We start from the raw sequence: 108,514 nt of genomic DNA on the forward strand, positions 1-108,514 counted from the left end.
TGGGCGGCGGCCCGGTCCCCCGCCACCGTCATTGGCAGGGGACCGGGGTTCATTAGGCGTACGTCAGCACTTCGACGAGGCCCTCCGCGTCGATCCGCCACTCTTCAACGTCGACGAAGTCCCCGACGCTGATCACGTGATCGCAGTGCTCGTTCGCGCAGTGCAGGAGCGTCGTCGGACGGAGTTGGGCGTAGTTCCCTTCCCCACAGGTCCCACATACCGGCTTGATCCAGTGGTACTCAATGCTGTCCATTTCCAGGCTCCTCAACTCCGTGTGTCCCTTACGGAAGACAGCATGACACAGTTGTGGATGCATCCACAACCCCTACCGCTCCCCCGCAAGGAACGCGGCCATCGCGACCACGTCCGCGCCCGTGTGGGCGGTGCCGGCGAGGAGTTCCTTCGCGCGGGTGACGAGGGACTCGCGGTCGGCGGTCGAGGGCGCCGGCACGGCTTCGATGTCCTCCGCGTAGACCCAAACGCCGTACTCGTCGTCATCCCACTTGACGTGGTAGGGCATCACCGGATCCCCACTGTCGACGTCGTCCACGGTGCCCATCCGACTGTGGTCGGCCACCCGTCGCACTCGGGCGCCCTCAGCGAGCAGTACCGGGGAAGTCTCAGGCATGTTCTCTCCTCTGCGTTGTGGTCGGGATTCTGCGGAGCTCCGTGTATACGTACACGGAGCTCTCAGAGCTCGTCGGTGCTGACGCTCGATTCGTGCAGCTCGTCGACGAGGAGTCGCACATCCTCGCCCCACAGGGCCGCCTCGTCGGGGCGCACGCCCTGGACGTCGTAGGCGTCGAGGGAAGGGAGTCGGGACATCATCGGGTCCTTTCGTGTTGTTCTTACGCAACGAGAGCGTCGACAGCGGCCTCACGGCGCGCGATGCGGAGTTCGTAATCGGCCGCGACCCTGCGGCACCCTTCGAAGCCGTTCGAGCGAAGTTTGCGCACTGCAGCGGGGGTGATGCCGCCGATGGTGTCGCCGATCTCTGCGTCCTCCATGGCGGTCATGCCGATCCCGAACGTCGCGCGGAGAACGAATGCCTGACGGGGAGCAATCTTGGTGAGCAGCCACCGGACGGTGTTCCGTCGGTCGGCCTCGCCTTCGACGTCGACAGGGTCCGGGATGACGTCACCAAGCGTGACATCCCCGTCGGATCCAGGCACGGCGGATTCGAGGGACTCGACGTTCTGAAGCGCGGCTATCGCCGACATGAACCGCTCGCGCGACATCTGCCGTCGGCCCTGGCGAGGGGCGGAGATCGAAAGCCACGCAAGCTCGACATTCCCCTTCGCGTCGTAGAGCGCCCTGCGCACGACGTACACGGTGCTCGCGTCGACGCTGTGCTTCGTCGTCATGCTGAGCCACGTCTCCCACACGCCGCGCCGGACGGCCGCAAAGGCGAACGTCCCCAGGGTGGCGCTCGCGTCCACGTCGTAGTTGTGGACGTGCCCGATCAGGACGGCGCGCGCCTCCTGGAGCAGATCCTCCGACTCGTCCGCATTGGCTTCCGGTGCAACCGACTTGACGATGCCACGGAGAACCTGCTCGCAGGCACTGATCACGTCCCACATGGCTGCCGAGTCGCCGGCCTGAGCGCGCCGGATCATCTCTCCCGTAACCGCGGGCGTTGTCATGGCGTTACCTCCGTGTGTTGTTGGTGTACCTGGGTTATGGGTGGGTGATCTTGAGTTGTGACGGTCAAGTTTTATGGCGTGCGTCACAGCGAGATGGGTGTGAAGCGGGACAAAAATGCCCCCGCACGGGTCGTACGGGGGCGGCTGATGGCGGGGAGGGGCGTCAGGGGACGACGTCCCGGCGGGGTATGACGAGGGATTCGGCAATCGCCACATCCGCGATTGCCAGCGGGCAGAATTCCCAGCCGGGAAGACAGAGCATCAGCTCTGCTTCGGCCCACTGAACCGTGTCGTCGCAGACGAGGCGGGCGCCGTAGAGGCCGGCGCTCTCCGCCAGATCCCCCCGTTCGTCTGGCGTCTGCTGTGGCCCGGTGATCAAGATCATTCGACCCCCCATGGGACGGGTGCGGATGCGGATTCGGCATCCTCCCCTTCCCACCGGGAGAGTGCGCGGTCCATCGATGCAGTGACGCCGCGCACGTATGCGATTGCGTTCGGGAGGTACGCGGCGCCGATCTTGAGTTCTGTCAGAAGCGCTAGACGGGCGTCGTCAAGCGCCAGATCTTCAGTTGGCCGGGGCAGTCCGCCCGTTGCGCGGCGTCCGGTCCCGTCGTCCCCCGCCCCCGGGTGCCGTCCACGAGCGGTAATAGCGTCGTCGTACACCGCGCACATCTGCCGCAACTCGTCGACCGCTTGTGAGAGCTGATCGACCAATTGGGACAGGCGTTGTCCGGTGTTGTGGTCGAGACCGTACGTGACGCTGCGCGGTTGGGCAATTGCCGTGCGGCCGGATTCCGTCGCTACGTCTGCGCGCATTTGTACCCTTTCATCCTGCGGTCAAGAGCGAAACGCCCGCGTTCAGTTGTGGATTGCTCCCCATCCGACCTGCGGAAATGACGGCCCAACATGGGCCAAGGTTCAACCGTTTCCGTTATCAAACTGTGACTTTATGAAGGCTGTGTGAACGGGGCGGAAGTCGGCTTCCGATTGCGCTACGCGTCCGGAGCCGCACCGTCCGCACACACCATGCCTGCTAGGACGGTGGACCACTCCTCTGGCGAGGCGTCAGCCTTGGCCCGGTTGCACTCCCGACAGGCCGGTGCGAGGTTGGACCATTCGTGAACACCGCCCTTTGCAAGCGGATGAATGTGATCCACCTCCAGTACAACCATTGGGCCGGCTGAGGCGTCGCAGTATGCGCAGGACCACAAGTCGAGCTCTTCCCAGAGGGTCAGAACCTCTCTCCGGGTCGGGCCAAATGCCTGGTCAGCGGGCCGAAGCGGGGGCGTCGTGCGGATAGGTCGGTACACCGAACGGGTCGTCAAGGGACGCCTTTCGGTCAGACGTGTCGGCCTGACGGTCACTCTGCGTGCTGCCCCCGTAGGGTCTTGACGTGTCATTTCCGAGCCATTTCCGCAGCCTCTGCCGCCGGCCGGTGGGCTGCGTACCACGCGTCATGTTCGATCATCGTCTCGGCTTTCTTCATGTAGAGGCTCCCCCAGCTGTAGCCCCCGACCTCCGGGTCGGTGTCGAGCGGGACGCCGAAGAAATCCATCCGCATGGCGGCGCCTACTTCCCGCGCCACGTCCTCCGCGGTGTCCTCCGGCGCAGACCCAAGGCACTCGTCATGGATCGGAAGGAGCAGGTACTCCGTCAGCCCACGCGCGTCCATGTCGAGCAGGGCCTGACACAACACGTCGCGCGCGGTCGACTGCACCATGTAGTTCGTCGCGGCGTACACCCGGTCGCGGTCGAGCGGGAGGCGCCGACCGACGGGCGTGCGGACGACGTAGCCGTCCCGGCGGGCCATCGACTGGAGCCGCGAAGAGAACCGCTTGATCCCGCGGTATGTCCGGTCGTACGCCGCAATGGCCTTTTGCACATCCGGGAGCGGCGCGCCGGTCTGCCGGCTGAGCGTCGTTGCCCCGCCGCCGTACACCTTGCCGAACCCGACGCCCTTGCAGAGCTTGCGGTGAAAGCTCGTGTAGTCCGGCCCGTAGATCAGTTCCGCTGTGAAGCCGTGGAGGTCTCTTCCTTCTGCGATGGCCCGCTTCATCACGCCCTCGTCCGCCAGGGCGGCCAGGACCCGCATTTCCACCGCCGAGTAGTCGACGGAGAAGATCCGGTGTCCCGGGTCCGGGAGCAGCGCACGCCGGATCGTCCAGTCGCCGGACGGGAGCTGTTGAAGGGGCGGCCCGCTGATGGACATGCGCGCCGTTCGAGCCTGAATGGAATTGATCTTCGGGTGGATCCGCCCCGCCTCGTCGACGCCGTCCCGCATGGCGACGCCGTAGGACGTCATCCACTTACCGGCGCGCTTCGATCGGAGCACCGCGTCAGCAAGCGGGTTCGGCGTCCGGGTCCCGCGCGGCTGCCAGTTCTGGTCAAGATCGGCCAAGTCGAGCAATATCGACTTGTCCACCTTCAGCGCCCCGCTGTCAGTGGTCTCCGTTAGCGTCTCACCCATGCCGACGAGAGCCGCGGACACCTGTTTCGGAGCGTTCACCGACTTCACGCCATACTTCCGCGCAAGTGCCGCGTGATGGGCTGCCTCCGCCTCCAGGCGGCCGACGAGGCTCCGCACGTACTTGCGGTCGACGAGCATCCCGCGACGCTCCATGCGGGCGCACACGAGCATCACGCGGTGCTCGAAGTCGACGAGGCGGTATGGAATTCCAGCCGACTTCAAGCGGGCTTCGAGCACGGGTCGAAGGCGAGAGACGAGGATGGCATCAAGGCCGGCGTACTGGAGGTAGGTCGGGTGGTTGATGTCGATCTTCCGCCACCCCGTCGCCTTCGTTTCTCCGATGGAGCGGAAGACGGCGGTCAGATCCTCTTGAGTGTCGGGCGCGGCAGGGTCCACGTCCTTTGCGCAGAGCTCTTTCAAGCGCAGCCCGTATCCGCCCTCGTGTCGGGGTCGCGGATCGAACAGGTGAGCGAGTATCTTCGTATCCATGACCTTGGGGCCCGCTGTTGCGAGCGGGACATCAAGGTGCTTGTCCACTACGAGCAGATCGAAAGTGGCGTTATGGGCGGTAAGGCGAGGAAGCGTCAACAGCGCTTCGCGGGCTGCGGCCCACAGCTCCGGACGCCCCTCCACCTGAAGTACCCATGCGTCCCGCGCGTCGCCGAACTGGACCGTGCGGAGGCCATAGGTCGGGCTGTAGACGTCGAGGCCAGTCGTCTCCGTGTCGAAGCCCACGACGTCGCCCGTGGACGTCTTACGGGACACCCACGCTCTGAACTCGTCGAGGTCCGCAGTCGTCTCCGGAACGCGGGTCATGGTCTCGTCGCTGGCTATGCGGTACGGGAAGTACTTCACGCCGCCCCCTCTCGTGGCTGTCCGAAGATGTCGTGCGGTGCGTCGGCGGGCTCGTCCGGCACTGCCTCCGCGGCACGCCGTGCGGCCTCCATCTCGGCGTCCGTCGCGAGGCGGATTCCGTCGAATCCCCACCGGCCGGCGCTCTTGCGCTTCGTGTACGAGCGGCTTTCCAACTCCACGCCGAGTGCCCAGCCGCTGAGTACCTCTTTACGGCTGAGTCCGGCATCCTCCGCCCACTCCGCGTAGGCCCGGCGGACTGCCATCGGGGCAACGCGGGCGCCGTCCTCGTGGACGAGGCGAGCCGCGATGAACTCCGCGAGCCTGTCCTCGCTCTCGCGGTAGTCCTGCGTCGCGCCGGCCACGGAAGCGGGTTCCTGGAGCCCGTGCTCGTACCACTCCTGAGCGCCGCGGACGGCCCACGCGAGGATGCCCTCTGCCTCCGCGCGGAGCTTCGCCGGAAGCGTCTTGTCCGCCTTGGCGCCGCGGAACGTCGCCTCGAACGGGATCAACTTCACCCGGCGCCAGACGCCGAGATCCTGCGAGAGGATCGCCGGCTTGTAGTTGCCAGCGACCATGAGAAGGAAGCTGGGGATGTAGGTGAACGGGTTCCCGTACAGCTCCCGGGCCGTCACCGGATCACCGCCCGTCAGCTGCTTGACGAGGGCCTCCGCGAGACGGCTGTACTTCTCCGTCTCGCTTGCCGTCACCAGCCGCGCCCCGCGCAGGGACGCCAGTTCCGGCGACGCCTGCCCAACGGCCGTGCGCTGCTCAAAGGTCGAAAACTCCGTGCTCCTCGTGATCCCGGCAAACACGTACAGGATCGCGTCGAGCAGGACGGACTTTCCGTTCGAGCCCTGCCCGTGCATGAAGACGAAACACTGTTCCGACACGGACCCGCTGATCCCGTACCCGACGAGCCGCCGCATGAACGCCGGCATCTCCGGGTGGTTCGGGAACACCTCGGAGAGGAACTGCTCCCATCGTGGCGCCTCCGCCTCCGGTCGATACGCCACATCGAGGCGCCGCGTGATCATGTCCTCCGGCCTGTGCGGATGCAGCTCCCCCGTCCGGAGGTTCACAGTCCCGTTGGCGACAGAGAGCAGTTCCTCCCGCGCGTCGAAGTCGGCGGCGCGGGTGGGCACTCCGGGCACGGACGGCAGTTCCTTGATCACTGCATCGATGCTGCGGTTCGTCAGCGCCTTCAGCGCCAGGCGCCGAGAGGCGTCGTCGCCGGAGGCAATCAGCTCAGCGCCCATCAGGTGCAGCGCCCGACGAACCTCCGCGTCGCCCGGTGCCCACACCGTCCCGTCCCAGACCAGATAACCGAGCCCGGAGGCGTACCTCACTCCCCCGCCGTTCCGCGCCATGAAGTCACGGAGGCGGACGGCAACTCCGACATCCGTCGCATCGAAGAGCTCGCGTGCGGACGCGGGCATCGTGGCGAGCGCGTCCTCCGTGGCCGGTACGTCCGGGCTCGTCGACGGGGACGGGGCCGGAGTCAGGTCGACGACAGGCGCCGCGCGCACGGCGGCGTGAAGCTCTGCGGGGAAGGTCTCCGGCGCCCGCTCCCGCCAGTCGGTCAGGTCTTCCTCCGGCACGGGGAAGGGAAGTCGGCGAACCGTCTGTCCGTCAGCCGTCAGCGCCGTCACGAGAGCCCGCGTCCCACGCTCGCCGGCGTTGTCCGGGTCGAAGGCAATGACGATGTCACGGCCGCGGAGCCCTTCGACGAGCTCGGCGAGCAACTGGGCGTTGTTCGCCATGGCGGCGCCGCGGATGATGAGCGCGTCGTAGCCGACACCGACCGACGTCAGACCGTCGCCGGGGCCCTCGGTAATCAGGATGGTGTCGTACCCGGTGCCGGCCGACAGGACGCCGTACTTCGCCCACACTTTGCCCGGGACGTTGGTCAGGCTCATCCACCGTGCCGGGCACTGGCCCGCCAGGTCCCGCCCTTGGAGCCCGCGGATGATGCCGTCGAAGCCGACGAGCGGGACCGTCAGCCGGGGAAATCGGGTGAACCCGCGGGAGAGCCACGGCCGATCCCCCATTCCCGGTGCCGAGTACCCGAGAAGCAGTTCCTCACACTGTTCTTCGGACAACCCAAACCGTCGGGCTACGTACTCCTTCGGGCTGTACGGGTTGCGATCGTCTGCCGCCATGAGCTCGAACGCCGTCTCGTCGACGAACACGCGCAGCCCGGCAATCTCCGCCACGCCCACAGCCTCCGGCACCTTCGTGCTGACCGTCCGGGCGCCGGCCGTGTCGACGTCGAAGAGCGCAGACATGGGCAGGCGGAGGGCACTCAGGATGTCGGGCTTCGCGCAACCCGCCCGGCAGACGACGAGTAGCTGACCGTCGTCCTTCAGCGTCAGTTTGAGCGACGGGGTCCGCCGGTCCCGGTGGGCGGGGCAGAACGCCAGGTGCCCGTCATGGTCCTCCGTCACGCCGTCGAGCCGAGACAGGATGTCGGTCAGTCGCAAGGTCTCTCCCCTCTTGAGTTGGCAAGCCGAAGGGGCGCCCCGGAGGACGCCCCTTGCAGCGGTGTTCGGTTGTGGTGCTAGTCGTCCTCGTCGCACTCGCCGTACGTCACCGACGTGACGGACGCGCTGTATCCGGTGAAGTTCCACGAGTGCTTGTCGCCGCGCAGCATGAGGTGGGACACCCAACCGCGGGCGTCTTCAGGCGTCATGTCATCGCCCTCCCACATGTCACCGTCTTCCTTGACTTCGAGGGTGGCGGAGAACTCGATGACGGCCTTCCTCACGCTGCCACCTCCCGGTGCCCCTCGTCGATGTCGAACCATCGGTCGAAGGACGCGTCCTTCAACGCAGCTTCCATGTCCCGGAGCCGGTTCATCAGCCGCACATCCGTCGCCAGATCCCGCACGACGTACGCGTCCGCGGCACCCTTCATCCGCCGCTTGACGACCGCGCAGCCGAAGGGTTCGCCGGCGTGGACCGCCTCGCGGTTCGCCTGCACGATGTAGTCGGCGAGGGTGATCGTCTTCTCGGCCTTGGCCTCCACGGCGTGGAGGTAGTAGCCGGCGATATCGCCGATGTCCTTCGCGCCCATCTGCACGTTGCGACGGGCCTCCGGGTTGTGGTGCTCGCGGAAGTAGGAAACGAGTGCCGACTCCCACGCGGTCCCCTTGGCCTTCGAGGCGTTACCCACGGGCGTCCTCCGGCCGTCGGACCCACACCCTGTAGGTCCAGTACTCGTCACCGGGGTCCACGAGTTCCGCCTCTTCGACTTCCCGGGTCTCACCGAGGTACCGCAGGATGTCCCCCGACGGAAGAGTCTCACTGATGTGCGCCGGCACCGTGCCGTCTGCCTTCCGCAGCACGACGACGTTGTACCCAAGCTGCCCGCTCCGCGGGTGCTCCGCTTCCTGCTGGCCGTGCTGCGCCGACAGGTCAACCCGCATCGACAGGTTGCCGGTGCGTCCGCGGAATGCGGTGCCGACCTTGACTCGGCCGTGCGTGGTCGAGGCAGAGAGGATGTAGTCACCGTCTTCGATCTCAATGCCGAATGAGTCCCTCACGCCACGTCCTCCCACGTTGTCGTTGCCTTCTGCACTCGCCCGCTCACCACGTGGTCGTACAGCCGCCCCTCGTAGCTGTCCCAGGTCTCGCGCGTGAGCTGCCCGCGGGCGGCGCCGATGGTGTTGTACGGACCGTAGGAGGCTTGGTAGGTCTCTTCCGTGAGGACGTACATCTTTGTCCCCGTGCCCGGAGTCCAGTCGGGATTCCGGACTCGCTTGCGCTCGACGACCACCACACGGAACACATCCTGGTCGTCGCCGACCATGCGTCGGGACATCAGACGGCCTCCCACTTCCCTGCGTCGCTCCGGCGGCTGGACGTTTCCCAAGCGAGCGACGAGCGCTCTACGTCGACGGACACAACCTTTGCTCCCTCAGACCCCCATCGGGGACGGGCCCGCTCTGACGCGTCCCGACTCGCCTGCTGTCGGGCAGCCCCCTCGTTCGTGTACGGCCCGCGAACGTCGTACTGGACTTCGTCCCACTCGTCGAGGTCGTGCGGCACGTCCGGGTTGTCGCGCCAGTGATACGCGGGGTTGGGCTTGCGGTTCCGGTACCCGACAACGGAGCGCCATACCTCCGCGTCGTTCAGTCTCACGTCGACAGCCATCAGAGCAACGTCTCCCCTCGGTTCATCACGTGCACGAAAGCCCCGCGCTTCAGCGCCACGCCGGCCGCTTCCCAGTAGCGGGGCCAGTCCCGGCGCGACGTCGCAGCCGCGCGGATGTAGATGCAGTCCGCCGGGCCCGCGTCCCGGATGTCGCCGAGCGCGGGAGCGTCGGCGTCGTCGATGACGAACATGGCGCCGCTCACTGGCTCTCGTCCCAGTAGGCGGCCAGCAGCATCGTCGACTTCGCGACGTCCATCCGGGTGGCAACAACGTTCGTCGCTGTCACGCCCTCCAGATGCGCGACCGCCTGACGTGCCTGCGCCGTACCTCCGGCCAGCACGTACCCGCTGACGAACTCTCCCGGACCGGGGCTGTCAATCCGGCTCACCTCGTAGAGCGCCATCTCTCCTCCTTCGTTCGGTGCCTTCAACGCCTCAGCCCCCGGGCCACGTGGGCGCCGGGGGCGAGGGTGGTGCGGCTATGTCTTGTGGAGGGGGCCGTACACGCTCACGGCGTACGACAGGGAGTCGCTGTACGGGGTAATCGCGCCTGACCCGTGCGCGCCCAAGACGCTGCCGTCGGGCTGCCGCTCAAACCGCCAGACGTCGCCGTCCCGGTCCCGGTACCGAGCCGTCAGGTCGTAGGTCACGCCTTCGTGCTCGCACATGGCCCCACGGGAGACGAGAGTCAGGATCGGCGACGTACCCGCGGACGGGAACACCTTGTCGTCCCTGTCTCGGAGTGCGTACCACGGTCCGTGGTGTCCGGCGTACGGACCCGCTTCGACGATGAACGCATCTCCGTCCCGCCCGACCCGCACACGGTCGCCCTTGGCGAAGACGACAGAGGCCGGCTCCAGCTCCGACACCTTGACGGCAAGTGCCCGTCCCTCGTCGGGGCCGCCCGTCATCAGGACCACGCACACCGTCCCACGGAGTCCCGCCGATTCGTACGGGCCCTGATCTACCGTTCCCGGAGCGTCTCGGAACCGCACCTCGTCGCCGACCTTGTACATCACTTCCCCGCCTCCGTCTCCCCAATGACGACTACGTGCTCAGCGCTGACGTGCTGCGGCGTCAGCGTCTTGCGTGCGATGAACCCGCTCTCGCGGCCGGTCGGGTCCACCAGGAGCACCGGGAGGATCCGGCCCGTCGACCGGTCGCTCTTGGTCTCCCGTACGATGGCCTCCGTCATCCGCACCCGGTTCCCCTGGCGGGTCGGGTACGCGATCAGGACGCCGGGGCGGATCTCCGCGCCAGTGAAGTCGGTCAGTCGGGCCTTACCCATTGCTCTCCTCCGTGTGCGTTTCCTGTTCCATGAGCCAGCGGAAGGCGTGAAGCGCCTGATGCGGCACCACTCCGTTGCCGATACGGCCAAGCTGCTCCTTGTGCGTGAGCCCCGGGACGTCGGTGACCCATCCGGGCTCCAGGCCCATCAGCCATTCAGCGAACCGCGGGGCCAACTTCAGCCCGCCGCGCGGGCCGCGGACGATGGGGACCGGGGCGGCCGTCCCGCGAATGCACTCCCACCGGTAGACCGCTCGGGCAAACTCGCCCCACCACTCGGCCGGCGAGTGCGGGCCGTCGTCGGGAAGATCGTCATCCGGGTCGACGTTCAGGAGGAAACAGACCTCGTCTTCCAGTGTCGGCCCGTGTCCGCCTGCCTTCCGCTTGTCCGGGTGCTGTGCCGAGCCGTTGTTCGCCAGGTTCGCCGTCGGCGTCTTGAACAGCTTCTCGGCTTTGTCCCTGGGGAACAGGCGGCAGACGGCCGTTACGAGGTCGTCCCCGCCGCTCCCCTCGCGGTCCCGCTTGGCGTAGTCCGGCCCACGGTAGGCGTCAGAGACCGTTGGCGTCGGCAGGTGAGGCAACGCAGAACCAGCGGTCCCGATGATGCGGAGCCCCGATGTCGGAAGCTCGAAGAGTCGTCCACCGCGCGTCATACCCGATGTCGTGAAGCGATGTGAGCACTGCTGCTTGTCCCCGATTTCGGAGTGCTCCCACGTTCTCCAGGAAGACGTATCCCGGTCGAAGTACCCGTATGGCTTCAGCGATGTCGAACCAGATTCCGGAGCGCTCACCCTTGATCCCCTCCCGCTTCCCGGCGTTGCTGATGTCCTGGCACGGGAACCCGGCCGTGATGATGTCGATCCCCTCGTTCAGCAACCCGCCCCACGACTGGTATCGGACGTCACCGATGTTCGGGGCGTCGGGGAAGCGGTGCGCCATGACGCGGCACGCTGCCCCGTGGACTTCGGCGACGACGGTGACTTTGTCGCCGGTCAGTGCTTCCACCGCGATTCCCAGTCCGCCGTATCCGGCGCAGAGTTCGAGGATGGGCATCAGCCGTCACCTCGGTCACAGCATCGACCGACCGTCATCCCGAGCCGGGTGTAGTAGGCAATGGGCCCTTCCGCGCGGCAGAAGACGCAGCACCCGTTGACGTCCTCCGTCAGCCGCGTCCGCGTCCAGCCGGGGATCGGACCCACGACCAGCGTTGAGCAGGGTGCGCACTGGCAGTCAGCCTCACACTCCATGCCGTCTCTCCTCTGTGTGCGTAGAATCGTGGATACACCCGCCCCTCCCGACCGTCATTCGGGAGAGGCGGGCGCAGTTCGTGTGCCGTCAGGCGGCGTCGGCGAGCGGGGCCGGAGCCGCCGCCACAGCGCCGAGAACCTTGATGACCGGCTTGTTGTACGAGATCAGCTGACCGGCCCGCGGACCCTTCTGCGGCGTGTAGCTGACGTTCTCGATGGTCAGCGTTGCGCGCACGGCGCGGCCCGGCTCGTCGCCATCGGTGCTGTTGCCGTAGTCGTCCAGCGCCTTGAAGAGCGGCGCCAGAGCCTCCACGAGCTTCCACGAGCCGCTGTTGAAGCGGAAGATGCCGAGGTCGGGCTCCGCCTCCAGGCGGAACGTCACGTCGACGCTCGGCTTCGGCCCGCGCTGCTTCTGCGCGTGAAGCTTACGCTCGGCAATCAGAGTCGGGCAGCCGCACGGCCGGCCCTTGTCCTCGTCCGGTGACAGGTAGTTGAAACCGTCGCAGTGGTGCGTGAGTCCGACGCCCTGAACGAACATTTTGAACGAGGCGTCAACGCCGTCCGGCTCGATGACGATCGGAACGGACGGGGCGTTTGTGAGGACTTCGAGGTTGTCTTCCTTGTCCGTCTCCCACTCCTCCGGCTCACCGCCGAGCATGGCCGCGACGCGCTCGGCGACCGTGGGGTCTCCGGTCGTCACGCGCCACTCGTTCAGCGCCTCCGGCATCTTGTTGACGAGGCGGCCGGAACGGAATCGGCCGACGATGTCATCCGCGTACGCCTGACGTTCCTTCGGAGCGGCGTCGGGGTCGGCGTCCCAGATCCGGGCGAGGTTGTTCGTACCCAAGTCGTGTACCTCCGTGTGAAGTTTGCGTATCGGCGAGCGGTTCGTGTCTCGCTCACACCCTTGTTATGGGTGGGTGATCTTGGTTTGTGACGAACGACTTTCGAGATCTTTTAGCCAGCGTCGAGGACCCACACGGACGAGCCGTCCTCGTCCTCGCCGGCACAGCGGAGCCGGGATCCGTGTATACGTACACGGAGCTCCGCAGGGCCCCCGCCCCGGTCACGCTGGATCCGCGGGACGAACGGCCGACGCTCCCGCTGCGCAGCTTCTAGCTCATGAAGCGAGGCGTAGATGGGGCGGAGGTGAGATTCCAGCAGATCCCGCGGCGTCTCCGCGCACATGGTCTTGCCACGTACCGCCCGCACTTCGTCGGCGAATGCCTGAAGCCGGCGCAGTTCCGCGGACAGGGTGGCGATCTCGTTCGCGCGCATGTCCCACGCCTCCGCGCCGTAGGTGTAGGCGTCTGCCGCGCGTCCGCGGGCGGAGAGCCAGGCGAGGCGGAAGCGATCACGGCTCGCAATCATTGCGTTCAGCCGATGGCCGTTGAAGTGCGCCCACTCCTTGTAATACTCCGTGTCGAGACGCTGCTCCTTCAGCTCCGCCTTCAGGCGCGCTACCTCATCCCCCGCGTTGCGGATGCGTTCAGACATGCTTCTCCACCCCAAGAACGATCCTCATGGGCACCGCCGCCCCCATCTGTCGAGCCACGGCCCGCGACAGGGCGTCGTAGTACGGGACGAGTGCCGCCTCCAGGGCATCGGCCGACGAGGGGGCCGACGCGATCAACGCTCGTAGCTGAAGCGCCCGAATGTACCGGGACTTGGCGCGCAGCTTCTCCCGCGCCTGCTCCAGATCCCATGCCTGGCGGGCCACCTGTCGGTTCGCCCACGCCTCGCCGGACGACCAACTCTCGCAGCGCTCGCACCGCGCTGCGCGGCCGTGCCACGGCGTCTTGCGGAACTCGTCCCGCGGGCGGTGGCGGTGGCAGCCGGCGCAGAAAAGCGCCGTCCGGTCGGCAGGGTTGTAGTGGAGGCCCGTCACTTGATCAGCCTCCAGAGGTCCCCCGGCGTCACGTCCCCCGGGATCCGGTCGTCGTCGAACAAGTCGACTCGGGCCCGCCGGTACACCTCGTCGACGAGCTGTGAGCAGATCATGTGTCCTGTCGACGCCACGTAGTCCCGGAGCCAGCGGGGGCGGAGGCCAAGGTGGGCCAGGCCGATGGAGGCGTAGTCCAGGAAGCTGTACGGAGTTCCAACAAGGTTCGTCGCTTCCTCCGCCACCGTCACTCGCTGCGCAGCCGTCAGGGGTATCCGCCCTGTCGACCACGCCACGACGGGAGAGGCGTCCTCCATCGGGATCATCTCGGCGCCGCCGGGCATGGCTTGCACGACGTAACCGCCTCCGATGTAGACGAGCGCGTGATGTACGGGGGCACCGTCGCCTATGAACCACTGGCCGGCACCGACGAAGGCACCGGCCAGGCCACGGATGCGGGTGAGGGCGAAATCGCCCGGGAGTGGGGCGGTCACTGGCAACCCCCGAACACGAGCCGCAAGGTCGCGGACAGCCACTGTGCCGTCAGATGCTCCGCCACAGACGGGGACCACCCTCGTCGCTCCAGATCCGCGCGCATCCCGTCGGCCGCGTCAAACACGGGCTGAAGGCCGTTCACGGACGCCATGATGGCAAGGGCAACGGTGTGCCCGACGTCGTTCTCTTCGGTGTGCATGGGGCTACCTCCGGGGGTCGTGGTCACCGATGTACGCGCGGGCTGCCAGTTCGCTGGCCCGGTCCGCCAAGCGCGTGGTGAAGCCTTCGGCCGCAGCACGGCAGCACTTCACCACCGCCTCCGTCCCGCTCTCGTAGTTGCCAGGGAAGGTGATCGAGTAGGCCATCAGCTCCGAGCCGACGATCCGGCGTCGGCGCCGAACCTCCACCGTGATGCCCGACCGCGTGAACGGACGGACTCGATAGAAATGCCCCTCTGGCAGCTCCGGGGCGCCGGCGGCTACGAGGTCGGACATGCTCACGGCCGCTCCCCCAGATCCGCCCAGAGGTCGAGTGCAGGCTCCCAATCGTCCGGCTCACCGAAGTTCTTGACGAGCTGAAGCGCCCGCCGGACGAGCTCAAGTTCCGCGAGGGAGAGCTCGATGCCGACGTTGCCGGTGCTGACTACCTTGGCCATCAGTCCCCCACCTCCGGGTCAATCAGATCCGCCACAACGTCCCCGCCCTTGATCGCCCACCAGATGCTCCCGTACCGCTCGCGGTGAGCGGCACGGCGAATGTGCTCGCGCTGCCGCTCCGCCAGTTCGTGTGCGTGCTCGTCGAGCAGCCGGCGCAGGTCCCCCATGCGGAGCCCCGTCCACGGCGCTTCGGGGTAGATCCCGGTCGTCGCCGTGATGACAACCCGCTCGTCCGGGGAGTCGTCGTAGATCGCGAGGACGTGCGCCAGGGACTCCAGGGCGGACGTCGGCGGGTTGGGATGTGCTGCGAGGGTCCCGCGCTGCATAGGGTTCACTGGTTTTCCTCCATCAGCCGGTTCACTACGCCCATTCCGTCGACGCATCCGGCATCCCGCAGGGCACGCCAAACGTCGGAAAGGACATGTGCACGCAGGCGCTGCACGTCCCCCACAACCACGGCCACCCGGTCCCGTGTCACTGCCTTGACGATGCGTTCGTGTCGCTCGTCGCAGTACGCGCACTCTCCCGGCGACTGGTGAGCGACCGTGAGGGCTCGTGCGTCGTTCACCACGAGATCAGCCCCTCCGCCTCGTCGAGCAGCGCGCGGTAGTCGTCGGCCGACATGACGACCGTCGCCACGGTTCGGCCGGCCGCGTCGCGGACGTGAAGGTCGTACTCGATCCCGCGCGGGGTGATAGTGACGGTGGACCCGTCGGCGGTGTGGATGGTGCTCGACTTGAACATCTCTCCTCCTAGCTGTGGCTGCACGCACTCAGCCCCCGGTGCCGAAGCAGCCGGGGGCGAGGTGGTGCATGTGTGGTTTGCGCTATCGGCGGGCAGGCGCCTCAGGGACGTCGATCCGAAATCCAGTGCGTTGGCTTCCGCGTCCAGTCGTTCAGGTCGAGCGCGGGCGTCGATGCGTCGGTGTCGTCGAGGAAGAACCCGTCACTCGCGGCAGCCTGGATAGCCGCTTCGATCGCGAGGGCATGCTCTTCGAGGGTCATGCCTCGTCCTCCTTCAGGCGGTTCAGGAACGCCGCCGCCAGGTCAGCGGTCTCCGACGTCGTGTAACGGGCCACGCCCCACGCCTGCCCGGCACCGTTCCGGCGAAGGATGTGGAACGCGCCATGCTCCTCCCGCACGATGTATCGCGCTCGGTCGCAGCGCGCGACCCGCTCAGCCTCCAGGGCGGCGGTGTACTCCTCGTCGGTCATCGGCTCTCCTATCAGTGCGGAGTCGGGCACTCCCAACGCATGCATCCGTGCGTCCAGCAGTAGTCAGGACTGCGTTCGTTGGCCAGCGGACGCCAGGTCCAGCGGATGAGGTGGACAGTCACGCTGGCGACTCCTCGTCGGTCAGCTCGTGCGGAATCAGGAAGGCGTCGGCGCCGCCTCCGGGGCGGAACATGGCGCCGAGGTTGAAACGAGCGATCGTCGCGTAGATCCGCCGAGACGTGTCGTCTCTCCGGTCCCGCGCAAACGTCATGAGGACCCGCGTCAGCGCCTCGTAGGCGTAGACACGCTCCCGCTCTTCCGCCAGGCGCTTGGCGTTCCGGTCGCGGGCGGAAGCGGCGGTCACTGCCTCGTCGACGGCTTCGCGGCCAATCGCGGCATACAGCCGCTCGGCGTAGCCGTCGACCCTGTCAGCGGTGACGCCGGACCTCTCGACCCAGCACTTCAGCTCTACCAAGCCCTTCGGGTCCTTCACGCTGCCTCCCACTTGCCGGCGTCGTTGTGGTCGAGGGTGACCTTGAAGACGCTCCGGGTCTGCGTGTGGTAGATGCACACGCCCTCCGGGTCCATGAAGCCGGAAGCTGCGAACGAGCCGCCCCGCTTCAGCTCCGCCAGGACGTCAATGACGCGCGCATCGCTGAACGTCCCCGCGTCAAGCACCGGAACTACGGTGACCACGTCGCAAAGGTCCGACTGTTCCGCGCGGGAGTACATCGACGTACCCGACTCGCTGACCTCGTTCCACCGGGCCGTGTTGAACAGGCTGAACCGCCGCCCGTCGATCCCGTACCCGCGCTGAATCCCCTTCCCCCACCACTCGCCGAAGTGCGTACCGGGGCCAAGGATGTGCTCCAGGTCGGCCGTGTTGTCGTGGACCCACCGGGCAAAGCCGAAGTTGTCGTCATCCGGCGTGATGAGCCGGCGGCGGGACTGGGCAGCGACGCGGCCGTCTTCGGCGACGTGGATCGCGGAGTTCGTGCCGTCGATCTTCTCCGTGATCACAACGTCGCGGAAGAGCCTCGCCGTCTTCGGCCAGGGCGCGAACTCGAAGCCGTCGAGGAGCGCCGCGCGGGCGCGCTGCTCTGCTTTCTCCTGCAAGCTCATGGTCTCTCCTCCATGCAAGCGTGCGAGAGGGGCGCCCGGATGGACGCCCCTCATTACGTGTGCGGTGTGCGCTACTCGGGCCGGCGGAACTTCTCGGCGACGTGCACCGTGAAGAGCACACTCAGCATCAGGACGAGTGCCGCGCCGTAGCCGATGGCCGGTACGACGGGGAACGTCGCATGCAGCGCGCCCATGAGGAGCATCAGGATCCACGCGTCGGCAGGCAGGAACACCATGTTCGCCCCGAGCGCCGCGAGGGACGCCGCCGCGCGGCGCTTCTGTGCTTCCTCCGCGGTTTCGACGATCATTCGCCCTCCCCCATCAGGAATCGTGCGAACCGGTCGACGGCCGCGACCTTGTCCGACAGCGTGACTCCGTCCTGGTATCCGCGCGCGTTGGTGCTCATGGCTTCGACGTGATCCCGGGCCGCCTTCAGGGCGTCGGCACGGGACATCAGGGCAACATCCACGGGCCGCACTGCCATCAGTTCACGGAGGTTCTGGAGTCCCTCCTTCGCGGCCTCCACATCGCCGACGAGCAACCGCAGCACGTCGAACACGTCGTTCGGGATCTCTCCGTCGCCCTCGTACACCACGTACCGCTGCGCGTTGTGGAGGGCATCCGTCAGGTTCGTCACGCCGCCCTCCGCTGCGTCCCCGTGATCAGCTCCCCGCCGGAGAGAACCGGACGCTTGCCAATCACCCGCTTCTTTACCTCCCGCTCCCACTCGAAGGTGTGCCGCAGCGACTTGAAGTGGTTGAAGACTTCCGCGCCGCACTCGACCTTCACGAGCTGCCACCCCTCCGCGCGAACGTGGAGGACGGCGCCGCCGGACCACTCCGGCATGGGCACCGACTCGCCCGTCTCGGCGAGGATGATGCGGTCGGCGTAGCGGTAGGCGGAGAGCTGAAGGGCAACGCTCTCGTACACCGACTTGGACGTCTTCCAGTCGAGCCCGACGACCTCGCCGTCAATCTCCGCCACGGCGTCGAACGAGCCGGCGTAGCCGTGGGTGTCGGACCACACCGTCTCTTCGAGGTAGAGGAACCGTGGCTGTGCCTGCTCCAGAAACTCCCGGAACCACCGTACGTAGGGGCGCAGATCTACGTGGACGTGACGGTCGTTGACCGTCTCACCCCGTGCGAGGCGCTCGAAGATGTCGTGCGCAGCCGAGCCAAGATCCGCCGCCGCCGTGGACTTTCGTCGGTGCGCATTCTTCAGGTAGTCGATCGCGCCCTGAGGGTCGCGCTTGATCAGTTCGCTGACGATGTCCCAGTTCTCGACGGCTGCCTTCGCCGACTCCAGGGCCGCCCAGAACGTGAGGAAGTCCTTCGGCAGCTGCCCCACGACGCTCGTCACGCCGGGGACCTTGATCCGTCCGTCGTCCGGGTCCACGTAGAAGCGGGACCCCCCGCGCTGGATTGTGCTTACGCCTGCCATCCACCCTCCCTGTTTGGTCTCACACCAGGGTTATGGGTGGGTGATCTTGGTTTGTGACGGTCGACTTTCAAGATCTTTTGACGGGCCTCGTCGACCGCCCCCGGGAACGGCGCCGGGTCAAACCGCGGGCCAAAGTGACGAACTAACCCCCTGTTTCACCTTTCCTCTAACGCGTGTAGAGAGAAATGGAAACAGGGGGTTAGTTTGCTACTTTGGCCCCTGGTTTGACCCGGGGGCGTCGAGGACGCGGCCGACGAGGAGCAGCGTCAGCCGGCGGAGGCGCGGCGGATCTTGCGACGGAGCGCCGAGATTGCCGTCTGCATCTCGGCAAGCTGCTCGTCCATCCGGGCGCGCTGCCCGTCGGTCATGGAGCTGATGACGTCGGCGCTGATCTGGCTGATGACGCCGTGGGCACCCTGAGTCAGACGGAGCGTGGTAGCCACCGCGCGGCCGGACGTGTCAGGCTGCTGATCGGGGGCTCCGTCGGCCTCGTCCTGCGCCGTGACAGTCTTCTTTGACGCCTTCGCGGCGGGCTGCGCCGACGTGGCTACGGACGGCACCGTCGTAGCGGCTGCCAGTGCCAACGCGCGCTGCGCTCGGCTTGCCTTCGCGTTGGCCTCCGCCGGGCTGTCAGGGCGGAGCTCGTACGCTGCCAACTCCGCCGGCGTCAGCACGTCCCGGAGAATGTTCCCCACGTGGTAGCGCACGTTCGATTGCATATACGACAGGCTGTCCGGCGGCACATTGGCCTGTGCGTACACGTCCTTCGCCAAGGCCCGATACTCGTGCGACTGCCCGCGCCAGTCGACGCGGCCCTGAGTGTCGGTGCACTGTGCGCGGATTGCGATCAGAACGACGGCGATGTTCCGAAGCATCGTCGTTTCGCGGTTCTTGATGTCCAGATAGCCACGCGCGTACGCGGCTCCGCGTGCAACGAGCTCGTCGACGCCCTCGTTCTCCACGTCCTCCAGCGCCAGGACGGGTGCGGGCATCGGCGCCGGGGCAACCTTCCTCCGGCGGGCGGGGACTGACGAGGCAGGCATGCGTCTACTCCTAATGGACGGGTGGCACCACTGTAGCGCCGGGTAAGGGTGACCTGTCTAGGGCGCCCGGGGTTACGTGAACGATCCTTTACACACTCCGCAAACGATGGGCCCGAGGTTAAGGGTCGACTCGGCGATAGAGAAGGTGCGCGGAGGCTCACATTTACACTGCGCGCTCGTCCTCCCCTGGTTCTTGCGCTTCGGCCCCGTGCGGGTGGGCGGAAGCGAAGAGAGTGCAGCGGGGATGATCTCGTCGAGCAGGGTCACCGACGCTGCGTGTCGCTCTCGGGCCTCGTCGCTGAGGATCTGCCCAACGAATCCACGGTTGGCGTCGCGTGGCGTGCCTTCAGGCCGGGTGAGCCCAACCGTCTCCGCTGCCTTCTCAAAGACGCCGTTGTGGTAGGCCCCGCGACGTGCAGTGTCCTGCTCCCCGCGGATCCAATTCAGCACGTGAGCGGCTTCGTGGAGGAGTGTGGTCAGCACTTCCTCCGGCCCGCCGGCGACAGTCTCGGAGCTGATCGTCAGGTTCTGAAGCCGGTCGTCGATCAGGCTCCAGCGTTCCGGTCCGTGGTCAGCGGGCGGAGGAGTGGGCACTACGGAGATTTGCGCGTCCGGGAGCTCCGGTAGATCAGACCGCAGTGTGGTCCAGATCGACCGGATCGCCCCGGTTAGCGCGGTTGGCGAGGTCGGCATGATCACGAGGGTACGCGTCCCGTCTGTGCGCCCGGCATCCTCCGTGTATACGTACACGGAGCCGGGAGGGACAGGGGACACCGTTCACCCATGTGGCGGACATCTTATCGCGGAGAGTGTGCCGTAAATCACAGATCGTCGATCTTGGGTTGCCACGTCCAAAAGCCCTCCACGCACCTGCCCCGGAAACGCAAAAAAGCCCCCGCTCTCCCTGGGGAAAGCGGGGGCTCGTATTCCTAATTGAAAGGCTCAGTGTCGGCGAGGAGCACCGTCAGGGCGTCGACGCCGCGAGCCTCCAGGGACTCCCGGAGGAACTGCCACGGGTCGCGGTTGGACTTCGACAGGTTGCACGTCTCGCAGGCGGGGACGAGGTTCCAGACCGCGTGAGGGCCCGGGGTGCCGTCCTCGTCGGCCGGCGAGAGCGGGTAGAAGTGATCGACATGGAGCGGGGCAGCGGGGCCGTGGCAAAAGAAGCAGTCGTAGAGGTCGAGGTCTTCCCAGTCGGCGCGGAGGTCGGCCGGGGTGAAGGGTTCGACGGTGGCGGAAGCTTTGCGGGCACGACGTCGACGTGCCCGTTCTGCTGCGCCCCCGGGATTGGTGGCGTGCCATTGCCGGTTATGTTCTGCGGCACGACTGCGGTTGGCGGCATGCCAGCGGCGAGAGTATGCGTTCTCCATGTCCCGGTTCGCCTCATGGTGGCGACGTCGGTCTTCGAGCTTTCGCTCTCGGTTTGCGGTGTACCACTCCCTTTGGCACCGCTTGCACTGAGACTGCTTCCCGTCGCGCTGGTTTCGGCGGTCGGTGCTGAACATCCCCAGCGGCCTTGATTCTTTGCACTTCGTACACGTCTTCTCTGCGATCTCATCCACGGCGCATCTCCTCCTACGCCGAAAGCCCCCTGGCTCCGGAGAACCAGGGGGCTCGGTACTACTCGGCCGGTGTCACTCGGCTCCGCGTTGACTCGCCGACGACGACCGGCAGCACGACGGCGCCTATCGTCGCGGCCGTCTCCGCCCATCCGCTGACGTCCGTCCCCAGATAGAGGCCGGCGGCGAGGATGGCGGAGAGGAGCGCCGCTCGGAGACGGACCGGTTCCTGTCCGGCGTAGATCTGAAGCCAGACGTACGCGCGAAGGGTGGCGTCATTGACGGCCGTCGTAAGGCACGTCCAGTGCTTACGCATTCAGTTCCTCTCAGAAGCTCATGGAACGGTTCTCCTGGCGCCGCGACTCGGCGCGGAGAATCCTGTCTGCGACGAGCCAGGTCTCCCGATGGAGGTCCGCCACGGACCCGTTGTTGATCAGGACGTGGTCCGCATCCTCCGTCCCGAGCGCGCCCTCCGACTCGTGGTCGAGCTCCGGCACGTCGGGGCGGTGGATATAAATCAGGTGGAAGCCGGCGCGCCGCAGGCTCTCCGCCTCGTTCGGGTATCGGACGTCGGTGATCACCGCCGGGCGCCCGGTCGTCCGGTTCACCTCGTCGGTACGCGCCAGACCGGCGCGGAGCCAGATCTCCGGGTCGATGCCCCGGATGGAGGCGCCCAGTTCCTGGAGGATGCGGCGGCCCTCGGGGTACCGGTCCTTGATGCCCTCCCACCCAATGGTTTCGAGGACGTGCGAGACCCGAATGTCCCCGCCAATGTGGCTATACCCGATCACCGGGTCTACCCGCAGCGCCGCCGCTTTGAGCGGGTCCGCAAACGCTACTCGCTCGTAGCCCCGGTTCTCGCAAAGCCAGTGCCCAACGGTGTCCTTGCCTACCCGCGCCCGCCCGATCAGTCCGATGTTCATCCGTCCCTCTCCCCTGCTCGACAACGTCTCACAGGGGTTATGGGTGGGTGATCTTCAGTTGTGACGATCGACTTCAAGATCTTTACAGCGGAAGTACCGGAGCCAGGGCGCGCACCATCCACCGGGCAAGCTCCGCGTGGCCCACGTCCGTCGGGTGCACCCCGTCAGCGCCGATGACCGTCGCCACGTTCGCCGTGGTGACGAATGGATTCTGCGTGCTGACGACGGTCCCCGCCCGGTTTCGGGTCTCGCCGGACACCAGGGAGACGTACGGAAGAGATGCAGCCGCAGCCGCTTCCCGAAGCGTCGTATCCGTGGCGCTGATACTCGCCGCCGGCGTGGCCGTGGGGGCGATCGGGCCGACGACGACGATCTGAGTCTGAGGGAGCGCCGTCTTCGCCGCGGAGTACAGTGCCGCAGCCGCCGACGAGATGACGCTCTGAGTGCCCGACGCGTCGTTGTACCCACCCTTGATGACGAGCATGTCCGGGTTGTACGCCACGATGTCGGCCGCCAGGCGGTCACCGAAGACAGCGGACGTGCTCGCCGTGATGTACCCCGTGCCGCCTCGTCCCTGCTCCCACGCGTCCGTCACGCCCATCATGCGCGCAGCCTTGTAGAGCCACGTGCCCACGCCCATACCCGAGTTCTGCGTCGAGCCGTCCGTGATGGAGTCACCGAGCACCATCAGTCGGCCGCGCGTCGTCACCGGGCGCCACAGGGTGTAGGTGCTGCCGATGTAGATGCCGCCGAAGGGAACGTTGTAGACGTCGAACCGGATCCGTCGAACTGCCGACGAGCCGAGGGCCACCTTCAGCATGTGGCCGGACCCAACCGTCGTCCCTCCGACAAGCTGCGTCGTCGCCGTCACCGGGCGGCCGTCGATGGACAGGCGGTAGGCGGACGTCGTCGCCGACATGTACTTGAACCGGAGCTCGATCTCTGGTGCGTCCGTGACGAACTCGAACGCCCATGAGTTCTGCGGCGTCGCGTAGGTGTGCGGGTAGCGCGACGTCGGGAGCGCGTAGTTCGTGTCCGGGGCGGACGCGCCAATCGCAAAGTCGGTCGCGCCCAGAAACAGGAAGTCGCCGCGCACATCGGAGCCGCTCAGCGTCACCAGCGGAGGAGCATACTTGACCGCCCCTGAGATCGTGCTCGTCGTCGTCTGCGTCGTGGAGATCGTGGGGGCAGAGCCGGAGTAAAGCGGATCTGCGAGCGCCACGTCCGGGATCCCTCCACGCCGGATGGCCCGGGGCGAGAGGGAACTCAGGGTTCCCTCCGCCGTGGTCATTCGTGTCGTCAGGGAGCTCACGCTCGATGCCGTGGCGTACGCAGCGTCAGCCCGAGCAACTTCCGCGGACATGGCGCCGTCTGTGTAGCTTGCGGCTGCGGACGTTGCGGCGGACTGGGCTGCGGCAGCTGACCCAGCCGGGTCCGCGCCAACGTCCGCGGCGTCGAGGACGACGGCACCCGTCAGGCCGTTCACCGACGTGATCAGCCCGCCGCCTCCACCGCCCAGGGAGTGGCCGGACGGCCAGGCGCCGGCCGCCTTCGGGCCGTAGATCGCCCACGCTACGGTGTCGATCCAGAAATCGCCGTTCGCGCCGTCACCCGCGGACGGGGCCGTCGTTCCGGACAGGATCGTCCGGCCATTCGTCCCGGACGGGCCCGCGGGGCCAACCACAGGGATGTAGTTGCCCGCGGAGGGATCGGCCGGCGCGATGTCCGCAAGATTGACCGTCGGCGTGCCCTGCGGGAGCAGGATGGAATAGGTCCGCGACGACACGTTCACGAACTTCTCCGTGACCGTGTACGCCCAATCCGTCGGCTCCGAGTTGGCGTTGTCCGTCGCGATCAGCGTCGCGGTGAACTGGCCGGCGTCGTCGAGCGTGACCGTCACCGCACCTGCCGCGATGACGTCGGCACCGGAGAGGGTCAACAGCGCCGGAGCGCTGATGGTGACCGTGCCCGCGAGGGGCGTTCCGTCCGGGTGGACGTAGCGCCCCGCAAGGGTCACGGTGGCTATGCCGGGTGGCATGGGCATTAGGTGTCACCTCCAGGGGGCGGCTGCCGGCCAATGAGCAAGTGCTCGGCGTCGTGGCCCGCCTGCCATTCACGGATGCGTGCGACGTCCTCGCGGACCCCACCGAGATCCGTGCGCATCGTGTCGACGTCGTTCCGAAGGTCTTCCCGGACCGTGCCGATGTCGCCGCGCAGGTCGTCACGGATGTCGTCGATTCGCTGGTGAACCGACTCCTTCAGGCCGTCGAGCGCCTCGCGAGTTGCCGCACCCTCCGTAGCCACCGCGCCGCGGGTCCGCCGATGGACGAGGAGCACAGGAACCACAGCAGCCGCCACCGTGGCGACGGCTGCGATTAGAGCGAGCAGGATTTCCATCAGGCGCGCACCGTGAATCCGTGCTTCGCGCCGAGCTTCGTCAGCGACGTCTTGCCGGGCCGACCGTCAGCAGCCTGGCCAGGCTCGCGGCCGTGGAACCCACAGCGCTCCTGCCACCCGCTCATGGCGGTCCACGTGAGGGAGCCATACGAGCCGTCGGACGCGTACTGAGCCGAGAGCAGACCTTCCTTGCGGAGCGCCGCCTCCACGATCTTGACGTCAGCCGGGCTCGTCGTCCCGCCCTGCGGAAGCTTCGGGTCTCGGTCCGCCGCTCGCTGAAGGGCTGACAGAGAGACGCTCGGCTTCGTCGGCGTCGGAGGCTTGGGCTCTACGGGAGCGCCGGCCGCCAGGAGCGCGCGGACGTCGATGTTGCCCGGGTCCCAGTGATCATTACCCGGCGCGTTGCAGTGGCCGAAATGCCCGCCCTGCGTCGTCCACACCTTTGCGGACCGGTTCGAGTTGTCGCTGTAGCTCTGCGCCAGGGCGCCCGCCGGCCAGGCGTCGGGGACGCCCCACGAGCGGATTGCGCGTATCAGCGCTCGGAAGTTGGGACCGGGCCTCCAATACTCGGTGAAGGGCTTCGCAGCACGGGCGAGTACCTCAATCTGGATACACGCCGCGCCCGTGCGGTTCGTCCGGATCCCTGTCGCGTTCCGGAGCGCACGCGCGCTCTGGTTCAGCGGACCGTACTGCCCAAGCCTGTCCGTCGTGGGGTCATAGAGGATGTGCGGCTCGGAGGCAACGGCAATGAGGTACGCGCCGACGCTCTTGAACGCAGCGTCCCCCGCCCCGCTCTCCGTGGTGTGCCACACGGCCCGTGGAGGAGCGCCCGGGGTATCCATCGCTCCGCCGATGCTGCCGTCCCCCAGCCGCTCCGCTTCCTTGATCCATATCTCACCCATGGGGCTTCTCCTGTCTCTGGGCATGAAAAAAGCCCCGTCGCTGCGGGGCGTGGTCTTTGTGAAGGCGGGTCAGATAAGCGAGTACCGGACGACGTCGAGGCCAACCCAGTTCGGTGTACCGGCGCCGGCGGACTCGGCGGGAATGATGACGATCACTTCTCCGTCCGGCTGGATCTCGATACGCGCGTATAGGTACGACGCCCATTCGGTCGTTGTGATGAAGAACCGGGGATGTGGCGGGCGCGCAATGGTCGGCATGTTGGCAATGACGAACGGCGCGTTTGTGGGGAGATCAGTATTCCCGGAGTTCTGCACCTGCCCTCGAAGTTCGACGGTCTGATTCACAATGCGGTACGCGGGACTTCCGGCCCTTGCCGTGTAGCCGGACGCATAACTGATCGGGATCCAACCGCTTGGGGTAATCGTCACCCATGCCGTTCCGTCAAAGATCTCTTTGCGTTTTTCCGCCTTGAGAAAGCACTCCATGCCCGCAACGGGAGACGGAATCGTCGCCGCCCGCGCGTTGGCGTCGTCAAACACCATGTTTAGCTTGGGGACGGCGGCGCTGACGAGGTTCCCCATAGCCGACTCGATGTTCGGCGGGTCGCTCAGGTGAGGGTACGGAACGTTCTGATCGAGCTCGTCCACGCCGGGCATTTCTTCTCCTGTGGGTTTCGTATCAAGATGCGGTGGCCCCAACGACGAGCCAATTTCCGTCAGCGTTGACGGTTACCATGACGTGGTCTCCGACAGTGGGCGTGTAGTGCTTCAGCCGGCGGACCCTGAGAGCGGGCCCTGTCGCCGTGCTGATATCCACCGTGCCGCCCGTGTTGACCACGTCGACGGTCGCCAGGAACCACGCGGACCCGCGCTGTACAACGGCGTCCGCTGCGGCGCGCTGCACCGCGTCTACCAGGCGTGTCACTCCTCTTCCTTCCCCCCGCGCAGGGTGATGGAGGACGAACCGGCTGCTGTCAGCGGGATCGTCAGCGACTGGAGGATGAACAGGTTCCGACGTCCCGCGTAGCGCAGACGGATACAATCTCCGGGCTCCAGAGCCGGATTAGGTGCTGCAGCTATCGCCGTCTGCACATTCGGCGCCGTAGCGTCGAAGAGCATGGAATCTGCTGCTGCCTCGCATGCGCCCACTGACGTGAGGAGTGCCGACGAGTAGAATCTCGGCACTCGACCGAACGGGCCGCCCCACCTCGTCGGACTGGCAGGGTCATCGTCGTACGAAATAGCGCTTACCGGCGGCGTGTCCGACGCGGTGTTCTCGCCCGACGCCACAACGGCGTTGTAAACGGCCGTTCTTGAGAGCGTTCGGGCCGCGGACATGAGCGTTCCGCCCTCCCCCTCCGCAATGTCCCAAACAACCGCTGAAGTGAGAGGAGTAGGAACATCGGCAACAACGAATCGGTTCGTCGCATCGCAATAGATTTCCGCGTTCATCGCGCGGGCAACTTGCGCAACGGCGTCCCAACGGTCACCCTGCGAATTCCAGTCCGCGACAGCACAGGCCGGGTTGCGGTTATCGTGCGTGGCGTTCACGATAACAGCATCCGGAAGCGTCTCGCGGATCAGAAACTCGATTGCGTTCATGCACGTTGAATGCCCGCGCGTCGACGTCGGCTGAAGGAACCGGTCGTCCTGAATTGAGACCTCAGCGCTCTTGCCAGTCAGCGTGATCGGACCCATGTGAACGTCCGCTGCCGGCTCGTCGATTCGGAAGGTCCCGAGGGTGACCCATTCCGTCCCGCCGTTCAGGGCGATTCCCCGCTTCACGACGAGCTCTTGCCCGTAGACAGCAAGCGGGTCCGAAGGGTCCCATGGCAATAGCTTCAGGTCGGGCACCGTAAGGGACAGGCTCCGGCGCACTTTCGACCCGCGGTCGAGGGTGACGGATCCGTCGGTGACCGGGATGTCCGGACGGATGAGCGCGCCGTCGTAGTACGCGTCCACCCGGACAGCCATCCGGTGCGACGTCGTCAACGCCTTGCGGAAGTTGGCTGTCGTCGTCTGCATCAGCCTGCCTCCCCCGAGAGCACTCCGAGCCAGGACCCATAGGTCGTGAGGATCTCCAGCCAGTCACCGCCCTCCGTCTCGACCGTCGCCCATGTGCGGGCGGCGGAGCCGACGAGACCGCCGATCGGCCGGTCAACCTCCGTCAGCGGGATGGACCATGCGCGGTCGCTGTAGTCGGCCCACTGGACGATGTGAGACTCCGTGACGTCGCCGACTTGGACGTACACGTCGCGCTCAGACCACGCGTCGGGCCACTGGACTAGCAGCGTCCCGCCGGTCTCCAGCAGCCACCACAGACGGTCTACCTCGTCACGAGTGGCCGTGACGACAGTCATCGTCCCCTCGCGGCTCGTCCGGATATCGGAAATCACGATGGGAGTCGTCCGGCCGGTGACCCTGTGGACTCCCTGTCGCGCGCTCCTCGTCCAATCCGGCATGGTCTGCACAACAAGCGTGCACGCGCGGGCGGGCTGAACCGGATCCTTGACTACGATCTCCGTCGATCGTGGAGCCGGGAGGGTGACGGGACGTGAGTTGGCCCGGAGGTACGCCGACCCCGTGAAAGCGCGGACGAGGTACCGCACGGGCACACCTAGCGGGGCCTCGTAGTCCTGCGCGACCGCCAGGTCCCCCGTGATCGGGACCGCCGTCATGTCGCCGGTCTCTCCGCGGACAGCCGTCATGGCGCCGTCGTCACGCAGGCGCCAGAGCCCATAGTGAGTGTGGCCTCCGGTAGTCAGGCCCTGGAGGTCGATCTCTGCGCCGTACGCGCCGGGGATCACGTCGGCGACGACGCCGAGCCCGCCGGGGGTGACGGCCATTTCGTCGAGGTAGTACGTCGACGAGCCCGGAGTAAGGATGCGGAAGCCAACCCGGAGCGACGCTGCACCGTCCGGCGCCACGTCGGACCCGACGAGGGCATACCACCCGGCGTCCGCCGCCGTGGTCCAGCGGTACGTACCCGTGTCGATCTCTACGCCGTCGCTCGTGTACCACGTGAACAGGACGTCAATCAGCAGCTCACCCGCGAGGGCTCCGTGATAGAGGTACGTCGACCCGCGGTAGGCGTGGCGCGGCGTGACCGGCACGGGCGTTGCGAGGCGGACCGTAGCGTCGGGGCCCGTCGTCGTCACCGCCAGAGAGGCAACTCCCTGGATTCGCTCTGCGACGCTGCGGGCAATGGTGCAGCCGGTCGCGGTCCACGATGACACACCGACTTCGGATGACTGGGCGGCGTAGCCCAACAGCGAGTCTGCGATGACCGGCGCCGGGAGTAGGGCAAGCATGTCCCACAACCAGACGTGGCCGGCTCCGGTGGCTGTGGGGGCCAGGCTAAGTTTTGCCTGCGTTGCCCCGACGGGCGGTTTCCCGACAACCGTCATCCTCGTCCACCCGGTCGTGGGGACCGAGGGCCAGTGCTGCACAGCACTCGACAGGTAGCCGTCCGCCGCGTCGTACCAACGGATCTCAATGTCGACGTCCGATGACGTCGCCGGCTTCACCATGGCGTGCGCCACGTACTCCGTTGAGTTGCTCACCGACACGAAGGCACTCCGCGTGACCCTGGACAGCCCGGACGCAGCGGCCGTCTGGCGGAGGCTGTACCAACCCTCAAATGCGTCCGGCTGCACGCGGTCGACGCTCGCGTTCGTGATCGTTGCCCAGCCGAGTGCATCCGCCTCCAACGAAGAGACGTTGTACGAGTACAGATTGCCCGGGACCGCGTTCGGCAGGCCGAGCGTCATGACGTCCGCCACGGCCACGGCGCCGGCCGAGAGGCCAGTCACCGTGACCGTCAGAGCCGCGTAGGCGGCGCCGGCCGGAGCAACGCCGATCACCTGCGGCGGCGGGGTGTTCCACGCCGTGGAGTTGGCCAGCGTCGTGGCGTCGCCGGTCGTCGACGAGATCGGGGATCCGCCCACGGATCCGGCGTACCACGAGATCGTCACGGAGGACGTCCGGCCGGAGGCAGCAACGACGTTCGCGAAGAACGCGTACGCCTGATACCGCTCCCCCGCTACGACCGGAACACGGGTTGCGGTCGTAGCGGAGACGGTCCCGGAAGCAGTCGCTGTCATCCCCAGCGAGCGCGAACCCTGGTAGAACCGGGTGGAGTGCGACAACGTGGTGTTGCTGCCTGCAGTCCACCCGGACGTGTTGGTTTCGACGCCGCTGGTGTTCGCGCTGAGCAGGTTCGAGGGAACGCTCATCCGCCGTCCCCTCCCTGCTCACCCCGGGCCGGCTCGGCCGCAGAGTTGGGCGGAGGCTCGACAACCGGCGCCGTGTAGACCGGGATCTCCGGCGCCGGCTCGTCGATGGGCGGCGCTTCCGTGCCCGGCTCGTCCGGGGTGGGCTCGTCGGGCATCAGAACCGCCTTCCTGTGTAGAGCTGATCAGCTGCGCGTGCCTCGCGCTGCGTGATACGTACGTCGACGATGTCCGTGATCTCCCGGTCACCGACGTAGACATGCACGTCGGCGTAGAGCTGAGTCGGGCCCGTCTGTCCGCCGCCCGTCATCGTCGACATCTGCCGCGCGAGCGACGCGGAGTCCGTGGCGCTGTAGACCTGCGTCGGGGAGAGGAAGCGCACGAGCTCTGGTCCGTGCTCGCCGACCCACGCGAGTTCGCCGATGCCTGGCAGTCCGCCGGAGGCGTAGCCACCGGGTCGGTCGTAGGCGCGTGGCAGGGAGCCGTAACGCGAGAGTGCGTAGCGCATCGAGCTGTAGATGTTCGCGATCGGGTCGACGCTGACGCCGTGGAGGAACGGACCAACGCGCCGCATGGCGCCGGCGTACGCCTCGAACGTCGGCCGGATCACCTGCATGAGACCCGTGCTCGGAGTGCCGTTCCGGGCGTTCACATCCCAGAGGTTCACCGCTCGCGGATCTCCGCCGGATTCCTGCATCATCCGTCGGAGCGTGGTGTTCGCCATGCTCTCCGGCTGACCGACCATGCTCAGCGCACGGAGGACGGCCGGACGCCACCGGGCCACGCCGGATCCACCGTCCCCTCCCCCACTCGCGGCGAGGTAGGTCATCGGGTCGACAGGGCGGCCGTTGACGCGCGCTTCAAGGTGAAGATGCGGGCCGGTCACGTTGCCCGTCGCGCCCACACGGCCGATGTTCTGGCCCTGGCGGACGGTGTCGCCAACCTTCGTCACGATCTCCGACAGGTGTGCATACAGCGACTGAATGCCGCCACCGTGATTGATCATGACGTGGTTTCCGTACGGGCCTCCGCCCGTCGCCATGGACACCTTGCCGCCTGCGACAGCGCGGACGAGGGTGCCGACAGCCGCCGGGAAGTCGAGACCGGTATGGCGGCCCGACGACCACATGCCGCCAGCCTGCCCGAACGGGGTACCCATCTTGGCGTCGACGGGCATCCCCCACGCTCCGCCTCCGCCGCTGAAGGAGAACCACTCCAGGGCCTTGGCCTTGAGTCCGGCGAGCATCTTCATCGGCATCTTGCCGACGGCCTGCGCGAACGGGTTCTGTGCGAGGGACTTCAGCTTGTCCCGGACGCCGCCGGTCAGCTCGTCGAAGAGCGCGGCAGGGTCCGTCAGTGCGTCCCATCCGCCCTTCAGGACGTCGCCGACCTTGGAGGCTCCGCCCTTGATCCAATCGACGACGCCGCCGTCCTTGAACGCCGGCGTGCCCGCGGAGATCGCGCGCTGAACGCCGCCGACACCGCCGGAGCGGGCGGCAGCGTTCCACGAGTTGATCCGGTCCGCGCCGACAGCCCGCGTCCACTCCGGCCGCATGATGGCCTCGCCACCGCCGACGGCGATCAGACGGTCATCTCGTCCCGGGGAGTAGCCGGACATGATGCCGCCTGTGTGGAATCCCTTGAACTCGTCGAGGGTTCCGACTCCGGTGATCTTCGCAACGGCGTTCCAGACGGGAACGATGCCCTTGTTGTAAACGATCTTCGCAATGAACTCGACAGGCGCCTTCGCGATGCCTGAGATCTGATCCCACGCTCGCTTGATGTTGTCTTTCTGGGAGTGGAATGCGTCGCCGAGCATGTCGAGCAGGGAGCGCAGGTTGTCTATCTGCGGCTTGACTCCCTTTTCGTACAGCCACTTCGCCTTGTCCCCGATTTCCTGGAATGCGGGACGAATCCATTGCTCCCACACCTGGCGAGCCACAGAGCCGAGTAGGCTGAACTTCGCCTGAATTTCGCGAAAGGCGGGCTTAATGGCGACGTCCCACAGCCACATGGCGAGATCGCCGATGGCGCGGAACGCAGGCCCAAGAGCCTTATCCCAGAGCCACAGCCCGATTTCGCCGACCATGCGAAACGCCAGGTAGAGCGGCAGGAGCAGGATCGTCCAAAGGACGGTCCACATGAAGCGACCCGCTTCCCATATGAACTTGAAGGCGGGGGCAATGGCCTTTTCCCAGAGCCAGACGGCAATGTCTCCAAGCCCCTTTATCGCCCACCACAGGGCGGCGAATACAGGCTTCAGGACATAATCCCAGAGGAAGAGCGACGCCGCCTTGATTCCGTTCCACGCCACGTCCACAGCGTCACGGAACCATCCGACATTCTTGTACGCCCAGACGATGCCGGCTGCTAGTGCGGCGACGGCAGCGACAATAGCAATGATCAACGGAACGATACCCGTCGCCCAAAGAGCAGAAGCCCATGCCCACGTTGCCGTGGCTGCGCCTCCAGTGACAAGCGCGTAAATGCCCATAGCGGCTTCGTAAGCGAACATTCCGAGGGCTATTGCCTTTTGCGCAAAGTACAGACCCCAGATGACTTGAATCACCCCGGGTGCATTCGTCGCGAGCCAGCTCAGCCCTTCAATCACAGGAGTGAGCACGGCGAACATGATCTGCGAGAGCGGCGCGAGTGCCTGCCCGACGTCGACCGCAGCCGTCAGCAAGTCGCCCAGGAACGCCCCCAGTCCCGGCGCCGTGTCCTTCACATAGGCGAGGAACCGCTCAAAGTCCGGGCTGCCCCGCAGGCTCGTCCCCCACTCCGCGAAGCGCTCAGTGATCGAGTCCGACCGGGAGACGATGCCGTCGAGATGCGGGAGGAAGGCGTCGACGATGCCGGCCGCACCCTTGAAGACGTTGCCGATGGCCACGCCGAGACCGACGATCGCCGGCTCCGCGCCGTCCCGGACCCCGGCCTTGAACCGGTCCCAGAACGGGGACTTGAGCTCTGTGGACGCCTTGTCCATCAGCGTCTGAATACCGCGGGACGCTGCGATCACGAGATCGGAGAGACCCGGGAGTGACGCCTTCGCGGCGTCGACGGCACGGGTGAAGATCGGAAGGGTGTGAGGCTGAAGACTCTTCTGCCACTCGTCGTACGCTGCCTTCAGGCCCTGTGGGCCGGCTATCGAGTCGTAGAGCGCGCGCTGAGTCGGGGACAGCTTCCGGAGCGCGGCCTCGTGCTCCTGCGCCTTCGTCGTCGCCGTTTCCGTCGACTTCGAGGCGTTCAGCCGGGCGGACGCGACGCCGCGTTCGGCGGACTCGATCGCCTCCGCGGCTGCTGTCTGCGCGGCAGCTACGTTCTCCACGGCGTCCGCTACGCGCCGCTGAGCGTCGGCGACGGACTGAGCCGCGTCGGCCTGTGCCCGCGCGGACGCGCGCTGTGCATCGGCCAGGGCCTTCGTCTGGTCGCGGACGGCGCGCTGAGCGTCGCCCACGCGCTCCGTGGCGGAGCGGACGGCCTCGTTGCCTTCCACGCCGGCGTCAGCCTGTTTCTTTGCCTCCGCCTGAAGGTCGGCATAATCGCGCTTCTGCTGAGCGGCAGATTGGACGGCTTGGTCATACCGGAGCTGCGCCTCGTCGCGTTCGAGCTGAGTTGCCTTCGCGCCCTTGGCCCGCACGGCCTGAAGCTCTTCCTCGGCACGACGCACGCGGAGAGCCGCCTCGCGCTCGTCGAGGGCGCCCTCCGTGAGCCGGTCATTCAGGTCACGGAGCTGACGGGCTGCTTCGGCCCGTGCGTCGGTTAGATCCTGCTCGGCCCGCTGTGCCGCGCGCTGCGCGTCGGCGAGGGACTCCTCCGCACGCTCGACGGCTTCCGCAGCCTGGCGCCGCTGATCTGCCGCACGCTGCGAAGCCTGAGCGGCGGCGCGTTCGGCGTCCTCCACCTGACGGTTCGCGGCCGCGATCGAGCGGGCGCCGTTGCGGTGCGCTGCCGCAAGTGAGTCTTGGGCGCTGGCCACCTGAAGAGCCCGTTGTGCCGCCTGAACACCCGCGTTAGCCCCGGAGGTCGTGGCGCGCGTGCTGTCCTCCTGCGCTGCCTTCTGCGTCTTCAGCGCCTCCGAGACACCCTTGATCGCGGGGACAGAGGCCAAACCGAACGCGCCGAGAGCGCCGCCGGCGGCCGTTGCCATGGTGACTACGGCGCCGAGACCGGCAGCCAGAGCGGGGCCGACGGGGATTGCGGCGATAGCAAGTACCTGAGCGGAGAGGCTGAAGAGCGCCGACCGCGCGGCGGCCGTGTCCACGTCGACGTTGATCGTCGGGTCCGTGGCGTCAACCGCCCGTATCTCCGCGGCGATTTCCGCCAGGGCTGCGCGGGCGGTGGCGGTGTCGGCGCGAACGGACACGTCGGCGTGCGAGGCACCGAGCCGCTGAAGCTCTGCGTCGAGCCGGCGAATCTCCGCGGCTGCCGCCTCCGTCGAGACATCGATGCCGATCCGGCGGCTGCTGAGCTGCTCCAGGCGGGCACGGATACGGGCAAGCTGCGCGTCCACCCCGGTGTCAGAAAGGCGGACGTCGAGCCGGGGCATTGCGCGGAACGCGACTTCGAGCCGGCGCCGGAGCGACCGGGCGAATGCACCGCCCGTGTCGTCGCCCTGCCGCCCGGCGGCCCGGGATGCTGCCTGTCCGCCCTGCTGCACTGCCTGAGGGATGGCAACGCGGATGCTGTTGGCGATCGCGTCGCCCATCCGTTCCCCCGCTTCGCGGCCCACGCGGTCAGCGATTGGAAGCACCATTGCCCGGAGGCGGTTGTGGAAATTGGGGACGATCGGCACGACGTCGACGGCCGCGCCGCCGACAATGTCCAGATCCGCCATTATGCCTCCATCGGCTGTTCTCTCAGCCGCGGGTCGAGGGCGCGGCGCATCTCATCCGTCATCCCTCCGCCCGTCCGCTGTGCGGATGTTGGGGGCACCCCTGGACGGGGTGTCGGGTGGAACTCCGGCGGCTTTCCGCCGGCCGCTGCAATAGCGACGTACCGGCTCAACATCAGCTCGTCCCGGATGGCGGCGAGCATCATCTCTGTGGCGCTCCACTGGCCGAGATCCGGCCGGTACTCGCCGTGCGCTGCCACTTCGTCGGCCCCAACAGCGTTGCGGATCTCCGTCTTCGTGGCCGACTCCGGGGGCAAGTGCTCGACGAGCACGCGCAGGCGCCGGAGGGAAAGCCGCCCACGATAGACGTCAAGTAGGTCTATCCCTCGCCAGGCGAGGTCAGCCTCTAGCGCTTCCGCGTGCGAGTCGAGGACGGCGAGGGTCGACCAGACTTTCCCGGTGCCTCTCCCACGGATTCCATGGCGGCCGTTGTGAACGTGTTGATCTCCTCGAACGTCGCATCGAGCTCGACGAACGTCTCCACGTCGTCCGCGTGCAGAACGCCGGCCGCCCACGTGTCGTAGTCCGCCTCTCGCAGAGCTCGGAGGTAGGACGGGCGCCATGCGGTGATCGGCTTGATCCGCAGCTCGACGCCGCAGAGTTCGGCTGTGCCGTACGCCTCCGACGCCTCGTTCTCCTGGGCCTGAGCGGGGGTGGTAGCAGACATGCGCGGGTCTCCTAAGTCGTTGTGGGCGCGGGTCAACAGTGCGAGTGAGCGGGGCCCGGACCCGCGCAGATACGGGCCCCGCTGGAACGAGGGTTACGCGGGGAAGAACGCGGTAACGTCCACGCCGCCATATTTGATGAAGCGCTTCACGGCTGCCGCGTTCGAGGCGCCCTTGAAGAACTTGAAGGTCATCTGAACCGGCATGACGTCGGTCGTCTGCGGCTGCTCGTCGCCGCGTTCCGTGACCTTGCCGTTCGGCATGTAGAAGCGCATGCGCTTGTTGCCGTCCATCGTGTCGAAGATGAAGGCGTACCGAAGGTCGCTCGGCTTGTCCGGGAGGTCGTACGAGGCGACATCGGTCGTCGGCTCCAGGCCGGCAACAGCCACGTTGTCGTACAGCGCCCGGACGAGCGGATTCAGCCCCTCCAGGAACGTGACCTGAACGGACTTCGTGGACTTCGTCATGAGCGTGCGGATCGGCTCCAGAGAGCCCGCCGCCTCGATGTCCTTCGTCTCCTCTTCGAGCTTGAAGAGACCGCCCTCAGTCGTCACCCAACCGAGATTCGTCCACCCCGTAGCAGGGTCGGCGAACGCCGCCGGAGCCGCCGTGTTCGCAGCTGCGGCGTACACGAGATAGTCAGTTGCGCCGAACGTCAGATCGGCATTGCGGGTATCCGCCATGAGCCCTCCAGGGCATGCGAAAGACCCGAATGCCGACGGCAATTCGGGTCGAATGTCAGGGGGTTACGCGTCCCGGAGGCTCACGGAGTACGCGGCGCCGCGACGGTGCACGGCCGGATTCGCCCACGGCCGGCGGGAAGGGCCGGAGGTGCAGCGCACGCCGCGGACGACCGCATCCGGGACGGACCCGTTCAGGAAGAGCAGGGCATCCCGCACGCTGTTCGCCAGGGTGCGTGCCTCATCCGCTGTGGCTGCGAAGACGTCGACAGCGATCCGCGGGTGCGCCGCAAACCGCTCGTCGGCCCCGCCCGCGCGCTGCACGCGCACGAAGGGCAACACGTTCTCCAAGTCCGGGGGCGTCTCGGCTCCCGCCGTGACGCTGAGCGTCGCCTCGATCCACGGCGCGATCACAGATTCGACGTCAGCCACCACGCGCCGCCTTCAGGGCCTCGATCGCCCGTCGGAGCGGGGCGTACTCCGGGACGCGACCGTCGCCGTATTCGACGCGCCAGGCGTGCGGGGCCGTGTTCAGCACCCGGGCGCCGGCGCGCTGCCGGGGACGCCCGCGGAACGGTACGTTCTTGTAGATCGGGACGACGGAGAACGACGCCTCGTAGAGCCCCGCGTGCCGGTCCTCCGTCGGGTTGCCGACCGGCGCGAGCGCTTGCGCCTCGTTCTTGATCTTCTCCGCCGCTGCCAGGCACGGAGCCTGGAGCCATGGCCGGGAGAGCATGGAACCAATGCCGGAGTACCGGCCGGTGTAGCGAGAGCGGTAGGCCACTTAGCCGGTCACCTCCGTGACGGTCGCTTCCACACGGGCAAGGGATGTCAGCGGGAAGACGAGGGGGCGGCCGATGACCTCCCACACCTCGTCACCTCGGATGATCCTGTCTGCCGGTCGCACGTCGGTCCCGAGCGGCGCCACGAAGATGCGTCTCGTGCTCACCGTCTCCGACGCCTCGTTCGTCTCCGACGAGGCGCCGACCGTGACGCCGTACGGACTGATCACTCCGCAGTTGTCGACGCGAATCTCTACCGGCGGGCCAGGCACGTAGGACCCCGTGGAGTCCCGCACCCGCGGCCCGGGACGTCGGATGTAGCACGTCTCTGACAGGAGCGCTCCGATCAGGCTCACGCCGGCCGCCAAACCCGCGCGCACGGCACGGCGTCTTCAGGGCTGATGTCGAGCATCCCCGCCCCAGACGCCATACCGACAGACCGCCGGAGCCGGCGCCGCTCGTCCTCCGAGAGCACGACTCCGGTCTGTGCGTCGGCGTACGTGACCAGCATGCCGCCCGCCTGCTCCGAGCGGACTCCGCCCGGGTTTGTCAGGACGCGGGCTGCGACCGCCAGAGCAACGGCCTTCACGCCCGGCTGAGGCGGGTCCGTCAGGCGGTTGCCGACCTCCCCGCGGAACGCGTCGAGGGTGAGCTCATGTGCCAGGTTGGCCGACTCCTGCGGGAGCGGCGTTCGGAGGAGCGCCACGAGCTCAGTCGTCGTGAACAGGAGCATCGGCCGCCTTCCGTCGCGTCGTCCGGCGGGCGGGCGCTTTCGGCGGGTCCGTGAGTGTACTTACGGACGCCGTCGGCGCCTCCGCCCACGCCTTCGGGTTTGTGATCTTCGACGTGGCCCATTCCGGGACCTCGTCGGCGGGGCCGAACACGTGGGCCGTCCCCTTGCCGTCCGTCACGTGGACGTACGTCGCTAGCTTGGCCATGCGTGTATGCCTCGCGTTTCTGATCAGGTGAGAACGTCGGCGACGAACGTCAGGTCGGGCGCCGCCAGGACCGGGAGGGCGATAGCCGTCGCGCGGGTCCAAACGGTCTGCGGGTCCTCGCTCTTGTACGCGCCCACGGCCACGCCGGCCGCGTCGCCCTGCAGGCCGTACCGCGGGTCGTTCGCCTCCACCGGCACGCCCCACATGGTCTTGCCCGCTGCGTCGCCCTGGTCGGGCAGGAAGCAGATCTTGTCTTCCGGCGTGACGCGGGTAGCGGCTCCGCCGACGGACACCTTCGCGTCGTAGATCACCACGGGCGGAATGTCAAAGTCACCGAGGGCGGCGTTCAGCGCGTCACGGGTCAGCACAGTCGGAGCCGACGAGGCGCCGGAGAACGCCAGTTCACGAATCTGCTTGTTTCGCCGCAGGAAGTTGTAGATCTTGCGGGACATCAGCGTGTACGCCGGCAGCGTCCCGTTCGTGGTGTTGTACGTGTCGAGCCACGACTGAAGGTCGTCGTACGCGAGCGCCGTCTCCGTGCTGCTCCAGACGGTACCCGCCGTCACGGTGTGACCAGCCGCCCGACCGAAGTCGACGGACGCCTGAACACCGTTCTCGGCGATCGTTACAGCACCCGTGAAGAGAGCCTGCCCCCGAGCAAGCTCGATTCGCGCGGCAATCGCGCTGACGAGCTTGACCGCGTCAGCCTCCATGGCGTCGCGGATCTCCGAGCCCTGCGTGTCGACGTTCCGCATGCGGATCTGCTCGTACTCGCCAACGGGCATCTTCCGCGACAGGGGCGGCAGTTCGCCCGTCACACGCGAGGCGCCCGCGCGAGACCCGATGTCCGACTCGGCGTCGAACGCGCGGAAAACGGCCGCCTCCACGAGACCGCCACCGCCCCGGTTGAACCGGTACGTCAGGTCGTTGATCGTGTCGTTCGGAAGCCACCGGTTCAGGCTGAAGGTGTTTTCCTCGCGATCCCGCAGAGCCTCGCGGGCGTACCCGGTGAGCTCCGCAGGAGTCGCGTAGTTAGTGATGAGCTGCATGCTCTACCTCTCAGACGAAGATGATGCGGCCGGCGACGTCGGTCTTTCCGGCAGCGTCGACCGCCACCGGGAGCTTCGCCTCGCGGATGAAGCAGTGAATGAGCATGGAGCCCACAACTGCCGTCGACGCGACGCCCCGAGCGTCTACGTCCTGCGGGGTGAACAGGAAGCCGACGAGGGTCTGACGGCCGTCGACAGCAGCGTCGGAGTACAGCCCGTACTTCCCAGACGCCGTGATCTTGCCGAGCGGGAGACCGCTCTTCAGGTAGTTGTCCGGGTAATGCGTGGCCTTGGTGAACGTGCTCACGTCCACCGTGATGCTCACCGGGGCGTCGGTGCCGTGGGCGGACCCCAGCCAATCCCGACGGTCCTGCGTGAAGCTCTCAGTCTTGAGGCTGAGGTCCATATTTCCTCCGTGATGAGGTTGGTCAGTTCTTGCCGTAGCGGGCGCGGTATCGCTCGGCGCCGGTCGCTACGGACGAGGTGTTGCCGACGTCGGTCCCCCGGGGGCCACCGGAACGCGCAGCCGGCGGGGTCGGCGTCTGCGGCGCGAAGGCGGTCAGCAGATCGTCGGCGTCCTGCTCCAGCTCTTCGCGGGTCGAGCCTCGGAGCCGGTCAGCCTGCGCAGCCGTGAGACCCTTCTCCGCCGCGACGCGGACACGCAGGGCGTCAGCAACGGCCGCGTCCCGAGCCGCCTCCGCAGCTACACGGGCGGCCTCCGCAGTGTCTCGCTCTGCCTGGAGACGCTCCGACTCAGACAGCTCCGCCGCCTTGCGCGTCTTCAGTTCCTCGTCGGCCGCACGAAGGCGCTCCAGCTCCGCCGAGTCCGGGGCCGCGTTCGCGCGCTGCTCGTGCTTGCGCGCGTGGTGACGCCAGTACGCGACCTGATGTTCCGGGGCCATATCCGCCGTTGCGGTGTTGTCCGGGTAGCCGTGTTCGTTCAGCGTCGGCGGCTTGGGCGTGGTCTCTTCAGGCATGCGGTTCCCCTGTCGGGAGTCGTCGGCCCATGGCGGGCGTCAGGTCGGAAGGTGTATGTCGTCGGGGCCGGTGAACCGCTGGCCCCGGTAGCCGAGCACGGGCCCAATCTCTCCGTGCTCGCGGGCGATGATGATCTTTCGATAGTCGACTGCCCGGCCACCCCGGTCGAACTGGCCGATGGCCGCCTCTACCGCATCGTGGATCGCTTCGAGCCGCTCCTCGTCGATGACCTGGCCCGGGTCGTAGTCGGCCCGGACCGTCTTGACGAGGCAATCGCATCCGGGGTGGATCGGCGCAAGGTCGCGTTTGTGGTAGCGCTGCGTCGCCGCGATCATGCACAGGGCACAGTCGTACTCGCCTTGCAGCTCCCGGACGGTGTACGTGACGCCGGGCTGTTCAGCAGTCACCTCGCGCACGGTGTGCGTGCGGGCAAGCTGTAGATCGGTCTGCGTGATGACGTCGAGCCGGCGGGCGCCACGGTCGATAGCGACGTCCAGCGGCTCGCCGTTCGACAGCGCCGTCCACGTCTCCACGAACGGCCGCCGGTAGACCTCCGCCGGGTCCACGTCGCGGAGGGCTCGCCCGGTCACCCGGTCGAGGTCGAGCTCCGCACGCGACTCCTCGTCGGCGATCTCGCGGTAGAGGGTCTCCAGATACGAGGCTGTGAGCGTCGCTACCTGACGTTGGCCGGCGAGGACGATCGGGAGGGCCGTGCGCTGGAATCGCCGGACGTCGGCGTCCCGCCAGGATCCGAGGTCTGACCACGCGCGGCCGGAGCGCCCGAGGACGGATGCCCACACGCGGCGGACGGCCGTGCCGTACCGCTGATCAAGCGGCGTCAGCGTCATCGGCGCTCCGCCCGATCACGGGCCGCGGGTCGCGCTGCTGCGCGTCGGCCTGGCCCTGACGCTGTGCGGGGATGGGGTCCGTCGTCGGAGTCGCGTTCAGCGCGTCGGCCGCACGGTCAATCTCCATGCGGGAGATCTCGCCCGGGGTGTATCCCATGTCGACCATGCGCTGACGCCACGGGACGCCGGCGCTCGCCTTTTTCACGGCCGCGTCAGCCATTTCGGAGACGCTGCGGAACTCCGGGTCAGCCCAGAGGGTTTCTGCGCTCCACGCCTTCGCGCGCTCGTCGTCGCCGAGGATGCGGAAGGCAAGGCGCATGGCCTGTTCCCACGACTCACCAAAGTTGCGGGTCCGGTCACGGACCTTGGACACGAGGCCGGTCTCTGCCGCGCTCAGGGCGTCGCCGGAGACGTTCACCACGGCGCCGATCAGGTAGTGCGGCGGGGTACGGGTGAGTGCGGCCAAGTCCTGAACCGCGGACTCAACGGCGCGAACGTACGGAACGAGGTCCGTGGCGCTGAACTCACCAAACTTGGATTCGGGGTCGGCCACCGTCCACAACTGTCGGATGTCGAGGCGGAACGGCTGAATCTTCTGCCCGGTCAAGGGGTCCTCGTCGACCTCCAGGCCGGCGGCCCAACGCTGCCGGAACGCGCCGTACTTCATCGCCGCCATGAGGTTGATAAGCGACAGGTTGATCCGGTTCTGAACCGAGAGCACGTCCTCGTGCTCCGCGAACCCCTGCGGGCGCCGGTTCCGTCGGTTGACGAACGGAACGAGCGGAACGACGCCGAGCCCATTCGCCTCCACGCCGTCAGCGGCGTCGGGCGTAGCCCATGCGTCCCACGTACGCAGCTCCGCCGTGGAAGCTGCGAACACCGGGTGAGCGCGCCGGGTAGTGAAGTGATGGATCCGGTCAGGCAGCCACAGCGTCGCGCGGGTGTCGCCCGTCCAGTCGTCGCGCCACAGTTTCAGACCAGCCGCTACCCTGCGCCGACTGCCCTGCTCGTACTCCACCGCGACTTGCGTTGGCGTCTCGTGTGTCAGGACCGGCCGGCCGTCGTCTCCGCGCTCAACGAGGACAAAGGCGCGGCGCTGCGACAGGGCGCCGTAGTGGACAAGGCCCGAGTCAGCGTCGAGGCTGTTCTCCTGCCAAATGCGGTTGGCGTCGTCGTCGGCCTGACGGTTCGCCCGGCCCCGGCTCTGGGCGGTGCCGAAACGAAAGCCGTCGACCCTCATCCGCTCTGTGGTCGCGTCGATGACCAGGCTCGCCCAGTTCGTACGCGCGTCGCGCATCCACTCGCGGGCCTCACGCGGATCTACGCCCTGCACGTCCGGGAGCGGCGGCGTGCCCTCTGCGAACTTCCGAAGCGTCGTCAGGCCCGGGACCGTCTCGCCGTCCTCGTGGCGGTCATCCCGCTCGTCGAGAATCTGTTTTCCGAGCCGCTTCAGCCACCACCCGGGGGACTCTGGCTCGCTTGCTTCAACAGGCACGGGGCCCCCTTTCTAGAACGCGACGAGAGAGCGCGAACGCTTCTTACGCTTCGTGATTCCGGCAGCCACGGCGTCGGCGCGGCACTCGTAGGCGAGGACGGCCGACATGGCGGCGTCGATCTTTTTCGGCGACTTCGCGTGTTCCTTGCCGATACCGAGGTGATTCCGGCCCATCGGCCGGCGGCGGGCGTTGCGCACGTGGCGAGTCAGCGTGGCACCGAGACGGAGCAGGGCGGACGGCTCGTCGACGTCAAGGGATTCGGCGTGCGACAGGCCCTTGTCGTCTACCGCTTCCATGAAGCGATCGAGGGCCGACTCCATGGCGGTGGGACGGTTCGTCCACCACTCCAGGGGTCGCGCGGCCGTCGCACGGACCTGAAGCCCCTCGCCGTGCTCCGCGGTCCAGCGGTCTACGTAGTCCTGCCAGTGCGGCGGGTCCGCGTACATGCCGCAGACCTCGTAGCGCTCGAAGGCACGGTTCACGGCGTTGTCTACGCTCTCGCGGTCGACCTGCCACCCGTCGCCCTCTGGACCCTCCGGCCTCTCCCAGACGCCGATCAGCATCAGGTGTCCGTCGGACACGCGGCAGGCGGTGAGCGCCGTTGCGTCATCGCGGATGGATCCGTCGAAGCCGAGCGTGATCAGCTCACCCGCGGCTATCTCTTCCGCGCGCCGGCAGAGCGCCCACGCATCGGGGTCCATCCACGCATCGGACGCGACGGTGCGGGAGTTCAGGAAGTACCTGCGGCCGTCCGCGGAGTCGTTGCGGAGGTCATAGAAGTCGTCGACGAGGGACTCAAGATCCATCCACTCCATGGCGTCGCCGTAGGCGTCCACCAGGGCGGCACGGAGCTCGTCCTCGTCCTTCAGGTTCCGGCACTCGCCCCAACGGTGGTCGTACATGAGGCGGGCGCGCCCGCGTCTCTTGCGGCCGTCTCGGATGGCTTCCGCTTCCTCGTACGTCCGCTCAGCTACGGAGTCCTGCCCGGGGGCGAACATGGTGGTGGTTTCGAGGTACCACGTCTGAGCTCCGCGCTTTCGTTTGCGAAGGTTGCGGGTCACGGTCGCGTACATGCGCCGCAGCTCAGGTGTGTTGTACAGGTGCGTCTCGTCAAAGCAGACCCACGTTTCCTTACCACCGTCCTTCGACGAGGACGAGGCGGTCGACGGCATGATCTCCCCGCCGTCAGGGAGGATGATCCGGGTCAGCCCGACGTCGACGCCGGGGACGAGCGACAGGGGCGACGCCTCGTCGGTCAAGTTGAAGTGGATGGTGTCGAAGACGTTGCCGGTCTGACCTTCCTCCGTCGCCATGATGCGGAGGTACGGCACCTTGACCGGGCGGCCCATCGGTTCGCCGGCCTCGTAGACGTACTCAAAGCCGAGTCCCCACGGGTCGCGGTAGATCTCCCCGCCCTCCGCCCAGCCGGCGAAACGCGCGGGACCGAAAGCCTCGAAGAGACCGATGCGGGCGCCAAGACCCGACTTGTCGCAGCCCTTCGGGCGGCTGAAGAACGCGCTGTCGTAAAGGAGTCGACCCTCGTCGTCATCGACCGCGTAGCAGTCCACGACGAAAGCGGTGTACTCGTCTCCGTGCCGTACCGGCTCACCCTGAACGTCGCCAGGGCCGTGCACGACGAAGTGTTCCATCCACGCAACCGCGAGCCACCCGAGCGAGCGGGCGCGGTCATGACCGGGGGCGCGCACGATTGCGCGCGGCACGCGGTCTCCTTATCCAGTGAGGCGAGCTCGTCGAGAGCTGATGTCGCTCACGTTGTCGGGGCGCTGTGCGGGCGCCTGGCGGGCGTTCGGGTCGTCGACCTTCAGCTTCAGGCGGGCCCGGTCCTCCGGCGTGGCGCCGAACTTGGCGGCGCGGAGGCGGATCTCGCTCGCGTACTCCCACCGGCCCTTGCTCCACATCGTGTGGTGCATCAGGGCTGTGTCGATCAGGAACAGCCAATCAGTCTCGATGAAGGTCTGCGCCATGGGCGACGTGCGCCAGGAGTCCCACCAGCGCTGTGTCATGGGGTGCCACTCGACGACGCGACCTGTGTCCTCGTCGACTCCGAGCACGCCCTCCGGCAGCTCCGGGCCTCGAAGTTCGTCGTCGGGAGTCACGACCGTTTCCGGCTCCGTGGCGTTGCGCCGGCGACGCTTCGCCGGGTCCTTCGGGGCGGGGCCTCGTCCGGCCATCCTTACTCCCTTCGTTCGGCCCTCGGTAACTGTGTCCCGCCACTTGCGCGGTTCGTGCTATGATCCCAATGCGACGAGCTTGTATAGCGCATTGAATAGGCCCCCGGGAACCCGATGCCCGGACCGGCCAAAGAGACCTTTGTCTAGCTCGCGCAGACCGAGACGTGCATTCGGGCGCATCTCCGTCCTTAACCACTGGTGTGGTTAGGCCGGGTGCGCCCTTTTTCCTTGGCCTGACCCAAGATTGAAAGGTCTGCCAAGAATGGAGCCCATCGGTTGGGTTACCGTCGCGATTGCCTGCCTTGCCGGATTCAACACCATTGCTAGCGCTGCGCTTGATCAGGTGCCAGCTCTCGCCGCCAAGGCTGTTACGGCAGTTCGGTCGCTGAGGGAACTGTGCGACGAAATCCGGACTAAGAACAGCACAGCGGATCGATAACACCCGTCAAATCCGCAAGCAGAGACGGGGCGTTGCCATGCCGGCGCCCCGTCATTGCGATGTACCGGCCGGCGCCGTAGACCTCCACGGCCGTGCCGTCGGGGCGTCGGATGCGGCGCCCCTGTCGGACGTCCGCACGGCCCCAGATGTGCAAGCCGTCGCCGGACGGGGACACCTCTACGTAGGTGGTGCCCGCGTCTCGGAGAACGGCGGCGGCCCACGGGGCAAGTCTCCCGGTGAGCGGGTTCAGACAGTGGTCGAGGTCGAGACAGACGATGTCGTCGACGTCGGAGAGGACAAAGCCCAGACCGACGCCGGCCGACGAGGCGGCGGCATCCTCATACGTGCTCCAGGTCCGCGGGTTCGTCGACGAGGCCGGCATGCTGCCGGTCGTCAGCGGAACCTTTGCCGCGGAGCGTCGAACCCACCTGGCGCGGGTCGTCAGCTCGACGGGGAGCGCCGTCGCCTTGGCGCGTGAAAGCGCCTTGCGGCAACGGGGCGAACAGGTGCGCGCGTGCGAGCGAGCCATGATCGGCAGCTCCGCCGGGCACATCGCGCACGTCCTCGTCATGGGTTCATCGTAGTAGGGGTGCGTCACACTTTCAAGCCTCTCACCTGCACAAACAGGATCATCAACCATGTCGGCGAGTCACGCTTTCAGGGCAGGGTCAATGCTCCGGTACCCCCGGAAGGGCACACGCGGCCGCCTCCCGGCTTGTCAGGCGCCCGCCCGAAACGGCGCGCTTCAGATCCCCCAGACCCGTACAGACCGCGCCTACCAGCACCTTGACGGTCTTCCTGTTTTCCGGTCGGGGGTCACCCCCCTGGGGTCGGGGCGTCCAGCGCGGCCGTGAAGCCGGCGCGAGGCTCCCGACGATCACCGTCGGCGAGCTCGCCGCGGATCTCCAGGCGGCTCGGGACGAGCGTCAGCCGGATCGTCGTAGGTCGGCCGTCGCTGCCTACCCTGATCTTGACGTCATCCAGGACGCGGCCAAGGTCGGTGCCGTTCACGAGCACGCGCGTCACGCTGACGCCGTTCTCGCCCGTGTCGTCGTCCTCCACGAGCACCACATGAGCGCCTGCCATCAGTCCTCCAGGGCCGGATGAGTGGGGCGCGGGCGCTGCGTGCTCACCCTCGTCCGTGCTGCTGCTGAACCGCCCTCGTGCGCGCTCTTGCGGGCATGGTGCCAAGGGCAGAGGAGTTGCAGGTTCCCGATACTGTGATCGTCGCCGGGAACGATGTGGTCCACGTCTGTCCCTGGTTGCTCGCACCGTCGGCCGTCGCTGTGCCGGGCCACGCAGACGCCACCGTCACGGCGAATGACACGCCGCCGGATACGCGGCCAGTCTGCGGGCAGTCGCTGCCGGCGGTTGCTTCCTTCCCACGCCATTGCAGCCCCCTCTCATCTACGCTGCGCCCATGGGATTTCGAGATGCTGTCACCACGGCGGGTATAGGCAAGGCAGCCACTAAGCGCATGGAGGGCGGGCACAAGATCTTCGCCTACCGCATCCAAGTACCGGAAACGCCGAACGACGACATGGCTGCTGTGGCGGACGCCATTGAGTCCGTCGAGGCGCTCGGGTGGCGGCTCGACCGCATGGAGCCCGATGCGTTCGTGGGAAAGAGTGCGTTTACGACGAACCGGTCTTGGATGCTCGTCTTCCGCAACGCACTCTGACGTCTACTTGATCCCGTCCCCGTCGTTCACGTGGACGATGGCCGGCGCCGTCAGGCTCTTCGCCCCGTCGACGGCGAGGAAGCTCTCCCGGGTCCGATTGTTCTTCCGCGTGCACGCGTCGTAGACCACACGCTGACGGGCACTCGGCGCCGTCAGGTGGTACGCGTGCCTGCCCACGAGGTCACAGTTCCGATAGCTCACGCCGCCGGGATTCGTGTACTCGTGGGCAACGAGCGCCGCCGAGTGAGGGCGGAAGCCAAGGGCAGTGTCCGACACTCCGTCGAAGACGACGTGCCCGCCGTTCCACGCCGACTTGATGACCTGGCTCGTCGCGTGCCGCAGCTCGAACCGCGTCCCCCGCACCGCCAGGTGCTGAACGCTGTCTGCGTGGCCGGCAAGCGGCATGTTGAAGAACCGGCTCGTGCCACCGTCGGAGCGCTGACCCTTGATAATCGCCGAGCCGCCGTCGACGGTGATGAACCCGCCGCGCTGCGCCCGGATGAAGTCGCCCGAGTCGTATTCGATCTTGCAGTCACGGAACGCGTAGTTCAGGAACTGATCTTGGCTCAGGATCGCGGGCGTCTGGCCGATGTCGAGGAACGCGGTCGAGTAGCTGCCGTTCACGTGACAGTTCGTCCACCACATCTCGCTGTTGCAGTTCGAGTCAGCCGGCCCGTCGAGCCCGACGCCGTACGCCCAACTGCCGCGCCACTCCACGTTGTGCCAACCCCAGTCCTGCGCGCCGCCCGTGCTGAGCGACCGGAGGTACGAAGCACGTGGGTTCGTCGAGCGGAACGAGACGTCACGGAACCGGACGCCCATCCATCGATCGTCGTTCAGGAGCAGCGACTCCGCGCCGGTCATGACGACCTCGCTCGCGCGCTTGCCCAGTCCGCGGACCGTCAGGCCCTGCGCCCGTCCCGGAGCCGCCTGCATCACGGTGCCGCTCACGGTGTACGAGCGGGTCAGAAGGACGCTCACGGTCGATACCGGGACGCCTCCGCCCTCGTCACGCCGTAGCCGGCGGTTGATCTCCGCGAAGAGCGCACGAAAGGCGTTGGTGTCGTCCCGGTCGGTCGGGCTGCGGAAGTCGTCGGGGCGGAGCTCGTGGGGCGTCGGCGTCGTCATGGTGCCGTCCTCGTCGTCGCGGGACGGCACGGCGCCCCTGTCGGGTGGTCGTGCGGTGGTCGGGACGGCAGGAATCGAACCTGCGGCCACCCGGTCCCAAACCGGGGGCTCTACCGCTGAGCTACGTCCCGTCGTCCGGACCGTGAGGCCCGGGTGTTGGTCGTCGCGACCGGTGTCACGCACCAAGTCCACGACCTCTGTCCGCAGGGACGTGCGCAATCGCATTGGGTATGCGGGACAGCAGAGCCCCCGGCAGGGATCGAACCTGCGGCGCCCGTCTTACGAGGACGGCGTTCTACCGCTGAGCTACGAGGGCTGGTTAGGGAGTCACGAAGCGCGTACGTCGCCGTGAACCTCCGCGGACTGCGGAACGCTAAGCATGATCGGTGCCTCGCGCTCCTCCCGCGGTGTGCGTCTTACACCGCTCCCCGCGCTCCCGACCGGATTCGAACCGGCGCCCCTCCGCTCGACAGGCGGACGCTCTGACCACTGAGCTACGGGAGCAGATGTGCCGCTCACTCCGTCGAGGAGCGGCACGACGGGCTACGCCGGTCCTCCGCGGGGTTACTGACGAATCCCGCGGGTCCGGCGGAGGTTCAGGCTGCCCCGTGCGTCAGGGACGGTCAGCCACGGCGTCCGTCTCGCCGTCGTACGTTCGCCAGGGCTCGAACCTGGGACCTCCGGCATATCAGACCGGCGCTCTCACCAACTGAGCTGCGAACGCACGCCGCACGGCTCCCGGTCTGCCCCAGGGCACCGCACGGCCTATCCAAGAGACTCAGTAGCCCCGGAGGGCGGGTGAGCCTTCGAGCGTGGATCCGGCGGGATTCGAACCCGCGATAGCTGCCTACTACCGGCGCTCTGCCCCTGAGCTATCGAACCCTTGCGTGGACGTGACGGGATTCGAACCCGCGGCGCGTAACCCATTGCCCGTACTGACGGCGGGACCGCGTCTTGTCAGTGTCACCCTTTGGCCAGGCTCGGGAACACGTCCACCTCCCCCACCGCCCGTCCCCTGGACGTCGGCAGGAAGCCTCATGGAGCAGCCGGCGCCGCTCAACCGCGCTCGACCTCCGGAGGAGAGGGCGGAGGGAGCGCAGGAACGGCGCCGGCCGTCGGAGGGGAGTCGGACCGCCCGCCAGTCGCGACGGTCGCGGAACTTCCCTCTACTACTGTTATGGGTGCGCTGTGACGGTTTTCGTGATCATGGTCCGCGTCCTCCCCCCGGAGGGCGGTGGACAGACTGACAAACTAACCCCCTGTTTCCATTTCTCTCTACACGCGGTAGGGGAAAGTAGAAATAGGGGGTTAGTTTGGCTTTTTGGCCCCTGGTTTGACCTACGCCGCTACACACCGTGGCACAGCAGCCCAACATGTGACCGTGCGTAAGAACCGACAGGGGCGGAGGCGGCTCGTCGACGAGGGCGGACGGGCACGGGCGGGGCGACGAGCAGCCGTAAGCGCGCCCGATCAGCCTCCGGACGCGCTCACAACCGTTATCTACCCGTTACCTCCCGGGCTCAGAGTTCCTCCACGGTGGCCCATTTGATCTCCACGCGCTCCGATCCGACGAACGGTCCGCGGACGGTTGCGCGTTTGACCTTGATCTGATCGATCGCCAGTCTCAGCAGCTCCCGACGGAGCGGGAGGTCTGCGGCGTCCCACGCTTCCTGAGCCTGCTCCGGTTCCATCAGGAAGCTGATGTCAACGGCACCTCCACCGAGACGCTTCAGGACCGAACGAGCCTCGTCCATGTCCTTGTTGACGTCCTCCCACGCCGGCTCGAAGAACCGGGCCGCAGGCCCCTCGTACAGCCCCTTGCGTCGGTCCCTCAGGAGGCGCTCCATCTGCGCCTCTGCGGCTTTGAGAGCGGCTGTTGCCGCCTCTAGCTCTTCGCTCTCGTCGGGCCTCGTCAGTGCGCCCCATCTTTGAGCCACAACGGCGAGCAGCGGATCTTCCTCGTCGGCGTTGGTCAGCCTCTCCAACCACGCATAGGCAACGTACGTTTCGACCGGCGGCCCGTATGCAGTGACGGGGTTTTTGCATTCAGCACCGCCCATGACTGAGGCGCAGGTGTATGACCTACTCATCCGCGGCGCTGCTTTGCCGCAGGAGGCGCACCGCATCAGGTCAGTCAGCAGGTGCTTTTTACGCCCCCTGGCGCTTCCTGAAACCGTCGGGTCCGGACGAGAATGCCCCGACATAGCGCGAATCGCGGACGCCCGTTCTTCGTCTGTGACGAGGCAGACGCCTGCCCTTACCCGCTTCCCCCCGGAGTCCGTGTAGATGGTTCCGGGGCCCCATGTCAGCCTGACGACTTGCCAACCGCTGTACGCAGGATTCCGCAAGAGTCGCCAGATTGTGTTGTGGTTCCACACTGCGCTGCCCATGGGACCGGGGATTTCGTCCTTTTTCAGCGACCGGGCGATTTCACGGAGGCTCATCCCCTCCGCCGCCATGAGGAAGATTCGCCGCGCAGTGTCGGCCTTTGTGCCCAGATGGGGGCGCTCAGGGTTTGCCGGCGATTCATCTTCGACGAGCTTTCGCTCCTTCGTCGCTGCGAGGCCGTAGGGGACACGACCAGAGACCCACTCCCCATTGTCCCGCTGCATGGCTTTGGTGTCGGTGATGCGCTTCGAAATGCGCTCCGATTCCTCGCGCGCATCCTCGGCTTTCCACATGATCATGCGACGATGATTGGGGTCGGACGAGTCGAGCCCGTCCTCGCCGAAGATGATGCGCCCGCCCTTCAGGTTCTCCAGAACCGAAAGTACTGCGAGGGCGCCCTTACGGCTGAAGCGGTCCAGCTTGTAGCACCAAAGCGTTCCGATCTCGCCGGCCGCTAGCGCCATGAGCGCGCGATCGTAGTCGGGCCGCTTGATGTCCTTCGAGGCGCTTAGCTTGTCGGCCCATACCTTCCGGACCGTCAGGCCGTTCCACTCCGCCCACTGACGCCCCCTCGTTTCCTGCATCGCGGGGGACAGGTCCCCGCGGCGCCCCGCGATCCTGACGGACTTGCGGGCGTAGATGTCCATCAGCTGTTCGGGTGGCAGCTCTTCCCCATCGGTCACACACGTGAGTATGCGACCCCGGTTCTCGATTGCATAGGTGTTCACCTACCTAAACAGTGGTAATAGGGGACGGGGATGCACACCCGGTCCCGCTCGGTGTAGTGCAGCAGCTCGCCGACGAAGTAGCCGTTGTTCAGGATGTTGTGGTGCGACAGCGTCGCGCCCTTGGGGAAGCCCGTGGTGCCGCTGGTGTACTGGATGTTGATCGGGTCGTCGGGGCTCAGCCTCGTCGCGGCCAGGGCCAGGGCGGCCGGGTCGGCGGCGCGGCCGCGGTCCTGGAGCTCCTTCCACAGCGGCCCGTCGAGCAGCACCGTGAACTCCAGCTCCGGGCAGCCCGGCCGGACTTCCTCGATCATCGCGGCGTAGTCGGAGGTCTTGAAGCGGTCCGCGGCCACCAGCAGGCGGATGCCCGCCTGGTTCAGTACGTACCGCAGCTCGTGGGAGCGGTAGGCCGGGTTGACGGTGACGAGGATCGCGCCGATCTTCGCCGTGGCGTACTGGACCAGGGCCCACTCGGCACGGTTGGGTGCCCAGATGCCGACCCGGTCGCCCTTGCCGATGCCGAGGTCCAGCAGGCCGAGGGCGAGGACGTCGACGTCCTCGGTGAACTCGGCGTAGGTCCAGCGCCGGCCGGTGGCGGTCTCCACGAGGGCGTCGCGGTCGGGGTGGGCCGCCGCGGTGCGGTCGAGGTTGGCGCCGATGGTGTCGCCCAGCAGCGGGACCGTGGACGGGCCTGAGGCATGGCTCGGGGCGGTGGGCACGACGTACCTCCTGGTCGGTCGGTCGGGTTCCGAGGCCATGATCCACGCCGGACTGCGCGCGGGCCAGACCCCGGTGGGGTGTTGCTCCCGGGGTGTCGGTGCCGGGCGGCGCGCGGGAGGCAGCCGCGTGCCGGGTGGCGCCGCGAGAGAGATCAACGATGCTGGTGTCATGGGTGCCGAACGGGCGGGCGGCCTTCACCGGCTGCCCGCGCCCTACGCCGCGGCGGGGCGCCGCGCGGCGCGGGTCACACTGGCCGCCGGCGTCGGCTTCTACCTGTTCCTGTACGGGCTGGACCAGCCGGTCGGCGCCACGTACGCGTTGTTCGGCGCGGTGTCGCTGGCCGGGCTGTCCCGTATCCCGGGGACCGGCCGGCAGCGGGCCGTGGTGGTGGCCCGGTGTCTGCCCGCGGCCTGGCTGCTGGTGACCGTCGGAACCTTCCTCGCCGTACGGACCTGGACCGCGGTGGCCGGCATGCTGGTCATCGGCTTCGCGCTGGGCTTCGTCGCCGTCGGAGGTCCCCGCCCCGCGGGAGCGGCGCCGGGCCTGCAACTGCTGTACATCCTGCCCTCCTTCCCCCCGTACGCCCCGGACACCCTCGGGGAGCGGCTGGCCGGGACCACCGTGGGGCTCGTCCTGCTGATCGCCGCCGAGGCCTTCCTGTTCCCCGATCCGCCGACCGTGCCCTACCGGGAGCTGGCGGCCCGCGCGGCCGACACGGCCGCCCGCTGCGCCGCCGACCTGGCCGGGATCCCGTACGCCCTGAAGGGCGGGACGGAGGCGGCCGCGGCGGCCTCGGGTGAGGCGCTGCGCCCCACGCACGTGCCTGAGGCGGACCGCCCGGCCGGCCCGGGGGTACGGGACCGGGGCCTGAGCCACACCGGGCTGGCGGCCCGGACCCTGCTGAACCGGCTGACCCGGTTGCCGCCCAGGCCGCCCGGCGTGCAGCCCGCCGGCACCGGCGACGACACCGACACCGACACGGGTGCGGGTGCGGGTGCGGGCCGACGGCACACCGGGATCGATCTGGAGGTCCTGCGTGCCGTCGAGGGGTCGGCGGCGGAGACCGCCGCCGTGCTGCGGCGCGGATCCGCGCCGGGTACGGCGCGGGCGGACCTCGCCCGGGTGCGCGCGGAACTGTACGCGGGCACGGCGGGGCCGGGTGCCCCCGCGGCGCTGCGGCGGCACGCGGCCCTGCTGGAGCTGGCCGACTCCACGCTGATCCTGTCGACCGCGGCGCGTCTGGGCGTACGGGGACGGGCCGCGGCTCCCGGTGTGCCCGTCGGGCGGTTCTGGTACGCGGGGATGCGGGCGCCGCAGCTGTGGTGGCGGCGGGTGGCCGGGCACGCCGGGCGGCGGTCGGTCTTCTTCCAGAACGCGGTGCGGATCAGTCTGGCGCTGGCGGCCGCCCGGGTGGTGGCCGGCCTGGACACACTGCCGCACGGCTTCTGGGCGATGCTGGCCACGCTCACGCTGACCCGTACGACGGTGGGCGCGACGCGCACGACCGTCCGCCAGGCGCTGATCGGGACCTTCCTCGGAGCGGTGATCGCGGCGGTGCTGATCACCCTGTTCGGGACGCACATCGCCGTGTTCGCCGCCGTGCTGCCGCCGCTGATGCTGACCGCGTTCACCGTGGGGCCGGTGAAGGGGGTCGGCTGGGCGCAGGGGCTGTTCACCGTGCTGATCTCGATGGTCTTCGCACAGCTGGCGCCGGTGACGTGGCAGCTGGCCGAGTTCCGGCTGCTGGACGTCCTGATCGGCAGCGCGATCGGGTCGGTGTTCGCGCTGCTGGCCTGGCCGCGCGGGGCCCACGAGGAAGTGGCGCGGGCGAGCGCGGAACTGATGCGGGGTGCCGCCGCCGTGGTGGTGATCACCACGGCCACGATCGTCACCGGGTCGGCGAAGCAGCGGCAGGACCCGCCCGGGCTGCGGTCGCTGCGGCACATGGTGGTGCTGGCCGATTCGGCCTTCGCGCAGTACCAGGGCGAGCCCCGGCCGTTCCACGCGCCCGCGGACGGACCCGGACCGGACGGCGGCGGCCCGCGCCCGCTGGACTGGCAGGCCGCCCTGATGACCGGACACCACGCGCTGTGGGGCGCGGACCGGCTGCTGTTGGCTCCGCCACCCACGGACCTTCCGCCGTCCGCCGCACCGGTGGGGGCGGGGGGCGGATCAGATGCCGGAGCCGAGAGCGGGACCGCGGGCGGGCCGGAGGGCGAGACGGGCACGGCGACGGACGCCGCGACGGGTGCGTCCGCGGGTACGTCGACCCGGCCCGTGGACGAACCCGCCCCCGTGCCCCCGCTGGCCCCCGAAGTGGCCGCCGCGCTCACGGCCTTCTCGGACCGGGTCGCGGGACGGATGCTGCTGATGTCGGCGGTGCTGGACCCCCTCGGGGACGCCCCGGACACCCCGGACGCACTGGACGCGCTGGTCCCACCGACGCATCCGGTGCGGGAGGAGACCGACGGCGCGGACGGGACACCGCCGGAACCGGCCGGCGCGCCGCGCCGCTACTACGCGGCGATGTCCTGGCTGGCCGGCCTGCAGGCGGACCTGGACCGGATCACCGCTGTGCCGGGCGGGACCGGCGGGACCGGCGGGACCGGCGGCACTGGTGGGGACGGCCCTCCCCAGGCCTCCCACGGCTGACCGCCACTGTGTCTGCAGGGGCTTCTGCCGACCCCGGCAGGGCCGGGGCCGGGGGCCGGAGCCGCCCCCGGGGCTCGGCGTGCCGGGGCGCTCAGGCCGCCGTACCCGCCCGCGCCCTGGCTCGCGTACGGGTGCGGTGGGCGACGAAGGCGGTCAGACCCGCCAGGGTCAGGCAGAGGGGCGAGTACAGCGCGAGGTCCCAGAACCGGTACGAGTCCGGGGCCTCGCCCATCCGCAGCCCGGACTGGACCAGGCCCCCGGCCCCGCGGGCCGCGAGCACGCCGGCCACGGTCCACAGGCCCAGGCGGTTCAGCTTCTCCGGTCCGACCGCGGGGGCCAGCCGGCCGCCGCTCAGGACCAGGTAACCGGCCGCTCCCAGCAGCCCGGCGACACCGAGGGTCAGCGGGACCGAAGGCAGCCGGTCCTCCGTCACCCCGACGACGACCTCGGCGAGTTCGGCGTGCGAGGCGAGCGGCCAGGGTGTGAACGGCCAGGCGGCGTGCAGCGCGCCCGCCGCGAACATCCCGGCGGCACCAACGCCGGCGGCGGCACGGACGGCACCGCCGACGCCGCCGGGCTCACCTCCCCTGTCGGCCTTTCCGGGCACGGCGGCCCCGGTGGCCCCGGCGCCCTCGGCGGCCTTGACGAATGCACCGGACGTGGTCGCACGCATGACAGTCCCCTTCCCCGTAGAGGATCCATACAGTGCTGTATGGATAATCCATACAGTAGCGTACGGAACATGGCCAAGGGGAGAGTGACCAGCGAGGACTGGACGATGGCGGCGCTGACGGCGCTGGCCCGGGGCGGTGTCGCCGCCGTGGCGGTGGACGTGCTGGCCAAGGAGCTGGCCGTGACCAGGGGCAGCTTCTACTGGCACTTCAAGAACCGCGACGCCCTGCTGGTGGCAGCGCTGGAGACCTGGGAGCGGTTGGCGACCGGTCAGGTCATCGAGGAGGTCGGCGCGGAGCCGGATCCGCTCAAGCGGGCCAGGGCGCTGTTCGAGGTGGCGCTCGGGGACGAGGAGATCGCCGGACTCGAGCCGGCGATCGTCGCGCAGGTGGACCATCCGGCCGTCGCCGAGGTCCTCGACCGGGTGACCCGGACCCGGCTCGGCTACCTCACCCGCGTCTTCGCCGACCTGGGTCTCTCCGACGGGGACGCCCGCCGCCGGGCCGTGGCCGCGTACGCCGCGTACCTGGGCTGGATCGAGCTGCGCCGGGCCGCACCGCAGGCCGCACCGGAGACGGTGGTCGACGGCGAGGGCGCCCGGGAGGCCCTCGACCATCTCGTGGAACTGCTGGTCACGGGCACCCCCCACTTCCGCGGATAGGGCCGGCGGGCACGGTCGGGGCGGGCCGGCGACAGGGGTCTCAGCCGTAGGCCAGCGGGCACCCGTGGAGGATCGAGTGCCGGGCGGCACTCAGGTACAGCGCCACGTGGAAGGCGGTGTCCAGGTCCGCGCTCCACGGCCCCGGGCGGGCGGCCGCCGACCTCTCCGCCCCGCCGTCCAGGAACCACCCGGTCAGGCCCAGGGCGCCCGCTTCCGCCGGAACCTCCACGATCTCCGGCGGCAGGGCGACGGCCGCCGCCAGCCGCTCGGCGGCGCCCAACACCTCGGGAGCTCCGGCGAGCACGGCCTCGTCGTCGTACGAGGTCTCGAAGGGCAGCCGTATCCGCTCCGGCAGCGACACCGGCACGAGTACCGTCCAGCCGCCGAACCGTTCCGCCTCCTCCTCGGTGAGGACCCTGCGGCAGAGCGCGCCGAACCCCTCCGCCCGTGCGACGGACTTCTCCTCGAACCGCCGCGGCGCACGGGCCGCCTCGAAGGGCGGGAGGCCCCGTACCGCCAGCTCCGCGTCCAGGGCGGAGGCCACCTCCGCCCAGCCGCCCTCCTCCGGATCGGTCCAGTCCTCCGCGGCCACGCTCGTGAGATAGATGCCCATGACGGAACGGTACGGTGCCCGGACCCGCCCGTTGTCAGACCCACCCCTTAGGGTGACCCGCCGGATCTCCGACACGAGGTGGGCAGGGCATGAGGGTCACACGGCGGCAGCTCAACCGGGCGACGCTCGCACGGCAGTTGCTGCTCCGCCGCGAGACGGCAGGCGCCGCCGAGGCGGTACGGCGCGTGGTCGCGCTCCAGGCCCAGCACCCCGCCTCGCCCTACCTGGCGCTGTGGAACCGGCTCGCCGGATTCGACCCGGCCGAGCTCGACGCCGCCTTCTCCGGGCGCAGCGTCGTCAAGTCCACCTTGATGCGCATCACTCTGCACGCCGTCCATGCCGACGACTACCCGGCGTTCCGCGAGGCCGTGCAGCCCACGGTGCGGGCCGCACGGCTCGGCGACCGCTTCACCGCCTCCGGGCTGACCCCTCGGGACGCCGACGCGCTGGTCCCCGAACTGCTCGCCTTCGCCGACCGCCCGCGGACCAACGCGGAGTACGAGCAGTGGCTGGGACAGCGTCTGGACCCGCCGCCGGGGCCGGGGGCCTGGTGGGGCCTGCGGCACGTGACACCGCTGCTGCACGCGCCCACCGGCGCACCGTGGTCCTTCGGGGAGCGCCCCTCGTACGTCGCTCCTCCGGCGGCACCGGCGGTGGCGGATCCGGAGGTGTCCGAGGCGTCCCTGCGGACGCTGGTGCTGCGCTATCTGGAGGGGTTCGGGCCGGCCTCGGTCGCGGACGTGGCGCAGTTCTCGCTGGTCGGACGGGGCCGGGCCAGGGAGGCGCTGCGGTCGCTGTCCGACGGTCTGGAGCGGCTGGAAGGGCCCGACGGCGAGGAGCTGTTCGACGTCCCGGGCGCGCTGCGGCCCGACGCGGAGGTACCGGCGCCGCCCCGGCTGATGGCGATGTGGGACAGCGTGCTGCTCGCCTACGCGGACCGCGGCCGGGTCCTGCCGGACGGCTACCGTCCGCTGGTCATCCGCCGGAACGGGGACGTGCTGCCGGCCCTGCTCGTCGACGGGTACGTCGCCGGGGTGTGGCGCCCGGCCGAGGGCGGGGTCGAGGCGACGGCTTTCCACCGCCTGCCGGAGGGGGTGTGGGAGGGACTGGCCGCCGAGGCGGCGGCACTGACGGCCTTCCTGGCGGACCGTGAGCCGCAGGTGTACCGGCGGTACGACCACTGGCGGAGCAAGCCGCCGGAGCTCCCGGCCGGCCACGAGGTCCGCCTGCTCCCCGGGCGCTGAGGCGCTGCCCGTCAGCACGGCGCGCCGACGGCGGGGGGGAGGGGTGGGAAGAGGACCGGGTCCTCCCCAGGGCCGCTGCCCCTGGGAGGACCCGGTCCGTCCTTCCCCCGTTTCCCCCGTTCCCCCGTGTCCCCCGTGTCCCCCGTTGTCCCCGTGTCCCCCGTTGTCCCCGTGCCGCCCGTTGTCCCCGTGCCGCCCGCGCGGTCAGAACACGCAGGGGTACGGGGAGCCTCCGCCGGAGAGGTGGCCGTCCCAGATCCAGCCCGCTCCGGGTTCGTAGGACCAGGTGTTGCCGTAGGAGTTGGTGATGTAGCAGCGGACCGTGATGCTGCTGCCCTGCGCATAGGTCTGGAGCTTGTGGCACGTGCCGTACGGGCCCATCCGCAGCGGCGCCGCGTTCACCGCCGTGTGGGTGGTGGTGTACGGGTTGTCCTGCCTCGCCGGTGCCGCCTGGCTGCAGTCGTCCAGCGGCGCCGTGGCCGCCTGCGCGGTGGCCGTGGCGAACGTTCCGGCCGCCGCGGCGGCCAGTACCGTCGCGGCCACCGCAGCCCGTAAGCCGGCCGTCTTCGATCTGTTCATCGCCGTTCCTCCTCGTCGGCTCCGTTCGGCTTCGGGAACGAGCATCGCTGTCCGGGAACAGCCTCGACAACGACGTGCAGGCATAGCTGAATGTCCCTGGTCAGCGGCGACCGGATCGCTGACCGACGGTGAACGGCGAGGGGAGGGCCGGATGCTGCGCGTCGTGTTCACCCTGGAGGACCTGGCCCGCACCCGGGTGACCGTACTGGGGCCACTGGCCGAGACCCAGCTCAGCCTGCGGGCCCTGCGGCGGCGGGACGAGGGCGCGCTGTTCGACGCGTGGCGGCGACGGGTGGGGCCCCGGGTCCCGGCGGACGCCCGCGAGCTGGCGCCCTTCCTGGCGGATCCACGGCTCTGGATCATCGACCTGTTCACCCTGGTCGGTCCGGTGGAATCGGTCGAGGAGGGCGTGGACCGGCTGCGCGGCACCCCCCGGCGGCTGCTGGGTGCCGAGCTGACGCCGTCCCCCGGGCTGGACCGTGTGCGCCCCCGCTGGCTGGACGCCTCCGCCGCGGACGGGGCCTCGGTGGGCCGGCTGGCGCGGGCGCTGGCCGACCATCACCGGGTGGCCTTGGCCCCGTACTGGACGCGGGCGGAGCAGTATCTCGGCGATCAGGCCGGGCTCCTGGGCCGGCTGATCGCCACCGACGGGATCAGCGCGGCACTGCGCAGCCTGGCGCCCGCACTGCGCTGGGAGCCGCCGGCCCCGGAGGTGCCCGGGTACGTGTCCTGGCGCGGCCTGCCCTACGAGGAGTTCCGGCTGGGCGGCCGCGGGCTGGTGCTGGCGCCCTCGCTGTTCTGCGGGCCGGTGCCGCAGCTGTTCGCCCCGCCGGACGACGGCCCGGCGCTGCTGGTCTTCAGTCCGCCCCGGAGCCCGGCCGAGATCCGCGCCGTCTGGTCACCGCCCCGGTCGGCCGGCGGTACGCACAAGGCTCTGGCGGCACTGCTGGGCGGTACCCGGGCGACCGTCCTGGCCGTGCTGGGGCACGGCCAGGGCAGCACGACCACGGAACTCGCGCGCCGGCTCGGCATCTCGCCGTCCTCCGCGAGCCAGCACACGGGTGTGCTGCGGGAGGCCGGGCTGGTCTCCAGCACCCGGCACCGCAACACGGTGCGGCACACGCTGACCCGGCAGGGCCTGGCCCTGCTGGAGGGCTCCTGACGGCTCCCGGCTCCGGGCGCGAACGGGGTCAGGACGCCGGCTTGAGGGGCCTGGTGGTGCCGGGGAGGCAGGCGACCGCCGAGTTGAAGGTCTCGTGGACCCCCTTGGGGTTCTTCTTCCAGAGCCACAGGTGCAGCCCGTAATGGACCGGCTGGCCGGGGAAGTTGCCGCGCAGCGGACCCTTGAAGGGGACGCCGAACAGCGACGGCCGGTCCTCGTCCGTCGCCGGGTTCTGGTCGCGGTCGAAGACCACCCACTGGACCCCGACGAGGCGCTTGCCGCCGCGCCCGTCGTCCTCGTAGTAGAGGGCGGCGGGCTTGGCCGGGTCGAGGGAGTTGTCGAGTGAATGGTTGAAGTGCGGGTAGCCGAGCGAACCCGTGCCGGCCACCCGGTCGGTGACGCAGTACTTGTCCGGGACGTAGCCGGCCTTCACCGCGTTGGCGTGCAGCAGGTACGGGGCGGTCGCCCGGTAGACGGCGGCGAGCTGGACGGCGGCGTTCGCCTGGTCGATGCCGGCACGTCCGCCGCCGGCGGCGGACGCCGCGGTGGGGGCGATCGCTGCCGTCACCGCGAGCGCGGCGGCGGTGCTGAGGGTCAGGGCGAGATGACGGGCCATGCGCGGACTCCTTGAGGGGCGGGCCGACCGGACGTGCGGAACACGAGCGGGCGGCGGCCGACTGCACGAGCAGCCTGTTCCCCGTTCCGGCCGGACTGCCACCCGGCCCCACCGGACGGCTGACGGCCACTGGTCCGCTCGGCCGCCCCCCGAACGGGGATCCCGGACGCGGCGTCACCCGGACGACCCACAGGCCGTTTCGCGGTCCCGGGGTGCGGGGAACCGGTGTGTCCGCGAGAACCCGAGGAGACGGAAGGGCGCGGAACATGGCGCAGGAGCACCAGCAGCACACGGCGGCCGGCAGCACGTACGGCGGATCGCTGGACGACCTCGTGGCGTCCGTGTCCAGGGGCGCGCCGGAGTACCGGACCTGCCCCCACGCCGCGTACGCGACGCTGCGCGAGCAGGCGCCGGTGTGCCGGCTCAGCCCTCCGCACGGGATCGACACGTACCTGATCACCCGTTACGAGGACGCCCGGGACGCCCTGTCCGACCCTCGCTTCAGCAAGGACCTGCGGGCCGGCATCGACGTCTACCACGCCGTGTACGGCAGCTTCTTCGACGACCTCGACGACAACGTGCTCAACTCCGACCCGCCGCGGCACACCCGGCTGCGGCGTTCGCTGCGGAGCGCCTTCAGCCCGCGGCGGGTGGAGGAGATGCGGCCGCGGGTCACCGAGATCACCGAGCACCTCCTCGCGGAGTGCAGGAAGCGGAACTCCGTCGACCTGATGCCGCAGCTCGCGTTCCCGCTGCCGATCGCCGTGCTGTGCGAGCTGATCGGCATCCCGGAGGCCGACCGGCCGGAGATCCTGGAGCACTTCTCGGTGGTGACGCGGGCCCGGTTCGACCCGGGGCTGCGGGAAGAACTGAAGGCGGCCGAGGAGTGGCTGCAGAACCGGCTGGGCCGGCTGATCGCGCACGCCCGGGAGCACCGGACGGACTCCTTCCTCGGCGACCTGGTCCGGGCGGAGGAGGGGCTGGACGACGCGGAGCTGCTGTCCTCGCTGTGGGTGATCTTCTTCGCCGGGCACAAGACCACCGCGTACCAGATCGGGAACTGCGTGCTGGACCTGCTGCTCCACCCCGAGCAGCTGGCGAAGCTCAAGGCGGACCCGCGGCTGATCCCGGCGGCGGTGGAGGAGATGGTGCGTTACGAGGGCTCGGTGGAGACCTCGACCTTCCGGTACGCCGCGGAGGACGCCGAGATCGGCGGCACGCTGATCCCCCGGGGCTCGCTCGTCCAGATCGCCATCACCTCGGCGAACCGGGACCCCGGGAAGTTCGACGCGCCCGACGTCCTGGACGTCACCCGGGAGGGCATGCAGAGCACCCATCTCGGCTTCGGCCACGGGACGCACTACTGCCTCGGCGCTCCGCTGGCGCGGCTGGAGCTGGAGGTCGCGCTGACCTGTCTGCTGCGGGAGTTCCCCGAGATGCGTCTGGAGGACGCGGAGGACGCCCGCGGCGCGTGGGTCAAGGGGCGGATGGCGGCGTTCCGGGGTCTGGAACGGCTCCGGCTGGTCCTGGACCCGTCGCGCCCGTACGGGGAGGGGGAGCACGCCGCGGACTCGATCTCCTCGGTGATCGCCTCGGTTCCCCCGCCGCCGGCCGCCGTACCCTCCGGCGGCAGCTGACCGCCATGGCCGCCGTGCCTCCCGGCGCCCGGCCCCTTGACCAGCACACGCACACGCACACGCACACGCACGCGTACGCGCACCAGCACCCCTCACACGACGGACGGTGGATCGGCATGGCGGACACCCCCAGTACCTCCGGACTGCGCCTCCTCGGCATGCCGGCGGACGAGCTGCGGATCTCGGCGGCGGGCACCGTCGAATTCGCCTCGCCGGCCCACGACGAGGCCGCACCGGGCGCGCCCGAGACGCACTCGGGCCATGCGCGGATCGACATGCACCACCACTACTGCGCCCCGGAGTGGCGGGAGTGGGCGGTGCGCCACGGGCTGATCCGGGCGGAACAGCTGCCGCCGTGGGCCAAGCTGGACACGGAGGACGCGATCCGCTTCATGGACCGTGCGGGGATCAGCACCGCGGTCCTGAAGCCGATGCTGCCCGCCCGCTACCACTCCTCGGCGCAGCTGCGCGAGGCGATCACCATCACGCTCCAGTCGATGACCGAGGCGGCGAGCTCCCATCCGGGCCGGTTCTCGTTCTACGTCCCGCTGTTCCTGGACGACCCGGACGCGTCCTCGTGGGCGGTGCGCCGCGGCCTCGGGCGGCTCGGCGCGGTCGGCGTGAACCTGACGGCGAACTACGGCGGCGTCTACCTGGGCGACCCCTCGTACGACCGGGTGTTCCACGAGCTGGACGAGGCCTCCGCGGTGGTGGACACCCATCCGCACAACCTGCCGGGGGGCCCGCCCGGACCGCCCGGCCCGGGCGCGGCGACGGTGCCCGGCATCCCGAACTTCCTGTGCGACTTCCTGCTCGACACCACGCGGGCCGCGGTGAACATGATCAGCAAGCGGACGCTGGACCGCTTCCCGAACATCTCGGTCGTCCTGCCGCACGCCGGCGGCTTCCTGCCGTACATCGCGAACCGGCTGCAGGCCCTGGGCCGGTTCTGCGACCCGCCGGTCGACGCCGGCGCCGTCCGCGAGTACCTCGGCCGCTTCTACTACGACACGGCGGGCCCGATGGCTCCCGCGGCCACCCTGCTCGCCCATGTCCCGGCCGAGCACATCCTGTTCGGCACCGACTATCCGGCTGCTCCCGCCGACACGGTCCTCGAACTGGCCCTCCCGGCCCTGGACGCGGACCCGTCCTTCACCCCGGAACAGCTGCGCGGCATCTACCACGACAACGCCCTCGGCCTGATCCCCCAGCTCGCGACGGTCTGACCGCCCCGGGACGGGATCCCCGGCCCAGCCGCCCAAACCGGCCGGACGATGCACCGGAAGGGACCGTGCCGGGCGGATGCATCCCGCGCCCCGGGCCGCGCCCTGTCGCCGTCGGTCCTCCGTGCGCACGCTGAGGAACAGTGGGTGTGGGGGTCCGGCCGTGCGCCGGAGCGGAAGGAGCCGGGAATGCGCGTCCTGTGCACGGCGACCGGTTCGCCGTCCGACGCCGGGGCCATGCTGCCGCTGGTGTCCGCGTTCGCCGCGGCCGGACACGAGGTGCTCGTGGCCTCGACACCGGCCCTGCGCTCCGTCTTCTCGGGGGCTCCCGTACGGACCGCGGGGCTGCTGGCGGACCCGGAACAGGACCTGTCGGCGGGTCTCGCGGACGCCTCCGGCGGCAGGCGGAAGTCCCGTACGCGCGGGCCGGCCGGGGTCGGCCCGGCGGCCGCACCGTTCGCCGGAGCCCACCTGTCGGACAGCTGCGCGGCCCTGCTGCCGGCGGCCCGGGACTTCGACCCTCATCTGGTGGTGCGGGACGGCGCGGAGTTCGCCGGATGCCTGGTCGCGGAGGCACTCGGCCTGCCGCACGTGTCGGCACCCTCGGGAGCGGCCAACCACCTGGATCCGCGTACGGTCCACCCGGCGCTCAACGCCCACCGGGTCCGGCTGGGGCTGCCCGTCCGGACCGATCCGTGGGCGGTCCACCGGTACGGCCGGCTGGACTGCATGCCCCCGCAGTACTCCTTCGCCGCGCCCGCCCCCGTGCCCACGCCCCTCCTCACCTACCGGCAGCCCTGTGAGACCGGCCCGGACGGGCGGGTGCCGCCCTGGATGGCCGAACTCCCCACGGACCGGCCGCTGGTGATCGCCGCGCCGGGTACGGTGCCGCCCGCCGCGGGAGGCCGGTCCGGCGGCAGGGGCCGGTCCGGCGGCGGGGGCGGGTCCGGCGCCGATGGCCGGTTCGACGACGGGGGGCTGCTGGGCGCCGTCGTCACCGGGCTGTCTGCGGTCGACTGCGTGGCCGTCGTGGCGACCGGCGGGACCGAGGTGCCCGCCGCCGCGGCCCACGCACGGGCGGACGGGATACACCTCGTGGACCGCGTTCCCCGGCCGCTCCTGCTGCGCTGCGCGCGGCTGTTCGTGACCCACGGGGAGTACGACGGCATCCGGGAGGCGGTCGCCGCGGGCGTGCCCATGGCGGTGATCCCCCGCTCCGGCGACCAGCCCGCCAATGCCGACCGCGTACAGGCGCTCGGACTGGGGCGGCGGATCTGCGGACCGGCGGGTCCGGACGGCGGCCCGGGCGGCCCGCCCTCCCCGGACGCGATCGCCACCGTGTGCAGGCAGCTCCTGGCGGACCGGCGGGTTGACGCCGAGGCCCGGCGCGCCCGGCTGCGCATGCTGACGCTGCCTCCGGTCGAGTCGGCCGTGGCCCGGCTGGAGCGCCTCGCACTCGGCGCCGTCCCCGCTGTCCGCCGGGTGCGTGAGCAGTGAGGGGCAGTGCGTAGCCAGAGACCTTCTCGGCAACGAAATCCGTAGCTGACGACCCGTTCAGCCGTTGATTCCAGAGTTACCGGCGGGTTTCGCCAACCAAATCACGGTTCAGCACTTGCGGAACCCGGGGTTCCTTCGACAGTATCGGCCGCGTTCCGCCTCGACGCCCGGACGCGTACCGGTAATCCCGTGCCGTCATCCTGCCGAGCTGCCTCCTGCCGAGCCGCCTGATCCGTGCGGCCGGCCGCTTGCGCCTTCCCTCGAGGCTCCACCCCGCCGCGCGACCACGCGTCACCGCGTCACCGCGTCGCGCGCGCTCCTTCTCATTCACCTACCTCGAAGGCAAGGCAGAGATGGCACCACTGGCCGCACGCCGGAGAACTCCGGCCGCCACCCCGCACCCCGTGGACGAGGTGCTCCCGCTTTCCAAGCTGTCGCTGTACGGGTTCCAGCACGTCCTGGCGTTCTACGCAGGAGCAGTGCTGGTACCGATCATCCTGGGCAACAGCCTCGGACTCTCCGCCCAGGAGCTCGTCTACCTGATCAACGCCGACCTGGTCACGGCCGGCATCGCCACCATCATCCAGGCGTGGGGCTTCTGGCGGATCGGCGCCCGGCTGCCGCTCGTCCAGGGCGCGACCTTCACCGCCGTCTCCCCCATGATCGCCATCGGGCAGGGTGCGGGCGGCGGCACGGCCGGCCTGCTCGTGGTGTACGGCGCGGTGATCACGGGCGGTATCGCCACGTACCTCTTCGCCCCGTTCGTCGGGCGGCTGGCCGCGTACTTCCCGCCGATCGTCACCGGCACCCTGCTCACGGTCATCGGCATCGTACTGATCCCGCTCGCCCTGCAGGACGTGGGCGGCGGGCCCGACCTGGTCGGCGAATCGGGCTACGGCGACCCGGCGCACGTGGCCTACGCGGCCGGCACCCTGGGGCTGATCCTGCTGGTGACCCGGTTCGGCGGACCGTTCCTGCGCAGCATCGCGGTGCTGATCGGCCTGATGGGCGGCACCGCCGTGGCCTGGCTGCTCGGCGACGTCAGCCTGGGCGCGGTCGAGGAGGCGGACTGGCTCGGCATCAGCACCCCCTTCCACTACGGGGTGCCGGAGTTCTCGGTCTTCCCGATGCTGGCCATGGTCGTGGTCATGATGATCACGATGGTGGAGACCACCGGCGACGTGTACGCCATGGGTGAGATCACCGGGCGGAAGGTGGACGGCGAGACGGTCGGACGGGCCCTGCGCGCGGACGGCCTGGCCACCGTGCTCGGCGGCGTCTTCAACTCCTTCCCCTACGTGGCCTTCGCGGAGAACATCGGCCTGGTGCGGATCTCCCGGGTCACCAGCCGGTTCGTGGTGGTCGCGGCAGGTGTCTTCATGATCCTGCTGGGGCTGATCCCCAAGGCCGGCGCGGTGGTGGCCTCGGTCCCGCACCCGGTGCTCGGCGGCGCGGCCGTCGCGATGTTCGGCATGGTGGCGACGGTCGGCATCCAGATCCTCTCCAAGGTCGACCTCCGCGAGGAGCGCAACGCGCTGATCCTGGCGGTCAGTCTCGGCGCGGCCATGCTCCCCGCCACGGTGGAACCGCTCTTCGAGCGGATGCCGACCGAGGTGCGGGCGGTGCTGGGCAGCGGCATCACCCTGGGCAGCCTCACCGCGGTGCTGCTCAACCTGTTCTTCCACTCGTTCGGCGACAAGCGGGCCCGGGAGGACATCGACTGGGACGGCCTCGCGGACGCGGACGCGGACGCGGACTCAGGCTCCCCCGCCGGGGGCGCCGCCGGCCGCCGGGACGACGCCGAGGACTGGAACGCCTGGGCCCCCCGGGCCGCCGGCCAGGGCGTGCCGGCCGCCCGCCCGGGCGACGGGTACGCCGACAACGACGGATACGGCGGCGGCTACGGTGACGGCGGCCACGGCGGCGGGTACCGCGCCGCCGGGTACACCGGCAACGGCGGACACGGCCGCCCGGCAGCCACTCCAGGAACGGGCGCCGACGGCGCCGGCCCCGCCCGCGATGCGGGGTACGGCCAGGACGCGGGGTACGGGCGGGACACGGGATACGGCCAGGACACGGGGTACGGCCGGGACACGGGGTACGGCCGGGACACGGGGCACGGCCACGGCGCGGACCCCGACGGCTGGAACGGCGGCCGGTAGGGCTCCGCCCCGCCCGCCGCCCCGCCCCCAACCCCCCTCCGCCGCGCAGCGCACCGCGCCGCACCGCACCGCAGCGCACCGCTCCGCATCGCGGGGCCCCACCGAGGTGATCCGCCCGTGTCCAGACCACCGTTCTCCCCCGCCGAGGCCAGGGCCGCCCGCCTGCGCGTCGGCATGACCCCCGAGCAGGTCGTCGCCTCCATGGCCCAGTTGGGCATGGACCGGCCGCCCGAAGCGGTCCACGCCTGGGAGTCGGGCACCGTGGCGCCGTCCGAGACCGAGCTCTTCGCGCTCGCGGACGCGCTGTGGTGCCCGGTCCAGGCACTGATGGCCCGGGTGCCGAGCACCCTGCGCGAGCACCGGCTGGCCCGGCAGTTCACCGCCGAGCGGCTCGCGCAGCGCATCGGCATGGACCCGTACGCCTACGCCCGCGCCGAGGCCGAGCACCGGTGGTCCGGTACCGACCGGCAGACCCTGTTGCTGGCGGACGCGCTCGGACTGCGGGTGGACGACCTGCTGGACGTCGTCGACCAGGCCGCCGAGCTCGTCACCCTGCTCCACGAAGCGGTAGAGGGCCGCTGGAAGACGTACGTGGCGCCGCTCGCGGACCTGGCCCGCGCCGACCAGCGGGCGGTGGCCCAGGCCCTGCGCACCCTGCACCGGGAGTACGCCCTCTTCAACGAGCGCTACATGGGCCACCTGGTCGCCCGCAGCGGCGACGTCCGCCTCAAGGAGATCGCCGTCGACCGCGCCCGGTGGCTCAGGGACCTGCCCGAGCGCTTCCGCCTCATGGTCACCCACGGCGCCTGACACCTCCGCACACCGCGCGATGCCACACCCGAGAATGGTCTGGACCTTGACAGGTCCAGACCATTCTCGGTTGAGTGGTGGAGTCGCCGCCTCCGGGCAGCAACTCCCCCCACTCAAGGAGCAGTTACGTGATACGCGCATTCCGCCGCCGCACCCTCGCACTGACCGCGTCCGCCCTGACGACCCTCGGCCTCGCCGCCGGACTCTCCCTCGCCCTCCCCGCGACCTCCACCGCCGCCACCCCCTGCGCGGCCGCCTGGACACCGGGCGCCGTCTACACGGGCGGGGCGATGGCCTCCCACAACGGCCGCAACTGGCAGGCCAAGTGGTGGACCCAGGGTGAGACCCCGGGCACCACCGGGGAGTGGGGCGTCTGGGCCGACCGGGGAACCTGCGGCACCGGAGGCGGCGGGCAGGAGCCCGACCCCGACCCGTCCGGCTTCGTCGTCAGCCGGGATCGGTTCGAGCAGATGTTCCCGAACCGGAACCCCTTCTACACCTACGACGGCCTGGTCGCGGCCCTCTCCGCGTACCCCGGCTTCACCCGTACCGGCGACGACACCACGCGGCGGCGCGAGGCCGCCGCCTTCCTCGCGAACGTCTCCCACGAGACGGGCGGCCTGGTCCACATCGTCGAGCAGAACACCGCGAACTACCCGCACTACTGCGACAGCACGCAGCCGTACGGCTGTCCTGCGGGCCAGGCCGCCTACTACGGCCGCGGCCCCATCCAGCTCAGCTGGAACTTCAACTACAAGGCCGCCGGGGACGCCCTCGGCATCAACCTGCTGGCCGACCCCTACCTCGTCGAGCGGGATCCGGCCGTCGCCATGAAGACCGCCCTGTGGTACTGGAACACCCAGAACGGTCCCGGCACCATGACCGCCCACGCGGCCATGACGAACGGCGCCGGCTTCGGCGAGACCATCCGCTCCATCAACGGCGCCCTGGAGTGCAACGGCGGCAACCCGGCACAGGTGCAGAGCAGGATCTCGAAGTACCAGCAGTTCACCCAGATCCTGGGAGTGACCCCGGGTGCCAACCTGGGCTGCTGACCGGTGGACCGTCCGGGTGCGCGTAGGCTCGGCCAATGGCCAAGTACTTCGACGTGCACCCGGAGAACCCGCAGCGACGCGCCATCGGGAACGTGGCGGACAGCCTCCGGGCCGGCGCGCTCATCGCGTATCCGACGGACTCCTGCTTCGCGCTGGGCTGCCAGCTGGGCAACCGTGACGGGATCGACCGCATCCGGTCGATCCGGGACCTCGACGACCGTCACCACTTCACCCTGATGTGCGAGAACTTCGCGCAGCTGGGGCGGTTCGTCCACGTGGACAACGACGTGTTCCGCGCGGTGAAGGCGTCCACTCCGGGCCCGTACACCTTCATCCTGCGGGCGACCTCGGAGGTGCCCCGCCGGCTGATGCACCCGCGGAAGAAGACGGTCGGGGTCCGGATCCCCGACCACGTGGTGACCCAGGCCCTGCTGGCCGAGCTCGGGGAGCCGCTGCTGTCCAGCACCCTGCTGCTGCCGGGTGAGGAGGAGCCGCTGACGCAGGGCTGGGAGATCAAGGAACGGCTCGACCACGTGGTCGACGCCGTCGTGGACTCCGGCGACTGCGGCACCCGCCCGACCACCGTCATCGACTTCTCCGGCGGCGAGGCGGAGATCGTCCGCCGGGGGGCGGGGGACACCACGCGCTTCGAGTGACCGCCGGCCGGCCGGCCGTTGCCCGGACGGCCCCTTGATCGTTCAGGGGCTGACGGGCGGTCGGCGGTGCGGGACGGGTGGTCACGGTGCGGATGGGGCGCAGGACGGTACTCAAGGCGGCGTCGGGCGGTGCGCTGGCGGCGCTCCCCCTCTCCGGCCCGGCGGCGGCCGGCGGCAGGGCCGCGCCGGACGGTCCGGAGCCGGGAAACGGCCCGGCCGCCGATGCCGGCGAGGTCGTCCGGCTGCGCCTCACCGCTTCGACCAACGGCACGGCCACCGCGACGTCCTCCGGCGACCGGGTCATCGCCGAGGTGCAGAACGTCCTCTGGTCGGTCCCCCGGGACGGGACGGCCGCGACCCCGCTCACCCCGCCGGACCTGGAGCCGTGCCGCCCGGTGTTCTCCCCGGACGGCCGCTGGGTGGCGATGAGCGCCTACCGGGGCGGTGGCTTCCGCATCTGGCTGATGCGGCCGGACGGTTCGGGGCTGCGCCGGCTGACGGACGGGCCGTTCGACGACCGGGCTCCCGCCTGGTCGCCGGACGGCCGCACCCTCGCCTTCTGCTCGGAGCGCGGCGGCGATCCGGTGGCGGGCAGCCCGTACCGGATCTGGACCGTGGACGTGGCCGACGGCCGGCTGCGCCGGCTGACCGGACTGCCGGGGCAGCAGGGCCCCGGCAGTCCGGTCACCGCCTGGGAGGACTACGACCCGGTGTGGTCCGCGGACGGCTCCCGGGTGCTGTTCGTCCGGGGCACCGCCGACGGCGACACCCTCACCGCCCGGACCCTGGCCTCGGTCGCCGTCCCCGCGGCGGGTTCCGCGCCGGGCGCCGTACGTGTCGAGCACACCGCCGCCGAGGGCCGGCTGATGGCCCCGGCACTCTCCCCGTCCGGCCGTACGGCCTGGCTGTGCGCGCTGCCCGGCCCGCGCCGCGCCGAGACCATCACCCTGGTGGTGGACGGGCGGCCGGTCGCCCTCGGCGGAGAGCTCGCCCCCGCTCCCCCGCGCTGGATCGGCGAGGACCGGCTGCTGGTCACGCTCGACGGCCGGTTCCGGGTGATCCGCCCGCACCGCGACGGCACCGGCTCCGAGATCGTCCTCGACGCCACGCTCGAGGTCCGCCGGCCCCGCCCCCGGGTCAAGGAGTACGTGCTGGAGGCCGAACGCACCCTGCCGGTCCGCGGGATCCACCAGCCCCGCATCTCGCCCGACGGCCGCACCGTGGCCTTCGCCGCGCTCAACTCCCTGTGGACCGTGCCGGTCACCGGCGGCGCGCCGCGCCGGATCCTGCGCTGTCCGGAGTCGGCGTACGTGCAGGGCCCGGTGTGGACCCCCGACGGGCAGGGCCTGGTGTACACCGACGACCGGGGCGGGCTGAACGCCGTACGCCGCCACGACCCGGCGAGCGGGCGGGACCGGGTGCTGGCCGAGGGCGGCCGGGTGTACGGCGTGCTCTCGCCGGACGGCACCCGGCTGGCCGCCCTCGACCTGGCCGGCCGGCTCCTCGTCCGCGATCTGGCGGCCGGCACCGACACCCCGCTGGTGTCCGCGCTCGGCGGCGGCGGCCTGCCCGGGCAGCCCAGCTGGTCCCCGGACGGGCGGTACGTCGTGCTGTGCGACCGGAACCGGCTCAGCCGGCGCTTCCGCGAGGGGTACAACCTGATCCGGGTCGTGGACACCCGCACCGGCACGGCCCGCCTCCACGCGCTCGCGCCGCACGCCTCGCTCTCCGACCGGTACGCCTCCGGGCCGGTCTGGTCGCCGGACGGCCGCCACCTGGCGTGCGTCAGCGAGTCCGCGCTGTGGCTGCTGCCGGTCGGCCCGGACGGCACCCCGGCCGGCCCTGCCCGCCGGCTGACCGACGAACCCGCCGACCACCCCTCGTGGTCCGGGGACTCCCGGACGCTGCTCTACCTGTCGGGCGCGCGGCTGCGGCTCCTCCGGCTCGACGCGGACGCCTCCCCCGCCGGGCCGTCCCGCACGGTGCCGGTGTCCTTCGGGTACCGGCGGCCGGCGCCCGTGGACACCGTGGTGCGGGCCGGGCTGCTGTGGGACGGCACCGGATCGGCGCCGCGCGCCGATGTCGACGTGCTGGTCCGCGGCGGCCGGATCACCGCCGTCGAACCGCGCCGGCCGGGGCGTCCCCGGCGGGCGGCGCGCACCGTGGACGCCTCCGGCGCCACCGTCCTGCCGGGCCTGTGGGACGCGCACGTCCACTCGTACCCCTACACCTACGGGGCCCGGCTCGGCGCGCTGCAGCTGGCGTACGGGGTGACCACCACGGTCTCGTTCGGGGGTTCCGCGCACGAACAGGCCCGGCTCCGCGAGGACATCCGGGCCGGGCGGCTCGCCGCGCCCCGGCTGCTGGCCGGCGGGGAGCTCCTCGACGGCTCCCGGGTGGCGTACACGATGGGCCGCGCGCACCGCACCCGGGAGGGGTTCGCCCGGACGCTGGTGCGGGCCGCGGAGCTGGACTGGGACCTGGTCAAGACGTACGTGCGGGCCCCGTACTGGCTGATGGAGGAGGCAGCGGCGTTCGCGCACGACCGGCTGGGGGTGACGGCGGGTTCGCACCTGTGCGCGGCGGGGATCCAGGCCGGGCAGGACCTGACCACCCATCTGACGGCCACCGAGCGTGCCGAGTACGGGCACGGCTGCACCCCGGAGAACCACACCCACCAGGACACGGTGGAGCTCTACACGCGGGGCCGCTTCCACCTGGTCGCCACTCCGTTCACGGCGCTGCCGCTGCTGGGCGCCGACCCGGAGGCGGCAGCGGACAGGCGGGTCCGGGAGCTGATGCCGCCGTGGGACGTGACGGCGGTCGAGGCGGCCGCGGCACGGCCGCCGAGCGCGGAGCAACTGGCCTTGCTGGAGCGGGAGGTGGCCACCTACCGGCGGGTCGTGCGCGGGGGCGGGCTGGTGGCCCTGGGCACCGACGCCCCGCTGGTCCCGACCGGCCTCCACCTCCACCTGGGGCTGCGCGCCCTGCACCGCTTCGGCCTGTCCCCGGCGGAGGCCCTGACCACCGTCACCCGGACCCCGGCGCGGATCTTCGGCGTCGAGGACCACCTCGGCACGGTGGAACCGGGCAGGCTGGCCGACCTCACGGTGGTGGACGGCGACCCCTTCGCGGACTTCGCCTCCCTGATCCGCACCCGCGCCGTCCTCCGCGCGGGCACCCTCCACCAACGCCCGGCCACGGCTCCTTCCCCCTCTGCCCCCACTTCTCGCAGCACCACCCCACCTGACCCGGCGGAACACTGGCGCCCGGTCCTCGACCAGATGCTCCGCGACGGCTGCTGCCATCCCGGAAACCCGTATGCCGGTCATGGCTCGTGACGGGCAGACTTGCACCGTGGACCAGGCAGAGGTGCTCCTCATGGGCGGGCGGGCCGGAGTAGGCAAGACGACGGTGGGGTGGGAGGTTTCGGTGCTGCTGCGGGCGGCGGCGGTCCCGCACGCGATCATCGACGGCGATTTCATGGGGCAGGTGCATCCCGCCCCGGAGGGGGATCCGCGCCGTTCGGAGATCACCGAGCGCAATCTCACCGCTGTGTGGGCGAACTTCGCCCGGGCCGGCTACCGCCGGCTGGTCTACACGAACACGGCCAGTGTGCTGCCCGAGGCGACCGGCATGTTCCTGCGGGCGATGGGGGCGCAGGTGCGCATCGTGCGGGTGCTGCTCACCGCCTCCGACGCCACCGCCCGCGAGCGGCTGGTACGCCGGGAACTCGGTTCGGAGCTGCAGCAGGAACTGGAGGGCAGCGCCCGCAAGGCGCGCCTCCTGGACCGGCACGCCCCCGCGGACACGCTGCGCGTGGCGACGGACGGGAGGACGGTCGTCGACATCGCGCGCGAGGTCGTCGCCGCCACCGGCTGGTCCGGGAGCCGGCCCGCGCACCGGCCCGCGCCCATGCGCTGACGGCCCTTCGGCCCCTTCCGCGGAACTTTCGTCCAAGACGCGGCCGCCCCGGGTCGGTGAGGGTGGGGGCATGTACAGCGATGAAGCGGATGCCGACCACGCGAGCCGTGACGGTCAGGGGGCCTGGGAGGTGACGCGTCTCCCGGCCGGTACGTCCCTCGACGGAGTGCGGACGGCCGGTTTCCGGGACAGCGCCGGCGCGGGTCTGGACCTGCGGGTGCTTCCCCAATCCGTCGTGGTGGTCGTGATCGGTCTGGGGGAAGACCCGTTCACGGTGGAGGCCGCGGCCGGACAACGGTCGTTGGGGAGCCTGGCGGCTGCCCTGTCGCCCGGGCCCGCCCGGATCCGGGGCGAGCGCGTCGAGTGCGTCGAGACGTGCTGGTCGCCCCGGGCCGCCTACTCCCTGCTGGGGGTTTCCCCGGCCGAACTGGACGGGTCCGTCCTCGACTTGGAGGATCTGTGGGGGCGCCAGCTGCGGCAGCTCCGGGAGCGGCTGGCCGATACCGCGGCGTGGCGGGACCGTCTCACTCTGGTGGACGGGTTCCTCGCCCTGCGGGCTGAGCAAGGGCCGTCGATGACACCCGAGGTGGCCGCCGTCTGGGAGACGATCGTGGCTCGCCGGGGCAGGGTGCGGGTCGACGACCTCGCCGCGGCCTGCGGATGGAGCCGGAAGCGGCTGTGGTCCCGGTTCCGTGCCCAGATCGGCCTCACCCCGAAGCGTGCCGCGATGCTGATCCGCTTCGACCACGCCGTCCGGGCCCTGCGGGCGGGCCGGAACGCCGCCGACGTCGCCCTGGCCTACGGATTCGCCGACCAGTCCCACCTCCACCGCGACGTACTCGCCTTCGCCGGGTGCACACCCGGCGCCCTGGCCGACGGCACTGCGACAACGCCCCGTTGAGCCGCGCGCCTCCCGCCGCGCGGGCGGGCGCGCACACCCTGTTCACCCGACGAAGGGAATCATCCGTGAACAACACCCATGCGGCGGCGGACGCCATGGCGGACCGCGGCCTGATCGTCCGGCTCGCCTTCGGCGGCATGGCCGCACAGACCCTGCGCGCCGCAGTGCGACTGGGGGTGTTCGAGTCGATCGGCGACGGACCGCGGCCGGCCGCCGGAATTGCTGCCGACGCCGGGGCCGAGCACCAGCCCGTGACGCGTCTGCTGCGCGCCCTAGCCGGTCTGGGACTGCTGGAGGAGCGAGCACCGGACACCTTCGCGGTGACTCCGGCGGGCGCGCTCCTCGATCCCGGCCGTCCCGACTCCCTCGCCGCGTTCGTGCGGATGTTCACCGAACCGGCGGTCGTACGGGCCTGGGAGAGCCTGGACGGCAGCGTCCGCACGGGCGGGGTCGCGTTCGACTCCGTCTTCGGCACCGACTTCTTCAGCCACCTCGGCCGGCATCCCGAGCTGTCCGCCGACTTCAACGCGGCGATGAGCCAGGCCTCCGAGGAGACCGCCGCCGTGTTGCCGCAGGCCTTCGACTTCGGCCGGTTCACCTCGGTCACCGACGTGGGCGGCGGCGACGGGACCGTCCTGGCCGGCGTCCTCGCCGCGCATCCGGGGCTCACCGGTGTCCTCCACGACACGGAGAACGGCCTGGCGAGGGCGCCGAAGACGCTGGAGCGGCACGGGGTCGCGGACCGCTGTTCCCTGGTCGCCGGAGATTTCTTCCGTTCGGTTCCCGCAGGCTCGGACCTGTTCCTGATCAAGAGTGTCCTGCACGACTGGTCGGATGATCAGGCGGTCAGGATCCTCGGCCACTGCCGCGAGGTGCTGCCGCCCGGCGGCCGCGTCCTGATCGTGGAGCCGGTGCTTCCCGAGATCGTGGGCTCCGACGCGGCGGCCCATGCCGCCGACGGCGGGATCACCTACCTGAGCGACCTCAACATGCTGGTGAACCTGGGCGGGAGGGAACGTACGCGCAAGGACTTCGAGGAGGTGTGCCGCCGGGCCGGACTGTCCGTCGAGTCGGTCACCCCGCTCGTGGAGGCCGCTCCGTACTCCCTGGTCGAGGCGGTGGCCGGCTGACCTGCCCGGTCACCGGCCGGGTACGGGCGGGGGCGCGTTCGCCCGTTCGAACAGCCCGCATTCAGGACGGCCGCCCCTTCCTCAGAAGGGGTCCGCCGTCCGGAGGGCGGTGGTGACCAGCAGGGGCGGTTCGGCGCGTTCCGCCTGCCAGGTGTGGCTGCGGGCCAGGGCAGGAGTGGCGAGGGGGAGGGCCTCGTCGACCGTGGGGCGGTGCTGTGTCACGGCCCGGAAGCCGGCGCGGGTCAGGAGGGGGGGCAGGTGGCCGGCCGGCCAGGCGTGGTTGCGGACCTCCTGCCAGGTGCCGTCGGTGCGGCGGAGGCGGACGGTGAGCGGGTCGCCCGGACCGTACGCGGCTCCCGGTTCGCCGATGCGGGTGGAGGCGTACTCCAGGCGGGTGCAGGCCGGGTCGGTGGTCAGCAGGACCAGGGGGGCGCCGGGCCTGAGCAGGCGGTGGATCTCCGCGAACACGGCGAGGACCGCCTCCTCGGTGGGGAGGGAGGCGAGGACGTGGTTGCACATCACCGCGTCCGCGCAGGCGTCGGGGAGACCGGTGACCCGCCCGTGCTCGACGAGGTGGTACTCCGCCACCGCGGTGGCCGACGTACGGGCCAGGGCCAGCATCTCGGGCGAGGTGTCCACGCCCAGGACGCGTACGCCGAGCAGGCCGGCCGCGTGGGCGGCGACCTTGCCGGGTCCGCAGCCGTAGTCGACCAGGACGCCGTCCGGGCCGAGCCGCCGGGACAGCGCCCGGAAGACGAACGGGTACCCGAGCAGCCAGTCCGTGGCCGCCTCCACCGCCGCAAAGGCGCGCGCGCCTTCCTGTCCCGACCAGTCGCTCACACCCCCACTATCCGCCCGTTCGGCCCGGATCGGGGTGGTACGACACGGCGTCAATCACCGGTGGTGACCGCGGGAATTCATGAGGTGAGAGAAGAGTGAATCCCGTACTGAATTGCCGTCAACAGGCGCCACTCAAAACCTTCGCGATGATTTCGATTTGATAACGGAGTCGACTCTAAAAGCCTGGACCAATGAGGGTCAACGCGCGTAGTCCCCTTGAAAACAAAGGGAAGTGATGATTCATCAGAAACGGTCGGGTAGGTAACGGAATGGATTCTCCCACTCGGACTCCGGTTTGTCCGAATTCTCCGCCCTAAGGGTCTGGCAGGCTGCGGCGCACCCCGTCTTCTGACCAAAGAATTGAGGTGCGCATGTCGAGACATCGAAAACTGAAGGAGCGTCAGGATCCGCCGCGCCGCGGCAGGTTCAAGGGCATCACGGCCGCCCTGGCCGTGGGCGCAGTGGTCGCCGGTGGCTTCGCCTACCAGGCCGGCCTCGCGAACTCCAAGGACGAGACGACGCTCGCCCAGCTCGGGGCGCACTCCGCGGAGATAGCCACCGAGCCGGCCTCCGCGCCGGCCCGGGACAAGGAGCCCAAGCCGCTGGACAAGAAGCCGTCCAACGACCGGACCCGGGGCATGGTCTACGACGGACTGAACACCGCCCCCAAGGGCGACAAGTGTGTCGGGGTCTACCGCACGGACGTCGGCCACTGCAGCCACGGCCCCGACGAGCCCCCCAAGGGCGTCGACATCAAGAAGGACACCGCGCCCGCCGTGAAGACCGTGGCCGCGGCGGCCGACCCGGCCAAGTCGGCCGACAAGGACCCGGCCGCCGACCCGGCCGACGGGGGTTCTCAGGGCACTCCCGCCGCCGACGCCAAGGCACCCGGCGACGCCTCCGCTCCGCCCCGCACCCCCTCCGCCGGGCAGAGCGCGGCCGCCGGTCCCGCCGGGCAGACCGTCCAGTGCGACGGTGACGGCAGCAGCGGCAACCGGGTCCAGGTCGTCTACGTGCACGGCCCCGGCAAGGACCGGTACTCCCAGTACGTCGCGTCCTTCCGGAAGTGGGCCGCCGACGCCGACGTGATCTATTCGACCAGCGCCCAGCAGACCGGCGGCGTCCGCCACATCCGCTACGTGACGGCGGCGGACTGCACCCCGACCGTCCTCAACATCGAGCTCCCGGACTCCGCGCTGTCCGAGTTCAGCGCCACCAACCGGGCGCTCGCCGGCAAGGGCCTGGACCGCCGCGACCGCAAGTACATGATCTTCGCCGACACGCAGGTCTACTGCGGCATCGGCACCTTCAACGGGGACGAGCGGCCCGGCCAGAACAACCTCAGCAACTTCGGCCCCTCCTACGGGCGTACGGACACCGGCTGCTGGGGCGGGCACACCGCCGCGCACGAACTCGGCCACAACCTCGGCGCGGTGAACAACAGCGCGCCGAACACCAGCCGGGGCGCGCACTGCACGGACGAGTGGGACGTGATGTGCTACTCGGACAGCCCGAACTACCCGACGATGCGGAACGTCTGCACCGACAGGGCGAACGAGAACATCCTCGACTGCAACCACGACGACTACTTCCACACCAACCCCAAAGCGGGCAGCTACCTCGACACCCACTGGAACATCGCGAACAACCAGTTCCTGATGAAGGGCAAGGGCGGCACCAACCCGAATCCCAACCCGAACCCGAGCCCGAAGCCGACGCCCACGCCGTCCCCGACCGCGCCGAAGCCCGGCAGCGGGCCGGACGTCGCGGTCGGCCAGATCCAGTCGGACTCGGCCGTGGTCAGCTGGCCGCGGGTGAACGGGGCCGCCTGGTACCAGGTGATGTTCAACGGGAAGCACCTGACCTGGGTGCAGGGCACGGCGGTGCGGATCTACAACCTGCGGCCGGGCACCTCCTACACCGTGGCGGTCTCGGTGCGCGACGCGCAGGGCCGTGACAGCGGCCCGGGCAAGGCCACCTCCTTCAAGACCTCGGGTGCGGGCACGACCACCGCTCCGAACGCCAAGTACACCCTGGCCAACGGCAGCACCGGGCTCAACGCCGCCGTCTGGGGCGGCCGCAGCGCCGACGGCACGATCCTGGTCGGCTCGCAGGCCGACGGGTACGCCCCCCAGCAGTGGTACTTCGACAACGCGGGCAGCGGCCTGGTCCGCATCCGGTCCGCCGCGTCCGGCAAGTGCCTCCAGCCCGGCGGCACCCCCGGCGCGAACATGTGGGTGGCCCAGCAGCCCTGTTCGAACGGCTCCACCGCGCAAGCGTGGAAGATGACCGCCAAGGACGGCTCGATGACCGTCACCGACCGCAGCGGCGCCTGGGCGCTGACCGTCAGCGGCCGCCCGTACTACGGTGCGCGGCTGCTCGACCTGCAGCGCGCCGACGGGCGCCCCGCCCAGCTCTGGGCGGTCCGCAAGGCCGGCTGATCCCGGCCGTGTGACACACGCCGGCGGGCGGGCCGTTGACGGGGCGGCCCGCCCGCTCGCACCCCCGGGTGCATCCCCCACACCTTGCACCCCTCACAGCTCACAGCTCACCCCTCGCACATGCATCGGAGCACTGGCATGCACAGGGCAGTTCCTTCACGACGCACCGGAACGGGCGTCCTCCTCCTCGTACTGGCCGGCAGCACGGTCCTCGGCACCCCCCTGACGGCCGCCGCCCATGGCGACGGCCTGAACGTCGTGGTCGTCGGGCAGCGCGAGGGGCACATCGTCACCGAAGTGACCTGGGAGAACGACGGGGACGCCGTGGAAGAGCAGGTCGCCGCCACGGTCAACGCGGTCAGCCCCGACGGCAACCGGACGGCGGGCCCGTGGCGGCTGGTCCGCGACCCCTCCGGGCCGAAGAACTGGACCACCGCCGAAGCGCTCCCCTCCGGGAACTGGAAGGTGACCGTGGAGGTGGGCTTCCCCGAGCTCGGACGCGCGGAGCGCGAGCTGACCGTGAATCCGGCGGCCCCGACCGCCGCGGCCCCCACCGCCGCGGGGCCCACCGCCGCGGCCCCGACCTCCGGTGGCCCGACCGCCGGGGCATCGGCCCCGCCGCCATCGTCTCCGGCGTCCCCCACCACTGCGGCGCAGCCCGCCGCGGACGCGGAGGACGCGCCCCGCCTGCCCGTCACCGCCGCCGCGGCCGCGGCGCTGGCGGTGACCGGCGCCGGCGTGTGGGCCGTCGTACGCCGCAGCCGCGCGCGACGGCACTCCTGACCGGCGGGGGCCCGGCCCTCCCCCATGGGGCCGGGCCCCCGCCCGCGTTCCCCCGGCAACACCGGCTACACCGGCCCGGGGGCTACACCGGCTCGGGCACGAAGGGCAGGTAGTCCTCGGGGCCGGAGGGGATGACCGCGTAGCTGGCCTCCGGCAGTTCGTTCCACACTCCCGGCAGGTCACCGAGCGGCTCGGAGACGATCAGCCGGGTGTCGTCGGACACCCCGCGCAGGTATTCGAGCTCCGGATGCAGCTGCCGAACCGTTTCGGCTTTGCTGCTGTAGAAGAGGGACCGGGACCGGCGCTCGCTGGAGTAGCGGAACGCCCACACGCGTTCACCGTCGGCGACCGCGACCGTCATCTGGAGCGGGTGGGGCACGCCGTGCTCCTTGCCGAGCCGCTCCACCAGCCCGGCCATCCGGGCCACCGCCCCGGGCACGTCCTGGTCCAGCCCGTAGGTGACCGCCAGGTAGAACATCACCTCGGAGTCCGTGGACCCCTCCATCGCCGGGAAGATCACCGGGTCCACGGCCATGCACAGGTCCCGGCGGAGCCGGTGGAAGTCGGTGATGGAGCCGTTGTGCATCCACATCCAGCGGCCATGGCGGAACGGATGGCAGTTGCTCTGCTGGATCGCGGTGCCGGTGGAGGCCCGGACGTGCGCGAAGAACAGCCGGGAGCGGACGTGGGCGGAGAGTTCCTGCAGGTTGCGGTTGTTCCAGGCCGGGCCGATGTCCCGGAACACCGCCGGGGTGCCGTCGCCCTCGGCGCTGTACCAGCCGATGCCGAAGCCGTCGCCGTTGACCGTCTCCACGCCCATCCGGGCACGGTGGCTCTGGTTGATCAGCGAGTGTTCGGGACGGTACAGGACCGAGTCCAGCAGGATCGGTGATCCCGAGTAGGCGAGCCAGCGGCACATGACGGGCCTTCCCTTCCCCGCCCCCGTACGAGGGTAGCTCCGCGCACCCGCCGGGAGCGTGGGCGGCCCGGACCGCACACGCCCCCGGCACCCGAAAGGCCCCGTCCGGATCGGCCACCGGCCCGCCGGTCACCCCCGCGGGCCACCCCGGACACCGCTCAGGGCCGGATCCCGTCGCAGGCGATGCGCAGGTGGCGCGGCCCGCGCAGCACCGCGTTCTGCCGGTACGGCGGCGGGTCCTCCACCAGGCGGGGCTTCTCCAGGCGGCGGGCCAGCTCCGCGAGGGCGAGCTGGGCCTCCAGCCGGGCCAGCGGGGCGCCGAAGCAGCTGTGGATGCCGCTGCCCAGCCCGAGGTGCTCGATGTCCTTGCGGTACGGGTCGAAGCGGTCGGGGTTCTCGAAGCGCGCCGGGTCCCGGTTGCCGGCGGCCAGCACCAGCCACATCGAGGCTCCCTTGGGGATGGTCACCCCCTGGACCTCGATCTCGGTCAGGGTGGTGCGCTGCGGCAGCAGCTGGACCGGCGGCTCGTACCGCAGCATCTCCTCCACCAGGGGCACCGCCAGACCCGGGTTCGCCTTCAGATCGCGCAGTACCTCGGGGTGGCGCAGCAGGGTGAGCATCCCGTTGGTGATCAGGTTGACGGTGGTCTCGTGCCCGGCGATGAGCAGCAGCGCGGAGGTGCTGAGCAGCTCCATCGTGGTCATGGCCCCGTCCGGGCCGCCGTTTCCGGCGGCGAGGTGCGAGAGCATGTCCGGCCCGGGGTTCTTGCGCCGTTCCTCGATCAGTCCGGCGAGGTACATGCCGAGTTCCATGCGGGCGCTCTGCCCGACCTGGGCCCGTTCGGCCGGATCGGCGTCCGGGTCGGGGTCCAGGCTCGCCGCGAGGGTGTCGGCCCATACGTGGAAGCGCGGTTCGTCCTCCTTGGGGACGCCGAGCAGACGGCAGATCACGGTCACCGGGAAGGGGTAGGAGACCTGCTCGACCAGGTCGAAGTTGCCCGGGTCGGAGACGCCGTCGACCAGTCCCTTGAAGATCCCGTCGAGGTCCCCGCGCATCTCCTCGACCCGGTGCGGGGAGTGCGGCGGCCCGAACGGCCGGTTGGTCATCCGGCGCAGCCGGTCGTGTTCGGGCGGGTCCAGCTTGAGGAAGCTGGGCGGCAGGGTGGTGGACTCCTCGTCCTCGCCGGCCAGCGGGTCGCCCGCGGTGGAGGCCAGGTTGCGGGCGTCGGAGCTGATCCGCGGGTCGTGCAGCAGGCCGAGGATGTCGTGGTAGTGGCTGATGGCGTACGGCCCGCCGTCCTGGTGGTAGACGGGCGTCCGCCGCAGCTCCTCGTACAGCGGGTAGGGGTTGTGGCGGTTGGCCGGATCGAGGATGCGGCGCAGGATGTCTTGCTCGGTCATGGGGGCGGCTCCTCCGGGTGCCGGGCGGGTCAGCGGCCGGGCCTGAACGTGATGCGCTTGTCGGCCGGGGAGTACCCGCTGACGGTGACGGTCGGGCCGTGGGTGGGCACCGACGGGTCGGGGAAGTCGGCGGGCCTCGGGTGGCGGCCGTCGGAGCGCCGGTCCACGGTGTCGAACGGGGGCGGGAAGGGGGCCGTGGCCTCGATCTGCTTCTCGTAGAAGGGCAGCCAGCGCGCGTTGTCGAAGGTGACGGCCCCGATGATCCGGCCCTGGTACCCGTAGACGCCGGTGAACCGGCGCTCGTCCAGGGAGCCCTGGGTGATCATGATCTCGGTTCCCATGGACGGCACGCCCACGGACTTGATGTTCACCCCGAACTGGGTGGACCAGAAGGCCGGGACCCAGATGTGGGGGCGGCGGTCGGCGCTCTCGCTGAGCATGTTGTGGGCGGCGGTCTCGGCCTGGGAGACGGCGTTGCCCCAGTGCTCCAGGGAGAGGAACTGGTAGCCGAACAGGGGGTGCGGGGAACGGGCCACGTCACCGGCGACGTAGATGTCGTCGGTGACGATGCCGCGGAAGTCGAAGGCCCGGCAGCCCGCGTCGCAGGCGATGCCGCGGGGGCCCGCGCCGAGGCCCGAGCCGTCCAGCCAGGCGGTGTTGCGGACCGCGCCGAGCGAGACCACGACCACGTCGGCCTCGATCCTGCTGTCGTCGGAGAGGTAGGCGGCGCGGACCCGGCCGGTGCTGTCGCCCTCCAGGCCGGTGACCATCACGCCGGTGCGCAGGTCGACCCCGTTCTCCCGCTGGAGCTGCGCCGCGACCTCGCCGATCACTCCGCCGAGGGCGCCGACCAGCGGGGCGGAGGCGCGTTCGGCCACGGTGACCTCGATGCCGCGCTCCCGGCAGGCGGAGGCGATCTCGGAGCCGGTGAATCCGGCGCCGATGACCAGGACCCGGCGCGGGCCTTCGGCGAACCTGCGGGCCAGCGCGGCGGCTTCGTCGCGGCCGCGCAGGGTGAACACGCCGTCGAGTTCGGCCTCCGCCGGGTTCGGCCAGGGCCGGGCGTGCACGCCGGTGGTGATCAGCAGCCGGTCGTACGGCACTTCGTCTCCGCCGGCCAGCCGGACGGTACGGGCGGCCATGTCGAGGCCGGTCGCCGCCTCGCCGAGCCTCCATTCCGCGTCGATGGCGCGGCGGCGGGGCAGGGTGGTGTGCTCGGCTGTGCCCCGGCCCAGCAGGACCTGCTTGGACAGCGGGGGGCGGTCGTAGGGCTCGTAGGGCTCGTCACAGACCATCGTGAGTGAGCCCTTGAAGCCCTTGTCCCGGAGGGTCTCCGCCGCGCGCAGTCCGGCCAGCGAGGCGCCCACGACGACGATCCGGCCGTTCCGCTTGAGCTGGTCCAGGGCGGTGTCAGCCATCGGACGCCTCCTCGGTGGCGGGCCCGTCCCCGGCGGACGGCTCGTCGGCCAGGTCCAGTTCGTCCACGAGGATCGCCTGGACGGGGCAGGCGGCTGCGGCCTGCTTCACGCGGGCCCGCTGTGCCTCCTCGGCCTGGGGGTCGTAGAGCAGTCCCTCGTCACCGTGCATCGCGAAGACGTCGGGTGCGAGGAACGCGCACTGCGCGTAGCCCTGGCAGCGGTTGAGATCGACGACAAGCCTCAGCAAGGTTCGGTCCTTTCGTGGCCCCGGGCTCTCCCCCGACCAGCGTGGACCGCGGGGGCGGCCGGGGCGCGGCGGGTGGCCCGACGGAGTGACGGCCGGGCGGCGGGGGTCATCCGGCCCGCCGCCGGGCGGCGCCGAGGATGTAGAGGCTGACGACCAGGGCCCAGCCGGGGAAGAGGAGCTCCAGCCAGGGCACGGAGGAGCCGGCCAGCAGCAGCACCAGGGACACCAGGTAGCCGAGGACGACCAGCGGGCGCGGGAGCACCCCGAGCCGGCGGCCGGTGGCGGAGGCGGAGGCGACGAAGACGGCGGCCATCCGGAGGGCGTAGGTGGCCAGCAGGGTGTGTGCGTAACCGCGGCCGAACTCCGAGCTGACGTTGGTGTTCAGGACGGTGCCGACGGCCGCCGCGGAGGCGAAGAGGGTGGCGGTGAACACCACTCCGCTGCCCAGGAACACGGTGGCGATGAACCGGTCCTCGGCCTCGCCGGTGTGGGAGCGGACCGCGCCGATGAACCAGAGGAACGCGATCCCCGCGAACGGAATGATCTCGAGTGCCCAGGTCAGGGCCTGCCGTTGGTCGGCGTCGAGGCGGACGTCGCCGGAGGCGCCGTCCGGCAGGGCGATCCGGGACAGCACGATCGCCGCGGCCATCAGGAGGGCGAAGACGATCCCGGCCACCCCCGCGGCACGGGGCGTGGTCAGGAGGTCCTGGCCGGGGCTCGTCCCCGGTGCGCGCTCGCTCATTCCTCCAGCAAAGCCGCGCCCCGGGGGCCTGTGCCCCGTGAGGGCGGCCGGGCGGGTGACGGGCCTCCCCGCCGGGACGGGTCCGGCCCCGGCGCGGGCGGGGCGGGCGGGGCGTGCGAGGGTGGGAACCGTCGTGAACGGGCGGGCCGGCCCGAGCGTTGGCCGGCCCGGGCGTTGGGCCCGATGATGCGGAGCGGTATGAGCAAGAGGATCTTCGACCTGCCGGTCGGCGAGCGGCTGAGCGCCTCGGTCGGCCTGCGGAAGCTCGGGGACCTCCCCGTCGTGGTCGTCGACCACCCCCGGATACGCGGCGCGGTCACCCTGCAGGGGGCCCAGCTGCTGCTGTGGCAGCAGGCCGGCGAGGAGCCCGTGCTGTGGCTGAGCGAGGAGGCCCGGTACGCGGAGGGCGCGGCCGTGCGCGGCGGAGTGCCCGTGTGCTGGCCGTGGTTCGGGGCGGCCGGCGAGCCCGCGCACGGGTTCGCCCGGATCCTGCCGTGGGAGCTCACCGGGGTCGAGGAGGGCGAGGACCTGGTGGTGCTGACGCTCACGCTCCGGGACGACGCGCGGACCCGCGCGCTGTGGCCGTACGCCTTCACCCTGACCGCCCGGATCGAGCTCGGCGCGGGGCACTGCACGGTCGGCATCGAGGCGGAGGGGGACCACCGGACCACCGGGGCGCTCCACACCTACCTGGGGATCGGCGAGCTGGGCCGGGCGGAGGTCACCGGGGTGGGCGAGCCCTTCGCGGACCGGCTGCGCGACGGTGAACAGGGCCGCCAGGAGGGGCCCTTCACCCCCGCGGGGCACGTGGAGCGGCTCTGGCCCGAGCCGGGGCCGGTGAGCCGGGTCACGGACCGGGTGCTGGGCCGCACCGTCGAGGTGGAGCACCGCGGCCACAGCGACGTACTGGTCTGGAATCCCGGGCCGGAGCTGGCCCGCGGGATGACGGACGTGGCGGACGACGGGTACCGGACGTTCCTGTGCGTGGAGACCGCCCGGATCAGCGAGCCGCTGGTGGCCACCGCCGGCGCCCCGTCACGGCTGGCCGTGACCCTCCGGGTCGTGCGACAGGGGATGTCCCCACAGGTCTTCCTCAGTCCTGGGCGCGGGCGGTGACGGGGGCGTCCGACCGGTCGCCCAGGAACTCGTACCAGCGGTGCCGCAGGCAGAGGTAGCGGGTGTCGGCTTCCACCAGGTCGAGGAAGGACTCGATGGTGGCGCCCAGGCGTTCGCCGAGGCCCTCGTCGGTGAGGGTGCCGTCCTCGGCGAACGCCTGGTGGGCCATGGCCAGGCTGAACATGTCCGGGTACACGCGGGCGCCGAGGTGTTCCAGCGGGACGCGCAGCGCCCACAGGCCGCGGTTGCCGCCCACCATGGACGGGGACGCCGAGACGAGCAGGGACTGCTTGTCCTTGAACGGCTGCGGCCGGAACCGGGACACCCAGTCGACGGCGTTCTTCAGGACGCCGGGGACGGAGGCGTTGTACTCGGGCGAGGCGATGACCACGGCCTGTGCCGCCTCCAGCCGGTCGCGCAGGGCGACGGCGCCGGGCGGCTGCCCGCTCTCCGCCTCGAAGTCCCCGTCGTAGGGGGGCATGGGGAATTCGCCGAGGGTGGCCAGGTCCGCCGTCGCCCCCGCCCGCTCGACCAGCCCGGCGACGAGCGCGGCGAGCATGCTGTTGACGGAGCCTTCGCGGGAGGAGCCGGAGAGCACCAGGACGCGCAGCGAGGCGCGGGGTTCACCGGGGACGCCGGGGGCTCCGATGGCTCCGGGGGCTCCGTCGGGCTGGCTGGCCATGCTGTCTCCCTCGCCGGTACGCCTCGTGACCTCGGTCCGAGCGTCGCACAGGCGGCCCCGGCGACGGCTGCTGACGCGCCGGGACCCCGTTGGCTACCAGTGGCGCGGCTCGGGGCCGGTGACCGGCTCGGACGGTTTGCCGTCCACGCCGAGCGGGACCTCCCCGGCGAGCATCACCCGGTGCATGATCCGGGGGTGGTCCAGGTGGGCGGTGTCCCCCGGGGCGAGGTGGATGGTGGCGCGGTTGTCCCAGAAGGCCACGCTGCCCGGTTCCCAGCGGAACCGGACCGTGTACTCGGGGCGGGTCGCCTGGTCGAGGAGCAGCTCCAGGAGGGGGCCGCTCTCGGTGCGGCTGAGCTCCCGGATCTGCTCCAGGTAGTAGCCGTTGACGAACAGCAGCCGTTCGCCTGTCTCGGGGTGCACACGGACCAGCGGGTGCACGGTGGCGGTCTGGTGGGCCAGCAGGTGGCGTACGTACGCGTCCTCCCCCGCCCGCGGCTGGTAGCCGACGCCGAGCCGGTGTTCGGCGCGGAGGGTGTCGGCGAAGGCGCGCAGCGGCGCGGAGAGCCCCGCGTACGCGGCGGCCAGGTTGGCCCAGGTGGTGTCGCCGCCGTACGGCGGGACGGTCTCGGCGCGCAGGATGGTGGCGGCCGGCGGGTCGATGCGGGCGCCGTGGTCGCAGTGCCAGCCGCGGCGCAGTGTGTGGCGGCGGCGGTCCAGCCATTCGGTGTGGTCCATGCCGAAGCGGCCGCCGAGTTCCAGCCGGTCGGCGGTGGTTTCCACCTCCGGGAAGTCCGGCGGTGAGGCGCTGCCGCGGGAGCCTGGGGTGACGGGTTCGCCGAACCGGCGGGCGAGGGCGACGTGCGCGGCGTGGTCCAGGTACTGCTCGCGGAAGAACAGCACCTTCCAGCGGTGCAGTGCGGCGCGGATGGCCTCGACCTCGTCGTCGGCCAGGGGCGCGGCCAGGTCGGCTCCGGAGATCTCGGCGCCGATGTGGCCCGCGGCCGGTTTCACCTCGATGTGTGCCATGCGGGACTCCTTCGGTTTCCTGGGCCCGGGCGGTTTCCTGGGCCCAGGATGGCCGCGCCGGCCGCGCCGGCCACCGGGGAGTCCGGGCAATGGCCTGAAATGCGGGGGCCGCGTGGCCGGTACCCGCTGCCGCCCCGGCCGGATCAGGCAGATGCGAGCAGGCCCCGGACGAACGCGGCCTGGCCGGCGTGCTGGAGGTCGTCGGAGAGGACGCTGACCAGGCGGACGCCCACGGTGACGGGCGGGTCCCAGCGGGTGTCGATGACCCGGTCGAGGTCGGCGGCGGGCAGGGTGCCCAGGTAGGCGGCCGTGCGGGCGTGCACGGCCTCGAAGTAGGAGAGCAGTTGCTCGCCGGAGGCCGGCTTGACCTCCGCCACCTGCCGGGCGGTGTGGCCGTAGCCGGTGGCCTCCGGCGGGAACGGCAGGGCGAAGCGGCCGGCGAAGCCCTCTGCGAGCCAGGCCTGGTCGCGGCCGGCGAGTTCGGAGACGTGGTCGTCCTGGATCCGGGTGAGGTGCCAGACCAGCCAGCTGATGGAGTTGGCCCGCGGGCCGACGCGGGCGTTGAGCTGTTCCGCGGGGAGGCCGTCCACGGCCTCGTGCACCACGTCGTGGACGCGCTGGAATCCGTCGGTCAGGACGAGGGTGGCCTTCATGTGCCCAGCTTGCCCGTTCCGCGGCCGGCCGGGCGGCAACCCGTCCCGGGCGCCCCGTGGTGTCCCGGTGAGGTCGTCCCCGGGGGTGGACTTCGTCCGGCGGCCGTGGTGGCGGGCGCGTGGGGCGGTGCCCGGGTGGTTGGTTGGGGCTCCGGCCGGGCCGCCCGGCCGGTACGGGATCAGGAGGTCCAGGATGGCGACGCCGCCCAAACCGGACGATGCGAAGGTCGAAGCCTTCATGGAGAAGGCCCTCGGGGACCTCAGCGGGACGATGGCCGCCGGTCTCTGCGCCCTCGGTGACCGGCTCGGACTGTTCCGGAGCCTGGCGGAGCACGGCCCGGCCACCAGCGCGGAGCTGGCGGACCGACTGGACCTGAAGGAGCGTTACGTACGGGAGTGGCTGCGCGGGCTGACCGCCTCCGGCTACCTGACGGAACTGGGCAGCGGGCGGTTCTTCCTGCCCAACGAGCACGTCCCGGCGCTCGCCGATGACTCGGGGGCCCTGTTCCTGGGTGGCGTGTACCAGATGCTGCCCGGGCTCTGGGCCCCGTACGAGCAGCTGGCGCAGGCGTTCCGGGCGGGTGGCGGGGTGCGGCAGGAGGACTATCCGCCGTCGCTGTGGGACGGCATGAGCCGGTTCACCGGCAGCTGGTTCGAGACCGTGATGATCGACGAGTGGCTCTCCACGTTCCCGCACGTGGTCGAGCGGCTGGAGGAGGGCGTCGAGGTCGCGGACGTCGGCTGCGGGGCCGGCCGCGCGCTGCTCGTGCTCGCGCGGGCCTTCCCCCGGTCCCGGTTCACCGGGTTCGACAACTTCCCCGGACAGGTCGAACGGGCCCGGGCGAACGCCGAGCGGGCGGGCCTGACGGACCGGGTGTCCTTCGGGACGGCGGACGCGGCCCGGGGGCTGCCCGGCCGGTACGACCTGATCACCACCTTCGACGTGATCCACGACGCGGCGGAGCCGGAGCGGATCCTCGCCGCCGTCCGGTCCGCGCTGCGGGACGACGGCGACTACCTGATGCTGGAGACCAACTCCCGGGACCGTGCCGAGGAGAACCTCGGGCCGGTCGCCTCGCTCATGTACGGGTTCAGCGTCTTCTACTGCATGACCACCTCGCTGGCCGACGGCGGGGCGGCGCTGGGGACCTGCGGGCTGCCGGAGTCCACGGTGCGCGAACTGTGCGCGGGTGCCGGGTTCGGCGAGGTGGTCCGGTCGACGAAGGAGGACCCGTTCAACGTGCTGTACGACATCAGGCCGTAGCGCGGGGGCCGGACCACGGGGCCCGGGGGCGGGGCCGGAGCGGGGCCGGACCGAGCCGGGCCGGGGCCGTGGCCGGTCAGATGCCCGCGCCCGCCCTGGTCTCGTGCACGGCCCACTGGTGGTCGAGGACGTCGATCACCTCCTCGTCCGGTACCTGGTCGAAGTGGTCGTACCACTGGCCCACCGCCCGGAACGGGTACGGCTGGTACGGGCAGACCACCCGGTCGGCCTCGCGGGCGAGGTCGGCCACGGCCTGCCGGGCGCCCACCGGGACGGCCAGCACGACCCGTCCGGGTCGCCGGGTGCGCACCGCCCGGACGGCGGCCCGTGCGGTGACCCCGGTGGCCAGGCCGTCGTCGACCAGGATCACCGTCCTGCCCTCCAGCCGCGGCTCCGGCCGGTGCCGCCGGTAGATCACCTCCCGGCGGTGGGCCTCGGCGCGCTCCCGGGCGACGTCGGGCATGAGTTCGTCCTCGGTCAGGCCGAGCATCTCCATGACGCGGTCGTCGAACAGCGGCGGGGCGTCCCCGACGACCGCCCCGATGCCGACCTCGGGGTTGCCGGGCATCCCGATCTTCCGTACGACGAGCACGTCGAGCGGGGCCCCGGTCTCCCGGGCCACCTCGTGCCCCACCGGCACTCCGCCACGGGGCAGAGCCAGCACGATGGGGTGCACCATCGGGCCGCCGGCCTTTCCGATCTCCACGGCCAGCAGCCGTCCGGCCGCCCGCCTGTTGAGCAGCGTGCGCATCGCGTCACCTCCCGCTGCCCGGCACCTGTCCCGGCCGGCCCCGGCTAAACCCCGTGCGCGGTGCCGGTCCGAGCGCCCAGTGACGTTTCTGTGGTGAACGCGGTGAGCCGTCCGGGTGAGTAAAGCGCGCGTATGCAGAAGTTCTGGTCATGATCTAGAAAGCATCTGTTTTCGGTAAAGGAATGCCGTGTTCGGTAAAGGAATGCAACACCGGAACGGTGCTCCTCCGCCCACGTGCGAGCCGAACCGACCTCCGAGGAGTCACGCTTTGACGTACGGGAACAAGCTGCGGGCCGCGATCGCCGAGCCGGGCACCACTCCCCTGATCGGGGTGTACGACATGTACTCGGCGTCCATCGCCGCCGAGCACTACGACGGCATGTTCGTCTCCGGCTTCGGCTTCGCCGCGTCCTACTACGGACTGCCTGACATCGGCTTCATCGCCTGGCCCGACATGGTGGCCTTCGTGCAGCGCCTGCGCGGCGCGTTCCCCGGGCACCACCTGCTCGTGGACATCGACGACGGGTACGTCGACCCGGAAGTGGCATGCCACGTGGTCGAGGGGCTGGAGCGGATCGGCGCGTCCGGGGTCATCCTCGAGGACCAGAAGCGGCCGCGCCGCTGTGGGCACGCAGACGGCAAGCAGGTGCTGCCCCTCACCGAGTACCTGGAGAAGCTGGAGTTGGTGCTGGCCACCCGGCGCGACCTGGTCGTGGTGGCCCGGACCGACGCCACGGACGAGGCGGACATCCTGCACCGTGCGGAACAACTGGCGGCCACCGACGCGGACGTGGTGCTGGTGGACGGGGTCCGCAGCGTGGAGTGGATCCGCCGGATCAGGAAAGTGGTGGGCGACAAGCCGCTGCTCTTCAACCAGATCGGGGGCGGCAAGTCGCCGCGCCTCTCGCTCGGGGAGCTCGCGGATCTCGGCGTCGACGTCGCGATCTACAGCACGCCCTGCCTGTTCGCGGCGCACCACGCGATGGACGCGGCGCTCAGTGAGCTCAAGGGCTCCGACGGGCGGCTGCCCGCCCCGGGGGCGGGGGGTGACGTCGGCGTGGGCGAGTCCACCAGGCTGCTGGCGCGGAACATCGCGCGGCACCGGCCGGTGCGGGAGAGGGTGCGGGTGTGAGGGCGGGCGGGGCGGGCGTGGGGGTGCTCGCCGCCGTGCTCGCCTGGGGTGCGGCCGCCCCCGCCGTCGCCCCCGCCGTCGCCGCCGACGGTCTGATCACCGTGATCGACAACTCGCACGCGGACTCGGTGGTGGAGGTGGACCGGTCGGCCAATCTGCAGGTCGGCAGCGGCGGTGCTGCGGGCAGCGACCAGGAGGGCAGTGCGGTGGACGTGCTGGCCACGCTGGTCGAGGGGGGCAGTGGCGGGGCGCGGAGGGCCTGAGGGCGTACCGGGGCCGGGGCCGGGACCGGGGGCACTACACCGGCTGGGCGGGGTGTCCCGGTGTGCCCACCCGTCCCGCCCTGCGGGACGCCTGCCCACACCGGGGGGGTGGGGCGGGATGCCTGCCCACACCGGGGGCCTGCCCGCACCGAGAGGTTGGGGGCGGGATGCCCCCGCCGGGGGCTACGGCAGGATCTCGGTCAGGGTCCGGCGGGCGACTTCGGCGAGTACCGGGTTGCGGCCTCCGCGGTAGTAGTGCACGGCCGTCAGGCCGAAGCAAAGGGCCCAGCCGCGCCCGCGCAGCCAGGTCGCCGCATCCGGGGCGGCGGCGTCCCGGAACGCCTGCCGGGTCCCGGCGGACAGCAGGGTCCAGGCCGGCATCAGGTCACAGGCGGGGTCACCGGAGCCGGCCCCGCCGAAGTCGATGACGGCGCTGAGCCGGCCGCGGTGGGCGAGCAGGTTGCCCGGCAGGAGGTCGGCGTGCACCCAGACCGGGTCGCCCTCCCACTGCGGCAGGGCCAGACTCTCCTCCCACACGGCGGTCGCGGCGGCCCCGTCCACGGTGCCGTCGGCTCCCAGGTCCGCGATGGCCGCCCGGACGTCCCGGTCCCGGCCGCCCAACGGGCCGCCCCGGAAGGACCGGGGCACGCCGGTGGCGTCGACCTGCCGGAGCGCCGCGACGAAGCCGCCGAGTGCGACCGCCGTCCCGTACGGGTCGGCGGCCGGCGCGTCGATGAGGTTCTCGCCCTCCAGCCAGCGGTACACCGACCACGGGAAGGCGTAGCCCTCGCCGGGTACGCCGCGCTCCACGGGGACCGGCACGGACAGCGGCAGCCGCCCGGCCAGGCGGGGCAGCAGCCGGTGTTCCTTCTCGACCTGCCCGACGGCACCGGGGATGCGCGGGAGGCGTACGGCCAGCTCCCCGCCCAGCCGGTACATCGCGTTGTCGGTGCCGGCGGAGGGGACCTCGGTCACGGGCAGGTGCGCCCAGCGCGGGAACTGCTCCGCGACGAGCGCCCGGACGAGATCGGCGTCGATGCCGACCTCGTCGGCGTGCATCCTGCTCCCCTGCGGCTGCGCGGTGGTCATGGTCCTCCAGGCCTGATCGGACGCCGCGGTGTGCGGTCCCGCCGGACCCTATGCCGCCACCACCGCGCCGGGCCAGCGGATTTCCGGTCCGGCTGCCATCATGCGGGCATGGCAACCGGACTGACGGGACACCGGTGGGACGAACGGGCGCAGGAACGGATCGAGGGGATCGTCCGGCGGCTCGTGGAGTCCGGCGAGGAGACCGGCCTGCAGGTGGCCGTCTACGTGGACGGCGAACCGGCCGTGGACGTGTACGCGGGCACCGGCGGACGGGCGGACGGTGCCCCGCCCCGCCCGGTCGGACCGGACACGCCGATCCACAGCTTCTCGACCGGTAAGGGGTTCACCGCCACGCTGGTCCACGTGCTGGCCGAGCGCGGGCTCATCGAGTACGAGGCCCCGGTCGCCCGGTACTGGCCGGAGTTCGGGACGCACGGCAAGGAGCGGGCCACCGTGTGGCACGCGCTGACGCACACGCTCGGCATCCCCCAGCTGCCCGCCCGGCTGACCCCGGCCGAGCTCTGCGACTGGGACACCATGTGCGGGGTGGTCGCCGGCCTGGAGCCGCTGTGGGAACCGGGCACGGCCGGCGGCTACCACGGCTGGACGTTCGGCTGGATCCTCGGCGAGACCGTGCGCCGGGTGACCGGCCTGACCCCGGGCGCGGCGCTGCGGGAGTACGTGTCCGGACCGCTCGGGGTCGCGGACGAGCTGTTCTTCGGGCTGCCGGAGGAGGCGGTGGGGCGCGCCGCACCGCTGGTGGAGGGCGACTGGGCGGCATGGCTGGCGGACCTGCCGGAGTCGGCGCCGTTCCGCCGGTTCGTGGTGCCGAACCCCGGACTGTGGACCACCGCCGAGCTCGCCAACCGCCCGGACTACCTGCGCGCCGACCTGCCCGCCTGCGGTACGACGACGGCCCGCGCGGCGGCCCGGCTGTACGCGGCCCTGCTCGGCGAGGTGGACGGCGTACGGCTGCTGCCGCCGGAGCGGACGGAGCGGGTGGCGGCCGTGGCGGTCGAGGGGAAGGACCGGATGCTGCTGGGCCGGTACGCCAAGGGGCTCGGCTACTTCCTGGGGCTCCCGGCGATGGGCGGCGACCGGTCCTGCTTCGGGCACCACGGCAGCGGCGGCAGCATCGCCTTCGCCGACCGCACCCACGGACTGTCCTTCGCGCTCACCCGGACCCGGCTGGTCGGAGGCGCGTCGGACACCACGGCCCGGCTGCTGGCCGGAGAGGTCCGGTCACTGGTACCGCCGGTGCACTGAGGCGGGCTCGTACGCCAGGGGGACACCGTCACGCATGACCCGGCGCGCCACCGCGATGGCGGACGGCCGGAGTTCCGCCTCGATGCGCGTCCGGCCGGGCCCGTCGACCGTGATCGCCGCGGGGTGGTGCGGAGTGCCGGCCAGGCGTTTGATGCGCTGGGCCTCCGAAGGCCATGGGGCGGCCTCGCAAGGGGTGTCCTGCGCGCCGGGGCGGTCCGGCGGGGCACCGGCCCGTCGCTCGCGCAGACCTGCCGTGTGACGGGCGACCCGGTCCCAGAGCACCTCCTCCGGCCGGGCCGTGGCGGAGCGGTCCCGGACGACGGTCCTCGCCTCGACGGCCAGGCGGTGCGTCTCGACGACGACCGCGCGGGCGAGGCTCCGGTCGCGCAGTGCGGCGATGACCGCCTCCGTGGAGGCCGCCCGGGCCGAGGCGTCGTCGGCCGCGAGCGCCGCGCGCCGGGTGGCCGGTCCGGTGAGCCACAGCAGCAGGCGGACCGTCCCGGTGGCGGCGGCACCGGGGAGCCACAGCGCCCATGTTCCGGCCCGGGTGCGGGCGTTGAAGCGGCGGGCTCCCTCCATCACGTCTGCCGCGTGCCGGGCGTCGGACATCCCGTTCGCGGGGACGACCGCCCGGCCGGGCGGTCGCATCAGGTCCGCGCCTGCGGTCAGCGACCGGAGGGCCATGCCGACGAAGGCGCCCCGCCGGACGTTGCCGGGATCGAGGTCCGCCATTGCGCGGGCCAGGACGGCGACGCGTTGCCGCGGGGAGTGGGTGGCCCAGAGCGGAACACCGAGGGCGAGGCAACGCCGGCGGAGGAACCCGTGGGTGAACACGGCCGCGGCGCATTCCGCGGTGAGCTGCACCGTGTCGGGGCGGCGTACTCCGACCGCGTCCGCGATCCGGTCCAGCAGCTCGAACAGGGCCGGCGCATCGGCTCGGCGCAGTGTCGGCAGGTCGGGATCCAGCCGCCTCAGGCGCGGGCGCAGCACCAGGGCCATGATGACCAGCGGCAGTCCCAGCAGGGGTCGGACGACGGTCGTGAAGCCGAGCACGATCAACAGCACCCCGCTGAGCAGGAGTCCTGCCGTCAGGAGATGGACCGCTCCCGCGACGACGTACGCGGCGACCGTGGCCACCCCGGCGCGCCCCGTGCCCCCCGGCCCGGTACGACGGTCTTCCAGCACCGGCACCCCTCCTCGACGAACGGCCTTGCCCCGACAGTGCCGATACCACCGGCATACCGGGCTCCTCACCACCGACTTGAGCAAGATCTGAGCCCCGGTCCTGCCCGCGCCCCGCCGGCAGGACCGGCCGGCCGGGAGGTCAGCGGACGCCGTGGGGGCGGAACTGGATGCTGATGCGGGGGCCGACGGCACGGGTGGACTTGAGGACGGCGTGTTCCCAGGTGCGCTGGCAGGAGCCGCCCATCACGGCCAGGTCGCCGTGGCCCAGGGGCAGCCGGAGGGCGGCCGGGCCGCCGCCGTGCGGGCGCAGGGCCAGGTCGCGCGGGTCGCCCACGGAGAGGATCGCCACCATGGTGTCCTCGCGGGAGGAGCGGCCGGTGCGGTCGCCGTGCCAGGCCACGCTGTCGCGGCCGTCGCGGTAGAAGCACAGGCCAGCGGTGGTGAAGGGCTCCCCCAGTTCGGCGGCGTAGTGCCGGGACAGGGCCGCGCGGGCCTCCGCGAGGACGGGGTGCGGCAGCGGCTGCCCGTCACCGTAGAAGGAGAGCAGCCGGGGCACGTCGACGTCCTGCTCGTACATCCGGCGGCGCTCGGCCCGCCAGGGGACGGTGGCGGCCAGTTCCTCGAACAGGGCGTCGGCGCCGGTGAGCCAGCCCGGCAGGAGGTCCACCCAGGCGCCGCTGCCGAGCTCCCGCCGGCGCAGCCCGTCGAGCGGGGCGAGGCGGATGTCGTCGGTCTGGTCGAAGAGCGATCCCTGGAGTGGCGCGTGCATGCGTCCACGCTACTCCGGAATACGAACATGTGCACGAATTTGGGGCTCGGCTGGTGGCGGGTGAGCGGGACGTGCGCGTGCCGGGCAGGTTTGGAGGCCGCCCCCACGGGCAGCCGCGCCTCATGAACGACTTCCCCCAGGGCGGCGCCGTGAGCGCACCCGTGGACGACCAGGCCGACCACCGCCGTCCGCCCGTCGGAGCGCCGGCCGAGGCCGCCGTACAGACGCCGCTCACCGAGCGGAAGGTCGACCTCGACCGGCTGGCCGAGGAGCACCTCGCCTCGGCCCGGGCCGACGAGCACGGCCGCAGCGCCCTGCTGGTGCTGCGGGACGCCCCGCTGCGGCAGGCGGTCATCGCGCTGACCGCCGGCACCCGGCTGGGGGAGCACAGCAGCCCGCCGGCGGCATCACTGCAGGTGCTGCGGGGCACGGCACAGGTGACCACCGAGGACGCGGTGGTCGAGCTGCCGGCGGGCGCCCTGTTCCTGCTCCCGGACGGGCGGCACGCGGTGGTCGGCGTCACGGACACGGCCCTGCTGCTCACGGCCGTCAATCCGTGACCCCGTTCCGTTCCGGGCCGCCCGCCGCCCGGAGCCGTTACGACAGCTTGCCGTCGTAGTCCGGGAGCTTGAAGGTGCGCTCGGCGTGGCCGCCGACCAGGTCGCTCTGCTTGTTGCCGATGTTGGCGATGATCGTGTAGCCGCGGGCCTCGATCTCGGCGCGCTTGGCCGTCTTGTAGGCGCTGACCTCGTCGAACAGGTCGGGCAGGTCCCGGACGTAGAGGCCGGTGACCGGGTAGCCGACCGCCTTGAGGTTGTACTGGGTGAGCGACTGGATGATGCCGGGGCGGGCGGTCACGAAGAAGATCGCGGCGCCGTGGGCGTGGGCGTACTGGACCAGGTCGCGGACCTTGGCGATGGCCGGGGTCGGGAAGGTCCAGAAGTAGTGGAAGTCCGTCTCCAGAGAGGAGTTGTCGATGTCGAGGACGATCGCCGGCTTCTGCCCGGCCGGGGCGTTGGCCAGGCGCTGCTCCACGTAGGGGCGGGCCCCGTCGATGACGGTGGCGACATCGCGCTGCCAGGTGCCGTAGTCGATGCCCAGGATGGCCGCGTTGCCACCGGGGGCCCAGGCGGCGGACGCGGTGGAGGCGGCGGGCGCCTCGGCGCGCTGCGGGGCGGGGGCGGCCTGGGCCGTCGTCGCCGGGACCAGGGCGAGAACGGCGGCGGCCGCCGTCGCGGCGGCCGCGGTGGCGGCGGCGCGCGACGGGCGGGGCGTACGGGGCGTGCGGATGCCGGGGTGGCGCATGGGGGGCTCCTCGATCAGCATGCTGATGGCATGGACACGCCCAGGGTTGGGCATGATCAAGCCATGTGTCTACTGGTCGGTAGCAAACTCTTCGTTGCCGCCGGGTGAAGCCCTGATCCAAAACCCCCGAAGGGGCCCGCGCCGGGCAACCGCCCGGCGCGGGAAGGGGGTTGGGCTCCCGGCTACGCCCCGGGCGCGGATCCCCTGATCAGTCCTGGCACTGGCCGGTGCGCTGCCCCGTGACCGTGACGCCGTCCAGCCGGGGGGCCGGGTCGTTGTCGGTGCAGCGCAGCGGACCGTCCACCCGGGCCCCGGACAGCTCCACTCCGCCGGTGTTCCGCTCCACGGTCAACGGGCCGACGACGGTGTTCCCGGCGCAGGGCGCGGCACCGTCGCCGCCGTTCCCGGCAAGCACCTGTCCGGTCGTGCCGGCGACGGTCACCGGCCCGGTGACCGAGGTCCCGCAGACCGTCAGGGCGAGGGCGCCCTCCGTGGAGAAGGGGCCGGTGACCACTGCACCGGTGACCGCCAGGGCGCCGCCCGCCCGGACCCGGACCGGTCCGCTCTGGGTGGCGTCGGGACCGATGCACAGGGCCTCTCCGGCGCCCACGGTCAGTGCGCCCCGGTGGGATCCGGTCAGGCACGGGCCGCTGAAGCCGACCGTGACCTGTGTGGGGGCGGGGGTGACGGCGGGTTCCAGGGCCTCACCGCCGGAGAACCGGGCGGTGAAGGAGTGGGCGCCCGGCTGGAGCGTGCCGGTACGCAGCCGGGCCCGGCCGTTCTCCAGGGTCGCGGTGCCCAGCACGGTCTCGCCGTCCCGAAACTCCACCGTGCCGGCCGGGGTGCCGGCGGCCGGGTTCGCCGCGTCGACGGTGGCCGTGAGGGTGACGGGGCGGCCGAACAAGGGGGCGCTCTCGTCCGAGGCGAGCCGCACCGTGCTGCCGTAGCGGAAGGTGATCACGGCCTTGCCGTTGCCCTGCTGCACGCCCGCCCGCAGGGTGGCGTCGCGGACGGAGTCGGCCGCATGGCCGCTGCCGCCGCCACCGCCCGCCCCGTACAGGTTGTCGGGGTTGCCGCCGCCGGAACCGCCACCGCCGCCGTGCCAGCCGCCGCCACCACCGCCACCGCCGTTGCCGCCGCGCGCGCCGTTGCCGCCCGCGCCCCCGCTGCCGGGGTTGACGGTGCCGTACCAGTTGTCGATGTCGCCGCCGGAGCCCCCGGGCGCGCCCAGGGGGGAGCGGGGACCGCCGGCACCGGGCGCGGTCTGGGTGCCGCCGCCGCCCGCGGAGCCGGAGTTCTCGGGACCGCCGCCCTGGCCGCCGGGCTCGCCGGCCGGACCGCCGCCGTGGCCGCCGCGCAGCAGTGGGCCGCCGTTGCCCGCTCCGCCGCCGGCGCCCGCGACCATCACCCGCTCGTACGGGCCGAAGGCGCCGGTGCGGAGGTCGGTGGCGCCACCGCCGGAGCCGCCGCCGCCGTGCGCCCCGCCGCCGCCCGAGCCGTGGCCGTAGCCGCCGGGACGGGCGTACTCACCGCGCCGGGAGGAGCCGGGTATGCCCGCGGCACCGACGGTGAGCTGGAGGGTCTGGCCGGGGGTGACGGCGAGGGTGCCGCGGGTCTCGCCGCCGAGGCCGCCCGGGGCCCCCTCGTTCGGCGGGTTGGGGCTGACGAAGCCGGCCGCGCTGCCGCCCTCGGCCCCGTACAGGGCGACGGTGACGGCGGTAACCCCGTCCGGGACGGTGAACACGTCGGTGCCGGTGGCGGTGTAGGCGCAGGTGGGTGTGGCGGGTGCGGCCTCGGTGAGGACACCGTGCGCGCCGCAGGGGGAGACGGCCGGACTCGCCGGCTCCGCCGGCGCCGCCTGGTCCGCCTCTTCGGCGGCGGCGGTCGCGGGCGTCAGTGCAGCGGCGAGGAACACGGCCGCGGCGGCCGGCAGCAGCGGCCTGAACTTCTTCTTCACGAGCGGGAGTTGCCTTTCGGAACGGGGCCGGGGCCTGAAGTCCGGGCGCAGCGCCGGGCGCCGGTGGGCGGCTCGGCCTGGCCCGGCTGCGGAGGCGGGGGCCGGTGCCGGAGTCGGTGCGGGGTACGGGGTGCGGCGCCGGTGTTCGGCACGGAGAGCGAGAAGGCGAACGGGATGGGGTCGCCGGGGACGCGGCGGCCGGGGAGATGGAACGGCCTCCGCGCCGCCCTGCACTCGGTTGGCACCTGCGGACTGTAGCAGGGGGTTCCACTTGCATCCATGGCCTGAACTACACCATTTCCTTGCAGCTGCAAGATTACCGACGGGTCGCTCTCCGTTGGGTCTTCCGCCCTTCCCGCGTTGCGCCGTGACCGGCCCCGGGGCAGGGTCGGGAGGGTCCCGCCCGGAGGAGGAGCGCCATGCCCATCGCCACTGTGAACCCCGCGACCGGCCAGACGCTGCGCACCTTCGAGCCCTTCGGCCCGGAGGTGGTCGAGCGCTGCCTGGGCGACGCCGCGACCGCCTTCGCCGCGTACCGGACGACCTCCTTCGCGGAGCGCGCCGAGCTGCTGAACCGCGCCGCCGCCCTGCTGGAGGAGGACATCGAGGACGTCGCCCGGACGATGACCCTGGAGATGGGCAAGCCCATCGGGTCCGCCCGCGCCGAAGCGGCCAAGTGCGTCAAGGCGATGCGCTGGTACGCCGCCCACGCCGAGGAGTTGCTGCGCGACGAACTGCCCGCAGCGGCCGACGTACGCGACTCGGGGGCCTCGGCGGTCCGGGCCCACTACCGGCCGCTCGGGCCCGTGCTCGCCGTCATGCCGTGGAACTTCCCGCTCTGGCAGGTCGTGCGGTTCGCCGCGCCGGCGCTGATGGCCGGGAACACGGGCCTGCTCAAGCACGCCTCCAACGTCCCGCAGACCGCCCTGTACCTGGGCGAGCTGTTCCACCGGGCCGGGTACCCGCGCGGCTGCTTCCAGACCCTGCTGATCGAGTCCGGCGCCGTGGCCGGGGTGCTGCGGGACCCGCGGGTGGCCGCCGCGACCCTCACCGGCAGCGAACCCGCCGGGCGGGCGGTGGCCTCCGTCGCGGGCGACGAGGTCAAGAAGACGGTGCTGGAGCTGGGCGGCAGTGATCCGTACGTCGTGATGCCCTCGGCGGACGTGGCCGCCGCGGCCCGGACCGCCGTCACGGCCCGGGTGCAGAACAACGGCCAGTCCTGCATCGCGGCGAAGCGGTTCATCGTGCACGAGGACGTGTACGACGAGTTCGCCGAGCGGTTCACGGCCGGGATGGCGGCCCTCACCGTCGGCGACCCGATGGAGGAGTCCACCGAAGTCGGCCCGCTGGCCACCGAGAAGGGCCGGACCGACCTGGAGGAGCTGGTCGACGACGCGGTGGAGCACGGCGCGACCGTGATGTGCGGGGGCCGCCGCCCGGAGCGGCCGGAGCACGGCTGGTTCTACGAGCCCACCGTGCTCGCCGACATCACCGATGTGATGCGCGTGGACCAGGAGGAGACCTTCGGCCCGGTGGCCACCCTGTACCGGGTGGCCGGCCTGGACGAGGCGGTGGAACGCGCCAACCACACGCCGTTCGGCCTGAGTTCGAACGTGTGGACGCGGCGCGAGGAGGACGTCGCGCGGTTCGTCCGGGACCTTCAGGCGGGCGGCATCTTCGTCAACGGGATGACGGCCTCGCACCCGGCGCTGCCGTTCGGCGGGGTCAAGCGGTCCGGGTACGGACGGGAGCTGTCCGGGCACGGCATCCGCGAGTTCTGCAACATCACCACGGTGTGGCAGGCGGCCGAGAGGTCCTGACCCGGCGCCCTTCCGGCCCGGCCCGCTCCCCCGCCCGGCCGCGTGGCACTCCCCCGCGCGGCCCCGGTGTCACTCTCCGTCGGACCGGACCGGCAGCCAGCCGATGCACTCCGTGTCGATCTGGTCGGCGACCTGGTAGAGCGCGGCGGCCAGGGCGAGGACGGTCTCGGGCTCGAGGTCCCCCTCGGGGTCCTCCGCGGACCGGATCCACGCCGTACCGAGCCGCCGGAGCAGGCCGGTGACCTCCTCCGCCGGGATCAGGAGCCGGCCGTCGGCGGCGGACATGGCTGACAGGGACGTACTCATCGGCGAACCCCCTCCGGTGACCTGCGGGCATGTCTCGTTGGTCTCGTCCATCCTGTTCGTCTCGCACATCGTGTTCGTCTCGTACACCGTGTTCGTCTCGTTCGGGTGTTACCACGCGGGTACCCGGCCGGATGGGGCCTAACCCCGTGGTGCGGGCACGGTGCGTCCGGGGTGCGTACCGGGCGTGTACCGGGGTGCGGATGCGGGCGGGAAGTGGCTGTGCCACGTTTGATCGGGTGGGGGCGGGCGGGGGCTCAAGCGCGGGGGGTGTTCCCGAAAGGGTGAATCACATGAAGCGACTTCTGGCCACGGCCGTCAGCGCGGCCGCCGCCCTGGTCCTCGCGGCCGGGGGCGCGGCCTCCGCACAGCCGACCGACGACGCGGGGAAACAGCTCTGCACCGACCTCGGCGAGCTGAAAGCCGACAACGCCAAGCTGAAGGCACTGGACCCGGCGACCGCCACCAAGGACCAGATCAAGCAGGCGCACGACGACGTCCAGGACGAGGCGAAGGAGGTCGCCGAATCCAAGGCCCAGTTCGACCAGGCCAGGAAGGACGCCGTCCAGAAGGCCGCCACGGACCTGCAGACCGCCTTCGCGGCCCTTCCCGGCGACACCACCGGCAAGCAGGCGCTGGACAAGCTCCAGCCGCAGATCCAGTCACTGGACTCCGCGGTCGACGCCGCCACGACCAGCCTCGACTGCGACGGCGGGTACTGACCCCGCCGTCGGGACGGACCCTGTTCCGGCCGGGACGGACCCGGTTCCGGCCGGAGCGGTCCTCCGGACCCGGCGGACGCGGCACAATCGGGTGGTGACCGATACCGATCCCTACCTGTGGCTGGAAGACGTGACCGGCGAGGCCGCGCTCGCCTGGGTCCGGGAACGCAACGCCGAGACCTCGGCGGCGTTCACCTCGGAGCCGGCCTTCACCCGGCTGACCACCGAGGTGCGCGAGGTGCTGGACGACCCCGGCCGCATCCCGTACGTGCGCCGGCGGGGCCCCCACGTGTACTCGTTCTGGCAGGACCGGGACCGCGTGCGGGGCGTGTGGCGCCGTACCTCCCTGGCGCAGTACGACCGGCAGGACCCCGACTGGGAGGTGCTGCTCGACGTCGACGCACTGGCCGCCGAGGAGGGCGAGGACTGGGTGTGGGCCGGGGCCGACGTGCTGTTCCCCGGGTACGGACGGGCGCTGGTGAAGCTGTCCCGGGGCGGCGGGGACGCCGTCACGGTCCGGGAGTTCGACCTGGCCGGCCGCTCCTTCACGGCGGACGGGTTCCGGGTGCCCGAGGCCCGTACCGGCATCGGGTGGATCGACGCGGACACCGTGTTCGTCGGCACCGACTTCGGCGAGGGCAGCCTCACCGCCTCCGGCTATCCGCGCACGGTGCGCCGCTGGCGCCGGGGCACCCCGCTGCACGAGGCCGGGACCGTGTTCGAGGCGGCGGTCCGGGACGTGTCGGCCGCGGGCTGGCACGACCCGACACCCGGGTTCGAGCGGGACCTCGTGGTCCGCCATCTCGATTTCTGGAACAGCGAGTTGTACCTGCTGGGCGCATCCGGCACGCCGCTGCGGCTGGACGTGCCCGGCCACGCCGACAAGCACGTCCACCGGGAGTGGCTGCTCGTGACGCCCCGGGAGCCCTGGCTCGGGCACCCGGCCGGCACCCTGCTCGCGTTCGGCCTGGAGGAGTTCATCGCCGGGGGACGGGACGCCACGGTGCTGTTCACCCCGGACGAGCGCACCTTCCTGACCGGATGGAGCACGACCCGCGGCCATCTCGTGCTGGAGACCCTGGCCGACGTCTCCACCCGGCTGGAGGTGCGCACCCCCGGCCGGGACGGCTGGACCGCGCGTCCGCTGGCCGGGGTCCCGCCGCTGTCCACCGCCACCGTCACCGGCACCGACCCGTACGCGGACGACGCGTACTTCCTCGACGTCACGGGCCCGCTGCAGCCGGCCACGCTGTACGCGGGCGAGATCGGCGACGGCCGGGCCCACGAAAGCAGCACCGGCGGTACCGGCACCAACGGCGCCCCGGCCCGCCGGGTGGTCAAGCGGGCCCCCGCCCACTTCGACCCCGCCGGGCTGTCGGTCCGGCAGTACTTCGCGGTGTCCGAGGACGGCACCCGCGTCCCGTACTCGGTGGTCGGCCCGGAGCACCGGGACGGCCCCGGCCCCGCGCTGCTCTACGGCTACGGCGGCTTCGAGTGCTCGCTGACCCCCGCCTACCAGCCCGTCACCGGCCGGGCCTGGCTCGCCCGGGGCGGCACCCACGTGGTCGCCAACATCCGGGGCGGCGGCGAGTACGGCCCGGCCTGGCACCGGGCCGCGCGCGGCGCCGGCCGGGTCCGCTCCTTCCAGGACTTCGCGGCGGTCGCCCGGGACCTGGTGGCGCGCGGGCTCACCACGCCGGGGATGCTCGGGATCGAGGGCGGCAGCAACGGCGGCCTGCTGGTCGGCGCGATGCTGGTCCGCCACCCGGAGCTGTTCGGCGCGGCCGTCGCCGCCGTGCCCGTACTGGACCTGCTGCGCTTCCACACCCTGCTCGCCGGGGCCTCCTGGACCGCCGAGTACGGCGATCCCGAGGACCCCGCCGACCTGCCGCACCTGACCGCCCTGTCCCCCTACCACCAGGCCCGGGCGGGCCGCCCCTATCCCCCGCTGCTGCTGCTCACCTCCACCCGGGACGACCGCGTGCACCCCGGTCACGCCCGGAAGATGGCCGCGCGGCTGCGGGAGCTCGGGCACCCCGTGTACTTCCACGAGCACACCGGGGGCGGCCACTCGGCGGCGAGCGATCACGCACAGGCCGCGTTCAACGAGGCGCTCACCCACACCTTCCTGTGGCGGCACCTCGGCCCCGCGCCTCGAATCGAGTGATTCCGCTCCGCCCGCCCGGCATTGCTGCCATCGTGTGTATCCGCGCCCCCCGGACGGTTTTCGGCCAGGGGTGCGCGGGGGCAGCGAAAGGGGGGTGCCATGTCGCGTGGGGCCAGGATCGAGGAGATCCGGCAGCGGCGGGAACGGCAGGCTCGGGAACTGGACACGGCCCGTGGCCGGGTGTCCGAACTGCTGGAGGACCTGAGGCAGTTGGAGGGACTCCGGATCGGCCTGCTCGGCCGGGTCCCGGAGGAGGCGCACGGCCGGCTGACGGCTCTGGGCGTGGAGCTGGGGGCGCTGCTGGAGCAACTCCCGCCGGAGATCGCGGAGATCGAGGCGGTGGCCGCCCGGTTCCGGCGGCCGACCCTCAACGTGGGGGTGATCGGCCGGGCCCGGCAGGGCAAGAGCCGGATGATCAGGAGCCTGACGGGGCTGCCGGAAGAGGTGATCCCGACCGGGGACGGCGCCTTCTGCACCGGCGTGACCAGCGTGATCCGGCACGAGGACGGGATCGGCACCCAGGCGCAGGTGTTCCTGCACAGCGAACGTTCCTTCCTGCACGACGTGATCGCGCCCTATTACGCGGAGCTGGGGCTGGGAGCCCCGCCCGCCGCCCTCGACCGGTTCGCCGGGCCGCTGCCCGCCGAACCGCCCGGCGGCAGCGCCACGGACGGCAGCCGGTACGGACACCTGGCGGAGTTCCACTCCGCGCTGCCCGAGTACCGGGAGCTGCTGCGCGCGGCCTCACCGCATTCCGTTCCCGCCGGGGAGATCCGCCGGTTCGTGGCCCAGGCGGACGAGAAGGACGCGGAGCGGTACCACGCCTTCCGCGCGGTGCGGCAGGTACGGATCACCACGCACTTCGCGCACCAGGACTGGACCGGGCTGGCGCTGGTGGACCTGCCGGGCATCGGAGACACCAACCTGCAGGACGCGCAGCGCATCGTCGCGGCCCTGAAGGACGAGATCGACGTGGTGGTGTTCGTACGCCGTCCGGACGCGCTGGGCGACGGCATCGGCGAGTACGACCACGGGCTGTACGACCACGTCCGGGAGGGGCTGCCGGACGTGTCGCTGGAGCAGTGCTCCTTCCTGATCGTCAACCGGTGCACCGGTCCGCAGGGCGACAACTCGGCCAACGCGGAGCGGATGCTGGAGCAGTGGCTCCCGGCGTCGCGGTTCGCGGTGGCCGGGGCGCACATCGCGGACTGCTCGCGGCCGGAGGAGGTGGCCGGGGTGATGGACCGGGTTCTGGACCACCTGCTGGCGCACGTCGACGACCTGGACGGCCAGTACCTGGCGGCCCGCACCGAACGGCTCGCCGAGCTCCGCGGGCGGGTGGCCGCCCTGGTGGTCCAGGCGGGCCGGCTGGCGGACCTGGCGCAGCCGAGCGAGGTGTGGTTCCTCCCGTTCACCACCCTCTTCAAGGAGGCGTCGTCCGGGCTGGCGACGGCCCTCGCCGCGTACGTGCGGGAGTTGCGGGAGGAACGCGAGTACGCGGACACGGCGCTGGCCGACGCGGTGGACGCGGTGCTGGACGCGGCCCAGCGGGATCCGGGGCATCCGACGGTGGAGCAGATCGTGGTGCGCGCCGACGCGGAGGACGGGCTGAGCGTCGCGTACGGGAAGTACCTCAACGAGTCGCGGGCCCGGCTCTCGCGCCGCTTCCTGGAGTGCGACACCGCCCTGCACTCCACGACGGGCGGGATGCAGCGGCGGATCGCGGACATCCTCAAGGGGCCGGGCGGTCTCGGCCCGCTCTCGGAGGCGGAGGGCGCCGCCTTCCTGGAGGCGCTGGCCGGGCGGATCCCGAAGGTGCGGGAGCGCGGGGAGAGCGAGATCCGCTACGCGCTGGGGCTGCTGGCCGGCTTCGGGCTGTCGTACCGGGGCATGCTGCAGCACCGGGTGCGGGCCTGTCTGGACGGGCTGCACGCGGACACGCCCGCGATGCGCTTCCCGGAGGGGCCGGTGCCCACGGCCGGTCAGGTGCGGGAGATGCTCGAGGTCTGCTACGACGAATCGCTGTACGCCTGCCGGGCCGAGCTGCACAAGGCGCTGGCCGAGCCGAGCGCGGCGGTGTTCTCCATCGTCGAGGAGTTCTACGACCGGGTGGTCACGGCGGCGGGAGCCGCCGACGAGTGGCTGGTGTTCTACCAGGACGCGCGGGCGGAGATCTGGCCGGGCCGGTTCGCCGCTCTCGCGGAGGACGCCGCTGACCTGCGGCGCTGGTCCGAGGCGGTGCGGGCGCTGGGCTCGCTGGTGGAGGCGTGGTGAACGCGGTGGGTACCCCGGAGAAGTACACGGTCGAGGTGAGCATGCTGGGGCCGTCGGGCGCCGGCAAGACCTCGCTGCTGGCGTCGATGTACGCGCAGTACGCGCGGCTGATCGGGGCCACGGACCTGGAGCTGACGCCGGTCGGGGACACGGCGGTGCGGCTGTCGGACGCGGTGGCCCGGCTGAAGTCGCTTTCGCGTTCGGTGCAGGTCAGGGACGGTGTGGACGGCACCGCGGCGTCCGGTCTGCACCGCTATCTGATCGCGGTGGGCCGCAAGGGCCGGAAGCCGCGGTTCACCCTGCGGTTCACCGACTACGCCGGCGGGCTGCTGCGGCGGCGGGACGGGGACCCGGTGGGCGGGCAGGTCCGGCAGGCCCTGGCGAACAGCCCGGTGATCCTTCTGGCGGTGGACACCGCGGCGCTGATGGAGCAGGACGGCCTGTACCACGAGCGGATCAACGAACCGCACCTGATGTACGAGCAGATCAAGGAGCTGCTGCAGGAGGACGGCCGGAACCGGCTGCTGATCATCGTGCCGCTGAAGTGCGAGAAGTACGTGGGCACGGAGGCGGGTGCGCGGCTGCTGCTGGACCGGGTCCGGGCCGGGTACAAGCCGCTGCTGGACCATGTGGCGCACCCCGAGGTGCGGCCGCGGGTCGGCTGCGTGGTGGTGCCGGTGCAGACCACCGGGTCGATCGTGTTCTCCTCGGTGACCGAGGACGCGGAAGGCGGGGTGCGGTTCCACTACCGGAGCCGGCGTCCGGGGGCGCCGTACGAGCCGGTCCACACCGACCAGCCGCTGCGGTACGCGCTGCGGTTCGTGCTGAACACGTACCGCGACCGGCGCGGGGTGTGGCGGGAGATGGTGGACGGGCTGTCGAGCACGGACGAGGCGCTGCGGGCGGCGATCGGCAGTTTCGCCGACGGCGCGGCCGCGGGGCCGGGGATCCAGGTGCTGCAGGACCACGCGCATCTGGCGGCCGTGCCGGCCGCCGCGGGGCGGTGAGCGGGGTGCCCGGCCGGTGGTTCGTGGAGTCGCGCGGGCACCTGCCGGAGCAGGACTACGTCTGGCAGCCGGCGGGCGCCGGGGGCGGGGACGGACCGGGGGCCGCGGAGCTGCTGGCGCGGGGCTGCCGGGGACGTCCGGTCTACGACCTGATCGACGACGCCGCCTCCTCGCTGCTGCTGTACTGCGCGGGCGACGCACGCCCGGGCGCGGACCCGCTGTGGCTGCTGCTGCTCACCGGGCTGCGCGGGGACGGGTCGGGCACGGGCGACCACATGGGACGCGGTATCCGCTGCTCGGTGCTGGGCACCGGTTCCGGACCGCTGCCGCCGGAGGAACTCCTCGCGGTCGCCCGTGAGTTCCTGCTGGGTCGGCTGGACGGGCCGCTGCCGGTCGGGTACGGCCGGCCGGCCGGCACCCCGGGCTTCGCGGTGGACGCGGACGGGTGGGCGGGGCTCCTGGAGCGGGCCGTGTCCGCTCTCGCCTCCGAGCCTCCCGCTCCGGACGCCTCGTACGGCCCGTACGGCCCGGACCTGATCCGGGTGGACCAGGACACGCCGGGGAACCGGCGGAGGGCGGCGGCGAGCCTGCTGGAGCTGACGGAGCAGACCGGGCGGGGGATGTTCGACCCCGGGCGGGCACACCTCCTGGGCGGTGGCGGACTGCCGCGGACGGCCGGCGGGCGGCCGCTGCTGGTGGTGACCTCGCTGCTCGGCAAGGACGGGTTGTGGCCGCTCGCCCCGCTGCAAGCGCTGAGCCGCCGGGTGGACAGAGCACTGGACAGCGACGTACGGCGGGAGAACGGCCAGGCGGCGTTCAGGCGCCTGAAGAATCCGCTCGGCGGGCTCCTGGCGCTGACCGGGCTGGTGCTGGCCGCCGTCACAGCGGTGACCGTGTTCCGGTGAGCGTGTTCGGATGAGCCTGTTCCGGTGAGCGTGTTCGGGTGAACGGATCCCGTCCACGCGTCCCGGGCTCATCCGGCCGCCGGGCGGGTAGGGGCTGGACATGGTGACGGTTGGGGTCGAGGAGGAGTTCCTCCTGCTGGACGCCGCGACGGGCCTGCCGGTCCCGCTGGCGGACCGGGTGCGTGCGGCGGCGGGCCTGCGCTCCGCGCCGGACGAGGGTGAGGTGCAGCCCGAGCTCCTGCAGGCGCAGGTGGAGATCGCCACCCCGGTGTGCGGCTCGCCGGCCGAGGTGGCGCGGCACCTGCGGCGGCTGCGCGGGGCGGTGGCCGGCGCGGCGGCGGACTTCGCGTGCCGGCTCGTGGCCAGTGGGACCCCGCCGCTGAAGGCGGCGGACCCGGTCCCCGTGACGGACACACGCCGCTACCGGGGGCTGCGGGCCCAGGCCCCGCAGCTGGTGGCGGAGCAGCTGATCAACGGCATGCACGTGCACGTGGCGGTGCCGGACCGGGCGTGCGGGGTGTCGGTGCTGAACCGGGTGCGGGTGTGGCTGCCGACACTGGTGGCGATGGCCGCCAACTCGCCCCTCTGGGACGGCTCGGACACGGGTTTCGCGAGCTGGCGCACGGTGGTGTTCGGCCGGTGGCCGGTGAGCGGGCCGCCGCCCCGGTTCGCGGACCTGGCGGACCACGAGGCGCGGGTGCGGGCGCTGCTGGCGGGCGAGGTGGTGCTGGACCGGGGGCAGATCTACTGGCAGGCGCGGCTGTCGGAGCGCTATCCGACGGTCGAGGTGCGGTGCATGGACGTGCAGCTGCGGGCCTCGGACGCCGCGCTGTTCGCGGGGCTGGTCCGGGCGCTGGTCGGTACGGCGCTGCGGGAGTCGGAGGCGGGACTGCCGGTCCCGGACTGCCCGCCGGAGATGCTGCAGGCGGCGAACTGGCACGCGGCCCGGCACGGGCTGGGCGGCGGGCTGCTGACCCCGTGCGGGACGCTGGTGAGCGCCGAGGCGGCGGTGCGCGGGCTGGTCTCCCACGTCTCCCCGCTGCTGGTGGAGTCCGGGGACCGGCGGGAGGTGTGCGCGCTGGCGGAGCGGCTGCTGCGGGAGGGCACGGCGGCGGCGCGGCAGCGGCGGGCCTTCGGCAGCGGCGGGAGCCGCGCCGTCCTGGACCTGATCACCGTGGAGACGTCTGACCGCCACCCCTCCCGGATCTGATATGCCGTCAGAAAGCTTGGTGCACGGGTCTGGGAACCGCACGGGCCGCGCGCTACTCTCCGCCGCATGATTTCCACGGTTGTCTGGGGTACCGGCAATGTCGGACGGGCGGCCATCCGCGCCGTCGCGGCCCACCCGGGGCTGGAGCTCTCCGCCGTACTCGTCGCCAATCCCGCCAAGGTCGGCCGCGACGCGGGCGTTCTGGGCGGGCTGGACCGGGATCTGGGGGTGCCGGCGACCGACGACGTCGCCGCCGTGCTGGCGGCAGGGCCGCGGGCCGTGGTGTACGCGGGGTCCGGGGACATGCGGCCGGACGAGGCGCTGGCCGACGTCGCCCGGGCGGTGCGCTCCGGGGCGGTGGTGGTGACGCCCGCGCTGTACCCGCTGTACGACCAGCGCAACGCCCCGCCGGAGTTCCGGGATCCGGTACTGGCCGCGGTGGCGGAGGGCGGGGGTTCACTGTTCGTCTCCGGGGTCGACCCCGGCTGGGGGAACGACGTACTGCCGCTCCTGGTCAGCGGGCTGGGCAGCGTGGTGGACGCGATC

Annotated in this window: 120 protein-coding genes, 4 tRNA genes and 1 pseudogene (1 of these 125 running past the window's edge); 32 read left to right on the top strand and 93 right to left on the bottom strand. The window is 70.9% G+C overall.

Annotation, left to right across the window (positions count from 1 at the left end):
• Positions 1-52: 52 nt before the first annotated feature.
• The 66 genes from ACGFQ9_RS01585 to ACGFQ9_RS01910 all read right to left on the bottom strand — a co-directional run bounded on the left by ACGFQ9_RS01585 (position 53) and on the right by ACGFQ9_RS01910 (position 45,559).
• On the bottom strand, positions 53-253 hold the full coding sequence (locus ACGFQ9_RS01585; RefSeq protein WP_393570033.1) for a hypothetical protein: 201 nt from the start codon (positions 251-253) through the stop codon (positions 53-55).
• A 72-nt stretch (positions 254-325) separates the two neighbouring features.
• Complete coding sequence (locus ACGFQ9_RS01590) at positions 326-628, bottom strand: hypothetical protein (protein ID WP_393570035.1); 303 nt, start codon at positions 626-628, stop codon at positions 326-328.
• Positions 629-690: 62 nt separating this feature from the next.
• Positions 691-825 carry a hypothetical protein gene (locus ACGFQ9_RS01595; protein WP_393570037.1) on the bottom strand — a complete coding sequence of 45 codons (135 nt, stop codon included), beginning with the start codon at positions 823-825 and terminating at the stop codon, positions 691-693.
• 23 nt (positions 826-848) lie between these two features.
• Positions 849-1,643, bottom strand: coding sequence for a hypothetical protein (locus ACGFQ9_RS01600; protein WP_393570039.1), 795 nt, complete (start codon positions 1,641-1,643; stop codon positions 849-851).
• Positions 1,644-1,806: 163 nt separating this feature from the next.
• Positions 1,807-2,028, bottom strand: a complete 222-nt coding sequence (locus ACGFQ9_RS01605) for a hypothetical protein (RefSeq protein WP_393570041.1) — start codon at positions 2,026-2,028, stop codon at positions 1,807-1,809.
• Positions 2,025-2,459 (bottom strand): hypothetical protein, encoded by a 435-nt coding sequence (locus ACGFQ9_RS01610; RefSeq protein ID WP_393570042.1) that lies wholly within the window; start codon positions 2,457-2,459, stop codon positions 2,025-2,027. Before ACGFQ9_RS01610 ends, ACGFQ9_RS01605 begins: the two co-directional genes overlap by 4 nt.
• Before the next feature lie 176 nt (positions 2,460-2,635).
• On the bottom strand, positions 2,636-3,043 hold the full coding sequence (locus ACGFQ9_RS01615; protein WP_393570044.1) for an HNH endonuclease: 408 nt from the start codon (positions 3,041-3,043) through the stop codon (positions 2,636-2,638).
• On the bottom strand, positions 3,040-4,965 hold the full coding sequence (locus tag ACGFQ9_RS01620; RefSeq protein WP_393570046.1) for a DNA polymerase: 1,926 nt from the start codon (positions 4,963-4,965) through the stop codon (positions 3,040-3,042). Before ACGFQ9_RS01620 ends, ACGFQ9_RS01615 begins: the two co-directional genes overlap by 4 nt.
• Positions 4,962-7,445, bottom strand: a complete 2,484-nt coding sequence (locus ACGFQ9_RS01625) for a phage/plasmid primase, P4 family (RefSeq protein ID WP_393570048.1) — start codon at positions 7,443-7,445, stop codon at positions 4,962-4,964. Before ACGFQ9_RS01625 ends, ACGFQ9_RS01620 begins: the two co-directional genes overlap by 4 nt.
• A gap of 77 nt (positions 7,446-7,522) precedes the next feature.
• Entirely contained in the window at positions 7,523-7,729 is a 207-nt protein-coding gene (locus ACGFQ9_RS01630) for a hypothetical protein (RefSeq protein ID WP_393570050.1), read from the bottom strand.
• Positions 7,726-8,136, bottom strand: a complete 411-nt coding sequence (locus tag ACGFQ9_RS01635) for a hypothetical protein (RefSeq protein ID WP_393570052.1) — start codon at positions 8,134-8,136, stop codon at positions 7,726-7,728. Before ACGFQ9_RS01635 ends, ACGFQ9_RS01630 begins: the two co-directional genes overlap by 4 nt.
• Complete coding sequence (locus tag ACGFQ9_RS01640) at positions 8,129-8,506, bottom strand: hypothetical protein (RefSeq protein ID WP_393570053.1); 378 nt, start codon at positions 8,504-8,506, stop codon at positions 8,129-8,131. The genes ACGFQ9_RS01635 and ACGFQ9_RS01640 overlap by 8 nt, the downstream gene beginning before the upstream one ends.
• Positions 8,503-8,784, bottom strand: coding sequence for a hypothetical protein (locus ACGFQ9_RS01645; protein WP_393570055.1), 282 nt, complete (start codon positions 8,782-8,784; stop codon positions 8,503-8,505). The genes ACGFQ9_RS01640 and ACGFQ9_RS01645 overlap by 4 nt, the downstream gene beginning before the upstream one ends.
• Entirely contained in the window at positions 8,784-9,116 is a 333-nt protein-coding gene (locus tag ACGFQ9_RS01650) for a hypothetical protein (RefSeq protein ID WP_393570057.1), read from the bottom strand. Before ACGFQ9_RS01650 ends, ACGFQ9_RS01645 begins: the two co-directional genes overlap by 1 nt.
• On the bottom strand, positions 9,116-9,307 hold the full coding sequence (locus tag ACGFQ9_RS01655; RefSeq protein ID WP_393570058.1) for a hypothetical protein: 192 nt from the start codon (positions 9,305-9,307) through the stop codon (positions 9,116-9,118). Before ACGFQ9_RS01655 ends, ACGFQ9_RS01650 begins: the two co-directional genes overlap by 1 nt.
• 8 nt (positions 9,308-9,315) lie before the next feature.
• Positions 9,316-9,519: a hypothetical protein gene (locus tag ACGFQ9_RS01660; RefSeq protein WP_393570060.1), complete on the bottom strand. Its 204-nt coding sequence runs from the start codon at positions 9,517-9,519 to the stop codon at positions 9,316-9,318.
• 75 nt (positions 9,520-9,594) lie between these two features.
• Positions 9,595-10,131: a phiSA1p31-related protein gene (locus ACGFQ9_RS01665; protein ID WP_393570782.1), complete on the bottom strand. Its 537-nt coding sequence runs from the start codon at positions 10,129-10,131 to the stop codon at positions 9,595-9,597.
• Positions 10,131-10,403 carry a hypothetical protein gene (locus ACGFQ9_RS01670; protein ID WP_393570061.1) on the bottom strand — a complete coding sequence of 91 codons (273 nt, stop codon included), beginning with the start codon at positions 10,401-10,403 and terminating at the stop codon, positions 10,131-10,133. Before ACGFQ9_RS01670 ends, ACGFQ9_RS01665 begins: the two co-directional genes overlap by 1 nt.
• Positions 10,396-10,983: a DNA (cytosine-5-)-methyltransferase gene (locus tag ACGFQ9_RS01675; protein WP_393570063.1), complete on the bottom strand. Its 588-nt coding sequence runs from the start codon at positions 10,981-10,983 to the stop codon at positions 10,396-10,398. Before ACGFQ9_RS01675 ends, ACGFQ9_RS01670 begins: the two co-directional genes overlap by 8 nt.
• A complete protein-coding gene (locus ACGFQ9_RS01680; RefSeq protein WP_393570065.1) occupies positions 10,952-11,455 on the bottom strand; it encodes a DNA cytosine methyltransferase in 504 nt (167 codons plus the stop codon). The genes ACGFQ9_RS01675 and ACGFQ9_RS01680 overlap by 32 nt, the downstream gene beginning before the upstream one ends.
• Positions 11,456-11,737: 282 nt before the next feature.
• Complete coding sequence (locus tag ACGFQ9_RS01685; protein WP_393570067.1) at positions 11,738-12,496, bottom strand: hypothetical protein; 759 nt, start codon at positions 12,494-12,496, stop codon at positions 11,738-11,740.
• A 110-nt stretch (positions 12,497-12,606) separates the two neighbouring features.
• A complete protein-coding gene (locus ACGFQ9_RS01690; RefSeq protein ID WP_393570069.1) occupies positions 12,607-13,146 on the bottom strand; it encodes a hypothetical protein in 540 nt (179 codons plus the stop codon).
• Positions 13,139-13,537: a hypothetical protein gene (locus tag ACGFQ9_RS01695; RefSeq protein ID WP_393570071.1), complete on the bottom strand. Its 399-nt coding sequence runs from the start codon at positions 13,535-13,537 to the stop codon at positions 13,139-13,141. The genes ACGFQ9_RS01690 and ACGFQ9_RS01695 overlap by 8 nt, the downstream gene beginning before the upstream one ends.
• Positions 13,534-14,025: a hypothetical protein gene (locus tag ACGFQ9_RS01700; RefSeq protein ID WP_393570073.1), complete on the bottom strand. Its 492-nt coding sequence runs from the start codon at positions 14,023-14,025 to the stop codon at positions 13,534-13,536. Before ACGFQ9_RS01700 ends, ACGFQ9_RS01695 begins: the two co-directional genes overlap by 4 nt.
• A complete protein-coding gene (locus ACGFQ9_RS01705; RefSeq protein ID WP_393570075.1) occupies positions 14,022-14,225 on the bottom strand; it encodes a hypothetical protein in 204 nt (67 codons plus the stop codon). The genes ACGFQ9_RS01700 and ACGFQ9_RS01705 overlap by 4 nt, the downstream gene beginning before the upstream one ends.
• Positions 14,226-14,229: 4 nt before the next feature.
• Positions 14,230-14,520 (bottom strand): hypothetical protein, encoded by a 291-nt coding sequence (locus ACGFQ9_RS01710; RefSeq protein WP_393570076.1) that lies wholly within the window; start codon positions 14,518-14,520, stop codon positions 14,230-14,232.
• A 2-nt stretch (positions 14,521-14,522) separates the two neighbouring features.
• A complete protein-coding gene (locus ACGFQ9_RS01715; protein ID WP_393570078.1) occupies positions 14,523-14,681 on the bottom strand; it encodes a hypothetical protein in 159 nt (52 codons plus the stop codon).
• A complete protein-coding gene (locus ACGFQ9_RS01720) occupies positions 14,681-15,016 on the bottom strand; it encodes a hypothetical protein (protein WP_393570080.1) in 336 nt (111 codons plus the stop codon). The genes ACGFQ9_RS01715 and ACGFQ9_RS01720 overlap by 1 nt, the downstream gene beginning before the upstream one ends.
• Positions 15,013-15,252, bottom strand: a complete 240-nt coding sequence (locus tag ACGFQ9_RS01725) for a hypothetical protein (protein ID WP_393570082.1) — start codon at positions 15,250-15,252, stop codon at positions 15,013-15,015. Before ACGFQ9_RS01725 ends, ACGFQ9_RS01720 begins: the two co-directional genes overlap by 4 nt.
• Positions 15,246-15,425, bottom strand: coding sequence for a hypothetical protein (locus tag ACGFQ9_RS01730; RefSeq protein WP_393570083.1), 180 nt, complete (start codon positions 15,423-15,425; stop codon positions 15,246-15,248). Before ACGFQ9_RS01730 ends, ACGFQ9_RS01725 begins: the two co-directional genes overlap by 7 nt.
• 101 nt (positions 15,426-15,526) lie before the next feature.
• Positions 15,527-15,685, bottom strand: a complete 159-nt coding sequence (locus tag ACGFQ9_RS01735) for a hypothetical protein (RefSeq protein WP_393570085.1) — start codon at positions 15,683-15,685, stop codon at positions 15,527-15,529.
• Positions 15,682-15,894 (bottom strand): hypothetical protein, encoded by a 213-nt coding sequence (locus tag ACGFQ9_RS01740; RefSeq protein ID WP_393570087.1) that lies wholly within the window; start codon positions 15,892-15,894, stop codon positions 15,682-15,684. Before ACGFQ9_RS01740 ends, ACGFQ9_RS01735 begins: the two co-directional genes overlap by 4 nt.
• 118 nt (positions 15,895-16,012) lie before the next feature.
• Complete coding sequence (locus ACGFQ9_RS01745; RefSeq protein WP_393570089.1) at positions 16,013-16,387, bottom strand: hypothetical protein; 375 nt, start codon at positions 16,385-16,387, stop codon at positions 16,013-16,015.
• On the bottom strand, positions 16,384-17,016 hold the full coding sequence (locus ACGFQ9_RS01750; protein ID WP_393570091.1) for an RNA ligase family protein: 633 nt from the start codon (positions 17,014-17,016) through the stop codon (positions 16,384-16,386). Before ACGFQ9_RS01750 ends, ACGFQ9_RS01745 begins: the two co-directional genes overlap by 4 nt.
• A gap of 71 nt (positions 17,017-17,087) precedes the next feature.
• Positions 17,088-17,324, bottom strand: a complete 237-nt coding sequence (locus ACGFQ9_RS01755; protein ID WP_393570093.1) for a hypothetical protein — start codon at positions 17,322-17,324, stop codon at positions 17,088-17,090.
• The gene (locus tag ACGFQ9_RS01760; RefSeq protein WP_393570095.1) at positions 17,321-17,653 is read right to left on the bottom strand and encodes a hypothetical protein; all 333 of its coding nucleotides are present in this window, start codon (positions 17,651-17,653) and stop codon (positions 17,321-17,323) included. The genes ACGFQ9_RS01755 and ACGFQ9_RS01760 overlap by 4 nt, the downstream gene beginning before the upstream one ends.
• Positions 17,650-18,456, bottom strand: coding sequence for a hypothetical protein (locus tag ACGFQ9_RS01765; protein ID WP_393570097.1), 807 nt, complete (start codon positions 18,454-18,456; stop codon positions 17,650-17,652). The genes ACGFQ9_RS01760 and ACGFQ9_RS01765 overlap by 4 nt, the downstream gene beginning before the upstream one ends.
• 266 nt (positions 18,457-18,722) lie before the next feature.
• Positions 18,723-19,448: a hypothetical protein gene (locus ACGFQ9_RS01770; protein WP_393570099.1), complete on the bottom strand. Its 726-nt coding sequence runs from the start codon at positions 19,446-19,448 to the stop codon at positions 18,723-18,725.
• A 123-nt stretch (positions 19,449-19,571) separates the two neighbouring features.
• A complete protein-coding gene (locus ACGFQ9_RS01775; protein WP_393570101.1) occupies positions 19,572-20,192 on the bottom strand; it encodes a hypothetical protein in 621 nt (206 codons plus the stop codon).
• A 236-nt stretch (positions 20,193-20,428) separates the two neighbouring features.
• Positions 20,429-21,061, bottom strand: a complete 633-nt coding sequence (locus tag ACGFQ9_RS01780; RefSeq protein ID WP_393570103.1) for an HNH endonuclease — start codon at positions 21,059-21,061, stop codon at positions 20,429-20,431.
• A gap of 58 nt (positions 21,062-21,119) precedes the next feature.
• Complete coding sequence (locus ACGFQ9_RS01785; RefSeq protein WP_393570105.1) at positions 21,120-21,374, bottom strand: hypothetical protein; 255 nt, start codon at positions 21,372-21,374, stop codon at positions 21,120-21,122.
• A 10-nt stretch (positions 21,375-21,384) separates the two neighbouring features.
• Positions 21,385-21,981 (bottom strand): hypothetical protein, encoded by a 597-nt coding sequence (locus ACGFQ9_RS01790; protein ID WP_393570107.1) that lies wholly within the window; start codon positions 21,979-21,981, stop codon positions 21,385-21,387.
• An 82-nt stretch (positions 21,982-22,063) separates the two neighbouring features.
• The gene (locus tag ACGFQ9_RS01795; RefSeq protein ID WP_393570108.1) at positions 22,064-24,025 is read right to left on the bottom strand and encodes an SGNH/GDSL hydrolase family protein; all 1,962 of its coding nucleotides are present in this window, start codon (positions 24,023-24,025) and stop codon (positions 22,064-22,066) included.
• Positions 24,025-24,378, bottom strand: a complete 354-nt coding sequence (locus ACGFQ9_RS01800) for a hypothetical protein (protein WP_393570110.1) — start codon at positions 24,376-24,378, stop codon at positions 24,025-24,027. Before ACGFQ9_RS01800 ends, ACGFQ9_RS01795 begins: the two co-directional genes overlap by 1 nt.
• A complete protein-coding gene (locus ACGFQ9_RS01805; protein WP_393570112.1) occupies positions 24,378-25,280 on the bottom strand; it encodes a peptidoglycan-binding protein LysM in 903 nt (300 codons plus the stop codon). Before ACGFQ9_RS01805 ends, ACGFQ9_RS01800 begins: the two co-directional genes overlap by 1 nt.
• A gap of 69 nt (positions 25,281-25,349) precedes the next feature.
• Complete coding sequence (locus ACGFQ9_RS01810) at positions 25,350-25,928, bottom strand: hypothetical protein (protein WP_393570114.1); 579 nt, start codon at positions 25,926-25,928, stop codon at positions 25,350-25,352.
• A 273-nt stretch (positions 25,929-26,201) separates the two neighbouring features.
• A complete protein-coding gene (locus ACGFQ9_RS01815) occupies positions 26,202-27,305 on the bottom strand; it encodes a DUF5047 domain-containing protein (RefSeq protein WP_393570116.1) in 1,104 nt (367 codons plus the stop codon).
• A complete protein-coding gene (locus ACGFQ9_RS01820) occupies positions 27,305-29,515 on the bottom strand; it encodes a hypothetical protein (protein WP_393570117.1) in 2,211 nt (736 codons plus the stop codon). The genes ACGFQ9_RS01815 and ACGFQ9_RS01820 overlap by 1 nt, the downstream gene beginning before the upstream one ends.
• The gene (locus ACGFQ9_RS01825) at positions 29,512-29,670 is read right to left on the bottom strand and encodes a hypothetical protein (protein ID WP_393570118.1); all 159 of its coding nucleotides are present in this window, start codon (positions 29,668-29,670) and stop codon (positions 29,512-29,514) included. The genes ACGFQ9_RS01820 and ACGFQ9_RS01825 overlap by 4 nt, the downstream gene beginning before the upstream one ends.
• Positions 29,670-34,349, bottom strand: a complete 4,680-nt coding sequence (locus ACGFQ9_RS01830) for a peptidoglycan DD-metalloendopeptidase family protein (RefSeq protein WP_393570120.1) — start codon at positions 34,347-34,349, stop codon at positions 29,670-29,672. The genes ACGFQ9_RS01825 and ACGFQ9_RS01830 overlap by 1 nt, the downstream gene beginning before the upstream one ends.
• Positions 34,349-34,678 (bottom strand): hypothetical protein, encoded by a 330-nt coding sequence (locus tag ACGFQ9_RS01835; RefSeq protein ID WP_393570121.1) that lies wholly within the window; start codon positions 34,676-34,678, stop codon positions 34,349-34,351. Before ACGFQ9_RS01835 ends, ACGFQ9_RS01830 begins: the two co-directional genes overlap by 1 nt.
• Positions 34,679-34,752: 74 nt before the next feature.
• Positions 34,753-35,073: a hypothetical protein gene (locus ACGFQ9_RS01840; protein ID WP_393570123.1), complete on the bottom strand. Its 321-nt coding sequence runs from the start codon at positions 35,071-35,073 to the stop codon at positions 34,753-34,755.
• Between the two features lie 93 nt (positions 35,074-35,166).
• Positions 35,167-35,754 (bottom strand): phage tail protein, encoded by a 588-nt coding sequence (locus ACGFQ9_RS01845; protein WP_393570125.1) that lies wholly within the window; start codon positions 35,752-35,754, stop codon positions 35,167-35,169.
• Positions 35,755-35,817: 63 nt separating this feature from the next.
• Positions 35,818-36,183, bottom strand: a complete 366-nt coding sequence (locus ACGFQ9_RS01850) for a hypothetical protein (RefSeq protein WP_393570127.1) — start codon at positions 36,181-36,183, stop codon at positions 35,818-35,820.
• On the bottom strand, positions 36,176-36,535 hold the full coding sequence (locus ACGFQ9_RS01855) for a hypothetical protein (RefSeq protein WP_393570129.1): 360 nt from the start codon (positions 36,533-36,535) through the stop codon (positions 36,176-36,178). The genes ACGFQ9_RS01850 and ACGFQ9_RS01855 overlap by 8 nt, the downstream gene beginning before the upstream one ends.
• A complete protein-coding gene (locus tag ACGFQ9_RS01860) occupies positions 36,536-36,889 on the bottom strand; it encodes a hypothetical protein (protein WP_393570131.1) in 354 nt (117 codons plus the stop codon).
• Entirely contained in the window at positions 36,886-37,266 is a 381-nt protein-coding gene (locus ACGFQ9_RS01865) for a hypothetical protein (protein WP_393570133.1), read from the bottom strand. The genes ACGFQ9_RS01860 and ACGFQ9_RS01865 overlap by 4 nt, the downstream gene beginning before the upstream one ends.
• A gap of 228 nt (positions 37,267-37,494) precedes the next feature.
• Positions 37,495-38,520, bottom strand: a complete 1,026-nt coding sequence (locus ACGFQ9_RS01870; protein ID WP_393570135.1) for a major capsid protein — start codon at positions 38,518-38,520, stop codon at positions 37,495-37,497.
• A gap of 10 nt (positions 38,521-38,530) precedes the next feature.
• On the bottom strand, positions 38,531-38,926 hold the full coding sequence (locus ACGFQ9_RS01875; RefSeq protein WP_393570137.1) for a head decoration protein: 396 nt from the start codon (positions 38,924-38,926) through the stop codon (positions 38,531-38,533).
• Positions 38,927-38,948: 22 nt separating this feature from the next.
• Positions 38,949-39,497 (bottom strand): hypothetical protein, encoded by a 549-nt coding sequence (locus tag ACGFQ9_RS01880; protein ID WP_393570139.1) that lies wholly within the window; start codon positions 39,495-39,497, stop codon positions 38,949-38,951.
• 39 nt (positions 39,498-39,536) lie between these two features.
• Positions 39,537-40,346: a hypothetical protein gene (locus tag ACGFQ9_RS01885; RefSeq protein WP_393570140.1), complete on the bottom strand. Its 810-nt coding sequence runs from the start codon at positions 40,344-40,346 to the stop codon at positions 39,537-39,539.
• Positions 40,327-41,841, bottom strand: coding sequence for a phage portal protein (locus ACGFQ9_RS01890; protein ID WP_393570142.1), 1,515 nt, complete (start codon positions 41,839-41,841; stop codon positions 40,327-40,329). The genes ACGFQ9_RS01885 and ACGFQ9_RS01890 overlap by 20 nt, the downstream gene beginning before the upstream one ends.
• A 12-nt stretch (positions 41,842-41,853) precedes the next feature.
• Entirely contained in the window at positions 41,854-43,563 is a 1,710-nt protein-coding gene (locus ACGFQ9_RS01895; RefSeq protein WP_393570144.1) for a terminase, read from the bottom strand.
• Between the two features lie 9 nt (positions 43,564-43,572).
• Complete coding sequence (locus ACGFQ9_RS01900; protein WP_393570145.1) at positions 43,573-44,034, bottom strand: hypothetical protein; 462 nt, start codon at positions 44,032-44,034, stop codon at positions 43,573-43,575.
• A 413-nt stretch (positions 44,035-44,447) separates the two neighbouring features.
• Complete coding sequence (locus ACGFQ9_RS01905) at positions 44,448-45,044, bottom strand: DNA primase (RefSeq protein ID WP_393570147.1); 597 nt, start codon at positions 45,042-45,044, stop codon at positions 44,448-44,450.
• Between the two features lie 245 nt (positions 45,045-45,289).
• On the bottom strand, positions 45,290-45,559 hold the full coding sequence (locus ACGFQ9_RS01910; RefSeq protein ID WP_393570149.1) for a hypothetical protein: 270 nt from the start codon (positions 45,557-45,559) through the stop codon (positions 45,290-45,292).
• Positions 45,560-45,893: 334 nt separating this feature from the next.
• On the opposite strand from ACGFQ9_RS01910, the gene ACGFQ9_RS01915 reads away from it, so the two are divergent.
• A complete protein-coding gene (locus tag ACGFQ9_RS01915; protein ID WP_393570151.1) occupies positions 45,894-46,154 on the top strand; it encodes a hypothetical protein in 261 nt (86 codons plus the stop codon).
• Between the two features lie 3 nt (positions 46,155-46,157).
• Here ACGFQ9_RS01915 and ACGFQ9_RS01920 read toward each other — a convergent pair whose 3' ends face one another.
• The 7 genes and pseudogenes from ACGFQ9_RS01920 to ACGFQ9_RS01950 all read right to left on the bottom strand — a co-directional run.
• Positions 46,158-47,282 (bottom strand): hypothetical protein, encoded by a 1,125-nt coding sequence (locus ACGFQ9_RS01920; RefSeq protein WP_393570153.1) that lies wholly within the window; start codon positions 47,280-47,282, stop codon positions 46,158-46,160.
• 56 nt (positions 47,283-47,338) lie between these two features.
• Positions 47,339-47,413: transfer RNA gene (locus ACGFQ9_RS01925), tRNA-Pro, on the bottom strand.
• A gap of 113 nt (positions 47,414-47,526) precedes the next feature.
• Positions 47,527-47,598 (bottom strand) — tRNA-Thr (locus ACGFQ9_RS01930).
• Between the two features lie 115 nt (positions 47,599-47,713).
• Positions 47,714-47,786: transfer RNA gene (locus ACGFQ9_RS01935), tRNA-Asp, on the bottom strand.
• Positions 47,787-47,932: 146 nt separating this feature from the next.
• A tRNA-Ile gene (locus tag ACGFQ9_RS01940) sits at positions 47,933-48,006 on the bottom strand.
• Positions 48,007-48,802: 796 nt separating this feature from the next.
• Positions 48,803-50,398, bottom strand: coding sequence for a recombinase family protein (locus ACGFQ9_RS01945; RefSeq protein WP_393570155.1), 1,596 nt, complete (start codon positions 50,396-50,398; stop codon positions 48,803-48,805).
• A 2-nt stretch (positions 50,399-50,400) separates the two neighbouring features.
• A pseudogene (locus tag ACGFQ9_RS01950) lies at positions 50,401-51,153 on the bottom strand (AMP-binding protein); the annotation flags it as partial.
• A gap of 130 nt (positions 51,154-51,283) precedes the next feature.
• Between ACGFQ9_RS01950 and ACGFQ9_RS01955 the strand changes: the two are divergent.
• Positions 51,284-53,767, top strand: a complete 2,484-nt coding sequence (locus tag ACGFQ9_RS01955; protein WP_393570157.1) for an FUSC family protein — start codon at positions 51,284-51,286, stop codon at positions 53,765-53,767.
• Between the two features lie 91 nt (positions 53,768-53,858).
• On the opposite strand, the gene ACGFQ9_RS01960 is transcribed toward ACGFQ9_RS01955, so the two are convergent.
• Positions 53,859-54,440 carry a DUF3995 domain-containing protein gene (locus ACGFQ9_RS01960; RefSeq protein WP_393570159.1) on the bottom strand — a complete coding sequence of 194 codons (582 nt, stop codon included), beginning with the start codon at positions 54,438-54,440 and terminating at the stop codon, positions 53,859-53,861.
• 69 nt (positions 54,441-54,509) lie between these two features.
• On the opposite strand from ACGFQ9_RS01960, the gene ACGFQ9_RS01965 reads away from it, so the two are divergent.
• Positions 54,510-55,100 carry a TetR/AcrR family transcriptional regulator gene (locus tag ACGFQ9_RS01965; protein ID WP_393570161.1) on the top strand — a complete coding sequence of 197 codons (591 nt, stop codon included), beginning with the start codon at positions 54,510-54,512 and terminating at the stop codon, positions 55,098-55,100.
• Positions 55,101-55,140: 40 nt separating this feature from the next.
• Here ACGFQ9_RS01965 and ACGFQ9_RS01970 read toward each other — a convergent pair whose 3' ends face one another.
• Positions 55,141-55,713 carry a hypothetical protein gene (locus ACGFQ9_RS01970; protein ID WP_393570163.1) on the bottom strand — a complete coding sequence of 191 codons (573 nt, stop codon included), beginning with the start codon at positions 55,711-55,713 and terminating at the stop codon, positions 55,141-55,143.
• 89 nt (positions 55,714-55,802) lie between these two features.
• Here ACGFQ9_RS01970 and ACGFQ9_RS01975 point away from each other — a divergent pair, with 89 nt between their 5' ends.
• On the top strand, positions 55,803-56,957 hold the full coding sequence (locus ACGFQ9_RS01975) for a winged helix DNA-binding domain-containing protein (protein ID WP_393570165.1): 1,155 nt from the start codon (positions 55,803-55,805) through the stop codon (positions 56,955-56,957).
• 204 nt (positions 56,958-57,161) lie between these two features.
• Here the strand turns inward: ACGFQ9_RS01975 and ACGFQ9_RS01980 are convergent, their stop codons facing one another.
• The gene (locus tag ACGFQ9_RS01980) at positions 57,162-57,536 is read right to left on the bottom strand and encodes a hypothetical protein (protein WP_393570167.1); all 375 of its coding nucleotides are present in this window, start codon (positions 57,534-57,536) and stop codon (positions 57,162-57,164) included.
• A 151-nt stretch (positions 57,537-57,687) separates the two neighbouring features.
• On the opposite strand from ACGFQ9_RS01980, the gene ACGFQ9_RS01985 reads away from it, so the two are divergent.
• The gene (locus ACGFQ9_RS01985) at positions 57,688-58,698 is read left to right on the top strand and encodes an ArsR/SmtB family transcription factor (protein WP_393570169.1); all 1,011 of its coding nucleotides are present in this window, start codon (positions 57,688-57,690) and stop codon (positions 58,696-58,698) included.
• Between the two features lie 28 nt (positions 58,699-58,726).
• Here the strand turns inward: ACGFQ9_RS01985 and ACGFQ9_RS01990 are convergent, their stop codons facing one another.
• The gene (locus ACGFQ9_RS01990; RefSeq protein ID WP_393570171.1) at positions 58,727-59,314 is read right to left on the bottom strand and encodes a hypothetical protein; all 588 of its coding nucleotides are present in this window, start codon (positions 59,312-59,314) and stop codon (positions 58,727-58,729) included.
• A 266-nt stretch (positions 59,315-59,580) separates the two neighbouring features.
• Here ACGFQ9_RS01990 and ACGFQ9_RS01995 point away from each other — a divergent pair, with 266 nt between their 5' ends.
• The 11 genes from ACGFQ9_RS01995 to ACGFQ9_RS02045 all read left to right on the top strand — a co-directional run bounded on the left by ACGFQ9_RS01995 (position 59,581) and on the right by ACGFQ9_RS02045 (position 74,309).
• The gene (locus tag ACGFQ9_RS01995) at positions 59,581-60,951 is read left to right on the top strand and encodes a cytochrome P450 (protein ID WP_393570173.1); all 1,371 of its coding nucleotides are present in this window, start codon (positions 59,581-59,583) and stop codon (positions 60,949-60,951) included.
• A 116-nt stretch (positions 60,952-61,067) separates the two neighbouring features.
• Entirely contained in the window at positions 61,068-62,177 is a 1,110-nt protein-coding gene (locus tag ACGFQ9_RS02000) for an amidohydrolase family protein (protein ID WP_393570175.1), read from the top strand.
• A 186-nt stretch (positions 62,178-62,363) separates the two neighbouring features.
• Positions 62,364-63,671 carry a glycosyltransferase gene (locus ACGFQ9_RS02005; RefSeq protein WP_393570176.1) on the top strand — a complete coding sequence of 436 codons (1,308 nt, stop codon included), beginning with the start codon at positions 62,364-62,366 and terminating at the stop codon, positions 63,669-63,671.
• Between the two features lie 404 nt (positions 63,672-64,075).
• Positions 64,076-65,833, top strand: coding sequence for a nucleobase:cation symporter-2 family protein (locus ACGFQ9_RS02010; protein WP_393570178.1), 1,758 nt, complete (start codon positions 64,076-64,078; stop codon positions 65,831-65,833).
• 117 nt (positions 65,834-65,950) lie between these two features.
• Positions 65,951-66,643, top strand: coding sequence for a helix-turn-helix domain-containing protein (locus ACGFQ9_RS02015; protein WP_393570180.1), 693 nt, complete (start codon positions 65,951-65,953; stop codon positions 66,641-66,643).
• Between the two features lie 128 nt (positions 66,644-66,771).
• Positions 66,772-67,698: a glycoside hydrolase family 19 protein gene (locus ACGFQ9_RS02020; RefSeq protein ID WP_393570182.1), complete on the top strand. Its 927-nt coding sequence runs from the start codon at positions 66,772-66,774 to the stop codon at positions 67,696-67,698.
• Between the two features lie 35 nt (positions 67,699-67,733).
• The gene (locus tag ACGFQ9_RS02025) at positions 67,734-68,354 is read left to right on the top strand and encodes an L-threonylcarbamoyladenylate synthase (protein ID WP_393570184.1); all 621 of its coding nucleotides are present in this window, start codon (positions 67,734-67,736) and stop codon (positions 68,352-68,354) included.
• A gap of 92 nt (positions 68,355-68,446) precedes the next feature.
• A complete protein-coding gene (locus tag ACGFQ9_RS02030; RefSeq protein WP_393570185.1) occupies positions 68,447-71,695 on the top strand; it encodes an amidohydrolase family protein in 3,249 nt (1,082 codons plus the stop codon).
• Between the two features lie 16 nt (positions 71,696-71,711).
• Entirely contained in the window at positions 71,712-72,278 is a 567-nt protein-coding gene (locus ACGFQ9_RS02035) for an AAA family ATPase (protein WP_393570187.1), read from the top strand.
• A 70-nt stretch (positions 72,279-72,348) separates the two neighbouring features.
• Complete coding sequence (locus ACGFQ9_RS02040) at positions 72,349-73,179, top strand: helix-turn-helix domain-containing protein (protein WP_393570189.1); 831 nt, start codon at positions 72,349-72,351, stop codon at positions 73,177-73,179.
• Positions 73,180-73,274: 95 nt separating this feature from the next.
• The gene (locus tag ACGFQ9_RS02045) at positions 73,275-74,309 is read left to right on the top strand and encodes a methyltransferase (RefSeq protein ID WP_393570784.1); all 1,035 of its coding nucleotides are present in this window, start codon (positions 73,275-73,277) and stop codon (positions 74,307-74,309) included.
• A gap of 81 nt (positions 74,310-74,390) precedes the next feature.
• Here the strand turns inward: ACGFQ9_RS02045 and ACGFQ9_RS02050 are convergent, their stop codons facing one another.
• Positions 74,391-75,149, bottom strand: a complete 759-nt coding sequence (locus ACGFQ9_RS02050; RefSeq protein ID WP_393570191.1) for a class I SAM-dependent methyltransferase — start codon at positions 75,147-75,149, stop codon at positions 74,391-74,393.
• 371 nt (positions 75,150-75,520) lie between these two features.
• On the opposite strand from ACGFQ9_RS02050, the gene ACGFQ9_RS02055 reads away from it, so the two are divergent.
• Together ACGFQ9_RS02055 and ACGFQ9_RS02060 are read left to right on the top strand one after the other, a co-directional pair.
• The gene (locus tag ACGFQ9_RS02055) at positions 75,521-77,590 is read left to right on the top strand and encodes an RICIN domain-containing protein (RefSeq protein ID WP_393570193.1); all 2,070 of its coding nucleotides are present in this window, start codon (positions 75,521-75,523) and stop codon (positions 77,588-77,590) included.
• A 138-nt stretch (positions 77,591-77,728) separates the two neighbouring features.
• Positions 77,729-78,373, top strand: coding sequence for a hypothetical protein (locus tag ACGFQ9_RS02060; RefSeq protein WP_393570195.1), 645 nt, complete (start codon positions 77,729-77,731; stop codon positions 78,371-78,373).
• Between the two features lie 82 nt (positions 78,374-78,455).
• Here ACGFQ9_RS02060 and ACGFQ9_RS02065 read toward each other — a convergent pair whose 3' ends face one another.
• The 5 genes from ACGFQ9_RS02065 to ACGFQ9_RS02085 form a co-directional block, all read right to left on the bottom strand.
• Entirely contained in the window at positions 78,456-79,292 is an 837-nt protein-coding gene (locus ACGFQ9_RS02065; protein WP_393570197.1) for a class II glutamine amidotransferase, read from the bottom strand.
• A gap of 158 nt (positions 79,293-79,450) precedes the next feature.
• The gene (locus ACGFQ9_RS02070) at positions 79,451-80,692 is read right to left on the bottom strand and encodes a cytochrome P450 (RefSeq protein ID WP_393570199.1); all 1,242 of its coding nucleotides are present in this window, start codon (positions 80,690-80,692) and stop codon (positions 79,451-79,453) included.
• Positions 80,693-80,721: 29 nt separating this feature from the next.
• Positions 80,722-82,110, bottom strand: a complete 1,389-nt coding sequence (locus ACGFQ9_RS02075; protein WP_393570201.1) for an NAD(P)/FAD-dependent oxidoreductase — start codon at positions 82,108-82,110, stop codon at positions 80,722-80,724.
• A complete protein-coding gene (locus tag ACGFQ9_RS02080) occupies positions 82,103-82,354 on the bottom strand; it encodes a ferredoxin (RefSeq protein ID WP_393570786.1) in 252 nt (83 codons plus the stop codon). Before ACGFQ9_RS02080 ends, ACGFQ9_RS02075 begins: the two co-directional genes overlap by 8 nt.
• Positions 82,355-82,463: 109 nt before the next feature.
• Positions 82,464-83,099 (bottom strand): hypothetical protein, encoded by a 636-nt coding sequence (locus tag ACGFQ9_RS02085; protein ID WP_393570203.1) that lies wholly within the window; start codon positions 83,097-83,099, stop codon positions 82,464-82,466.
• A gap of 198 nt (positions 83,100-83,297) precedes the next feature.
• On the opposite strand from ACGFQ9_RS02085, the gene ACGFQ9_RS02090 reads away from it, so the two are divergent.
• The gene (locus ACGFQ9_RS02090) at positions 83,298-84,215 is read left to right on the top strand and encodes a D-hexose-6-phosphate mutarotase (protein WP_393570205.1); all 918 of its coding nucleotides are present in this window, start codon (positions 83,298-83,300) and stop codon (positions 84,213-84,215) included.
• Here the strand turns inward: ACGFQ9_RS02090 and ACGFQ9_RS02095 are convergent.
• The 3 genes from ACGFQ9_RS02095 to ACGFQ9_RS02105 all read right to left on the bottom strand — a co-directional run bounded on the left by ACGFQ9_RS02095 (position 84,193) and on the right by ACGFQ9_RS02105 (position 86,579).
• A complete protein-coding gene (locus ACGFQ9_RS02095) occupies positions 84,193-84,825 on the bottom strand; it encodes an NADPH-dependent FMN reductase (protein WP_393570788.1) in 633 nt (210 codons plus the stop codon). The genes ACGFQ9_RS02090 and ACGFQ9_RS02095 overlap by 23 nt on opposite strands.
• Positions 84,826-84,990: 165 nt before the next feature.
• A complete protein-coding gene (locus ACGFQ9_RS02100; RefSeq protein ID WP_393570207.1) occupies positions 84,991-85,926 on the bottom strand; it encodes a TauD/TfdA dioxygenase family protein in 936 nt (311 codons plus the stop codon).
• A gap of 143 nt (positions 85,927-86,069) precedes the next feature.
• Positions 86,070-86,579: a DinB family protein gene (locus tag ACGFQ9_RS02105; protein WP_393570209.1), complete on the bottom strand. Its 510-nt coding sequence runs from the start codon at positions 86,577-86,579 to the stop codon at positions 86,070-86,072.
• A 193-nt stretch (positions 86,580-86,772) separates the two neighbouring features.
• Between ACGFQ9_RS02105 and ACGFQ9_RS02110 the strand changes: the two genes are divergently transcribed.
• Complete coding sequence (locus ACGFQ9_RS02110; RefSeq protein ID WP_393570211.1) at positions 86,773-87,843, top strand: methyltransferase domain-containing protein; 1,071 nt, start codon at positions 86,773-86,775, stop codon at positions 87,841-87,843.
• A 76-nt stretch (positions 87,844-87,919) separates the two neighbouring features.
• Here the strand turns inward: ACGFQ9_RS02110 and ACGFQ9_RS02115 are convergent, their stop codons facing one another.
• Positions 87,920-88,594, bottom strand: coding sequence for a phosphoribosyltransferase (locus ACGFQ9_RS02115; protein WP_393570213.1), 675 nt, complete (start codon positions 88,592-88,594; stop codon positions 87,920-87,922).
• Between the two features lie 268 nt (positions 88,595-88,862).
• On the opposite strand from ACGFQ9_RS02115, the gene ACGFQ9_RS02120 reads away from it, so the two are divergent.
• The gene (locus ACGFQ9_RS02120; protein ID WP_393570214.1) at positions 88,863-89,726 is read left to right on the top strand and encodes an oxaloacetate decarboxylase; all 864 of its coding nucleotides are present in this window, start codon (positions 88,863-88,865) and stop codon (positions 89,724-89,726) included.
• Positions 89,723-89,989, top strand: coding sequence for a hypothetical protein (locus ACGFQ9_RS02125; RefSeq protein ID WP_393570216.1), 267 nt, complete (start codon positions 89,723-89,725; stop codon positions 89,987-89,989). The genes ACGFQ9_RS02120 and ACGFQ9_RS02125 overlap by 4 nt, the downstream gene beginning before the upstream one ends.
• Positions 89,990-90,172: 183 nt before the next feature.
• Here the strand turns inward: ACGFQ9_RS02125 and ACGFQ9_RS02130 are convergent, their stop codons facing one another.
• Positions 90,173-91,078 carry an aminoglycoside phosphotransferase family protein gene (locus ACGFQ9_RS02130; protein ID WP_393570218.1) on the bottom strand — a complete coding sequence of 302 codons (906 nt, stop codon included), beginning with the start codon at positions 91,076-91,078 and terminating at the stop codon, positions 90,173-90,175.
• 108 nt (positions 91,079-91,186) lie between these two features.
• Here ACGFQ9_RS02130 and ACGFQ9_RS02135 point away from each other — a divergent pair, with 108 nt between their 5' ends.
• Positions 91,187-92,344 (top strand): serine hydrolase domain-containing protein, encoded by a 1,158-nt coding sequence (locus tag ACGFQ9_RS02135; protein ID WP_393570220.1) that lies wholly within the window; start codon positions 91,187-91,189, stop codon positions 92,342-92,344.
• On the opposite strand, the gene ACGFQ9_RS02140 is transcribed toward ACGFQ9_RS02135, so the two are convergent.
• Both ACGFQ9_RS02140 and ACGFQ9_RS02145 read right to left on the bottom strand, forming a co-directional pair.
• Positions 92,321-93,529, bottom strand: a complete 1,209-nt coding sequence (locus ACGFQ9_RS02140; RefSeq protein WP_393570222.1) for a M48 family metallopeptidase — start codon at positions 93,527-93,529, stop codon at positions 92,321-92,323. The two genes, ACGFQ9_RS02135 and ACGFQ9_RS02140, sit on opposite strands and share 24 nt — an antisense overlap.
• 139 nt (positions 93,530-93,668) lie before the next feature.
• Positions 93,669-94,298, bottom strand: coding sequence for an alpha-ketoglutarate-dependent dioxygenase AlkB (locus ACGFQ9_RS02145; RefSeq protein WP_393570224.1), 630 nt, complete (start codon positions 94,296-94,298; stop codon positions 93,669-93,671).
• Positions 94,299-94,558: 260 nt separating this feature from the next.
• On the opposite strand from ACGFQ9_RS02145, the gene ACGFQ9_RS02150 reads away from it, so the two are divergent.
• Positions 94,559-94,858 carry a cupin gene (locus ACGFQ9_RS02150; protein ID WP_393570790.1) on the top strand — a complete coding sequence of 100 codons (300 nt, stop codon included), beginning with the start codon at positions 94,559-94,561 and terminating at the stop codon, positions 94,856-94,858.
• Between the two features lie 37 nt (positions 94,859-94,895).
• On the opposite strand, the gene ACGFQ9_RS02155 is transcribed toward ACGFQ9_RS02150, so the two are convergent.
• Both ACGFQ9_RS02155 and ACGFQ9_RS02160 read right to left on the bottom strand, forming a co-directional pair.
• Entirely contained in the window at positions 94,896-95,603 is a 708-nt protein-coding gene (locus ACGFQ9_RS02155) for an HAD family acid phosphatase (RefSeq protein WP_393570226.1), read from the bottom strand.
• A gap of 208 nt (positions 95,604-95,811) precedes the next feature.
• Positions 95,812-97,560, bottom strand: coding sequence for an Ig-like domain-containing protein (locus ACGFQ9_RS02160; protein ID WP_393570228.1), 1,749 nt, complete (start codon positions 97,558-97,560; stop codon positions 95,812-95,814).
• A 419-nt stretch (positions 97,561-97,979) separates the two neighbouring features.
• Here ACGFQ9_RS02160 and ACGFQ9_RS02165 point away from each other — a divergent pair, with 419 nt between their 5' ends.
• Positions 97,980-99,380 carry an NADP-dependent succinic semialdehyde dehydrogenase gene (locus ACGFQ9_RS02165; RefSeq protein ID WP_393570230.1) on the top strand — a complete coding sequence of 467 codons (1,401 nt, stop codon included), beginning with the start codon at positions 97,980-97,982 and terminating at the stop codon, positions 99,378-99,380.
• A 69-nt stretch (positions 99,381-99,449) separates the two neighbouring features.
• Here ACGFQ9_RS02165 and ACGFQ9_RS02170 read toward each other — a convergent pair whose 3' ends face one another.
• Positions 99,450-99,686, bottom strand: a complete 237-nt coding sequence (locus ACGFQ9_RS02170; protein WP_393570232.1) for a DUF6213 family protein — start codon at positions 99,684-99,686, stop codon at positions 99,450-99,452.
• Positions 99,687-99,976: 290 nt separating this feature from the next.
• Between ACGFQ9_RS02170 and ACGFQ9_RS02175 the strand changes: the two genes are divergently transcribed.
• The 7 genes from ACGFQ9_RS02175 to ACGFQ9_RS02205 form a co-directional block, all read left to right on the top strand.
• Entirely contained in the window at positions 99,977-100,405 is a 429-nt protein-coding gene (locus ACGFQ9_RS02175; RefSeq protein ID WP_393570233.1) for a hypothetical protein, read from the top strand.
• A gap of 94 nt (positions 100,406-100,499) precedes the next feature.
• Positions 100,500-102,572 (top strand): prolyl oligopeptidase family protein, encoded by a 2,073-nt coding sequence (locus tag ACGFQ9_RS02180; RefSeq protein WP_393570235.1) that lies wholly within the window; start codon positions 100,500-100,502, stop codon positions 102,570-102,572.
• Positions 102,573-102,671: 99 nt separating this feature from the next.
• Positions 102,672-104,846: a hypothetical protein gene (locus tag ACGFQ9_RS02185; protein WP_393570237.1), complete on the top strand. Its 2,175-nt coding sequence runs from the start codon at positions 102,672-102,674 to the stop codon at positions 104,844-104,846.
• Complete coding sequence (locus ACGFQ9_RS02190; protein WP_393570239.1) at positions 104,843-105,853, top strand: hypothetical protein; 1,011 nt, start codon at positions 104,843-104,845, stop codon at positions 105,851-105,853. The genes ACGFQ9_RS02185 and ACGFQ9_RS02190 overlap by 4 nt, the downstream gene beginning before the upstream one ends.
• Positions 105,850-106,758 carry a hypothetical protein gene (locus ACGFQ9_RS02195; protein WP_393570241.1) on the top strand — a complete coding sequence of 303 codons (909 nt, stop codon included), beginning with the start codon at positions 105,850-105,852 and terminating at the stop codon, positions 106,756-106,758. The genes ACGFQ9_RS02190 and ACGFQ9_RS02195 overlap by 4 nt, the downstream gene beginning before the upstream one ends.
• Before the next feature lie 100 nt (positions 106,759-106,858).
• Entirely contained in the window at positions 106,859-107,968 is a 1,110-nt protein-coding gene (locus ACGFQ9_RS02200; protein ID WP_393570242.1) for a glutamate--cysteine ligase, read from the top strand.
• A 66-nt stretch (positions 107,969-108,034) separates the two neighbouring features.
• A protein-coding gene (locus tag ACGFQ9_RS02205; protein ID WP_393570244.1) for a dihydrodipicolinate reductase crosses the window boundary here: on the top strand, positions 108,035-108,514 show its 5' portion. 597 nt of this gene lie beyond the right edge of the window; only the first 480 of its 1,077 coding nucleotides appear in the window; it begins with the start codon at positions 108,035-108,037; the stop codon falls past the right edge of the window.

The sequence above is a fragment of the Streptomyces sp. NPDC048603 genome (genome assembly GCF_043199475.1).
Lineage (GTDB): Bacteria > Actinomycetota > Actinomycetes > Streptomycetales > Streptomycetaceae > Streptomyces.

Bases quoted from the DNA above. Each gene is read 5' to 3' on its own strand.
- ACGFQ9_RS01715 (WP_393570078.1), bottom strand. From the start codon at position 14,681: ATGGCCAAGGTAGTCAGCACCGGCAACGTCGGCATCGAGCTCTCCCTC.
- ACGFQ9_RS02100 (WP_393570207.1), bottom strand. From the start codon at position 85,926: ATGGCACACATCGAGGTGAAACCGGCCGCGGGCCACATCGGCGCCGAG.
- ACGFQ9_RS01840 (WP_393570123.1), bottom strand. From the start codon at position 35,073: ATGTCTGCTACCACCCCCGCTCAGGCCCAGGAGAACGAGGCGTCGGAG.
- ACGFQ9_RS01740 (WP_393570087.1), bottom strand. From the start codon at position 15,894: ATGACCGACGAGGAGTACACCGCCGCCCTGGAGGCTGAGCGGGTCGCG.
- ACGFQ9_RS01590 (WP_393570035.1), bottom strand. From the start codon at position 628: ATGCCTGAGACTTCCCCGGTACTGCTCGCTGAGGGCGCCCGAGTGCGA.
- ACGFQ9_RS02135 (WP_393570220.1), top strand. From the start codon at position 91,187: ATGGCAACCGGACTGACGGGACACCGGTGGGACGAACGGGCGCAGGAA.
- ACGFQ9_RS01660 (WP_393570060.1), bottom strand. From the start codon at position 9,519: ATGGCGCTCTACGAGGTGAGCCGGATTGACAGCCCCGGTCCGGGAGAG.
- ACGFQ9_RS01915 (WP_393570151.1), top strand. From the start codon at position 45,894: ATGGGATTTCGAGATGCTGTCACCACGGCGGGTATAGGCAAGGCAGCC.
- ACGFQ9_RS01705 (WP_393570075.1), bottom strand. From the start codon at position 14,225: ATGCACACCGAAGAGAACGACGTCGGGCACACCGTTGCCCTTGCCATC.
- ACGFQ9_RS01680 (WP_393570065.1), bottom strand. From the start codon at position 11,455: ATGCCCATCCTCGAACTCTGCGCCGGATACGGCGGACTGGGAATCGCG.
- ACGFQ9_RS02145 (WP_393570224.1), bottom strand. From the start codon at position 94,298: ATGCACGCGCCACTCCAGGGATCGCTCTTCGACCAGACCGACGACATC.
- ACGFQ9_RS02105 (WP_393570209.1), bottom strand. From the start codon at position 86,579: ATGAAGGCCACCCTCGTCCTGACCGACGGATTCCAGCGCGTCCACGAC.
- ACGFQ9_RS01900 (WP_393570145.1), bottom strand. From the start codon at position 44,034: ATGGCCGGACGAGGCCCCGCCCCGAAGGACCCGGCGAAGCGTCGCCGG.
- ACGFQ9_RS01615 (WP_393570044.1), bottom strand. From the start codon at position 3,043: ATGACACGTCAAGACCCTACGGGGGCAGCACGCAGAGTGACCGTCAGG.
- ACGFQ9_RS01830 (WP_393570120.1), bottom strand. From the start codon at position 34,349: ATGGCGGATCTGGACATTGTCGGCGGCGCGGCCGTCGACGTCGTGCCG.
- ACGFQ9_RS02085 (WP_393570203.1), bottom strand. From the start codon at position 83,099: ATGAGCGAGCGCGCACCGGGGACGAGCCCCGGCCAGGACCTCCTGACC.
- ACGFQ9_RS01805 (WP_393570112.1), bottom strand. From the start codon at position 25,280: ATGGGTGAGATATGGATCAAGGAAGCGGAGCGGCTGGGGGACGGCAGC.
- ACGFQ9_RS02070 (WP_393570199.1), bottom strand. From the start codon at position 80,692: ATGACCGAGCAAGACATCCTGCGCCGCATCCTCGATCCGGCCAACCGC.
- ACGFQ9_RS02155 (WP_393570226.1), bottom strand. From the start codon at position 95,603: ATGCGCCACCCCGGCATCCGCACGCCCCGTACGCCCCGCCCGTCGCGC.
- ACGFQ9_RS01610 (WP_393570042.1), bottom strand. From the start codon at position 2,459: ATGCGCGCAGACGTAGCGACGGAATCCGGCCGCACGGCAATTGCCCAA.
- ACGFQ9_RS02170 (WP_393570232.1), bottom strand. From the start codon at position 99,686: ATGAGTACGTCCCTGTCAGCCATGTCCGCCGCCGACGGCCGGCTCCTG.
- ACGFQ9_RS02060 (WP_393570195.1), top strand. From the start codon at position 77,729: ATGCACAGGGCAGTTCCTTCACGACGCACCGGAACGGGCGTCCTCCTC.
- ACGFQ9_RS01665 (WP_393570782.1), bottom strand. From the start codon at position 10,131: ATGTACAAGGTCGGCGACGAGGTGCGGTTCCGAGACGCTCCGGGAACG.
- ACGFQ9_RS01960 (WP_393570159.1), bottom strand. From the start codon at position 54,440: ATGCGTGCGACCACGTCCGGTGCATTCGTCAAGGCCGCCGAGGGCGCC.
- ACGFQ9_RS01880 (WP_393570139.1), bottom strand. From the start codon at position 39,497: ATGCCTGAAGAGACCACGCCCAAGCCGCCGACGCTGAACGAACACGGC.
- ACGFQ9_RS01730 (WP_393570083.1), bottom strand. From the start codon at position 15,425: ATGTTCAAGTCGAGCACCATCCACACCGCCGACGGGTCCACCGTCACT.
- ACGFQ9_RS01975 (WP_393570165.1), top strand. From the start codon at position 55,803: ATGAGGGTCACACGGCGGCAGCTCAACCGGGCGACGCTCGCACGGCAG.
- ACGFQ9_RS01770 (WP_393570099.1), bottom strand. From the start codon at position 19,448: ATGCCCGCACCCGTCCTGGCGCTGGAGGACGTGGAGAACGAGGGCGTC.
- ACGFQ9_RS01585 (WP_393570033.1), bottom strand. From the start codon at position 253: ATGGACAGCATTGAGTACCACTGGATCAAGCCGGTATGTGGGACCTGT.
- ACGFQ9_RS01970 (WP_393570163.1), bottom strand. From the start codon at position 55,713: ATGGGCATCTATCTCACGAGCGTGGCCGCGGAGGACTGGACCGATCCG.
- ACGFQ9_RS02040 (WP_393570189.1), top strand. From the start codon at position 72,349: ATGTACAGCGATGAAGCGGATGCCGACCACGCGAGCCGTGACGGTCAG.
- ACGFQ9_RS01820 (WP_393570117.1), bottom strand. From the start codon at position 29,515: ATGAGCGTTCCCTCGAACCTGCTCAGCGCGAACACCAGCGGCGTCGAA.
- ACGFQ9_RS01955 (WP_393570157.1), top strand. From the start codon at position 51,284: ATGGGTGCCGAACGGGCGGGCGGCCTTCACCGGCTGCCCGCGCCCTAC.
- ACGFQ9_RS02000 (WP_393570175.1), top strand. From the start codon at position 61,068: ATGGCGGACACCCCCAGTACCTCCGGACTGCGCCTCCTCGGCATGCCG.
- ACGFQ9_RS02025 (WP_393570184.1), top strand. From the start codon at position 67,734: ATGGCCAAGTACTTCGACGTGCACCCGGAGAACCCGCAGCGACGCGCC.
- ACGFQ9_RS01875 (WP_393570137.1), bottom strand. From the start codon at position 38,926: ATGGACCTCAGCCTCAAGACTGAGAGCTTCACGCAGGACCGTCGGGAT.
- ACGFQ9_RS02045 (WP_393570784.1), top strand. From the start codon at position 73,275: ATGGCGGACCGCGGCCTGATCGTCCGGCTCGCCTTCGGCGGCATGGCC.
- ACGFQ9_RS01650 (WP_393570057.1), bottom strand. From the start codon at position 9,116: ATGGCTGTCGACGTGAGACTGAACGACGCGGAGGTATGGCGCTCCGTT.
- ACGFQ9_RS02185 (WP_393570237.1), top strand. From the start codon at position 102,672: ATGTCGCGTGGGGCCAGGATCGAGGAGATCCGGCAGCGGCGGGAACGG.
- ACGFQ9_RS01790 (WP_393570107.1), bottom strand. From the start codon at position 21,981: ATGAACATCGGACTGATCGGGCGGGCGCGGGTAGGCAAGGACACCGTT.
- ACGFQ9_RS01795 (WP_393570108.1), bottom strand. From the start codon at position 24,025: ATGCCCATGCCACCCGGCATAGCCACCGTGACCCTTGCGGGGCGCTAC.
- ACGFQ9_RS01920 (WP_393570153.1), bottom strand. From the start codon at position 47,282: ATGACGACGCCGACGCCCCACGAGCTCCGCCCCGACGACTTCCGCAGC.
- ACGFQ9_RS01870 (WP_393570135.1), bottom strand. From the start codon at position 38,520: ATGCAGCTCATCACTAACTACGCGACTCCTGCGGAGCTCACCGGGTAC.
- ACGFQ9_RS02055 (WP_393570193.1), top strand. From the start codon at position 75,521: ATGTCGAGACATCGAAAACTGAAGGAGCGTCAGGATCCGCCGCGCCGC.
- ACGFQ9_RS01995 (WP_393570173.1), top strand. From the start codon at position 59,581: ATGGCGCAGGAGCACCAGCAGCACACGGCGGCCGGCAGCACGTACGGC.
- ACGFQ9_RS02200 (WP_393570242.1), top strand. From the start codon at position 106,859: ATGGTGACGGTTGGGGTCGAGGAGGAGTTCCTCCTGCTGGACGCCGCG.
- ACGFQ9_RS01825 (WP_393570118.1), bottom strand. From the start codon at position 29,670: ATGCCCGACGAGCCCACCCCGGACGAGCCGGGCACGGAAGCGCCGCCC.
- ACGFQ9_RS01800 (WP_393570110.1), bottom strand. From the start codon at position 24,378: ATGGAAATCCTGCTCGCTCTAATCGCAGCCGTCGCCACGGTGGCGGCT.
- ACGFQ9_RS01910 (WP_393570149.1), bottom strand. From the start codon at position 45,559: ATGGCAGGCGCTCATGTGGTGCTCGTGGAGGACGACGACACGGGCGAG.
- ACGFQ9_RS01815 (WP_393570116.1), bottom strand. From the start codon at position 27,305: ATGCAGACGACGACAGCCAACTTCCGCAAGGCGTTGACGACGTCGCAC.
- ACGFQ9_RS01750 (WP_393570091.1), bottom strand. From the start codon at position 17,016: ATGAGCTTGCAGGAGAAAGCAGAGCAGCGCGCCCGCGCGGCGCTCCTC.
- ACGFQ9_RS01985 (WP_393570169.1), top strand. From the start codon at position 57,688: ATGCTGCGCGTCGTGTTCACCCTGGAGGACCTGGCCCGCACCCGGGTG.
- ACGFQ9_RS01885 (WP_393570140.1), bottom strand. From the start codon at position 40,346: ATGACGCTGACGCCGCTTGATCAGCGGTACGGCACGGCCGTCCGCCGC.
- ACGFQ9_RS01905 (WP_393570147.1), bottom strand. From the start codon at position 45,044: ATGACGAGGACGTGCGCGATGTGCCCGGCGGAGCTGCCGATCATGGCT.
- ACGFQ9_RS01775 (WP_393570101.1), bottom strand. From the start codon at position 20,192: ATGCCGACCTCGCCAACCGCGCTAACCGGGGCGATCCGGTCGATCTGG.
- ACGFQ9_RS01645 (WP_393570055.1), bottom strand. From the start codon at position 8,784: ATGTCCCGACGCATGGTCGGCGACGACCAGGATGTGTTCCGTGTGGTG.
- ACGFQ9_RS01710 (WP_393570076.1), bottom strand. From the start codon at position 14,520: ATGTCCGACCTCGTAGCCGCCGGCGCCCCGGAGCTGCCAGAGGGGCAT.
- ACGFQ9_RS01845 (WP_393570125.1), bottom strand. From the start codon at position 35,754: ATGGCGGATACCCGCAATGCCGATCTGACGTTCGGCGCAACTGACTAT.
- ACGFQ9_RS02110 (WP_393570211.1), top strand. From the start codon at position 86,773: ATGGCGACGCCGCCCAAACCGGACGATGCGAAGGTCGAAGCCTTCATG.
- ACGFQ9_RS02065 (WP_393570197.1), bottom strand. From the start codon at position 79,292: ATGTGCCGCTGGCTCGCCTACTCGGGATCACCGATCCTGCTGGACTCG.
- ACGFQ9_RS02175 (WP_393570233.1), top strand. From the start codon at position 99,977: ATGAAGCGACTTCTGGCCACGGCCGTCAGCGCGGCCGCCGCCCTGGTC.
- ACGFQ9_RS01600 (WP_393570039.1), bottom strand. From the start codon at position 1,643: ATGACAACGCCCGCGGTTACGGGAGAGATGATCCGGCGCGCTCAGGCC.
- ACGFQ9_RS01605 (WP_393570041.1), bottom strand. From the start codon at position 2,028: ATGATCTTGATCACCGGGCCACAGCAGACGCCAGACGAACGGGGGGAT.
- ACGFQ9_RS01785 (WP_393570105.1), bottom strand. From the start codon at position 21,374: ATGCGTAAGCACTGGACGTGCCTTACGACGGCCGTCAATGACGCCACC.
- ACGFQ9_RS01655 (WP_393570058.1), bottom strand. From the start codon at position 9,307: ATGTTCGTCATCGACGACGCCGACGCTCCCGCGCTCGGCGACATCCGG.
- ACGFQ9_RS02115 (WP_393570213.1), bottom strand. From the start codon at position 88,594: ATGCGCACGCTGCTCAACAGGCGGGCGGCCGGACGGCTGCTGGCCGTG.
- ACGFQ9_RS02005 (WP_393570176.1), top strand. From the start codon at position 62,364: ATGCGCGTCCTGTGCACGGCGACCGGTTCGCCGTCCGACGCCGGGGCC.
- ACGFQ9_RS02165 (WP_393570230.1), top strand. From the start codon at position 97,980: ATGCCCATCGCCACTGTGAACCCCGCGACCGGCCAGACGCTGCGCACC.
- ACGFQ9_RS02030 (WP_393570185.1), top strand. From the start codon at position 68,447: ATGGGGCGCAGGACGGTACTCAAGGCGGCGTCGGGCGGTGCGCTGGCG.
- ACGFQ9_RS01980 (WP_393570167.1), bottom strand. From the start codon at position 57,536: ATGAACAGATCGAAGACGGCCGGCTTACGGGCTGCGGTGGCCGCGACG.
- ACGFQ9_RS01595 (WP_393570037.1), bottom strand. From the start codon at position 825: ATGTCCCGACTCCCTTCCCTCGACGCCTACGACGTCCAGGGCGTGCGC.
- ACGFQ9_RS01670 (WP_393570061.1), bottom strand. From the start codon at position 10,403: ATGGGTAAGGCCCGACTGACCGACTTCACTGGCGCGGAGATCCGCCCC.
- ACGFQ9_RS01865 (WP_393570133.1), bottom strand. From the start codon at position 37,266: ATGCTCCTGTTCACGACGACTGAGCTCGTGGCGCTCCTCCGAACGCCG.
- ACGFQ9_RS01965 (WP_393570161.1), top strand. From the start codon at position 54,510: ATGGCCAAGGGGAGAGTGACCAGCGAGGACTGGACGATGGCGGCGCTG.
- ACGFQ9_RS02075 (WP_393570201.1), bottom strand. From the start codon at position 82,110: ATGGCTGACACCGCCCTGGACCAGCTCAAGCGGAACGGCCGGATCGTC.
- ACGFQ9_RS02090 (WP_393570205.1), top strand. From the start codon at position 83,298: ATGAGCAAGAGGATCTTCGACCTGCCGGTCGGCGAGCGGCTGAGCGCC.
- ACGFQ9_RS02130 (WP_393570218.1), bottom strand. From the start codon at position 91,078: ATGACCACCGCGCAGCCGCAGGGGAGCAGGATGCACGCCGACGAGGTC.
- ACGFQ9_RS01765 (WP_393570097.1), bottom strand. From the start codon at position 18,456: ATGGCAGGCGTAAGCACAATCCAGCGCGGGGGGTCCCGCTTCTACGTG.
- ACGFQ9_RS01735 (WP_393570085.1), bottom strand. From the start codon at position 15,685: ATGACCCTCGAAGAGCATGCCCTCGCGATCGAAGCGGCTATCCAGGCT.
- ACGFQ9_RS01755 (WP_393570093.1), bottom strand. From the start codon at position 17,324: ATGATCGTCGAAACCGCGGAGGAAGCACAGAAGCGCCGCGCGGCGGCG.
- ACGFQ9_RS01690 (WP_393570069.1), bottom strand. From the start codon at position 13,146: ATGTCTGAACGCATCCGCAACGCGGGGGATGAGGTAGCGCGCCTGAAG.
- ACGFQ9_RS01990 (WP_393570171.1), bottom strand. From the start codon at position 59,314: ATGGCCCGTCATCTCGCCCTGACCCTCAGCACCGCCGCCGCGCTCGCG.